Raw genomic sequence first — 112,600 nt, forward strand, 5'->3', positions numbered from 1 at the left:
GATCTGACTGCCCCAATAAGCCCGAGGCCGAACGCAGGCAGTGCGGAGCGGGTAAACCGGCAGGACGCCGGTTTAGCCGCGCCGGGCCATGGATGGCCCGTCGCGGCGGCCCGCGGAGTGGTGCCGGAGTGAGGGAACACCGAGCCTAGGCGAGGTGCCGACAGGCGGGGCAGAGCGTTTTGGTTACTTTTGCGCTTTTCAAAAGTGACCCGCTGTAAGAGCGGAACCCTAAGTAGCCGTTACCTAAATAACGGATATACACTCAAAACAACAACCGCGAAAAATCACAACACTGCACCGCCAACTGCGCCACATTCTGGTTCAAGCCAAACTGCCGATCCCCGCGATGCAACGCCACATACCCAACCCTCGGTAGCGCCGGTTCCGTCACCAGCGCGCGCAGCTCCCCGCGCTCGATCAAATGCGACAAACACCCCTTGGGCAAATAACTCACCCCCACCCCCGACAGCGCCAGCCCGACCTGCACCAACAGGTTATGACTGGTCAACTTGCGCGGCATCTGCACAGCATGCGCTGCCAACCAGCGCTCATAAATCAGCCCCGTCCCCGAGTGCGAACCCTGGGTCAACACCGTATACCCGGCCAATGCCTCAAGCCCCACCGGATCAGCCTCGCTGACCAACCCCGGTGCGCACATCCAGGCGTTTTCCACACTGCCCAGCGGCGTACTCAGGAAGCGCGAATCACTGTAGGCATCAGGCACGATCACCAGGTCCAGCTCATCACTCTCCAGCTTGCGAAACAGCTCACTGCTCAGCTCCACCGACGGCTCGATCTGCACCTTGGGATAGGCCTCGCGCAACGCCTCCACCAGCGCCGGCAACCAGGTGAAAGCCGTCAATTCCGTCACCCCCAGGCGAAACCTGCGCACCAGCACTTCACGGGTGCTGACCCGCTCCAGCATGTAGTCACGACGCTCTAGCAGGTCCTTGGCGTAGTCGAGCAACTCGGCGCCCTTTTCCGTCAACCGCGCATTGCGTTTGCTGCGGTCGAAAATCTCCACATCGAAGGTTTCTTCCAACTCCTGGATGCGCTTGGAAATCGCCGACTGCGACATGTTCAGCTTGTTCGCCGCCGCCTCGAAACTGCCCAGCTCGGCAATCCAGTACAACGCGTCGATTTGCTTGAACGTGATCATCGGCCATCTCCCATGAGAAAAAGCGATCCTATCAGATAATAAAATATCGCTAAAACTGTATGTTCATCACTCCTAAGATCTAGCCACAGACCCATAAGATCAATCGGAGTTACAGCCATGTCCTTGCCCGGTTCCCGCATCCTCCCCAACCCGCCTCTGGCTTGCGCCGAAGTGCTTGAAGCCTTCACTCACGTGGTCACCCCGCACATCAGCGACAACCTCGGCCGGCACATCGGCGCCCGTGGGCTGAACCGCTACAACCGCACCGGCAAGCTGGTGGGCACCGCGCTCACGGTGAAAACCCGCCCCGGCGACAACCTGCTGATCTACAAGGCCTTGAGCATGCTGGAGCCCGGCCACGTGCTGGTGGTGGACGCCCAGGGCGACACCAACAACGCGGTGATCGGCGAACTGGTCAAGCTCTACGCCCAGCAACGCGGCTGCGTGGGGTTTGTGATTGACGGGGCGATTCGCGATGTCGCGAGCTTCGAGGACACCCCTTGCTACGCCCGCAGCGTGGTGCATTGCGGCCCCTACAAGACCGGCCCGGGCGAGGTGAATGTGCCGGTGTCCATCGGCGGCATGCTGATCAACCCGGGGGATGTGCTGGTGGGTGACGAAGACGGCCTGGTCGCCTTCTCCCAGGCCGACGCCGCCGAAGTGCTGCGCAAGGCCGCGCAACACGCGGCCCATGAAGAGCAAGTCAAAGCCGAAATCGCCAGCGGTGCGGTGCGCCAGAGCTGGATCGACAAGGTGTTGCAACAGGCCGGCCTGGCAGGCTGAGGGGAGTCATCATGAGCACTGCCTTTCTGTCCGACCGGGTGCTGGGCATCGCGCCCTCCCCGAGCATCGCCGCCAATGCACTGGTCAGCGAACTGCGCGCCCAGGGCCGGGACATCGTCAACTTCACCGTGGGCGAGCCGGACTTCGATACACCCGCGCATATCCTCGAAGCAGCCAGCGCCGCGATGCACGGTGGCGACACCCACTACACCGCCACCAGCGGCACCCTCGCCCTGCGCCAGGCGATCTGCCTCAAGCTCAAGCGCGATAACCAGTTGGACTATGGGCTGGACGAAGTGATCGCCGGGTGCGGTGGCAAGCACATCATCTATCACGCCCTGGCGGCGACCCTGAATCGCGGCGACGAAGTCATCGTGCACACGCCGTATTGGGTGTCGTACCCGGACATCGCACGGCTGAATGACGCGACGCCGGTGATCATTCCCGGCGACGAGTCACTGGGGTTCAAACTGTCGCCTCAGGCCCTGGAACAGGCGATCACCCCGCGCAGCAAATGGGTGATCCTCAACAGCCCGAACAACCCCAGCGGCGCGGTGTACAACGAGGCCGAACTGCTGGCCCTGGCCGCGGTGCTGCGGCGCCATCCCCATGTGCTGATCATGGCGGACGAGATCTACGAGCACTTCGTCTACGACGATGCCCGCCACGTTTCCCTGACCCGACTCGCACCGGACCTGAAGCCGCGCACGCTGATCGTCAACGGCGCCTCCAAGGGCTACGCCATGACCGGCTGGCGCCTGGGTTTCGGTGCCGGTGCGGCCTGGTTGATCGCGGCCATTGCCAAGCTGCTTTCGCAAACCACCACCTGCCCCAGTTCCCTCAGCCAGGCTGCCGCAGTTGCCGCCTTCGCTGGCGACCAGGCGCCCATCGCCGGGATGCGCGAGGTGTACCAGCAACGCCGCGAACGCATGCTGGGCCTGCTCGAAGACATTCCCGGCGTGAGCTTCACGCCACCGGATGGCGCGTTCTACGTGTTCGCCAACGTCGCCGGGCTGATGGGCAAGACCACCGCCCACGGCGAGCGGATCGACAGTGACACCCAACTGGCCGAGCACCTGCTGCGGGAACACGGCCTGGCCACCGTAAGCGGCGCGGCGTACGGCATGTCGCCGTATATCCGCCTGTCTTTCGCCAGCTCGCTTGACGTGATTGAAGAAGGTTGCCGTCGCCTGAATGAAGCGTGCCATCGATTGCGCTGACGGTTCCCGCCCCACCCGGCGGCCAGGGATGGCCGCTCATTGACTGCCTAGAACAACACTCATAATCATTGATATAAATGAGGCATTCCCATGCACAAGCCCCGCATCGCGCTGGTCTGGCAAATCCTGATCGGCTTGCTCGCCGGCATCGCCATCGGCGCCCTGCTGCACCGTTTTCCCGAATCCCGGCCGTGGCTGGTGGACAACCTGCTGCAACCGGCGGGCGATATCTTTATCAAGCTGATGAAGATGATCGTCGTGCCCATCGTGTTTGCCTGCATGGTGGTGGGCATTGCCGGGCACGGTGACGGTAAATCCCTGGGACGCATCGGGGCCAAGTCCCTGGGCTATTTCTTCTGCATCACCACCTTGGCGATCATCGTCGGGCTGGTGATGGGCAACCTGCTCCAGCCGGGCGCCGGCACCGAACTGGCCAGCCTGCAAGCGAGTGCCGTGACCTTGCCCACCAGCAGCGCCGGCGGCGGCCACAGCCTGGGGCAGATCATTGTCGGGATCATTCCGGACAACGTGATCAACGCCATGGCCCAGGGCAGCCTGCTGTCGGTGCTGTTCTTCGCGGTGATGTTTGGCCTCGGGGTTTCGCGCTTGCCCGCCGAGCGCAAAGACCCGGTGATTGCCCTGCTGCGCGGGGTGTCGGAGGCGATGTTCAAGGTCACGTCGATGATCATGGCCTATTCGCCCATCGGCGTGTTCGGGATGATCGCAGTGACCGTGGCCAACTTCGGTTTCAGCTCGCTGTTGCCGTTGGCCAAGCTGATCCTGGTCAGCTACGTGTCGATTGCTTTCTTCGTGCTGGTGGTGCTCAACCTGGTGGCGCGGCTGTGGGGGATCAACCTGTTTGCGTTGATGCGGCATATCAAGGATGAACTGATCCTGGCGTTCTCCACCGCCAGTTCGGCGGCGGTGATGCCGCAACTGATGAAGAAACTCGAAACCTACGGCGTGCCGCCTTCGCTGGTGAGCTTTGTGGTGCCGGTGGGGTATTCGTTCAACCTGGACGGTGCGTCGCTGTTCCTGGGGATCGGCACGCTGTTCGTGGCGCAGCTGTATGGCATCGACCTGAGCCTTGGCGACCAGGCCCTGCTGGTGGTGACCATGGTACTGACATCCAAGGGCGCGGCCGGGGTGCCGGGGTTCATGTTCGTGATTCTGTCGGCGACCCTGGCGAGTGCGGGCTTGCCGTTGGAGGGCATCGCCTTCATCGCCGGGGTGTATCGCCTGATGGAAATGCCGACCACCGCGTTGAACGTGCTGGGCAATGCCCTGGCACCGCTTGTGATTGCCAAATGGGAACGCCGCGAAGGCACCGCTGAAACCTGTGGCGAGGGGGCTTGTCCCCCGTTGGGCTGCGCAGCAGCCCCAATAAGCTCACCGAATTTTCCTGAAAAAACGCGGTGATTTTTCAGGGCTGCTGCGCAGCCCAACGGGGGACAAGCCCCCTCGCCACAAGGTGTGGGTTGCCAGCTCTATCAACGGTGCAGGTCGAGGTCCGACGCGTCATGCCGCTCGCGCAGTTGCTCTGACGGCTCGCCCGACACACGGTTGACCCGGCGCCCACGCTGCACCGCCGGCCGCGCTTCGATGGCATTGGCCCAGCGCACGACGTGCTTGTAATCCTGCACCGAGAGAAACTCCCCCGCCTCATACAAACGGCCTTTCACCAGGCCGCCGTACCACGGCCAGATCGCCATGTCGGCGATAGTGTACTCATCCCCGGCAATGTATTCGTGCTCGGCCAATTGCTTGTCCAGTACGTCCAGTTGGCGCTTGGTTTCCATGGCGAAGCGGTCGATGGCGTATTCGATCTTGGTCGGCGCGTAGGCATAGAAATGCCCGAAGCCACCGCCCAGGTACGGCGCGCTGCCCATCTGCCAGAACAACCACGACAGGCATTCGGCACGGGCCGCCGGTTCGGTGGGCAGGAACGCGCCGAACTTCTCGGCCAGGTACTGCAGGATCGCACCCGACTCGAACACCCGAATCGGCTTGGGCCCGCTGCGGTCCAGCAGCGCGGGAATCTTCGAGTTCGGATTGACGCCGACGAAGCCGCTGCCGAACTGGTCGCCGTCACCGATCCTGATCAACCACGCATCGTATTCGGCACCCTTGTGACCCAGGGCCAGCAGCTCTTCCAGCAGGATCGTGACCTTCTGGCCATTGGGCGTTGCCAACGAATACAGCTGCAACGGATGACGGCCTACCGGCAATTCCTTGTCGTGGGTCGCGCCGGCAATGGGCCGGTTGATGCTGGCGAAGGTGCCGCCGTTTTGGGTCTTCCAGGTCCAGACTTTTGGCGGTACGTAATCAGTCATGCCACTACTCCTTGGATTCAATGTTCACAACAACTAACGGCAGGAGCGAGCTTGCTCGCGAAAAACTCGAGGGCGCCGTGTTCTTTCAGGATGCCCGCGGTGTGGTCGACGACCTTCGCGAGCAAGCTCGCTCCTACAGGTTCTTTTGGGCCAGTTGGGCCATATTCCAGCCGCCACCCAGTGCCTTGATCAGCCCTACGTTGGCGCTTAACTGTTGAGTCTGCAGATCCAGCACCGTGCGCTGTGCCTGCAACGACGCTACCTGCGCCGTCACCACGTCCAGGTACGCCGCGCCACCCTGGCGATAGCGGGCCAGGGACAAGTCCTCGGCGTACTGCGCGGCTGCCGCCGCATCGCGCTGGTCAACCAGGGCGGTGTCGAGCCCGGAGATGATGGAGAGGTTGTTCTCCACCTGCTCGAACGCGGTCAACACTACACCACGATACTTGGCCGCGGCTTCATCGGTTGCCGCCTTGGCACTGTCCACCCCGGCCTGGCGCGCGCCGCCGTCAAAAATCGTCCCCACCAGCGACGGGCCGATGGCCCAGAAAATGTTGGGCGCGCTCAACAAGTGCGCGAACTCATCACTCTGGAAACCACCCTGGGCACTCAGGGTAAGGGCCGGGAACCAGGCGGCTTTCGCCACCCCTATGCGTGCATTGGCCGAGGCAATCCGGCGCTCGGCAGCGGCGATGTCCGGCCGACGCTGCAACAGCGTAGACGGTACACCGGTGGGCACGCCGGGCAAGGCAATATCCGCGACGCTGGGGGCAATCGCGTAGGTCGATGCGGACTCACCCAGCATCGCCGCTATGGAGTGTTCAAGCACTGCACGCTGCACCAAATTCTGGCTCAGCTGCGACTTGACCGTCGACAGTTGGGTACGCGCCCGCGCCACGTCCAGCCCGGAGACGATACCGCCGCCGTGCAAGCCTTCGGTCAGGCTCAAAGCCTTGGCATAGGCATCGCTGGTTTCCTGCAGCAACTGGTCTTGCCGGTCAATGCCACGCAGGCGGATGTAGCTGTCGGCCAATTGCGCCTGCAAACTCAGACGCACTGAGGCCAGGTCGGCCTTGGCGGCCTGGGCGTCGCTGGTGCCGGCGGCAACGGTGTCGCGCACACGGCCCCAGAGGTCGACTTCATAGTCCAGTTCGACCCCCACTGTCCCGGAATCGTAAACATTCGGCGGGCTGGCAGAGCGCAGTGGGCGGGTGTCCGACTGGCGAATGCGCTGGGCATTGCTGGAACCGATCAGCTTTGGAAACAGCCCGGATTGCGCCTGGGCCAAAAACGCCTGGGCCTGGGAATAGTGAGCCAGTGCCGCGCTCAAGTCCGGGTTGCTTTGCAGCAACTGCTGCTCCATCGCATCCAGTTGCGGGTCCTTGTAGATGTGCCACCAACCGTCGCGACTTGCTTGGTCGTTCGGTGTGCCGACGGTCCACGGTCCCTGGGTATGGAACTGCGCGGCAATGGGTACCTCCGGCACGTCCAGCGGCGGCGCAAGGTGGCAGGCGCCCAGGCCCAGGGTCGCGACCAATACCAGGCAAGTGCGCTTAGCCATGGGGTTTGGCCTCCACAGGATTGGCGGCCAGCTGCACCGAATCGTCGTCGGCCAGGCCGTCGGGCGGGGTGTCGATCACGCGGTCGGTGGCGACCAGGCCGCTGCCGATTTCCACGCTGTCACCGAAGTCCCGGGCGATGGTCACGGTCTTGAAGTGCACATGATTATTCGCGTCGAGGGTGGCCACGCGCATGCCCTTGTCATCGAACACCAGGGCGCTGGCAGGCAGGCGCAGCACGTCGGTCTGCACCGGCAAGGTGAACTGCACGCTGGTGTAGCCGCCCGGCAACAGGCGGCTGCCGGGGTTGTCCACCAACAGTTGCACCAGGGTGCTGCCGGACGCGGCGTTCACCGCATCGGCAGTGGCGATCACCTTGGCGTTGAAGGTTTCACCGCGATACTCCGGCACGCTCAGACGTGCCACGGTGCCCACCTGGATCTGCGGCGCCGACGACTGCGGCACCTGCACATACACCCGCAGGCGGCTGACGTCGGAGACCGCGAACAGCTCTTTGCCGGTGGCACCACCGGCACTGATCAGCGCACCCACATCGGTGGAGCGTGCAGTGACCACGCCGGCGAACGGCGCAGTCAAGCGCTGGAAGCCCTTGGTGGCAACCAACTGGTCGACGTTGGCCCTGGCCGCGACCACTTTGGCCTGCTTGGCAGTCAGGTCGCCGGTGCGCTCATCCACGTCCTGGCGCGACACCGAGTCCGACGAAAGCATTGCCTGCCAGCGCTTGGCGGTGGTCTGTGCCAGCGACTCGTCGGCCTGGGCCGAAGCCAGCACGGCCTTGGCTTGCAGCAGTTGCTGATCGAGCTCCGGCGTGTCGATTTCGGCCAGCAGTTGCCCGGCCTTCACGTGGTCGCCGATGTCGACGTTCCAGGTCTTGAGGTAGCCATTGACCCGGGCAAAGATCGACGCCCGCGAATACGCCTCAAGACGCCCCGGCAGGTTCAGGATCGGACCCTGGGGCTGCACGCTCGGGGTGATCAGGATCACGCTGGGCAACGCCTGGGCATCGGTCCAGGTTTTCAGATCATGGGATTCGCTGGCGCGCACGCCGATGCCGAATACCACCACGGCAACCAGGACCACCAGCCCCAGCACCAGCCAGAGCAGACCACGGGATTTACGGCGGGGCGAACCCGGATTGGAAACGGAAGCAGACATGTCAAACCCCTTGAGTGGCGGTGGTCGCAAGCGTGGCGTGCTGACGCCGCCCGTGCACAAGACTGAAAATCAGCGGAACCAGGAACAACGTGGCAATGGTGGCGAAGGCCAGCCCGCCGATGACCGCACGGCCCAGCGGGGCGTTCTGTTCGCCGCCCTCCCCCAGGCTCAGCGCCATCGGCGCCATGCCGATGATCATCGAAATCGCGGTCATCAATACCGGGCGCAGACGGGTAAAGCCGGCTTCAAGCGCCGCCTGCACCGCATCCCCGTGCACGGCCAGGCGTTCGCGGCAGAAGCTCACCACGAGGATGGCGTTGGCGGTGGCCACGCCCATGCACATGATCGCCCCGGTCAGCGCCGGTACCGACAGCGGCGTGTGGGTGATGAACAGCATCCACACGATGCCCGCGAGCGCCGCCGGCAAGGCGGTGATGATCACGAACGGGTCAGCCCACGACTGGAAGTTGACCACGATCAGCAGGTATATCAGCACCACCGCGCCAAGCAGGCCAAACAGCAAGCCACTGAAGGCCGCGTTCATGGTTTGCACCTGACCCTGCAACAGCACCTTGGAGCCGGTGGGCACTTCGCTGGCGTGGGCGGCGATGATCTTCTGGATGTCGGCGGCAACGGCACCGAGGTCGCGGCCCTGGATTGCGGTCAACACCTCGACCACCGGCTGGATGTCCGACTGGGTCACCACCGAGTTCGCGTGGCTGCGTTCGATGGACGCCAGGCCGCCGAGGGTCTGGTCTTGCGCCGAACCGGGGCTGCCGCTCAACGGCAGGTTATGCAGGGCGGCCAGGGTGTCGAGGCCGTACTGCGGGGTTTGCATCACAATCGGATAAGACACGCCGTTGGCCGGGTTGAGCCAGAACGTCGGCGCCACCTGGCTGGAACCCGCCAGGTTGACCACCAGGCTGTTGGTCACATCGCGCTCGTTCAGGCCCACCAGTTGGGCCTGGGTACGGTCCACATCGATCTTGAACGTGGGCAGTTGCCGCGACTGCTGGATACGCGCATCCACCACACCCGGCACCCGCCGGATTTCCCGCAGCAACGTGCTGGCGTAGGTGAAGTTGGCGGGCAGGTTATTGCCGCTGACTTGCACATCCACCGGCGCCGAAGAACCGAAGTTGAGAATCTGCCCGACGATGTCCGAAGCCGGGAACGAGAACACCGCATTCGGGAATTCACGGGGCAGCCGCTCCCGCAGTTCGCGCATGTATTCGGCGGTGGGACGATGGCCCTCTTTCAGGCTGATCTGGATGTCGCTGTCCTGTGAGCCCACGGTGCCGGTGTTGTTGTAGGCCACGTTGATCCCACTGATGGCCAGGCCGATATTGTCGACGATGGCCGCCAGCTCCCGGGGCTCAATCACGTTATGAATGGTGTTCTCGATCTGCGAGACCAGCCGCGCATTGCTCTCGACCCGCGTGCCGATCGGTGCACGCACATGCAACAGGATCTGCCCGGAGTCGACGTCGGGGAAGAAGTTGCGACCCAGGAATGGCACCAGCGCAAACGACACGGCGACGAACGCCAGCATCGCGATCACCGCGATACGGCGGTGGTGCAAGGCACTCTCCAGTGCCCCGTGGTAAACCCCGCGAAACGCCTCGAACTGGCGCTCGAACCCGCGCTGGAATTTCACCAGCGGGTTGCTCGACGGCGCCACCACCGGCGTACCGTCCGCATGATGTTCGTGAGGCTTGAGCAGGTAATTGGCGAGGGTCGGCACCAGGGTTCGCGAGAGGATGAACGAGGCGATCATCGCGAAGATCACCGCTTCGGCCATCGGCACAAACAGGAAGCGCGCCACGCCTTCCAGGAAAAACATCGGCACAAACACGATGCAGATACACAGCAGCGACACGAACGCCGGCGTGACGATCTGCGCCGCGCCGTCGAGGATCGCCGTCTCCACCGGCTTGCCCTGTTCCAGGTGCCAGTTGATGTTTTCGATGGTCACCGTAGCGTCATCCACCAGGATCCCCACGGCCAATGCCAGGCCGCCGAGGGTCATGATGTTGAGGGTTTCGCCGAGCGCCGACAGCGTGGCAATCGACGACAGGATGGCCAGCGGGATCGACGTGGCGATGATCACCGTGGAGCGCCAACTGCCGAGGAACAACAGGATCATCAGGCTGGTCAACGCGGCCGCTATGATCCCTTCCCGGGCGACGCCGCTGATGGCCGAGCGCACGAACAGCGACTGGTCGCCGATCAGGTCGATATTCAGGTTGGGCGGCAAGGCGCCTTTGTTGTCGGCCAGTTTGTCCTTGATCCCGGCGATCACCCCGAGGGTCGACGCCGAACCGGTCTTGAGCACCGGCAGCAGCACGGAGCGGTTGCCGTTGACGTGCACGATGTTGGTCTGCGGCGGGTTGCCGTCACGCACCGTGGCCACGTCACGAATCAACACGGTGGTGCCGTCGGCGGTCTTGATCGGCAGGTTTTCCAGGTCGTGGAAGTCCGTCGGCGAGTTGTTCAGTTGCAGGTTGAACTCGTAGCTGCCGATCTTTTGCGTGCCCACCGGGGTGATCAGGTTCTGCGTGGCCAGGGCAGTGGCCACGTCCTGCGCCGAGAGACCACGGGCCTGCATGCGTGCGGAGTCGAGGTCGATCTGCACCTGGCGGGTCTTGCCGCCGAAGGGGTATGGCAGTGCGGCACCGGGCACCGTGGTCAGCATCAGGCGCACGGTGTTGAGGCCCAGGTCACCGAGTTTCTGTTCGCTGAGGCCTTTGCCGGACAACGCCAACTGCACGATCGGCACTGTCGAGGCGCTGTAGTTGAGGATCAGCGGCGGCGTGGTGCCCGGCGGCAGTTGACGCAGGATGGCCTGGGACACCGAAGTCATCTGCGCGTTGGCCGTACTGATATTGACTCCCGGCTGGAAGAACACCTTGACGATGCCGTAGCCGTTCAGCGATTGCGCCTCGATATGGCGGATGTCGTTGACCGTGGTGGTCAGCACCCGCTCGAACGGCGAGGTGATGCGGCCGGCCATCTGGTCGGGCGGCAAGCCGGTGTACTGCCAGATCACGGCAATCACGGGGATGCGAATTTCGGGGAAGATGTCGGTCGGGGTACGCCAGGCCGCGAGCGGGCCCACAATCAGAATGAAAATAGCCAATACCAGGAAGGTATAGGGGCGCCGCAATGCGATGCGCACGAGGTTGAGCATAGATGTGATCCAGACAGGAAGTTGATGACTGAAGGAGGTACCGAACAGCGCTTCCCTCCTGCCCCGCCCGTCTGTGTTCCGGGCCAACTGCACTGACATCCGGTCAAAATAGAGGCATATGCCACGATATAGCGTTTAGTGGCATACGCAACTAATTTGTTGCAGCATGTGTCAATATTCATCTTGCCGGATTAACGTTCGGTTAACCCTTGATCTGTAGCGAGTGATCAGCCTGTGAAATGCGCACCGCCTGTCCTGAATAGCCCGAGCACCTGTTCCAACGGAGCCGTGCGGCGCGCGTCCCGTCGTATGGCGCAGATCTATGACGAGGCGTTTGCGCCGTTTGGTCTGAAGGCCACCCAGTATTCGCTGATGAACCACATCGCCAATGGCGACGCTCCGAAGATGCGCGACCTGGCGCAGTCGTTGGTGATGGATTTGTCGGCCCTGGGGCATACGCTCAAGCCGCTGGTGCGGGATGGGCTGGTGGTGTTGCGGGTGGATGAGTTGGACCGCCGCAGCCGGCGGGTGCTGTTGACCGACGCGGGGCAGCGTAAATACGAAGAGGCGCGGGTGGTGTCCAGGCAGATGGCGGTGCGGTTTGATGAGGTGTTTGGGGCTGAGGCGGCTTGCGAGTTGCGCAAGGCCATGGACTTTATTGCGTCTGATGAGTTTGCTCGGGCGTTGTTGGGTTAGGGGGTATATCGGTTATTTAGGTAATGGCTGATATTGGTTCCGCTCTTGCCGGCATTACTCCGCGGGCCGCCCAAGATCAAAATCAAGAGCGGGCACAGTCAAATGTGGGAGCGGGCTTGCTCGCGAAGGTCGTCAACGATGACGCTGGCATCCTGATTCAACGCGGCGTTCTCGGTTTTTTCGCGAGCAAGCCCGCTCCCACATAAAGCAGCTCTGCTGTTGACCTGCGGGCCCCGTTAACCATGATGGCCGCTGTAAAGATAGCCTGAACAGGTTCACAGGGTATCCCGACTAACGCGATACGCCAGACCGCCCCTGTGTTTTTCCCAACGTCGTGAAAGACACTTGCCTGAGACTCAGCATGAACGAAACACTCGAAGACATTCTGACCAAAGACCTGGCCGTGATTTTCTGCGGCATAAACCCGGGGCTGAAGGCCGCCACCACCGGACATCACTTCATGGGCAGGAGCAATCGGTTCTGGCGCACGCTGCACCTGGCCGGGTTTACGCCCCATGAAGTGCAGCCGGAGAACGACCTCACGATCCTGCAATACCAATGCGGGCTGACCACGGTGGTGGAGCGGCCTACGGCCCGGGCGGACCAGTTGTCGGCGGATGAATTCAGGGCGGCGGCGGCTAGTTTTGAACGCAAGATCGCACGCTACGCGCCACGGTATGTGGCGTTTCTGGGAAAGGCCGCCTATAGCGCGTTGAGCGGGCAGAAGCAGATTGCCTGGGGGCTTCAACCGCACACCCTGGGGTGTGCGGCGGTGTGGGTTCTGCCCAATCCCAGCGGCAGAAACCTTGGGTTTACGCTCGACCAATTGGTGCAGGCATACCAGCAATTAAGGCTGGCAACACTCAGTCCCGATTAGAACTCAACTTCTCCCACAAAAAGCTGTAGACCAGCGCACTCATATGCGCAGCCTGCGCATTGTCTGCCGCCCCGCCGTGCCCACCTTCGATATTTTCGTAGTACGTCACGTCCTTGCCGGCCTCGATCATCTTCGCCGCCAGCTTGCGGGCGTGGGCTGGATGCACCCGGTCATCGCGGGTCGAGGTCAGGAAAAACACCGGTGGGTAGGCCTTCGCCGGATCGAACAGGTGGTATGGAGAAAACGTCTGGATGTACGCCCACTCTTCAGGTACGTCCGGGTTGCCGTATTCCCCCATCCACGACGCCCCGGCCAACAGGAGGTGATAGCGCTGCATGTCGAGCAAGGGCACCTGGGAGACGATTGCACCGAACAGTTCCGGGTATTGAGTAAGCATATTGCCGACCAACAGACCACCGTTGCTGCCACCCTCCGCGCCCAGATGTCGGGGCGAAGTGATCCCGCGGTCGATCAGGTCACGGGCCACTGCGGCGAAATCTTCGTAGGCACGCGGACGGTTCTGCTTGAGTGCGGCCTGGTGCCAGCGCGGGCCGTATTCACCGCCACCGCGAATGTTGGCAACCACGTACACCCCGCCCTTCGAAAGCCAGGCGCGGCCAGCCTTACCGGAGTAATACGGGGTCAGGGAGTATTCAAAGCCGCCGTAACCATAGAGCAAGGTCGGCGCCGTGCCGTTGCGCGGCAGGTCTTTCCCGAGCACCAGGAAATACGGCACACGAGTGCCGTCCCTGGAGACCGCAAAGTGCTGCTCGATCACGTGCTGGCTGGAATCGAAAAAGGCCGGCAGGGTTTTCAGTACCTCGGGCGGATGACCGATCTCGGCCAGCGACAAGGTGGTCGGCGTCAGGTAGTCAGTGGTCACCAGCCAGACGGCATCACTGTCGTCGCTGTCCACTGCGCTGGCATCCACCGTCCCCATGCTCGGCGCCCCGGTGAACGGGCTGTGCTGCCAGCCGTTCGCGCCGGGGGTGAGAACGCTGAGGCGGTTCTTGACGTGATCCAGTACGTTCAGCACCAGGTGATTCAGCGTCCAGAAAAACCCTGCCAGCGAGGTGCTGTCCGTAGGGGTGAACAGCACCTCGAAATCCCGCTGGCCTGCCATGAAGCGATCAAACCGGATCGCCAGCAACGAGCCGGCCACGAACACCTCATCGAGCGTCCAGTCCTCCCGCAGTTCCAGCAGCAGCCAGTCTTTGTACACCGACTTTTCCGCCGAGTTCGGCGCGTCGATTTTGCTTAATTGGTTGTCGCTGCCCCGCAGGTACAGCTCGTTGTTGTAGAACGCCAGCGTGCGGCTGACGAAGTCACGCTCGTAGCCGGGCGTGTCGTCGTGCATCGCCGCGATGTACATATCATCCAGCGCGCCTTCATAGACAAGACTGGCGGCACTCAGCGGTGTACCGCGCTGCCACTGCTTGACGATGCGCGGGTAACCGGAACGGGTCATCGACCCTTCACCAAAATCGGTATAGACATAGACGTTGTCACGGTCGATCCAGCCCAGGCCGCCCTTGGACTCGGGCAACTGGAAGCCGTCTTCGACCCAGGTCTTGCTGGCCAGATCAAACTCGCGGGTGACATTCGCATCGGCGCCGCCACGGGACAGCGCCAGCAGGCAGCGCTGGTAGTCCGGGCGCAAGAAATCAGCACCGTGCCACACCCAGTTTTCGCCTTCGGCGGCGTTCAGTGCGTCAAGGTCCAGCAACGTTTCCCAGGCAGGCTGAGGCTTGCGGTACTCCGCCAGCGTGGTGCGACGCCACAGGCCCCGCGGGTGGGCGGCGTCCATCCAGAAGTTGTAGTAATAGGCGCCGACCTTATCGACGTAGGGGATGTTGCTGTCCGAGTCCAGTATCTCCAGCACCTCGGCCTTGATTTGCTTGAAGCTGTCGGAGCGGGCGAGCCGGTCTTCGGTCCTGAGGTTCTGGGCGCGTACCCAGTCCAGTGAACGCGTGCCGTCGACGTCTTCAAGCCATTGGTAGGGATCATTGGACGTTTCGGGAAGTTTTGACATGTTCGAATCCTGTCGAAAAGCAGAAATGGATAGCGTGCCCGACTTTGAGCCTTTTTGAGTGATAAAAAAAGCAAGAAACCGGGTGTGCCAGCCGACCTGATCGGCGATACATGGCGGAGGTACCGCAGGCTGCTACGGCAGGAGGACAGCCGATGGCTGACAAAAACATGTGGATGCTGATGGGCGCAGACGCAAGCCCCTTCCCAAGCCTCGAGCCGGGAACGCTGGGCGGTCACCGTCGCGGCAAGCGCTATGGAAAGCTCGACTGTCGTGCGGCGCTGGGAGCCATTGCGCGTGGCGGCTACGTGCAAAATCGCGTGTTTTTTCTCGATGAAGCCACGGCTATCGCCGCGGGATTTCGTCCTTGTGCGGTGTGCATGCCTGCCGAATATCGCCTGTTTCGAGGGCACGCCTGAATCGAGTGTCCGGGACAAATTCCAGGCAAAAAAAAGCCTGCATCGCTGCAGGCTTTTTTACTATCTGGCTCCACGACCTGGACTCGAACCAGGGACCCAATGATTAACAGTCATTTGCTCTACCAACTGAGCTATCGCGGAATGCGCCGTATGTTACTGATTGAAAAGGAGAAGTCAAGCATTCAGTGAGATTTTTGCTTCACCCCAGGTGCGCCGCGCTGGAAAATCACCACGCCACTTCCTGTCACGACGCTGTCATACGTCAACGCCAACATCCGCAGATACCCCGCCCCTACCCTCTTCTTGAAGGACGACACATGCACACTCGCTCAGGCCCGCCAGCGGTAAAAACCCTGCTTGCCCGTTTTATCGTTATCGGATGCAGCCTGACGGTGAGCGCGTGTGACAGTGTGACCAGGAGCGCGCCTGTCGCGCCTGCTTCGTTCAAAACCCTGGACGGTGCACCGCCGCTGGTTATCGGCCATCGCGGCCTGCCAGGACTGTACCCGGAAGAAACCCGGGCCTCCTACGAGCATGCAGCCGACGCTGGTGCGGATTCGCTGGAGCTGGACCTGCACATGACCAAGGACTGTGTATTGGTGGCCCGGCACAATCCCTGGTTGAGCGACAACACCAACATCAGCGACGTCGCGAAGACCAATCCCGAAGTTGCACGCCGCAAGCGCACGGTGCCGGGTGTACTGGTTAACGTCAGGTATCCGGCCACTGCAGAAAATGGCCCGGCCCAGTACCTGAGTGATCTGACTGACCCCAACGATCCAAAATCCGTGTTGAAGTCCTTGATCGTGGATGGCGAAGACCATACCAACGACTGGTCAATCAGCGATTTCACCCTGGCCGAACTCAAGCAATGGATCGGCGGCACGACGTATGATGCCCGCGACGAGCGCCCGACCGAACTCAACGGCAAGCTGCCGATCCTGAGTTTCCAGGAAGTGATCGACATCGCGAAAGCCAAAAGCGCCGCCACGGGCCGCGTGATTACCACCTACCCGGAAAGCAAGAACCCGATCTGGAACAATGCCCAGGCCATCGCCAACGGCTGCGGCGCGCCGGGCAGTCATCCGTTCGAAGCGGCGTTTCTCAAGACCCTTGAAGACAACAACCTCAATCGCAAAGATGCGCCGGTGTTCGTGCAGAGCTTCGACCCGAACAGCCTGAAATACCTGCGCTCCATCGGCCTGCAAACCAGGGCGGTTCAACTGGTGGATGGGAACGGGGTGAACTTCAAGACCGGCGAGACCATTTTCATCACCGACAAACCCAACACCTTCGTCAGCGGCCGCCCCTACAGCTGGACCGTCGCCGGCGACCCACGCGCCTTTGGTGCGATGCTGACCCCGGCCGGGCTGGCCGAGGTCAAGACCTACGCCGACGGCATCGGGCCATGGAAGCCGCAAGCGATGTCGCTGACCGCCGCTTCAGCGCAAAACCCCGGCTTGCCCGAGGTCGATACCTTCAAGCCCACCAGCCTGATCAGCGATGCGCACAAGGCCGGCCTGTTCGTGCATATTTTCACCTTCCGCAACGAAGCCAAATACCTGGCAGGTGCCTACAAGGGCAACCCGGCGGCGGAATACATGGCCTTTTTCCGCGCCGGTGTTGACGGTGTGTTTACGGATTTCACGCCGACTGCCGTTGCGGCCCGAACTGCCTACCTTAAAGAAGTCGCGCGCTAAAAAGTCGTGCGCAAAGATGGCGGCCTTGTGGGCCGCCATCCTTCAGTCGAGTTGCTCAATCACCCCTCCTGCCTTGAGCTGCCCCAACTGCTCTGCCGACAACCCGAGGCGCTCGCCCAGTACCTCATCGGTATGCTGCCCCAACATCGGCGCCGGCCTTACATACTCTACCGGCGTGCCCGACATCTTGATCGGGCTGCCGACCATCTCGAACTGCGGATTCCTGGGATGCGGGATCTTCACCATCAACCCACGGGCAATCACCTGCGGCTCTTCCAGGGATTGCGCGATGTTGTTGATCGCCCCCACCGGTACTTTCGAGGCGTGAATACTCGCCACCCACTCGTCCGCCGTGCGCCCCAGGAAGTGCGCCGACAACAGTTCGACAATCTCCGCCCGATGCGCAACCCGATCGGCATTGCGCCGAAAGCGCGGGTCTTCCGGCAGGTGCGGCAAACCGATGCTGTGGCACAGCGCTACAAACTGGCTGTCGTTGCCGCAGGCAATAATGAAGTCGCGGTCGGCGGCGCGGAACACCTGGTACGGCACGATGTTGGCGTGGGCGTTGCCGAAACGCTGCGGCACCTTGCCCGAGGCCAGGTAGTTCATGCTCTGGTTGGCCAGGGTTGCCACTTGTACGTCCAGCAGCGCCATGTCGATGTGTTGGCCAACGCCGGTGCGTTCGCGGCTGAGCAGTGCGGCCTGGATCGCGACGGTGGAATACAGGCCGGTCATCAGGTCGGAGAACGCCACGCCGACTTTTTGCGGGCCGCCGCCGGGCAGGTCGTCGCGTTCGCCGGTGATGCTCATCAGGCCGCCGATGCCCTGGATGATGAAGTCGTAGCCGGGTTCTTCGGCGCGCGGGCCGGTCTGGCCGAAGCCGGTGATGGAGCAGTACACCAACCGTGGATTGATCTCGGCCAGGGTCGCGTAATCCAGGCCATAACGCGCCAGGGAACCGGCCTTGTAGTTTTCGATCAGTACGTCGGAGCTGGCCGCCAGGGCCCGCACCAGTTCCTGGCCTTCGCTGGTGGCCAGGTCAATGGCCACGGATAGTTTGCCGCGGTTGGTGGACTGGTAATAAGACGCCTGCCCGGATGACTCGCCGGTGTCGGTCTTCATCCACGGCGGGCCCCAGCCGCGGGTATCGTCGCCACTCTGTGGCCGTTCGATCTTGATCACTTCCGCGCCGAGGTCGGCCAACACCTGGCCACACCAGGGCCCGGCCAATACCCGGCTTAAGTCCAGCACCCGCAAACCTGTCAATGCACCCATTATTCTTGTCCTGTGATGAATCGAAATCAGCCGACTGCCGGCTCTTCATGACGCAGGGAAATCCCCAGCACGGCACGCCGCCGCAGCCAGGGGCTGGGACGATAACGCGGGTCGTGGGTGAGTTCGCTCATGCGTTGCAAAATCGTGAGGATGCGCCGTGGCCCGAGGGCATCGCCCCAGGCGAGCGGGCCTTGTGGATAACCCAGGCCGAGTTGTACGGCCTGGTCAATGTCGTCGACGCTGGCGATGCGTTGCTGGGCAATGTCGCAGGCCAGGTTGACCACCATCGCCAGGGTGCGCTGGGCAACGAAGCCGACGCTGTCGCTGATCACTGTCACACCTACACCGTCACTGGCGAGCAACGCGTGGGCGGCATCGCGGGTGGCGGTGGACGTCAGCGGGTTTTGCATCAGGGTGCGGTGGCGCGACAGGTCGGTCAGCAGGTCGATGCACAGGGTGCGTGCCGGGTCAGTGTGGAAGCGCTCGCTGGCCGAGGTGGCGTCGAGACCGTAGGGCGCCAGCAGGCACAACGCTTCAGGCGAAGGCTGCGCCGCGCTTTCAAGGTGTGCGCCCAACTCGATCACCAGGGCGCTGAGGCGCTCGTAGTCTTCGGCGTTTTCGGTGGCGATCCATACCGGCGGGAATTGCTTGATGGAAGGCACCGGCTGCGGCTGCGGGCCGTCCACCACCTGGCCATTTTCATAGCGGTAGAAGCCCTGCCCGCTCTTGCGCCCGAAGCGTCCGCCCACCAGCATCTGGCGGGTCAAGGGCGATGGTTTGTAGCGCGGGTCCTGATAGAACTGGTTGTAGATCGACTCCATCACCGGGTGGGAAACGTCGAGCCCGGTGAGGTCCAGCAGTTCCAGCGGCCCCATGCGAAAGCCTGCGCCTTCACGCAGGATACGGTCGATGTCGCCACGCTCGGCAATGCCTTCATCGAGCATCTTCAAGGCTTCGGTGCCGTACGCACGGCCGGCGTGGTTGACGATGAAACCCGGAGTGTCCTTGGCGCGCACGCCGCGATGGCCGGTACGGGCGACGAAGGCCAGCAGCTCATCGCCAACCTTCGGTGCGGTGGCCAGGCCGTCGATCACTTCGACGACGCGCATCAACGGTACCGGGTTGAAAAAGTGCAGCCCGGCGACCCGCTCAGGGTGTCGGCAGCCGGTGGCGATGGCCGTGACCGACAGCGACGAGGTGTTGGTGGCGAGGATGCACGCCGCGCTGACCACACCTTCCAGCTGCTGCAACAGGCCGCGCTTGGCGTCGAGGTTTTCGACAATGGCTTCCACCACCAGGTTGCAATCGCGCAACGCCTCAATGGTGGCGGCAACTTGCAGGTTCGCAAGCGCAGCGTCCACCGCTGCCTGGGTGATCTTGCCCTTGGCGGCCAGCTTCGAGAGCGTGGCGCCGAGGTTATCCCGAGCGGTTTGCGCCGCACCGTCGCGGGCATCGAACAAGCGCACCAACACGCCCGCCTGAGCGGCAATCTGTGCAATCCCGGCGCCCATCACGCCGGTGCCTACCAGGCCCATGATCTTGATTGAATCAGCCATTGTCATTCCCCCAGGTAGTTCGCGGTGCGTTTTTCGAAGAACGCCGCGGCGCCCTCCTTCTGGTCTGCCGAATCGAACAGCAGTTGAAAGGCCTTGCGCTCCAACACCAGCGCGCTTTCCAGCGGCAGGTCGGCGCCGGCCAGCATCACTTCCTTGATCTGTTCCACCGCCAGTGGCGGCAAGGCGGCGATCTGCGCGGCCAGTTCCAGGGCGCGGGGGATGGTCTGGTCATCGTCCACCACTTCGCTGAGCATGCCCATGGCCAGGGCTTCCGGGGCCTTGACCATGCAGCCGGTCAACGCGATGCGCATGGCCTGGAACTTACCCACGGCGCGTACCAGGCGCTGGGTGCCACCGGCGCCCGGCATCAGGCCCAACTTGACCTCGGGCTGGGCGAAGCGCGCCGATTCCCCGGCGACGATCAGGTCGCAATGCATGGCCAGCTCACAACCGCCGCCCAGGGCAAACCCGTTCACCGCGGCGATCACCGGCTTGGGGCAGCGGCTGATGGCTTCCCACAGGTATTCAGTGTGGCGGCGATACATCTCGATCGGGCTGGCGCTGGCGAATTCCTTGATGTCGGCACCGGCCACGAAGAACTGGTCGCCGCCGGTAAGCACGATGGCGCGCACATCACGGCGCTTGGCCAGAGCACGAAAGTGCTCGGCCAGCTCTTCGCGAACCTGGGCGTTCAAGGCGTTTTTCACTTCGGGACGGTGGATGCGTACCACGGCGACGCCATTGTCCTGGACGTCGAGGTGCACTACGGGTTGGTCGAGGCTGGCCACAAATTCTCCTGCTGCAATGTTCTTGTTAGTTCGGATATCGCCAGTTTCGCTATGCGAAACAACATTCCGTATTTAGCGATAATCATAAGGACCGAGTCGCCGTGATGTAAACGTAAAAACCTGACCCTTCGATAAATCGGGCTATAACTCGTTGTTTAGACGAGTTTTATTAAACAAAAAGACAACGCCACGCAAAGTTGATTAGTTTCGCTGTGCGGAATACAATTTTGTTTTGTTGATTTTCTAAAAAAAGGGGGACTAACATGCGCCGTCGAAACCTGGACCCGAACACACCCGAAACACCTGCCGGTAACCACGCCTTCGAGCACTTGCTGATCGATCCGATGAATGCCGACGAGGAAGAAGACAAGGACCGCCAGTTCGTCACCGCCCTGGCCCGTGGCCTGGAATTGCTGCGCTGCTTCACCCCCAGCGAAAGCGTGCTGGGTAACCAGGAGCTGGCGCGCAAGACCGGGCTGCCAAAGCCGACGATTACGCGGATGACCCATACGCTGACCCGCTTGGGCTATCTCAAGCACCTGCCGCAGTCAGGCCGGTATCAGCTGGATGTGGGCGTGATGGCGTTCGGTTACGCAATGCTGTCGAACCTGTCGGTGCGGGCCGTGGCCCATCCGCTGATGGAGACGATGGCCAAGTACGCCCAGGCCGCGGTGGCGATGGCCACGCGGGACCGCCTGGACATGGTTTACCTGGACGTGGTCCAGGGTGAAGCCAACATGACCATGCGCCGCCAGGTCGGCACACGGTTGCCGTTGCACTTGAGTTCCGCAGGCCGCGCCTGCCTGGCAGCGATGCCGGAAAACGAGCGGGAATTTATCCTCGACCATATCCGCCAGCGTCATCTGGAGGACTGGCCGGGCATCAGGAAGGGTCTGGAACGTGCCTTCCGGGATTACACCGACTTCGGCTACTGCATGTCGATCGGTGAGTGGCACCGCGATGTAAACGCCATCGCCGTACCGCTGCTGCATGCACAACATGGGCTGCTGACGTTCAACTGTGGCGGACCGAGTTTTCACCTTTCCCGGGAGAAACTCGAGGACGACATCGGGCCCCGTCTCAAGCACATGGTGAACAACATCGAGGCCGCCGCCCGCTAGACAGATCGGTGCAAGGCCTCGGCAGATTGACGACAACAGGCCCGCCGAACGGGCCGCTGAGGAATGCACATGATCCGAGACCCCGAAACGCTTCATCTGTTGCTGGAAACCCTCCAGCAGTTCGTCAACGAGGCGCTGATCCCCCGGGAAAACGAACTGGCCGAGACCGATGACGTCCCGGCGGATATCGTCAGCCAGTTCCGCGAGCTGGGCCTGTTTGGCCTGACCTTGCCTGAAGCCTACGGCGGCCTCGGGCTGACCATGGAAGAAGAGGTCAACGTGGCCTTCGAACTGGGCCGTACCTCGCCGGCATTCCGTTCCTACTTCGGCACCAACAACGGCATCGGCTCCATCGGCATCCTGCTGGACGGCACCGAGGCGCAGAAGCAGCACTACCTGCCAAAACTCGCCAGCGGTGAACTGCTCAGTTCGTTCTGCCTGACCGAGCCGGACTCCGGCTCCGACGCCGCCTCGCTGAAAACCACGGCGGTGCGCGACGGTGACCACTATGTCATCAACGGCACCAAGCGCTTTATCACCAACGCCCCCCACGCCGGGATCTACACGGTGATGGCCCGTACCAACCCGGACATCAAGGGCGCGGGCGGCATCAGTGCATTCATTGTCGAGCGCAACACCCCCGGCCTGTCCCTGGGCAAGCGCGACCACAAGATGGGCCAGAAAGGCGCCCACACTTGCGACGTGATATTCGACAACGTGCGCGTACCGGCCGACCAACTGATCGGTGGCGTCGAAGGCGTGGGGTTCAAGACCGCAATGAAGGTGCTCGACAAGGGCCGCCTGCACATTGCCGCCGTCAGCGTCGGGGCCGCCGAGCGCATGCTCAACGATGCCCTGAACTACGCCCTGGAGCGCAAGCAGTTCGGCCAGCCGATCGCCGAGTTCCAGTTGATCCAGGCGATGCTCGCCGACAGCAAGGCCGAGATCTACGCCGCCCGCTGCATGGTGGTGGACGCCGCGCGCAAGCGTGACGAAGGCCTGAACATCGGCACCGAAGCGTCCTGCTCGAAAATGTTCGCCACGGAGATGTGCGGCCGCGTGGCCGACCGTTGTGTGCAGATTCACGGCGGTGCCGGGTATGTAAGCGAGTACGCCATCGAGCGGTTCTATCGCGATGTGCGCTTGTTCCGCCTGTATGAAGGCACTACGCAGATCCAGCAATTGGTGATCGCCCGCAACATGATTCGCGAGGCCAAGCACTGAACCCCGGGAACAACACAAAACCCATGTGGGAGCTGGCTTGCCTGCGATGCAGACAACTCGGTCTGGCAGTAACACCGCGGCGATGCCATCGCAGGCAAGCCAGCTCCTACAGTGACCGTGTTCCAACCGCATTACCGCAACACCCATAACTTGTGCCCTAACAACTACAACAAGGTATCGCTATGGAAGTCGCCGCTTCGGCGGGTGCGTTGTCGCCCGCGCAAAACAAACTGTGGATCATCGTATTCATCTTCTGCTTCCTCGGCCTGCTGATCGACGGTGCCGACTTGATGCTGCTGTCCTACAGCCTCAGCAGCCTCAAGGCCGAGTTCGGCCTGACCAGCGTCGAAGCCGGCAGCCTGGGCAGCTTCACCCTGGCCGGGATGGCCATCGGCGGGATTTACGGCGGTTGGGCCTGTGACCGTTTTGGCCGGGTGAAAACCGTGGTCTGGAGCATCGTGCTGTTCTCCGCCGGCACGGCGATCCTGGGCATTACCCACAGCTATTGGCAGTTCGCGAGCACCCGTTTCTTCGCGTCCCTGGGACTCGGCGCGCTGTATGTCGCGTGCAACACCCTGATGGCCGAATACGTGCCGACCCGCTATCGCACCACCGTGCTCGGCACCTTGCAGGCCGGTTGGTCGGTGGGCTACATCGTCGCCACCCTGCTCGCCGGCTGGATCCTGCCGAACCACGGCTGGCGCTGGTTGTTCTACGTGGCGATCATCCCGGTGATCCTCGCCGTACTGATGCAACGCCTGGTGCCGGAGCCGCAAGCCTGGATCAAGGCCCAGGCCGAACGTGCCCGGGAAAAGGCCGAAGGCATCAAGCGCGTGTCGGCGAAGAAACCCGACGGCATGTTCAAGCTGATCTTCAGCGACCCGAAAGCCAGCCGCATGTTTATCCTCTGGGCACTGACCGCAGGCTTCCTGCAGTTCGGCTACTACGGCGTGAACAACTGGATGCCGTCATACCTGGAAGGCGAGCTGGGGATGAACTTCAAGTCGATGACCAGCTACATGGTCGGCACCTACGCGGCGATGATTTTCGGCAAGATCCTCGCCGGGCTCGCGGCAGACCGCCTGGGCCGGCGCCTGGTGTTCGCCGTCGGCGCGCTGGGCACGGCGATTTTCCTGCCGGTGATCGTGCTGTTCCAGAGCCCGGACAACATCCTGTGGATGCTGATTGTGTTCGGTTTCCTGTACGGCATCCCCTACGGCGTGAATGCGACCTACATGACCGAAAGCTTCGAAGCGAAATTTCGCGGCTCGGCAGTGGGCGGCGCCTACAACATTGGCCGAATCGGCGCGGCGGTGGCACCGGCAGCCATTGGTTTCCTGGCGTCCCATGGCTCGATTGGCGTGGGATTCCTGGTCATGGGCGGCGCGTACTTTATCTGCGGCGTGATCCCAGCGCTGTTTATCCGCGACAAGCAGTTCGACCCGCAAAAACAATAAGCCCTAACCCGGGGCCCGCGGCGACGCGGCCCCGGCTATAAGACGTGCGGCAGTTATACCCTTAGACAAACCGGGCTAGACTGTACGTCAGTCCTACGGAACTGAAGGAACAGTACGACGCTCTCACCCAGCCTGTAAGACAGTTTTGTGCTTAGAGGCTCATTCGCTTATGAAAACACCGACCCAGACCAACGCAATTGACTTCGACAGCGCCAAATTGCAACGCCTGGGCTTTGGTCAGCCTTCCCTTCTTACACGACGCCCCGCGACGGTTGAGCAACTTCGCCAGCAACTGGGCATGCAATTGCAAACCAGCCTGGAGCCGGAGCATATCCTTGCGTTGTTCTTCCGCGAGATCCAACGCCTGGTGCCGCTGGACGCCCTGCAATACCGCCACGAAGCCAGCGACCTGCGCCTGGAGTACGGTCACCGCGGCCATCATTCGGTGAGCTATGCCCTCAGCCATGAAGGCGAGCACCTTGGCGAACTGGTGTTTCGGCGCAACCAACGCTTTCTCGAAGACGAACTGGCCAACCTGGAATCGCTGCTGGCCACCTTGCTCTACCCGATGCGCAATGCCCTGCTCTACCGTGCGGCGACTCGCAGTGCCCTGCGCGACCCACTGACCGAAACCGGTAACCGCATCGCCATGGACCAGACCCTGCAACGGGAAATCGACATGGCTCGCCGGCACCTGCAACCCCTGTCCTTGCTGATGCTGGACATCGACCACTTCAAGCACATCAACGACAGCCACGGCCATGCCACGGGCGACAAGGTGCTCAAGGCCGTCGCCGCCTCGATCAAGAGCCAGCTGCGCAATGTGGACATGGTGTTCCGGTTTGGCGGGGAAGAGTTTCTGATCCTGCTGTCCAACACCGGCCGGGACGCGGCATCGATGGTCGGCGAGCGCCTGCGCCAGGCGGCACAGGCCCAGGATTATTGGGCGGATGATGAGCGGATCGAATTGACGGTGAGCCTGGGCTGCTCGACCTTGCTGGCGGGAGAGTCCGCCGAGAGCCTGTTGCGCCGGGCGGACAGCGCCTTGTATGTGGCCAAGCGTGAAGGCCGCAATCGGCTGGCAATGGCGGGGTAATTTACCCCGCCATCACCCCGTTTACGCCTCGCTGGCAACCAGGGCCGGTTGTTTGCGGGGGGCGGCCACCGACTTTTCCAGCTGCATGCAACGTTCCAGGAACAGGTACATGTAGTCGTAGCTCTTGCAGACCGCCTGGCGCAGCTCTACCTGCAGTTCCTTGGTCGGGTTCATGCCGGCCAGAGTGCAGATGATTTCCAGGGCTTCCCAGGGATGTGCGTCATCGTACTGGGCATGCATCTTCAGCCACTTCATCGCGCGCTTGCGGTCTTCCTCAGGGAAAGCCGCGGCATAGACGCCGGTGGAACACACCACAGCGGACCACTCCCCAGTGGCCCCCTCGATGGCGTAGTTGGTGGCGGCAATCGCGACAATCAGCGAATCGGCCGAGCTGGTGTGCCAGCACCAGTGGCTCAGTGCATGCAGCTCCGGCGGCACTTCCTGTGCCTGCAATTCTTCCAGGCTGACACCATGGGCGCGGGCCCAATGAACCCAATAATCGGCGTGGTTGAGTTCCACGCGAATATTGCGCATCAGCCAGCGGCGCGCCATGTCCTCCCCAGGATGGCGGGCAAATTTGGTCTTGGTGAGGTTCTGTGCCATGTACAACGCAAACTGTTCAACCACCGGCCAGCCACCAATCAGGTAGTGGCGCATGGTCTTGGCGCTGAGCTTGTTATCGCGCATGCGCTGGTACAGTTCGTGTTCGACAACGCGACGCTTGCTCTCGCTACAGTCCTGGATCAGCTGTTGCGCCCAGGCGGGGTAACTTGAGGCTTCCATAAGCGGGCCGGTTCTGTTGAATGTGTCGATCACTGTCGGGCTCCTTTTGATTTGTGATATGTACAGACCAGCAAATGTTTCATCGGAACGTGCCAGGCGCCTTGAATAACAGAGGCTGCGGTCGCACAGGTCGACACTGCAAACTATCAAAGGTAAACAACTGCGGTCGCTCGATCAGGTATCCCTGAGCGTAGTCGACCCCGATCTCAAGCAAGGCTTGTTCGATCTGGGGTGTCTCGACAAATTCGGCAATTGTGCGCTTACCCATGACATGACCGATGTGATTGATCACTTCGACCATAGCGCGGTTAATCGGGTCGTCCAGCATATCCTTTACGAAACTTCCATCGATCTTCAAGAAGTCTACAGGTAAATGTTTAAGATATGCGAACGAGGACATCCCGGCGCAGAAGTCATCCAGGGAGAAATGGCACCCTAACTCTTTGAGCTCGTTGATAAAACGAATCGCACTACCCAAATTCGCTATAGCGCTGGTTTCTGTAATTTCAAAACAAATCATTTCCGGTGGAATGCCATAGGCAATGAATTGCTCACGCAGGAACCCAAGAAAGTCCTCATCGCCGATGGTAGTGCCTGACAGATTGATCGCGCACATGGCCATGGGCCGGCCCGGGCGCTCACGCATGCAGCCCGCGATGATCTTGAACACGTTCTCCACCACCCAACGGTCCAGGGAGGTCATCAAGCCGTAACGCTCGGCGGCCGGGATAAAACTGTCCGGCAGGATGATCCGCCCCGCCTCGTCATGCAGGCGCAGCAGGATTTCGATATGCCCATCCCCCTGTTCGGTGTGCCCAAGGGGCGCGATTTCCTGGGCGTACAGGCAAAAACGGTTCTCTTCCAGCGCCATGTGCAGGCGCTGCACCCAGGCCATCTCGCCAAAGCGCAGGGACAATTCCGAGTCATCGGCGTGATACACCTGCACCCGGTTGCGGCCCTTTTCCTTGGCCATGTAGCACGCCATGTCGGCGGCTCGCAGGGAAGTCTCCAGGGTGGTCGGGGCGTGCGTGATGTGCACCAGCCCAATACTCACGGTGGTGACAAACGGCCTGCCCTTCCACACAAAGTGCAGGCTCTGCACGGTGTGGCGCAGGCTTTCGGCGATTTTTTCCGCCACCGGCGCCGGGCAGTTCTCCAGCAGGATGCCGAACTCGTCGCCGCCCAGCCGGGCCAGGGTGTCACCTTCACGCAGGTCGGACTGCAAGAGCGCGCAGATATGCCGCAACAGTTCATCCCCCGCGGCATGCCCGCAGGTGTCGTTGACCAGCTTGAACTGGTCCAGGTCGAGGAACATCAAGGCATGGCGCCCGGTTTGCTGGCGCCCGACGTTGTGCAGCACCTGCTCCAGGCGGAACTCGAACTCGCGGCGGTTGGCCAGGCCGGTCAAGGCGTCGTGGGTGGCCTGCCAGGACAGGTTGGCGATGTACTGGCGTTCCTGTGTCATGTCGTGCAACACCAGCACCGCGCCGACGACTTTGCCGGCACTGCGGATCGGCGCGCCTACCAGGGTGACGGACACGGTGGTGCCGTCCAGGCGCTGGATCAGCTTGGAGTGCTCGCTGCCCCCACCGAGCTGGCCGCCCAATATGTGTTCGATCAGGGTAAAGCCGTCGGCCTGGGCATTTTCGTCCAGCAGGTTGAACAGCGCCGCCAGCGGCAGCCCCTGGGCCTGGGCGGCTTTCCAATGGGTCAGGGCTTCGGCGGCCGGGTTCATATACGCAATGGCGCCGTCGACATCGGTGGTGATCACTCCGTCGCCAATCGACTCCAGGGTGATCTGCGCCCGCTCCTTCTCCAACTGGAGCGCGTCGGCAAACGCATGCCGCTGGGCCAGCAGCTTGTGGGTGCGCAACAGCGCCAGCACGATCAAGCCGAGTGCCGTGGCCAGGTTGGTCACCAGCAGCAGGCGCAGGATCATCCGCGAGCCTTCACCCAGGGCATCGCTGAAGGCTTTCGCGGCCGGCGTCACCCCGTCGTTGATCGCGAAGATCCGCTGCTTCCAGCGGTGTACGTCGCTGCCGCTGACCTGATTGGCCATGATCGCTCGGTGCATCTCCTGGGCCAGGTCGTCCAGTTGCACCAGGTAGCCATCGCCCACCGTCCACAGTTCAATGGCTTTTTCCAGGTAACTGAAATGGCGGAAGTTGAGGTACAGCCAGATCAGGCTGGAAACGTCGTCAGGGTGGTTACCGCCCTTGAGGATGCCCTGGCGCGCGGCAGGCAGGTCCGGCGTCGGGCGGTCCAGGGCCAGCCGCAGCTCATGCCCGCCCTGGGGTACGGCAATCGCGTTCTGGTATTTGAGGTAGGTGGCTTCGTCGCGGCTGTCGGCGTAGAGCGTCAGGTAAAAGATCGCGTCTTTCTGGCCCTTGGACCACAGGCTTTCGCCCGCCACATAACCGCGCACCGCCGAGAGTACGTAGAGACTGACGCAGCCTAACAATGCCTGGAACAGCACGACGGCGATAAAAGGCCACACAATGCCCAATAACCGAGGGGTTCCGAGAGTCTGCTTTTGCTTCATGAGGTCCCTTGCACATGCACAACTAAAATACGCACGCGAGTGAAAACCGCTCCTGATAGCTCAGCGTAGGCTAAATCACCGCACTTGTTGCAAGTGTCCGTAAAGTTTGGCGTACAAGCCACCATCAGCAATCAACTGCTGATGGTCGCCATCTTCGGCAATATGGCCGCCATCGAACACCAATACCCGATCCGCCTGTTTAACCGCCGACAGCCTGTGGGCGATGATCAACGTGGTACGGCCACTGAGAAACCGCGCCAGCGCCTGGTGCAGGTTGTATTCGGTTGCCGCATCCAGGGCCGAGGTGGCTTCGTCGAGTATTACCACTTTCGGCTCCGCCAGCACCATCCGGGCAATGGCCAGGCGTTGACGCTGCCCACCGGAAAAGCGCACGCCGGAGCGTCCGACCACGCTGTCCAGGCCCAGCGGCAGCGCCTTGACGGTCGCATCCAGCTGGGCAATTTCCAGCGCCTGCCAACAGGCCTGGTCGCTGCGCTCGCGGCCCATGGTCAGGTTGGCGCGCACCGTATCATTGAACAGTGCCGGGTGCTGCAGCACCACGGAGACATTCTCGCGAATCGTCTCCAGGCCGATTTCCTGCTGGGTCGAACCACCGAAGCGAATGCTGCCGGCCTGCGGCGTATACAGCCCCAGCAACAGCTGCACCAGGGTACTTTTGCCGCCGCCGCTGGCGCCGACAATCGCGACTTTTTCACCCGGGGCGATGTTCAGGTTCAACTGGTCCAGCACCAGTTCCTCACCGTAGCCGAAATTCAGGCCGCGCACTTCGATGCCGACGGTCTCGCGTCCGGTAAACGGATCGGCACCGCCCGCGTATTGCGGTTCATCGGCGCGGGCCAGCAGTTCGTTGATCCGCGTCAGCGCCCCGCCCGCCGCGTAGTAGGCGTATTGCAGGTTCAGCAACTGTTCCACCGGGCTGATCATGAACCACAGGTAACTGAACACCGCGAGCATCTGGCCGATGGACAGGTCGGAAAACAGCACCGTCAGCATCGCCGCCGCACGGAAGATGTCGATACCGAACTGGAACAGCAAGCCACTGGCGCGGCTGGAGGCGTCGCTTTTCCACTGGGAATTGACCGCAAAATCCCGCACTTCCTGGGCCCGCTGGCCCAGGCGACCGAGGAAAAAGCCCTGGCGATTGCCGGCACGCACTTCCTGGATCGCATCGAGGGTTTCGGTGAGCGCCTGGGTGAACCGCGACGTGCTGTCGTTTTCCAGCTTCTTCAGGTGCTTGACCCGCTTGCCCAACTGCACCGTGGCGTAGATCACCAGCGGGTTGAACAGCAGGATCAACAGTGCCAGCTTCCAGTGCATCCACATCAGGATCCCGGAGGTGCCTACCAGGGTGAGCATCGCCACCAGGAACCGGCTGAGGGTTTCACCGACGAATTTGTCCACCGTGTCCAGGTCGGTGACCAGGTGCGTAGTCACCGTGCCGCTGCCCAGGCTTTCGTATTCGCTGAGGGAAATGCGTTTGAGGCGCTCGATCAGCCGCACGCGAATGCGATAGACGATGTCCTTGGCCAGTCGCGCAAACAACCGCGCCTGCAGCACGTTGAACACCAGGGCGCCGCAACGCAGCAGCAAGGTCACCAGCAGCATCAGGCCGATATAGCCGGCGGCCTTCTGCCAACCCAGGGGCAATGCGTGGTTCATCACCTTCAGTGCCGCATCGCCATGGCCCAACAGCACTTCGTCCACCAGCAACGGCAGCAGCAATGGAATCGGCACGCTGCACAAGGTTGCCAGCACGGCGACGCCATTGGCGATCCACAGGGATTTCTTGTGATGCAGCGCCAGGCGGCGGACTTCCGCCCAGGTCAGCCGGTCGACACGCTTGGGTTGCTCAACGGGATCGGGCTGATCATGCACAGGCAGCTCGCTCCAGCCAGCGGCTCAGCAGCGGCGCCAATTCGGACAGCGGCTGATAGCCGTTGGTCAGCAGCGCCAGTTGCCCATTACGCTCCGCCAGCAAGGTCGGGAAACCGGCGATGCCCAGGTCCTGGACCCAGGTGAAATCCGCCGCGGTGGCCGCGTGCTGGTCGGCGCGGTCGAAAGCTTCGGCGAACTCGATACGCGGCACGCCGGCGGTCTCGGCCAGTTCCACCAATACGTCGGCGCGGGTCACGTCGCGCCCTTCGACGTAGAACGCCTGCTGGATCAGCCCCAGCAGTTTCCAGGCGCAATCCGGCGCCAGGCTGCGGGCAGTAACCACGGCGCGGCAAGCCGGCTCGGTGTCGTAGACAAAACCATCAGGCAGTGCACCTTCACGCTTGAACGGCTGGCCGGTGGCGTCGGTCACGGCCTGCCAATGCTCAAGAATATAGCGCCGGGTCGTCGGCTCCAGCGCCGCGCCACTGCCGGTGCGCAAGCCGCCCACCACCAGGTGCAGCTCCACGCCTGCGGCCTGGGCCTGCTCAACCAGCGCCTTGGCCACCGGGGCGAAACCCCAGCACCAGGAGCACATCGGATCCATTACATAGAGCAGGCGTGCGGACATGGCTCAGGCCTCGGAGGATGGGGATTGCTTGTAGTTGTAGCCAATCGGGTGCGGCATATTGCGGGCCTTGGCCAGCTCAATCTGCTTTTGCCGGTCGATCGCGCTGCGACGGGTCTTCTCTGAAAGCTTATCCCAGCAATGCGGGCAACTGATGCCAGCTACATAGTGTTCGGATGCACGGTCCTCGACGCTGACCGGTGTGCGGCAGGCATGACATTGATCGTAGTCGCCTTCGCTCAAGTCGTGGCGCACGGTCACGCGATTGTCGAACACAAAGCAGTCGCCCTGCCACTTGGTTTCTTCCTGCGGCACCTCTTCGAGGTACTTCAGGATGCCGCCCTTGAGGTGATACACCTCGTCGAAACCCTCGCTGAGCATATAGCTCGAGGCCTTTTCGCAACGAATGCCGCCGGTGCAGAACATGGCGACTTTCTTGTGTTTGGCCGGGTCGAAGTTGGCTTTGATGTAGTCGGGAAATTCGCGGAAGCTGGTGGTCTTCGGGTCGATCGCGCCTTCAAAGGTGCCGATGGACACTTCGTAGTCGTTGCGGGTATCGATCAGCAGCACTTCAGGGTCACTGATCAGCGCATTCCAGTCCTGCGGCTCGACGTAGGTGCCGACTTTCTTGTTCGGGTCGACGCCTTCGACGCCCAGGGTCACGATCTCTTTCTTGAGCTTGACCTTGGTGCGGTAGAACGGCTGCTCGTCGCAGTACGACTCTTTGTGGTCGATGTCGTCCATGCGCGGGTCGTTCTTGAGCCAGGCCATCAAGCCATCAATGCCTTCGCGGCTGCCAGAAACGGTGCCGTTGATGCCTTCTTCGGCAATCAGCAAGGTGCCTTTGATGCCGTTGTCGACCATCGCCTGCAGCAGTGGCTCGCGCAGGGCGACGTAATCTTCGAGGGTGACGAACTTATACAGTGCCGCCACGACAATCGGTTGAGTCATGGGTGTTCTCTCCAGGTGGCTACCCTCGTAAAGGGTGAACCGGATGCAAAAAAAACGCGCCGACTGAGCGGCGCGTTGCGGATTCTAACAAAAATGGCGACGATTATGGACCGCCTCTTACTGTGGCGAGGGAGCTTGCTCCCGCTGGGCTGCGGAGCGGCCCCAACCAGGCAGTTGCAACCTTTCAGAAAGATCGCGGTGATTGGCAGAAGGGCTGCTGCGCAGCCCAGCGGGAGCAAGCTCCCTCGCCACATCAAGCTGATGTGCCACAGTGTCAGTGACCGCCGGCGCAGGTCGGCGAGGCCGGGGCTGCGTCGATTTTCGCCCATTCTTCAGGCGTGTAGGTATGCAGCGCCAACGCATGGAATTCGCTCATCAGGTCACCCAACGTGGCATAGACCTTCTGGTGGCGCTTGACGCGGTTGAGGCCCTCGAACTGCTGGCTGACCAGCACGGCCTTGAAGTGGGTCTGCAACCCACGGCTGTGCATATGGCTTTCATCCAGCACGCTCAAGTGTTCCGGGCTCAGGGCGACGAGTGCCGATTCGATACGCTGTTGCATGGTCATTCCTGTTTACTTCTTCTTGGCCGGGGCCGGGGCTTTTGGCGTCAGCTCGTTGGTCATGTCTTCCAGCAGCTTGTTCACCACAGGTACCGCGCTTTCCAGCTTGGCCTGGGTCATCTGGGCCGATTGCTGGGTCAGCTGGGGCATTTTCTCCAGGACTTTCTTGCCCAGTGGCGACTGGTAGAACGCAACCAGGTCCTTGAGCTCGGATTCGCTGAAGTTGTCGGTGTAGAGCTTGATCATGTCCGGCTTGAGCTTGTTCCAGCCGATGGCCTGGTCCAGGGCGGTGTTGGCCTTGGCCTGGTAGGTGTCCAGGACGGTTTGCTTGGAAGCAGGCGCCTTGGTCTGCTCGAAACGCTGGGCGAACATTTGTTGCACTTGCATGTACACCGGGGTACCCAGCTTGTCGGCATGGGCCAGGGTAAGGAAGGCTTCGGCACTGGCGTTGTGGCTGGCGGTATCGGCAAAAACCTGGCCGCTGGCACATACCAGAGCAACCGCGGTACAGATGGCACGAAGACGAGTCATCGAGTTTCCTTTTCTAGCAGGCGAGGTAAGACCCCAAGGGCGCCCATTCTGCGCCTAAAAAACGCCGCGGCTCAACCCCACGCCTTGTGGGGCCTGGTTTTGCGGGGCTTAATCCGATGAAAAGTCTTTTAAGGGAACCCCACCGGGCGATCAGGGCCTAAACTGCGCAAACGAACCTGAAGGAGTGTGCCCGATGAGCCGTATCGAAACCGACAGCCTGGGAGAAGTGCAAGTCCCGGATGACGCTTACTGGGGCGCGCAGACCCAACGCTCGCTGGTGAACTTCGCCATCGGCGACCAGCGCATGCCCCTGGCTGTGTTGCACGCCCTGGCCCTGATCAAGAAGGCTGCGGCCCGGGTCAACGACCGCAATGGCGACCTGCCCGCCGACATTGCCCGGTTGATCGAACAGGCCGCAGACGAAGTGCTCGCCGGCGAACACGACGACCAGTTTCCCCTGGTGGTGTGGCAGACCGGCAGCGGCACCCAGAGCAACATGAACGCCAACGAAGTGATCGCCGGCCGTGCCAACGAGCTGGCGGGCAAGCCCCGTGGCGGCAAGAGCCCGGTGCATCCCAACGACCACGTCAACCGTTCCCAGAGCTCCAACGACTGCTTCCCCACCGCCATGAGCATCGCCGCCGTGCAGGCCGTCACTGAGAAGCTGTTGCCGGCGATCCGTGAACTGTCTGGTGGTTTGGCAGAGTTGTCGGCGCGCCACATGAAGCTGGTGAAAACCGGCCGCACCCACATGATGGATGCGACGCCCATCACCTTCGGCCAGGAAGTCTCGGCCTTTATAGCGCAACTCGACTACGCCGAACGCGCGATCCGCAGCGCCCTGCCCGCCGTGTGTGAACTGGCCCAGGGTGGTACTGCCGTCGGCACCGGGCTCAATTCACCCCACGGTTTTGGCGAGGCGATTGCCTCGGAATTGGCCGCGCTGTCGGGCCTGCCGTTTGTCACCGCACCGAACAAATTCGCCGCGCTGTCGGGCCATGAGCCATTGACCACCCTGCACGGCGCCTTGAAGACCCTGGCCGTGGCCCTGATGAAAATCGCCAACGACCTGCGCCTGCTGGGCTCCGGCCCGCGTGCCGGGCTGGCGGAAGTCAAGTTGCCGGCGAATGAACCGGGCAGCTCGATCATGCCCGGCAAGGTCAACCCGACCCAGTGCGAAGCGCTGTCGATGCTGGCCTGCCAGGTGCTGGGCAATGACGTGACCATTGGCTTCGCCGCCAGCCAGGGCCACTTGCAGTTGAACGTGTACAAGCCGGTGATCATCCACAACCTGCTGGAATCGATCCGCCTGCTGGCCGACGGTTGCAGCAACTTCCAGGAGCACTGCATCGCCGGCCTGGAACCCGACGCCGAGCAAATGGCCGCGCACCTTGAGCGTGGCCTGATGCTGGTGACTGCGCTGAACCCGCACATCGGCTACGACAAGTCCGCCGAGATTGCCAAGAAGGCCTATGCCGAAGGGCTGACCCTACGGGAAGCGGCGCTGAAGCTGGGCTATCTCACGGACGAAGAGTTCGACCAGTGGGTGCGTCCGGAAAACATGCTGGAAGCTGGTCATTAAGACGCCAATCGTGCACGCCGGGCCCTGAGCCCGGCGAACAGCGACGGCGCCAACGCCACGGTCGCAGACCCCAGCACCACCAACACGGCACCGCCGTAGCCGAGGGCATTGATGTCTTCGGCGTGCACATACTCGGGCCACATCCAGGCGGCCAGCGCTACCGCGACGAAGGTCACCAATGGCGTCAGCGCCAGGGTGGCGCTGACCCGCGAGGCTTCCCAGTGGGCCAAGGCTTCAGCGAATGCGCCGTAGGCAATCAGCGTATTGAAACAGCAGGCCAGCAGCAGCCAGCCTTGCAGCGGGCTCAGTTGCAGCGCTTCCATCGGGTGCGCCCATGGCGTCAGCAAGAGCGCGCAGGACAGGTAGATCACCATCATCACCTGCAACGAATTCCATACCGTCAGCAACTGCTTCTGGCCCAGGGCGTAGAAGGTCCAGATGGTGGTGGCCAGGAGAATCGTCAGCACCCCGGCGGTGTAGCTGCCCAGGGAGGTCAACAACTCGGTCAGGCGCTGGTTGAAGAACAGGCCGAAGCCGATGATCAGCACCAGCAGGCCCATGCCCTGCCCGAGGCTGAAGCGTTCCTTGAACACGAAGACGCTGGCGATCATCAGGAAGATCGGGCCCACCTGTACCACCAGTTGCGCGGTGCCGGGGCTCAGCAGTTTGAGGCCGACCAGGTAGAGCACATAGTTGCCCATCAGGCCGCACACGGCGATTGCTACCAGCCAGCCACCTTTTGGTCCGAGGGAGCGCCAACTGGGCAGGCGCCTTACGGCGGCGAGATAGATAAACAGACAACTGCCGGAGACGACCAGGCGAAACCAGGTGACGGTGACGGGGTCCATCACCTGCAAGACCTGTTTGAGTTTGATCGGCAGAATGCCCCAGAGCAGCGCGGTCAGCAGGGCCAGGGATAAACCGTAGACCCAACGGCCCGATGAGATGTGCATGAGTGCCCCGAATGCCTGAGGTGGAGGAGGTGCATTCTAGGGGGATGTGGACGGATTGGGATACGGTGCTGATCAAATGTGGGAGCGGGCTTGCTCGCGAAGGCGGTCTATCAGCCAACATTTTCATCGACTGCCCCGCCGCATTCACGAGCAAGCCCGCTCCCAGACTGAGTCAGCGTACGGCTTCGAACAAGCCGGTGGCCCCCATGCCGCCGCCCACACACATAGTGACAATGCCGTAACGCAACTTGCGCCGCTGCAACTCACGCACCAGATGCCCCACCTGCCGCGACCCCGTCATCCCAAACGGATGCCCGATGGAAATCGACCCACCGTTGACGTTGTACTTGGCGTTATCAATTTCCAGCCGATTACGCGCATATAGGCACTGCGAGGCAAACGCCTCATTCAACTCCCACAAATCAATATCCGCCACTGCCAGCCCACGGGCCTTGAGCAACTTGGGCACCGAAAACACCGGCCCGATCCCCATCTCATCCGGCTCACACCCCGCCACCGTAAACCCGCGAAAAAACGCCTTGGGCTTCAGCCCCAGTTCCAGCGCTTTTTCCAGGCTCATCACCAGTGTCATGGAAGCCCCATCAGACAACTGCGACGAATTCCCCGCCGTCACCGACCCATCCTCCGCAAACACCGGCTTCAATCCCGCAAGACTGGCCAACGTCGTATCCGGACGATTGCAATCATCCCGATCCACCACCCCCTCCAACACCTGCACCGCGCCAGTGTTCTTGTCCTCAACCTTGTACTTCACCGCCATCGGCACGATTTCATCATCGAACAACCCGTCAGCCTGGGCCTGAGCCGTACGCTGCTGGCTTTGCAGCGCATACAGATCCTGCTCTTCACGACTGACGTGATACCGCCGCGCAACGATTTCCGCCGTCTGCCCCATGGGAAAGTAAATGCCCGGCACCTGCTCCTTGAGCAACGGATTGATCAGGTTATCGGTGTTGACGCTCTTCATGGTCAGGCTGATGGACTCGACCCCACCGGCCACGATGATCTCGCTGCAACCGGAAGCAATCTGGTTGGCGGCGATCGCAATCGCCTGCAACCCCGAGGAACAGAAACGGTTGAGGGTCATGCCCGCCGTACCGGTACCCAGTTGCGACAACACCGCTACATTGCGGCCGATGTTGTAGCCCTGGGCACCTTCGTTGGATCCGGCGCCGACGATGCAGTCCTCGACCGTGGCCGGGTCGATGCCATTGCGGGTCAGCAACGCGTTCACGCAATGGGCAGCCATGTCATCGGGACGGGTCTGGTTGAACTTGCCGCGAAAGGACTTGGCCAGGCCGGTTCGCACGCTGTCGACGATCACTACTTCACGCATGGGCTACCTCAATTGTTGTGGTTGTTGAGAGATGGATCGAGCATAGATCCCGCCCTCTTCAACCGCGACAATCATTCACCCCGCGTATGCAAAAGCATGGCGCTACTTTTTCTTGTCCTTCTTGTCATGCTTGTCTGTCTTGTCGAACGCCTCCTCCAGCGCCCGGTTGATGGTGCGCAGTACCTTCACCCGCGCCCAGCGCTTGTCGTTGGCTTCAACCAGCGTCCACGGCGCAATCTCGGTGCTGGTGCGGTCCACCATGTCACCCACCGCCGCCCGGTAGTCGTCCCACTTCTCGCGGTTACGCCAGTCGTCCTCGGTGATCTTGAAGCGTTTGAACGGGATTTCCTCGCGGGCCTGGAACCGCTCCAGCTGCGTCTGCTTGTCGATCGCCAGCCATAACTTGACCACGATCACCCCGGCGTCGCGCAGTTGCTCTTCGAAGTCGTTGATCTCGCCGTAGGCGCGCATCCAGTCCGTCGGCGTGCAGAAGCCTTCGATGCGTTCCACCAACACCCGGCCATACCAGGAGCGGTCGAACACGGTGAACATGCCCCGCGCCGGAATCTTCTGCCAGAAACGCCACAGGTAAGGCTGGGCGCGCTCGTCTTCACTGGGCGCGGCAATCGGCACGATGTGGTACTGCCGGGGATCGAGGGCTGCCGCCACACGCCGGATGGCCCCACCCTTGCCCGCCGCGTCGTTGCCTTCAAACACCGTCACCAACGCGTGCTTGCGCATGCGTTTGTCGCGCATCAGCCCGGAGAACCGTGCCTGCTCGGTAATCAGTTGTTCTTCGTAATCGTCCTTTTCAAGGCTCAGGCTCATGTCCAGGCTGTTCAGCAGGCTCATCTGGTCAACCGCCGATGGCAGCGGCGCCGGGTTCATGCCGCTGGCTTTACCCTTGGGCACTTTCAAGGCGTTTTGCAGGCCTTCGAGCAGGATCTTGCCGACGGTCAGCCCGCGGTAGTGCGCATCGACACCCTCGATCACATACCAAGGCGCATAGTCACGGCTGGTGCGGCGCAGGATCCGCTCACCAAAATGCACAAACTTGTCGTAGGTCTTTGACTGCTGCCAGTCCAGCGGGCTGATGCGCCAGCTGTGCAGCGGGTCGTCCTGCAAGGCTTTGAGCCGGGATTTCATTTGCTTCTTGGAGAGGTGAAACCAGAACTTGAAGATCAGCGCGCCTTCGTCACACAGCATCTTTTCCAGGCGCTCGGCACCGGCGATGGCCTGGTCGAGCCGCGCATCCTTGATCTCGCCATGGACGCGACTCTGCAGCATCTGGCTGTACCAGTTACCAAAAAAGACCCCCATGCGACCTTTCGCCGGCAGCTGGCGCCAGTAGCGCCAGGCCGGCGGGCGGGCCAGTTCTTCGTCGGTCTGCTGGTCGAAGGTGCGCACCTCGATCAGGCGCGGGTCCATCCATTCATTCAGCAATTTGACGGTTTCACCCTTGCCCGCACCTTCGATGCCATTGATCAGGATGATCACCGGGAAGCGCTTCTGCTGTTGCAGTTCGTACTGCACTTCCAGCAAGGCTTCACGCAGGGCCGGCACTTCGGCGTCGTAGGTGTCTTTGTCGATGGCGTGACCGATTTCGGCAGATTCGAACATGGGCGGCTCCGTTCCAGAAGTGATCAAGACTAGCGGATTGGGCAACAACACGTGGCAGGAAATTCCACAGCGGCTTGCCATGGATCAATGACAACCCTGTTGATCAGCTAGAATGGCCGCCTTGCCTTTGCCGAGCCGCTCATGAACCCCGTATCCCACGCCCAGCTTGACTGGGATGACCAAGGTCGCCCGCACTCGCGGGTCTTCGATGACGTGTACTTCTCCGACAAGTCGGGCCTTGAAGAAACCCGCTACGTGTTCCTCGAACAGAACCGTTTGCAGGAACGCTTTGCGGCGCTGCCGATGGGCGGGCGCTTGGTGATTGGTGAGACGGGCTTCGGCACCGGCCTGAATTTTTTGTGCGCCTGGCAGTTGTTTGATCAACACGCGGTGGCGGGTGCACGCCTGCATTTTGTCAGCGTGGAAAAGTACCCGCTGAGCCACGCCGACCTGCAGCGCGCCCTCGCTCTCTGGCCGGAACTGGCACCGTTCGCCGAGCAACTGTTGGCCCAATACATCGCGATTCACCAAGGCTTCCAGCGGCTGGTACTGGATAACGGTCGAGTCACCCTGACGTTGCTGATCGGCGACGCCCTGGAGCAATTGCCGCAACTGGACGCGCAAGTCGACGCCTGGTTCCTCGACGGTTTCGCCCCGGCCAAGAACCCCGACATGTGGACTGCCGAGCTGTTCGCCGAACTGGCGCGGCTGGCGGCGCCGGGCTCGACCATCAGCACCTTTACCAGCACCGGCTGGGTACGGCGGTTGATCAACGCCGCCGGGTTCAAGATGAAGCGCACCCCCGGCATCGGCCACAAGTGGGAAATCCTGCGGGGTGAGTTTCTCGGCTGGCCCGCTGAAACGCCTGCGCCTGCCGCGGCAAAACCCTGGTTTGCGCGCCCGCCTGCCGTTTCCGGTGAACGCCATGCGCTCGTCATCGGCGGTGGCCTGGCCGGTTGCGCCACGACGGCCAGCCTGGCGGCACGGGGCTGGCGGGTCAGCTTGCTGGAACGCCATGCAGCGCTCGCCCAGGAAGCCTCCGGCAACCCACAAGGGGTGTTGTACCTCAAGCTTTCCGCCCATGGCACGGCACTTTCGCAGTTGATTCTCAGCGGTTTCGGCCACACGCGGCGCCTGCTGGAACACCTGCAACGTGGCGTGGACTGGGATGGCTGCGGCGTGCTGCAACTGGCCTTCAACGCCAAGGAAGCCGAGCGCCAGGCACAACTGGCCGGCGCTTTTGCCCAGGACCTGTTGCACCTGCTGGATAAAGAGCAGGCACAGGTGCGCGCCGGGATAACGCTGGAGCACGGCGGCTTGTTCTTCCCCGAGGGCGGCTGGGTTCACCCGCCGGCGCTGTGCGAATGGCAAGCCAGGCACCCGCTGATCGAAGTGCTCCAGCACCACGACGCCCTTGAGCTCAAGCAGGTCGACGGTCAGTGGCAGGCGTTGCAGGGCGATACGGTTCTGGCTCAAGCCAGTGTGGTCGTGCTGGCCGGCGCCGCCGAGATCAAGCGGTTTTCCTTCAGCGCTGACTTGCCCCTCAAGCGCATCCGCGGGCAAATCACCCGCCTGCCGCAAACGGCGCAAAGCCAGGCGTTGGCCACAGTGGTGTGCGCCGAGGGCTACGTCGCCCCGCCACGCCTGGGCGAGCACACCCTCGGTGCCAGTTTCGACTTCAAGAGCGATGACCTTACGCCCACGGTGGCCGAGCACGCGGGCAATCTGCAGATGCTGCGGGAAATCTCCCTCGATTTGCTGCAACGCCTGGGCGCCGACAGCCTGGCACCCGAACAGCTCGAAGGCCGCGCCGCCTTCCGTTGCACCAGCCCGGACTACCTGCCGATCGTCGGACCGCTGGCGCAGCGAGAGGCGTTTGATCACACCTACGCCGCCCTCGGCAAAGACGCCCGGCAGGTCCCTGATGCGCCGTGCCCGTGGTTGCACGGCGTGTATATCAACAGTGGCCATGGCTCACGGGGGCTGGTCACCGCGCCACTCTGCGCAGAGCTGCTGGCCGCCTGGCTCGACAATGAGCCCCTGCCGCTGCCGCGCAGTGTCAGCGAAGCCTGTCACCCCAATCGGTTCGCGCTGCGTGCCCTGATCCGCGGTAACCCAGGCAAATCCTGAGGGCCATGACGGGCTCGCAACCCGTCAAGGCTCTTTGCCTTATAACGTATTGTTCTAAAACTCCCACAATTTACCCGGGTCAGTCTCTGGGTACCCGCTGTTTTGGCGGGCTGCATTTCTATCCCTCCCCAACGGAAAAACCGGTAAGGAATTTATGTGCGGATTAGCTGGAGAGTTACGTTTCGATCACCAACCTGCCGACCTGGCAGCGGTGGAACGAATCACCCATCATTTGGCGCCACGCGGTCCTGACGCGTGGGGCTTTCATGCCCAGGGGCCGATTGCCCTGGGCCATCGACGCCTGAAAATCATGGACCTGTCGGATGGCTCCGCCCAACCGATGGTCGACGCCCAGCTGGGCCTGTCCCTGGCGTTCAACGGCGCGATCTATAACTTCCCGGAATTGCGTGAAGAGCTGGAAGCCCTGGGCTACGCCTTCTATTCCGGTGGCGACACCGAAGTGCTGCTCAAGGGCTACCACGCCTGGGGCGAAGCGCTGCTGCCCAAGCTCAACGGGATGTTCGCCTTCGCCATCTGGGAGCGCGATGCCCAGCGCCTGTTTATCGCCCGTGACCGCCTCGGCGTGAAGCCGCTGTACCTGTCGCGCACCGGCCAGCGCCTGCGTTTTGCCTCGGCCCTGCCGGCGCTGCTCAAGGGTGGCGATATCAACCCGATCCTCGATCCGGTGGCACTCAATCACTACCTGAACTTCCACGCCGTGGTGCCGGCGCCGCGCACCCTGCTGGCGGGCATTGAAAAGCTGCCGCCCGCCTCCTGGATGCGCATCGACGCCGATGGCAAGACTGAACAGAAAACCTGGTGGACCCTGCCCTACGGCCCCCACGCCGATGAAGCCAACCTGACCCTGGAAGACTGGACCGACCGCGTGCTCGACAGCACCCGCGAAGCCGTGGCGATTCGTCAGCGGGCGGCGGTGGATGTGGGCGTGCTGCTTTCCGGCGGTGTCGATTCCAGCATGCTGGTGGGCCTGTTGCGGGAAGTCGGCGTGCAGGACCTGTCGACCTTCTCCATCGGTTTTGAAGACGCTGGTGGCGAGCGCGGCGACGAGTTCCAGTATTCGGACTTGATCGCCAAGCATTACGGCACCCGTCACCACCAACTGCGTATCGCCGAAAGCGAAATCATCGAGCAGTTGCCGGCGGCGTTCCGTGCCATGAGCGAGCCGATGGTCAGCCATGACTGCATTGCCTTCTACCTGCTGTCCCGGGAAGTGGCCAAGCATTGCAAGGTGGTGCAAAGCGGCCAGGGCGCCGATGAACTGTTCGCCGGTTACCACTGGTACCCGCAGGTGGATGGCGCAAGCGACCCGTACGCGGCCTACCGCGACGCATTTTTCGACCGCAGCTACGACGACTATGCCGCTACCGTCGCGCCGAAATGGTTGACCGCGAATGACGCCGCCGGTGACTTCGTGCGCGAGCATTTCGCCCAGCCCGGCGCCGATGCGGCGGTGGACAAAGCCCTGCGCCTGGACAGCACCGTGATGCTGGTGGATGACCCGGTCAAGCGCGTCGACAACATGACCATGGCCTGGGGCCTGGAAGCGCGCACGCCGTTTCTCGACTATCGCCTGGTAGAACTGTCGGCCCGCGTGCCGGGCAAATTCAAACTGCCGGACGGCGGCAAGCAAGTGCTCAAGGAAGCGGCGCGCCGGGTGATCCCGAGCGAGGTCATCGACCGCAAGAAAGGCTACTTCCCGGTGCCCGGCCTCAAGCATTTGCAGGGTGACACCTTGAACTGGGTGCGTGAGCTGCTGCTGGACCCAAGCCAGGACCGCGGCCTGTTCAACCCGGCCATGCTCGACCGCCTGCTCACCGATCCCCAAGGCCAACTGACCCCGTTGCGCGGCTCCAAGCTGTGGCAACTGGCGGCGCTGAACCTGTGGCTCAGCGAACAAGGAATCTGATTCATGAAACCTCATGCCACGGCTTACAGCCAACGCTTGCTGCGAGGCCAGGCGCCCTCCTACGAGCGCCTGCAAGCCCGCTTCGCCGAAGACGGCAGCGAACTGGACCCCACGCCGATTGCCGTGCATTGCGGTTGGGGCCGGCTGTTAATCGGCCACACCTTCCCGGACCCGGCGAGCCTGGCCCTGGAGTTGCTCAACGAGCAGCCCGGCGAGCGGGATATCGCGCTGTATGTGGCGGCGCCGCAGCAGATCCTCGGGATTGATCCCCAGCAGTTGTTTCTCGACCCGTCCGATACCCTGCGCCTGTGGTTCACCGACTATCGTCCGGCGACCCGGGTGTTTCGCGGGTTCCGGATTCGCCGGGTACAAACCGAGGCGGACTGGCAGGCGGTGAACCAGCTGTACCAGGGGCGCGGCATGTTGCCGGTGGACCCGGCGCTGCTCACGCCACGCCATCAAGGCGGCCCGGTGTATTGGCTGGCCGAGGACGAAGACAGCGGCGCGGTGATCGGCAGCGTGATGGGCCTGAACCACCAGAAGGCCTTTCACGATCCGGAGAACGGCTGCAGCCTCTGGTGCCTGGCGGTCGACCCGCAATGTACCCGCCCCGGGGTGGGTGAAGTGCTGGTGCGCCACTTGATCGAACACTTCATGAGCCGTGGCCTGAGCTACCTCGACCTGTCGGTGCTGCACGACAACCGCCAGGCGAAAAGTCTCTACGCCAAGCTTGGCTTTCGCGCGCTGACCACCTTCGCCATCAAGCGCAAGAACGGGATCAACCAGCCGCTGTTCCTCGGCCCTGGCCCGCAGGCGGAGTTCAATCCCTATGCGCGGATCATTGTCGAGGAAGCCCATCGGCGCGGGATCGACGTGCAAGTGGACGATGCCGATGCCGGCTTGTTCACCCTGAGCCACGGTGGCCGCCGGGTGCGCTGCCGCGAATCCCTCAGCGACCTGACCAGCGCCATCAGCATGACTTTGTGCCAGGACAAGAGCCTGACCCACAAGGTGTTCAAGGCCGCAGGCCTGAACCTTCCGGCCCAGCAATTGGCCGGCAGTGCCGATGACAACCTGGAGTTTCTCGACGAGCACCAGCGTATTGTGGTCAAGCCGCTGGATGGCGAACAAGGCCAGGGTGTGGCGGTGGATTTGCAGACCATTGAAGACGTGCAAAAAGCCATTGAGGCGGCCCGCCAATTCGACACCCGTGTACTGCTGGAAAGCTTCCACGAAGGCCTCGACCTGCGCATTCTGGTGATCGGCTTTGAAGTGGTTGCCGCCGCCATTCGCCGCCCGGCGGAAGTCACCGGCGATGGTCAGCATTCCATTGGCGCGTTGATCGAAGCCCAGAGCCGCCGACGCCAGGCCGCCACCGATGGCGAAAGCAAAATTCCCCTGGACCATGAAACCCAACGCACCCTGCAGGCGGCCGGCTACGACTACAACAGCATCCTGCCCCGTGGCGAACGCCTGGCGGTGCGGCGTACCGCCAACCTGCACACCGGCGGTTGCCTGGAAGACGTCACCGCCATCCTCCACCCGACCCTGGTGGACGCCGCCGTGCGCGCCGCCCGTGCCCTCGACATTCCCATGGTGGGCCTGGACCTGATGGTGCCGGCCGCCGACCAACCGGACTACGTGTTTATCGAAGCCAACGAACGGGCCGGGCTGGCCAACCATGAACCGCAGCCGACGGCTGAAAAGTTCGTGGACCTGTTGTTTCCCCATAGCCAACCGACGGCGTGAATGATCGTTCCCACGCTCTGCGTGGGAACGCAGCCCGTGACGCTCCGCGTCACAAGAGAGGACGCAGAGCGTCCCATGAGGCATTCCCACGCAGAGCGTGGGAACGATCATCCTCAACTCATCAGGAGTCTTTATGACCCGAACCATCCCCGAACCGGATCTCGCTTACCTGCAAAAAGTGCTGCTGGAAATGCTCGCCATTCCCAGCCCCACCGGGTTTACCGACACCATCGTGCGCTATGTTGCCGAGCGCCTCGAAGAGCTGGGCATTCCCTTTGAAATGACCCGGCGCGGCACCATCCGCGCCACCCTCAAGGGCCAGAAAAACAGCCCCGACCGCGCCGTTTCCGCGCACCTGGACACCATCGGCGCCGCCGTGCGGGCGATCAAGGACAATGGCCGCCTGACCCTCGCGCCGGTCGGCTGCTGGTCCAGCCGTTTTGCCGAAGGCAGCCGCGTCAGCCTGTTCACCGATAACGGCGTGATCCGTGGCAGCGTGCTGCCGTTGATGGCCTCCGGTCACGCGTTCAATACGGCCGTGGATGAAATGCCCATCAGTTGGGACCACATCGAACTGCGCCTGGATGCCTACTGCGCCACCCGCGCCGACTGTGACTCCCTGGGTATCAGCGTCGGCGATTTCGTCGCCTTCGACCCGCTGCCGGAATTCACCGAGAGCGGGCATATCAGCGCCCGCCACCTGGACGATAAAGCCGGGGTTGCCGCGCTGCTGGCGGCGCTCAAGGCGATTGTCGACAGCGGCCAGCCGCTGCTGATCGACTGCCATCCGCTGTTCACCATCACCGAAGAAACCGGCAGTGGTGCGGCGGCCGCATTGCCGTGGGATGTAAGTGAGTTCGTCGGCATCGACATTGCGCCGGTGGCCCACGAGCAGCACTCCAGCGAGCACGCGGTGAGTGTGGCGATGCAGGATTCCGGCGGGCCGTATGACTATCACCTGTCCCGCCACCTGCTGCGCCTGGCGGCGGAAAATGAGCTACCGGTGCGTCGCGACCTGTTTCGCTACTACTTCAGCGACGCGCATTCGGCGGTGACCGCCGGCCACGACATTCGCACCGCACTGCTGGCATTCGGTTGCGATGCCACCCATGGTTATGAGCGCACGCACATCGACAGCCTCGCCGCGCTGAGTCGCCTGCTGGGCGCGTACATCCTCAGCCCGCCGGTGTTCGCCAGCGATGCACAGCCGGCCAAGGGCTCCCTCGACCGGTTCAGTCACCAGATCGAACACGACACACAAATGGAGAGTGATACCCGCGTGCCGTCGGTGGACAGCCTGGTGGGCCAAAAAACCTGAGACTGGCAACTCGGATCCCGGCGCAGTAGCATCGCCGGGATTCCCTAGCCGAGGCTTGTATGCTGATTCCCTACGATGCACTTGAAGTCGACACCCTGACACGCCTCATCGAAGACTTCGTGACCCGCGACGGCACCGACAATGGTGACGACACACCCCTGGAAACACGGGTGCTGCGGGTACGCCAAGCGCTGACCAAGGGCCAGGCGCTGATTGTTTTCGACCCCGAAAGCGAGCAGTGCCAGTTGATGCTCAAGCACGATGTGCCCAAGCACCTGTTCGACTGAGACTCAAGGATTGGGCACAGGCACTGGATGGGTGTTGGCCTGCTGCCCGTGGCGACTGAGGATCTTCTGATAGACCTCCGCCCGGTGCACATTGACCCCCACCGGCGCTTCCACACCCAGCTTCACTTGGGTGCCGTTCACTTCCAGAATGCGCAAGGTGATCTGGTCACCCACCGAAATTATTTCACCTACCGCGCGGCTTAATACCAGCATGGGGTTCGTCCTTTTTAAGTTACCGAACCCCGACCATGCGCTCCCTGCCTGGCACCATCAATGGCCTTCAGGTTAAACAGGCATGCCTTACACATCAGGGTAAATTACCCTACAGACAGGCAGTGAATAATCTCGAATTACACCCAAGAACCAAACGATATGTTCAAATTTGCAGGCGCTCTCTGTGGCGAGGGAGCTTGCTCCCTCGCCACAACAAGCCCTCGCCACATCAGGTGCTCACCTGAAATTCAACCTTTTACCGCCTGCGACTGAGCTTTCGCCCGCATCTTGTCCGCCATCACGGTCATCTCGTCATACAGCAGTTGCGGGTTCTTCTGTTTCAGTGCCCAGGCCATGCGCCCCTGCTCGTGGGGCAGGATCATGAATTGCCCTTCAGCCACCTGCTGGTAGATGTAGTCGGCGATCTGTGCGGCGGTAATCGGCGAGCTTTCCAGCAGCTTGCCCACCTGGGCCTTCATCGCGGGCGTCGGCCCGCGGAACGAGTCCAGCAGGTTGGTCTGGAAGAAGGATGGGCACACCACATGCACGCCGACTTCCTGTTGCTTGAGTTCCACCAGCAGGCTCTCCGAGAGCGCCACCACGCCGGCCTTGGCCACGTTGTAGTTGCTCATGGCCGGGCCCTGCATCAGGGCGGCCATGGACGCGATGTTGATGATGCGGCCCTTGCTCTTTTCCAGCAGCGGCAGGAAGGCCTTGCAGCCCTTGACCACGCCCATCAGGTTGATCGCGATCTGCCAGTCCCAGTCTTCCAGGGACAGTTCGCTGAAGAACCCGCCCGATGCGACACCGGCGTTGTTGACGATCACGTCGATGCCACCGAGCTTTTCCTCACAGGCCTGTGCGAACGCGGTGAGCTGGCTGTAGTCGCGCACGTCGCAGCGCTGGGTGAAACCGTCACCGCCGGCCTGGCGTACAAGCTTGAGGGTTTCTTGCAGGCCCGCTTCGCTGACGTCCGACAAGGCCAGTTGCCAACCCTCGCGGGCCCAGCGCAGAGCGATTTCGCGACCCAGGCCAGAACCGGCGCCGGTGATCATCATGCGATTTTGCATAGGAAAGTAGCCTTGTGGTTCACGGAAGAAGTGAGCCGCAGTGTAGCGAAGGTTTTTCCCGCACCCACGCACCATCAGACTGCTGAATGCCCCAGGCAAACCGTGGGCCAGGTCGGATAGCGGGAAACCTGCCAAGTTCAATTTATTTGAACTAAGGGCGGTTATTTGCAACGGGGTTAAAGGAAATAAGCAAGTTAGCGAAAAGCTTTAAAAAAACACGGAATTTTCTGCCAAACACATTGGTCGGAGTTATTAAGGCGTCCGTATCAGTTGTCGGGCCTATCCGTTAAATAACAGGTCTTTTCAGAAGACAATAAGGAAAACAAAACATGAGCCTCATTCTTATCATTATTCTGATCCTCCTGCTGGTCGGCGGTCTTCCAGTGTTCCCTCACTCACGCAATTGGGGTTACGGGCCATCGGGTATTCTCGGTACTGTGTTGGTAGTGCTGCTGATTCTGTTGTTGCTCGGCAAGATATAACGCGTTCCAGCGTGCAAAAAAAAGAGGCCTTGAAAGGCCTCTTTTTTTATGCGCGGGTGTTTAGTCCGGCTTGCCGTCCACTACACCGGCAGTGTTGTCCAGCAGGCTCTTGGTAGCGGTCTGCAGGAACGATTCGAGCTTCTGCTTCAACGCAGCCTCGTCCGGCGACTCTGGAATCACTTTCCCGGTCGGGTTGGCGCCCAGTTCGTATTCCCACAACTTCGGCGGCATTTCCTTGGGCAGTACCAGCACCCGGTCACCGGTAAGCAAGGCGACGGTCTGGTCGCTGCCCGACGGCTTGATCACGCCAAAGCCCTTGTCGCCTTCCGGCAGGTTGAGCAGGTCGCGGCCCCAGCACTGGTGCAGGGTGTCACCGCCCAGGCGGCCCATGATGGTCGGCACGATGTCGATCTGGGTGCCCACGGTGTGGTCACGCTCGCCGAACTTCTCCTGCATGCCCGGTGCGATCATCAGCATCGGCACGTTGAAGCGGCCCAGGTCCATTTCGGTGATCTGCTGCTCGTTGCCGAAGCCGTGGTCGCCCACGATCACGAACAGGGTTTCCTTGAAGTACGGCTCCTTGCGGGCCTTTTCAAAGAACTGGCCCAAGGCCCAGTCGGAGTAACGCATGGCCGTCAAATGCTCGTTGAGGCTGCCACGGTCGGTGACCTTCTCGACCGGCAATGGCGTCGGCAACGCGTACGGCGTGTGGTTGGACAGGGTTTGCAGCAGCGCATAGAACGGTTTGCCGCCTTCACGGGCCTTCAACTCTTCCAGGCCACGGTTGAACATGTCCTGGTCGGACACGCCCCAGGTCGGGTCCGAGAACACCGGGTTGACGAAGTCATTACGCCCGATGAAGTTGGTCATGCCCTGGTTGCTGAAGAAGCCCGACTGGTTATCCCAGGCGAAGTCGCCGTTGTAGACGTACACGTCGTCGAAATCGCGATGGCTGAGCAACTGCGGCAGGCCCGACAGCTTGTGGCTGCCTTCCGGAGTCTGCATCAGGTATTCGAAACCCGGCAGGTTCGGGAAGCAGGCCATGGTGGCGAACATACCCTGGTGGGTGTGGGTGCCGTTGGAGAAGAAGCGGTCGAACAGCAGGCCTTCCTTGGACAGTTTGTCGAAGTACGGCGTGATATTGCCCGGGCGGCCCAGGGCGCCCACCGAGTGACCGGCGAAGCTTTCCATCAGGATAACCACGACGTTCTTGATCGGCAGGGTCTTCTCGGCCGGCGGCGTGAAGTCACGGCGTACCGCGGCGGTGTCGGTGTCGACCAGTTTCTCGGTCGGCAATACCAGCATGTCGCGCACGGTCTGGGTGGCCAGCGGCTGCTCCAGGGTGGCTTTCCAGATGTTCGAACGCTCCTCGGAGAAGCGCGATTTCGCCGCCGCAATCAGCGACAAGGTACCGTTGAGGCCCAACTGGTTGGCGAAGTTCGAGTCGGTGGTGTACACGTCGCCCCAACGCAGTGGCGGGCCCTGGCGCAGGGTGCCACGGATGGCGACCACGGCGACCAGCAGGCAGACCACGAACACCGCGATGCGCGTGTACCACGGCGCTACCTGGCGAGTGCCGATGCTGCCACCGCTGAACGGGCCGCGTGGGCGCGTTGCACGGTCGGCGCCTTTGAAGGCGATGCTCAGGATCAGCGTACCCACGGCCCAGGCCAGCAGGTAGCGCACCACCGGGAAACCGTACCAGAGCATGCTCATCACGGTTTTCGGGTCTTCCTTCACGTACTGGAAGACCAGGCCGTTGAGGCGCTGGTGGAACTCGCGGTAGAAGTCCATTTCCATCAGGCCCAGGAACAGCGCGATGCTGGACGCGACCGTCAGCCACAAGCGGAAGAACCCGCGCGCCGCCATGGCCCGTACGCTGAACAACGCCAGCAGCAGCGGCACCAGCAGGTACATCACCAGGCGGATATCCAGGCGCAGGCCGTTGGCGAACGCTTCAAGGAAAGTCGAGGCCGGTGTGTCGAGGATCATCTCGCGGTTGTAGACCAGCAGCGCCAGGCGCAGCAGGGAGAACATCACCATCATGATCAAGGCACAAAGCAGCGTGTACGCCAGATGGGATTTGACGGTCGGTTGCAGCAAGCGATTAGAAGCTCGCTGCTGATTCAGGGCGTCCGGGTTTGCCATGTCGTTTTAGGACCCATTGGAAGTTTAAGTTGCGAATGAATACAGCGGCGCCCCGCCCTCGCCCAGTCAGGCTGGGGTAGACGGTGAACGCAATGGCGCAAATGGTGCCCGATCAACGCCGGCAACGCCATTGATTACTCAATCCGGCCAGTGTTTGAGACTCGTCTTAGAGCATCCGGCAGGAAAAATAGCCGGCGAATTGTCTTGGATGGAATGTGAAAATTCTGTGCAGCGAATATCTCGAAACACAATAACGGGCGTACGGAAACAGATGTGGGAGCGGGCTTGCTCGCGAATACGGTAAATCAGTCGATACATCAGGTGACTGTTACACCGTATTCGCGAGCAAGCCCGCTCCCACACTTACTGTGCCCGCTCTGGATAGCGTTGTTTGGATCAGATCCGCACGTTACCGCGCGGCCCGGCGATCGCCCAGATGATCAAGCCCAGTACCGGCAGCAGCAGGATCAACAGGATCCACAACACTTTGGCGCCGGTACTCGCGCCGCTTTTGAACACGTTGATGATCGCCCAGATATCCAGCGCGAGGATGATCAACCCGATCAGACCATTAAAAGTGGAACCCATGGTGTCGCTCCTAAGTGAGGGCTTGCCTGCTTAGGATAGTCAGCCGTGGCCGGGGGTTCCGTTTTATTTCAGACGTGTACCGCAACCCGCAGGGCTTCCAGCGATGGTTCGCCCTTTATGCCGGTTTCGGCACACAACTCCAGCACCCGTGGCACGTCGTCGCCGTAGACCAGCACAGCCTGGATCTCGTCGTCCAGCAACTGGCTGAAGTTCATCAGCACGTAGCCGCCGTTCTCCGGGTTGAGGGCACTCATCTGGATCTGGATGCGGTTCAGCGCGGTCAGGGCTTCGGTCTTGGCCAGTTGCTTGGGCTTGAGGTTGAACGCCACGCCGGGGCCAAAGGAGGCGACGATCTGGGCGAACAGGTCCAGGTAGGTGTCGGCCTGGAACAGCACGGTGTCAGGCAGGCTGCCGACGACGATCCACTCACCCAGGGGAATCGGGAAAGTGTCGTCGTAGTTGATGTCGGGGTTGGCGGCCAGGAAAGCGTCGGGATCGGCGTAGGCCTGGGCCGCTTCGTCAGCCACCTTGGCGATCTCGGGTTCGCTCATGCAGCCGGAGCTGATTTTGCTGATGAGTTCGACGAGTGCGGTTTTCATGGGGTGGTCCTGTGGCGGAGCTGATTTTGAGGGCGCAAAGCCTACACCAGTTTTTGCAACTGCGCCGCCGTATCCACCGCCCCCATGGTCTGGGCCGCTGCCAGCGCGGTCACGCCCTGGGCATCGGTGGCCTTGGGATTGGCGCCCTGGCTGATCAGGTAGTCCACCATTTCGGTACGGTTGAACATCGCCGCCATCATCAAGGCGGTGCGACCATCAGAGGATGCGCCTTCGACCAACGCTCCGCCTTCGATCAATGCCTTGACCACCGGCAGGTTGCCCTTGAACGCCGCGCCGGCAATCGGCAGCTGGTTCTTGTCGTTGGCAATCTGGGGGTCGGCCTTGAATTCCAGCAGCACTTTCACCGCGTCCACATGGCCATGGTAGGCCGACAGCATCAACAGCGTATCGCCATTGTGGTTGCGCAGGTTCGGCGGCAAGCCCTTGGCCAGCAACGCCGCCAGCATCGCGGCATCGCCTTTGCGCGCCACGTCGAACACCTGCTCGGCAAATTCGGCGGCTTCGTCTTCGGTCATTTGTTTGGCTTGGTCTGACATGTGGGGCTCCTTGTCTGGTGTTTCATAAGGCGCCCAGTCTCGCGATGGAGTTCCCCACTGTCATGCCTTTTTTCCCAAAAGCGGCGATAGGCAGAATCAATAACGGAACTTGCCCGCCTGAATATCCGCCAACAGTTGCCCGGTGACCGGCACATAACTGTCCGACCCAGGCAGCCAGGCAAAGATCGGATCATCACCGGCCTTGCCCGGATCGAACGCTTCCTCCTTGAGTTTCACCTTCTGGTATTTAAAGGTGCCCGTGGTTTCCATCTTCACCTTGATCCGCAGGAACAACGGCACCGCATACGCGGGCAATTGCCCGTGGGCGAAGGTCAGCAACTCGCGCATGTCCAGGGAAGCTAGGGATTCGGCAGGCGTAATGGCCGCCATGCCCGCGCGGCCGTTGGTGTTTTCAATCTCCACGCCGTAGGCCACCACTTCGGAAATCTGCGGGTGCTGCAGGAAGATGTTCTCGACTTCGGTGGTGGAGACGTTTTCACCTTTCCAGCGGTAGGTGTCCCCCAGCCGGTCAACGAATTGGGCGTGGCCGAAGCCGACATTGCGCAACAGGTCGCCGGTGTTGAAATACCGGTCGCCCTTCTCGAACACGTCGCTGAGCACCACCTTGCGGTTCTTCTCGGGGTCGGTGTAGCCGTCGAACGGTGCCTTGTCATCGATCCTGGCCAGCAGCAGCCCCTGGCCCCCCTTGGGCACTTCGCGCATGAAACCGTCGGCGCCGCGAATCGGCTCACAGCTGTCATGGGCGTAGTCCACCAGTGCCCAGTGCATCAGGGAAAAGCCGATGGTGTTGTCGAAGTTCAGCACATTGGTGAAGCCGATGTTGCCGTCACTGGCGGCGTACAGCTCGCAGATATGATCAACGCCAAAGCGCTGCTTGAACTCAGCCCAAACCCCTGGGCGCAGGCCGTTGCCGATCATCTTCGTCACCCGGTTGTCCAGGTCGCGCCCATGGGCAGGCTGGTCGATCAGGTAGCGGCACAGCTCGCCGACATAACCCAGGGTGGTCGCATTGAATTTGCGCACATCGTCCCAGAACTGGCTGGCGCTGAACTTGCGGCGAATCGCGAACCCCGACGCCCCGGCAATCGCCGAACCCCAGCACACGCACAGGCCAGTGGCGTGATACAGCGGCAAGGTGCAATAGACGACATCCTCGGGCCCCATATCCAGGGCGATGGTGCCGAAACTGGCCGAGGACTTCATCCAGCGGCCATGCTTGAAAATGCCGGCCTTGGGCAAGCCGGTGGTGCCGGAGGTGTAGATATAGAAGCAAGGGTCGTTGAAAAAAATCTGCTGGGTGCTGGCGGGGTTTTCCACCGGGCAGTCGGCGCTGGCAGCCATCAGGTCGACGTAATCCGGCGGCACATGGCTGTGCTGCTGATCGGCAATAAACCAGGTTTTATCCGCCTCGATGGCCACCTGGCTGCGCACGGCCTCGTAGGCCCCTACCAACTCGGCTCCCACCACGATGGCCGCCGGTGCCACCAGGTTGAGGCTATGTACCAGCGCCGACTGGGTTTGCGAGGTATTGAGCATCGCGCAAATGCCGCCCACCTTGGCCACGGCCAGTACGCTGAGCAACAACTCGGGGCGGTTCTCGATAAACAACGCCACCACGTCGCCCTTGCCGATCCCCTGCCGCTGCAGGTAGTGAGCCATGCGGTTGGCCTGCTGGTTGGCCTGGCGGTAGCTCAGCACCGTGTCGCCATACAGCAGCGCGGCGCCGTCGGGGTTGCGTTGGGTGGCTTGTTCAAAGGTCCAGCCCAGGCCGCACGGCTGGTCGGGATCTGTGATGTTGGCAACGCGGATTCCGCGCACCAGGCGCGGCAGTGCACGGACAATGGTGGGCACCTTACGCAGCATCATGCCCCAGGTGATCATGTCACTTGGCGGGTGGTTCATGGCGGGAACGTCCTTTTTCTTATTGTTCGTATGACCCTCAAAGCACCCATCGCACTGTAAGACCCGCGCCGAATGCCTTGCAGGAAAATACGCCAGCCGTTCTTCGGCTGTACACGCAGGATTTGAAAAGTTTTGTATCCCGAAAGGAAAAGGAATTTAGCGCACCGCCAGGTGGTCACTATGGAAGACCTGCCTTGCGTGCCAGCTGTGAAACACTTGGCAAAACCCCGCAAAATGCAGGATGCACGATGGCCATTCATGCAAATTGCACGAAACTGGAAATCTTAAAATTTTATAACTGATTGATTTATAACGATTTTTTAAGATAGTCAGTACTGGCACAATCACTGCACCTATCACTCCACGCTGCAAAACATGAGCTAACGGAGCTGATAGACATGAGCCTGATCCAAGATAAATTTTCTTCTGTGTTCTCCAATTTCGACGTCACCACCCAGGCGCGTCCTGATGGCGGCATCCTGCTGACCTTGCGTAACAGCGAAGGCAAGCAGATCAAACGTTCGATCTCTTATCAGCAACTGCACACGGCCGACCAACTGACGTGGGTCATCAGCGCCATTCGCCGCGACCTGGCTGAACAAGCCAGCGACCTGCCACAGATTTCGATGCTGCAAAGCCAGAACCGCTTTGCCCTGCCGACCTACCATTCGGCTTGACCGTCATGCAGGACCCGAACAGGTCGTGGTGCCGTTGCGCACCACGGCCTTTTTTTATTTGCACAATCCCTGTTTCACTGCCTCGTTCACGGCCTGGACCCGGTTAGTCACCTGCAACTTGCCGTAGATGTTGCGCAGGTGAAACTTCACCGTGGCCTGGGAGATGGAGCGAATCCTGCTGATTTCCCACACCGTCTTGCCCTCGACCGCCCAATGCAGGATTTCCCGTTCCTTTGGGGTCAGGGGTTTACCCGACAACATCGCACGCGCCTTGCGGTTGGCAACCGGCGCGCTGTCCGTTTGCGTGGACGGTTGTTCCTGTGGCTCCGAACCGCTCATGCAGGCCTCTCTCTTCATATAGGTCTTGTAACGCCCGAAGTCGGATTACTCCTATTGACAGGCGAATAAATATTGAGACCAGAGAGAGTTACACAAAGAGTGGAACTAATAAGTAAGGTCAACGATAAACAGCTGTTACCCACAAACTTTCAAGTTTATTCCTACAGCGATTTCCAACCTGAAGGAATTGAAGTTAAAAAAATGCCCCCTGTTCAGGAGGCATTGCCGGACGAACTTAGTCATCAAGCCGAGGAAAACCCTCGGCGATCGCGTCGCCGGTCAGCATGACCGCCAGCCCTTCAGGGTCACTGAACAGGCGGATCGCCACAAAGTGCGGGTTCTCCCCCATATCAAACCAGTGCGGGATGCCGCTCGGCACCAAGATCAGGTCGTTTTTCTCGCAGAACACCGCGTACACATAATCTTCGATGTGCAAGGTAAACAGCCCACGACCCGCTACGAAAAAACGCACGTGGTCTTGGGCCATGCGGTGTTCGTCGAGTCGCTCGGCGCGCAATTGGGCTTTCTGCGGGTGATCGTTGCTGACGCGGAGCACATCAACGGTGGTGTAGCCGCGCTCGGTCATCAGCTTGTCGATGGGCGCCTGGTAGGCGGCGATAATCTCAACCTCGCTGGCCCCGGGCTCAAGTCGGGTAGCCGCCTGCCAGCGATCGAACCCCACACCCAGCTCGGCCAGGGTCGAGGCGATATCGTCCTGGTGAGTCAGGACCTTGTTCGGGGTGTCGGGGGTGCAGACGTGGTAAACCGCGAGATAGCTCATCAAACTCTTCCTCTGTCACGGGAGCCGCTCATGGCCGCTCCTCTTGCAATCGAATGCCAATGATTAGGGCGGCGGCCAGGGCCGCGATGCTGGCAATGCTGAAGGTCAGGGTCGGCCCCAGCAGGTTCCAGCTGTAACCTGAATAGAGTGCGCCCAGCGCACCGCCGGTACCGGCCAGTGCCGCATACAGTGCCTGGCCCTGCCCTTGCTGGCGAGCGCCAAAGCTGCGTTGCACGAACTGGATGGCCGCCGCGTGAAAACTGCCGAAGGTCGCCGCGTGCATCACCTGCGCCAGCAACAGCACCCAGAAGAATTCGGCAAACGAGCCCAGCAGCAACCAGCGCAGTGCGGCCAGCAGGAAACTCGCCATCAATACCCGGCGTACCGAAAAGCGCGTGAGAATCCGGCTCATGGCCAGGAACATCAAGACTTCCGCCACCACGCCCAGCGCCCACAACATGCCGATCACGCCACGGCTGTAACCGAGGTGTTCAAGGTGCAGGGTGAGGAAGGTGTAGTACGGGCCGTGGCTCATTTGCATCAGCGCCACGCAGGCATAAAACGCGAGGACGCCGGGGCTGCGCAGTTGCCGCAAAAAGCCGTCACCGGCCAGGCGGTTGCCCTGGGCCGGCGGCTGCGCATTCGGCACCCAGAGGCTCGCGCCGATGATGCCGGCCATGATCACCACGACCACCACCGGGTAGATATCCAGGCTCAGCCAGTCGAACAAGCGGCCCATGATCACCACGGTGAGGATAAAACCGATGGAGCCCCACAACCGCACCTGGCTGTAGCGCGAGGTCTGGCCTTGCAGGTGCGCGAGGGTGATGACTTCAAACTGCGGCAGGACCGCGTGCCAGAAGAACGCGTGCAAGGCCATCACCAGCGCCAGCCAGGCGTAAGTCTTGCTGACAAAAATCAACGAGAAACTCACCAGGGTGCACACCGCGCCAAAGCGCACGATGGCCAGGCGCCGGCCGGTGTAATCCCCCAGCCAGCCCCACAGGTTGGGTGCCACGCAGCGCATCAGCATGGGGATGGCCACCAGCTCGCCGATGCGCGCGCTGGAGAACCCAAGGTGATCGAAGTACAACGCCAGGAACGGCGCCGTCGCCCCCAGCAGGGCGAAATAGAACAGGTAGAAGCTGGAGAGTCGCCAGTATGGAAGGGCTTGCGTCAGCATAAGTGACTTGTGGCGAGCGAGCCTGCTCGCGCTGGGTCGCGAAGCGGCCCCGATAGAAGCGCCGCAGTTCTCCAGGTACTACCGGATTGCAGGCTTTGGGGCCGCTGCGCAGCCCAGCGCGAGCAAGCTCGCTCGCCACACACGGTCACAGCTGGCCCAATACCGGAGTACTGACTTTTACGTCGGCGTTTTGCCCACGATGGCGCAGCAGGTGGTCCATCAACACGATGGCCATCATCGCTTCGGCAATCGGCGTGGCGCGGATGCCGACGCAAGGGTCGTGACGGCCCTTGGTGATCACGTCCACCGGGTTGCCGTGCACATCGATCGAACGGCCTGGCGTGGTGATGCTGGACGTCGGCTTGAGGGCCAGGTGCGCAACGATCGGCTGGCCGGAGGAAATGCCGCCGAGAATGCCGCCGGCGTTGTTGCTGAGGAAACCTTCCGGGGTCAGCTCGTCACGGTGCTCGGTGCCACGCTGGGCCACACAATCGAACCCGGCGCCGATTTCCACGCCCTTGACCGCGTTGATGCTCATCAGCGCGTGGGCCAGTTCGGCATCGAGGCGGTCGAAGATCGGCTCGCCCAGGCCCGGCATCACGCCTTCGGCAACCACGGTGATCTTGGCGCCGACGGAATCCTGGTCGCGGCGCAACTGGTCCATATAGGCTTCCAGCTCCGGCACTTTATCCGGGTCTGGGCAGAAGAAAGCGTTGTCTTCGACGCTGTCCCAGGTCTTGAACGGGATTTCGATCGGGCCCAGCTGGCTCATGTAGCCGCGGATCACGATGCCCTGGGTCGCCAGGAACTTCTTGGCAATCGCACCGGCCGCCACGCGCATCGCGGTTTCCCGCGCCGAGCTGCGGCCACCGCCACGGTAGTCGCGCTCGCCGTATTTGTGGTGGTAGGTGTAGTCGGCGTGGGCCGGGCGGAACAGGTCCTTGATCGCCGAGTAGTCCTTGGACTTCTGGTCGGTGTTGCGAATCAGCAGGCCGATGGCGCAGCCGGTGGTGCGGCCCTCGAACACGCCCGAGAGGATTTCGACTTCGTCGGCTTCCTGGCGCTGGGTGGTGTGGCGGCTGGTGCCGGGCTTGCGGCGGTCGAGGTCACGCTGCAGGTCTTCCAGGGACAACTCGAGGCCCGGCGGGCAGCCGTCGACAATGGCGACCAACGCCGGGCCATGGCTTTCGCCCGCGGTGGTAACAGTGAACAGCTTGCCGTAGGTATTGCCGGACATGCAGGGCGCTCCGTGAAATCAGTTGAATCAAGTCAACCGTAATAACTTAAGGCGGCCAGTATACGCAGGCTAACCGACTAGTTCATCCTCGAAACCTTACCGGTAGACGTTGGTCCAACCGGCACCTTCCTCATGATGGCGCGATGATGCTGCGAGTTCTGCTTTTGACCCTCACTCTGTTTTCCAGCCTTGGCTTCGCCGCCTCCCCTGTCGTGCTGCAACGGCCCATCAGCCTGGACACCGGCAGTGGCGAGCTGTTTGGTTCGCTGTTGTTGCCCAAATCCGACAAGCCGGTGCCGGTGGTGCTGATCATCGCCGGCTCCGGGCCCACCGACCGCAACGGCAACAGCGCCGACGGCGCACGCAACGACAGCCTCAAGCGCCTGGCCTGGGTGCTGGCCAGGCACAACATCGCCAGCGTGCGCTACGACAAGCGCGGCGTGGCCGCCAGCCTTGCCGCCACCCCCGATGAACGCAACCTGACCCTGGATGCCTACGTGTCCGACGCCGTGGCCTGGGGCAAGTTGCTCAAGGCCGACCCACGCATGGGCCCGCTGATTGTGCTGGGCCACAGCGAAGGTGCACTGGTGGCCGCCCTCGCCGCCCCGCAGCTCAACCCGGCCGGGGTGATCTCCCTGTCGGGCAGTGCGCGCCCGGTGGACCAGGTGATCCGCCAGCAACTGGCCGACCATATGCCTCCAGCGCTGTTACTGCGCAGCAACCAGATTCTCGATCACCTCAAGGCCGGCCAGGTGGACGCCGATGTGCCCACCCCCCTTGAGGGCATTTTCCGCCCCAGCGTGCAGCCCTATCTGATCAGCCTGTTCCGCGCCGACCCTTCGGCGGCCTTTGCCAAATTGACCATGCCGGCGCTGATCGTCCAGGGCACCAATGACCTGCAGGTCGGCGTGGCCGATGCGCAACAATTGCAGAAGGCCAAGCCCGACGCCGAGCTGACGGTGATCGAAGGCATGAACCACGTGATGCGCATCGTGCCCAACAACGTGAAGCAGCAACTGGAGTCCTATAACGACCCGCAGTTGCCGCTGGCGGCTGAACTGGGCACCCGCCTGGTTCGCTTTATCGACGGACTTCGCGCCAGTTAAGCGAGTATTGCCCCTCCAGTCCTGAGCAAAACGGCCGATAAGCGATGGGTCGACAGCAAAAAGCCTGTCGGCCCGCAGAGCTTGGACAGGATCGCGCCGAATGACGAACACCGAAGCAACACCCGAACCTACCGCCGACACCACGGCTGACACCGAGGCCGCCGCATCGGCCGCGTTACCGTGGGAGGAGGTGCAGGCCGAACATTTCAAGATGCTGCGCTTGGCCCCTTTGGCCACCGACCGTGCCACGGGCGTGCGGCCCCTGCGCTTTGTGCAGTTTGGCTGGGCCGAACGCAACAACAAGGACCACAGCCTGCTGCGCATGGTCATTCAGTTGCCGGGCCAGCGGGTGCGCCGGGAACAGAACCATTTGGATATCTGGGTCGATCACGCGACCCATCGGGTGCACTTTGGCCCGGGCAACAGCCTGGAGATCGAGCCGGCTAACCGCGGCATCGGCCGTTTCCTGGTAGCCCAGGGCGCCGCCTGGGCGAAAAAGAAGTGGTCGCACTACCGCGTCGACGGCGTCGACCTGGCCAACAAGGACGCCCTCAACGAAGCCACGCGCCTGCGCCGGGATCACTTCCTGCGTATCCAGGGCTTTGATGTGGCGTACGCCGATGTCCAGCATTTGAAGGGCAACGTGCAGCCGGGCAAGGTCAGCGATGTGCTGGACAGCTGGAACACCGAAAAGCTGCAGTTCGTGGAGATTCTGGAAGCGGCGCAGATGCTGCAACAGGCCGAGCAGAACCTGGCGGAACAGGAAGTGAAACTGCGCAAGGAAGAGGAAAAAGTCACCAAGTTCAAGCGCGAAGACAGCGGGTTGCGCTTCACGATTACGTGCCTGGTGGCGTTTACCGTGTTTCAGGCGGGGTTGTTGATCTGGATTGCGACGCATCGATAATCCGGTTTATCAATTGAAACCGGATCAAAATGTGGGAGCGGGCTTGCTCGCGAATGCGGTGTGTCAGTCACCGGATATCTTGACTGAGCCACCGCATTCGCGAGCAAGCCCGCTCCCACACTGACCGCGTTACCCACTTGGAAGCGGTTAAACCCTGGCGGCAAACACCGCCTGATGCGCCCGGCACTGCTCGGCCGTCAACATGAACACGCCATGCCCGCCGCGCTCGAACTCCAGCCAGGCGAAGTCCACTTCCGGGTACAACGCCTCGACGTGAACCTGGCTGTTGCCCACCTCGACAATCAGCAAGCCCTTCTCGGTCAAGTGATCTGCCGCCTCGGCCAGCATTCGCCGAACCAGGTTCAAGCCGTCGTCACCGCAGGCCAGGCCCAGCTCCGGCTCGTGCTGGTATTCATCCGGCATGTCGGCAAAGTCTTCGGCGTCGACATACGGCGGGTTGGACACGATCAGGTCAAAACGCTGGCCCGGCAAACCATCAAAGCCGTCGCCCTGAACGGTATACACGCGCTCATCGACGCCATGGCGCTCGATGTTCTGGTTGGCCACCTCCAGCGCTTCGAAGGACAGGTCGCCCAGTACCACTTCGGCGTCCTGGAACTCGTAGGCGCAGGCAATACCGATGCAACCGGAACCGGTGCACAGGTCCAGAATGCGTGCCGGCGGTGTGCCCAGCCACGGTTCGAAGCGGTTTTCGATCAGTTCGCCAATCGGTGAGCGGGGAATCAATACACGCTCATCAACGATAAACGACATGCCGCAGAACCAGGCTTCCTTCAACAGGTAAGCGGTCGGCACACGCTCGTGGATACGGCGGTGCAGCAACCGTTGCACGTGGGAGATTTCCTCTTCTTCCAGGTTGCAATCCAGGTAACTGTCGGCAATTTCCCATGGCAGGTGCAAGGCGCCGAGCACCAGTTGCCGGGCTTCGTCCCAGGCGTTGTCGGTGCCATGGCCAAAAAACAGGTCTTCCCCATGGAAACGGCTGACGGCCCATCGGATGTGGTCGCGCAAGGTGCGCAGGCGGGAAGTGATCACGGGGGCAAGCTCCTGGAAAAAACGACCGGCGATTCTAACAGTCTTAAGCTGTACCGACGATGTACGAAAAAACCCTTTGCCGCACGTCGGATTTCATCTTAAACGTGGTTTTTGCCTAAACGTAGTGCCCTATTGACATCGCTGCACGCCAACAACGGCGTACCTTACGATGGTAGCGATTCACAGAAGCGCTCAGCCAGAGGACAATGTCACAAAAGCCCCACTCACAGGAGCCCCAGAATGTCCGTTCCAAAGACGATGTTTCAACTCAGCGGTCGTGGTTACGCAGCGGCGAACCTGAACCATGCGACCCTCGTGATCATCGACGCCCAGAAGGAATACCTCAGTGGTCCCCTCGCCCTCTCGGGCATGGACGCTGCTGTCGAAAATATCAAGCAACTGGCGGCTGCCGCGCGCAACGCCGGGCGCCCGATCGTGCATGTGCGCCACCTGGGCACTGTCGGCGGGTTGTTTGACCCTCAGGGCGAGCGCGGTGAGTTCATTCCTGGCCTTGAGCCACAGGCCGACGAAACCATCATCGGCAAGCTGCTGCCCAGCGCCTTCCACGGCACCGGCCTGGAGAAACACCTGCAAGACCTCGGTTCCCTGGACCTGATCGTCTGCGGCTTCATGAGCCACTCCAGCGTCAGCACCACGGTGCGTGCGGCAAAAAACCTGGGCTTTCGCTGCACCCTGGTGGAAGACGCCTGCGCCACCCGCGACCTGCCTTACAAGGGCGGCATCCTCAGCGCCGACCACGTGCAGCAGACTGAAATGGCCATCATGGCTGACAACTTCGCCACCCTCGCCTTGACCAAAGATCTGATCTGATCGACCTTCGATGAGCGGGTAGCCGCCCGCTCATCCGCAAATACCTGTCATTTGCTGCAATTGCCTCTGTACCCGGAACAACCTGTGTATCTTCCGGTCGAAGGGTCGATACCCTGGAGGAAAGGTCGGAATGAAGATATCCGATGGTTTTGATGCTCGTCGCTTGCGCCCCAAGGGCCCGAGCAACTGGCGTCTGCGCATCGGCGCCGGCTTTGCCGCGCTGTTGGCGATAGGTGGCGTACTACTGGCAATTGCTGGCGGCGCTGGTTTGGTTGGACACTCACCGGCCCTGGGCGAGCTGAATGCCAGCCCTGGCGGTTCTGCAATACTCTTGGTCATCGGCCTGCTGGTGCTGTGGTTCGGCGTATGGCTGTGGCGCCGTTGCCGTCGGCGCATGCGCCAACCGCTGTCACTGAACATCGCTTCGCACCTGATGAAAAAGCACGACTGATGGCGCACAGATAGCGTTTGTTGCGCATCAAGCCGCCGCGATTAGGTAAACTGCCCGCCCTTCGCGGAGGCTGACATGCAAGACGACGATTTTTCCCTATTCAAGAACGAGCTGCGCGGCGTCAAGCCGATCAAGCATGATCGCGCCGACACCGGCAAACCCAAGACCGATCGCGCCCAGATCGCCAAGCTGCGCCAGGCCGCGACCGTGCGCACGGACGCCACCACCGTGGACGGCCTGTCGGATCAATTCGTTATCGATGTAGGTCCCGAAGACGAGTTGATGTGGGCCCGCGACGGCGTGCAGGAAAGCCAGATGCGCAAGCTCAAGGTCGGCCAGATCCCGTTCGAGGGCAGTCTCGACCTGCACGGCATGACCGTCGAAAAAGCCCGCGAAACCCTCTGGGCGTTCCTCGCCGAAGCCACCAAATTCGAAATCCGCTGCGTGCGCGTCACCCACGGCAAGGCCGTGCGCCTGGACGGCAAGCGGCCGATGATCAAAAGCCACGTCAACACCTGGTTGCGCCAGCACTCCCAGGTGCTGGGTTTTACCTCATGCCAGCCACGTCACGGCGGCGCTGGCGCGGTGTATGTGATGCTCAAGCGCACCATGATGGAAGGCCGCGACGAGTAACAAGTGCCATCGTCAGGCTTGCAGCGATGTGTTGGCCGCCGTACCCTTGCCCTTTGCGAAAATCCCACTAGGTAGTTTCATGTCCCTGGAACAGAATTACACCGCGATCCTCGGCCAGCTCGGCGAGGACGTTTCCCGCGAGGGCCTGCTCGACACGCCAAAACGTGCCGCCAAGGCCATGCAGTATCTCTGCCGCGGTTATGAACAGACCCTCGAAGAAGTCACCAACGGTGCCTTGTTCAGCTCTGACAACAGCGAAATGGTGCTGGTCAAGGACATCGAGTTGTACTCGCTGTGCGAACACCACCTGCTGCCGTTCATCGGCAAGGCTCACGTCGCGTATATCCCGAGCGGCAAAGTGCTGGGCCTGTCGAAGGTCGCGCGTATCGTCGATATGTATGCCCGTCGCCTGCAGATCCAGGAAAACCTCAGCCGCCAGATCGCCGATGCGGTCCAGCAGGTCACCGGCGCCCTGGGCGTTGCAGTGGTGATCGAGGCCAAGCACATGTGCATGATGATGCGCGGTGTGGAGAAGCAGAATTCGTCGATGATCACGTCGGTGATGCTGGGTGAGTTCCGCGAAAACGCGGCGACCCGCAGCGAGTTTCTCAGCCTGATCAAGTAATACGCGGCACCTGGAAAAACCGGCGTTCATCGCCGGTTTTTTTTCGCCTGTGAAAAATCAGGTAAGCTGCGCCCCCTTAAGTCTAGGGCAAGAGGTTTCAGCCATGTTCGTCAAAGCACTTCGAGTGGGCCTCGGCCATGTCATCATCGCCGGCGACTTCCTGACCCGTCCGCGCAAAAAGCAGCGCCCTGCCGAACAACAGGCGCAGGTGAACGCAGCGGCCAAGGACCTGACCCTGTATCAATTCCACGCCTGCCCGTTCTGCGTGAAGACCCGCCGCACCCTGCACCGCCTGAACGTGCCGGTAGCTTTGAAGGATGCGAAGAACAACGAGCAGGACCGCCAGACCCTGCTGGAGCAAGGCGGCAAGATCAAGGTGCCATGCCTGCGCATCGAAGAGAACGGCCAGACCACCTGGATGTACGACTCCAAGGTGATCATCGATTACCTCGACAAGCGGTTTGCGGCGGTCTGACAAACAGCGAGGATCCAGTGTGGGAGCGGGCTTGCTCGCGAAGGCGGAGTATCAGTCACAGATGTAGTGGCTGACACTCCGCCTTCGCGAGCAAGCCCGCTCCCACATTAGTTTGGTATTGCCAATTCAAGATCCAGCAATGCTGAGCCCAGGCACTTGCCATGGGCGTCCAGCGCCAGCGACCGCGTCACCCCGCCTCGCAGGATCCCCGGCAACACGAAGTTCAGTGCCTGCACATTGGGCAGTTCATAACGCCGCACCGGTGCAGCTCCCGCCTCCAGCAACGGCGCAAAAAATGCCGCCACCACCTCAGCCGTCAATTGCTCGCAGAGCAGCGGATAGTCCTCGGCCCGATACGCGATGATCGAGATGTTCGAGGTGTCGCCCTTGTCTCCCGTTCGGGAGTGGGCCAGGGTGTGCAGCTTCATGCTTCGATCCTCGGGTTGACCGCGTGACGAGGCAGCAGCAACGATGCCACCGCCACCACCTGGCGCAGGCTCTTGCTGGCGCCACCGCCGCCGGAAGGGCCGTTGGTGTAGAGGGTTTCCACTTCATTGCCGACACGCACCGCCTCGCTGCGTTCTGCGCAGCGGGCGGCGATGCGCAGGCGCACTTCCCACTGTTCAACCGTGCTGCGCGGGCCGTGCAGGGAGTCGACGCCGATCAATTCGGCACGCACGTCCTGCATGCGCACACCGGTCAACTCCAAGCGTTTCAGGACCACATCGCGAGCCAGTTGCGCACGAGCGACCGCGCCCGGGCCACCGTAGGAAATCTGCCCCTCACCGATCCAGCCGTCCAGATAACCGACGCTGACTTTCAACGCTTCGGGACGTGGCCGTCCGCTCGCGCCGTGGGCACGCACCCGGTCCACGGCTTCTTCGGTAAACGCCACCTGGGAAAAATCCGCGCACACGTCCGGTGTGAGGTAGGCCGCCGGGTCGTGCACTTCGTAGATCAATTGTTCGGTACACGTGGCACGGCTGACCCGCCCACCGGAACCTGCGACCTTGGTGATCAAGGCCTCGCCGTCTGGGTCAATCTCGGCCAGTGGAAAGCCAAGGCGTGCCAGATCGTCCACGTCCTTGAAACCCGGATCGGCAAAGTAGCCACCGCTGACCTGCCCCGCACATTCCAGTAAATGCCCCACCAGCGTGCCGCGCCCCAGCCGTTGCCAATCATCCGCAGCCCAGCCGAATTCGAACATCTGCGGCGCCAGGAACAACGAAGGGTCTGCCACCCGGCCGGTGATCACCACGTCGGCCTCGGCGCGCAAGGCGTCGATAATGCCGTCGGCGCCCAAATAGGCGTTCGCGGAAATCAATCGCTCGCCCAACGAGCCAAGGGTCTGACCGTTGTCGAGCAACTGCTCCGGCTGGGCACGCAAGGTCTCAAGCACGTCGTCGCCAACCACCGCCAGCACCTTGAGGTTAAGCCCCAATTCACTGGCAATCCGCCGCACTTCAACCGCCGCCGCCACCGGATTGGCCGCGCCCATATTGGTGATTACCCGCAGGCGCCGGCGCCCGTCGGGCTGGCCGACAAAGGGCAGCACGCGGCGCATGCGCTCACTCAACAGCGGGTCGTAACCGCCTTGTGGATCGCTGATCCGCGCCTGTTGCGCCAGGGCGATGGTGCGTTCGGCCAGGCATTCGAAGACCAGGTAATCCAGGTCGCCCTGTTCGGCCAATTCCACCGCAGGTTCGATACGGTCGCCGGAGTAGCCGGCGCCGGAACCGATGCGCAAGGTTTTCATTTCAAATCACTCCCAGGAGCAAAGCCGTCAGAGTCATCAACACCGACGCGGCAAACAGAAAGGGGATGGTGAAGCGCTGGTGATCGGCCAATTCGATCTTGCACAGGCCCACCAACAGGAAGGTCGCCGGCGTCAACGGGCTGACCGGAAAGCCGGTGGTGTGCACGCCCAGCAACGAGGCCTGGGCCACTTGCAGCGGGTCGACGCCCAAGGCCTTGCCGACTTCGGCGATCACCGGCATCACGCCGAAGTAGTAGGAGTCGGGGTCAAACAGCATGCTCAACGGCATCGACAGGAAGCCCACCACCGCCGGGATCAACTTGCCGTGGCCCGCCGGAATCTGCGCCACCGCCACTTCGGCGATGGCCTTGAGCATGCCGGTGCCTTGCATGATGCCGGTGAACACACCGGCGGCGAGCAGGATGCTGGCCATGGTCAGGGCGGTTTTTGCGTGGGCGTCGATCCGCGCGCGTTGGGCGTCGACGTTCGGGTAGTTGATGCACAGCGCCACCACGGTGCCGAGCATGAACATCACCACCGGGTCGACCCAACCGGCGATCATCACCACCATCACCAGTACCGTCAGGATCAGGTTGACCCAGAACAGCCGCGGGCGACGCAGGGCAATGTCATCGTCGCTGAGCACCCGTTGCGGCACTGCGTCCACGCTGGAACCAGCGCCCAGGCCCAGGCGTTTTTCTTCCCGGTGGCCCAGCCACCAGGCGCAGGCGAATACAAAGACCAGGCCGACGATCTGCACCGGGATCAGCGGCTGGAACAAGTCCGCCACCGGCACGTGCAGCGCTGCCGAGGAACGCAGTACCGGGCCGGTCCACGGCAGGAAGTTGACCCCGGCCGCCATCGCCGCCACACACGCGAGGATGCGTTTATCAATTCCCAGCCGCGTGTACAGCGGCAGCATCGCCGGCACCGTCACCAGGAAGGTCACCGCGCCGGAGCCGTCGAGGTGCACCAGCAGGGCCAGGGTCGCGGTACCGACGACAATCCTTGTAGGACGCGTCCCTACCGTGCGCAGGATGCGATCAATGATTGGATCCAGCATGCCGGCATCGGTCATGATCCCGAAGAACAGGATCGCGAACACAAACATCCCCACCACGGGGGCGACGTTCTTGATGCCGGTGATGATGAAGGCGCTGGTTTGCAGGCCGAAACCGCCCAGCAGCGCGGCGATGATCGGCAAGGCGATCAGGGCCACCAGTGGCGACAGGCGTTTGCTCATGACGGCAGTGAGCAGGCACAGGATGGTGATGACACCCAGGGTAGCGAGCATGGGGTAGCTCCAGAACGGCGTTTTCGGCCGGTTATTGTTTTCCCTGGAGTATTGGAATCGCGTTAGGCTTTGTAAATTGGAATATTCGGCACTCCACATTCAAAAAAACAAAACGCTCGAGCAAAATAAAAATGAAAAATTCGATCCAGCATATCCAGGCGTTTCTCGCCGTTGCCCGCACGGGCAGCTTTACCAAGGCCGCCAACGAACTGCATTTGTCGCCCTCGGCGCTGACCGTGCAGGTGCAACAACTGGAGGAATGGCTGGGCGTCGCGCTGCTCGACCGCAGCCCGCGCCACGTCAGCATCACCGCCGCCGGGCTGGATGCACGCGGGCCGATGGAGAAATTGCTGCTGGACCTGGACAACATCGTCACCGGCTCCCGTGACCTGGCCGCCTTGCGCCGGGGCGTGGTGACCATCGCCGCCCTGCCCTCCGTGTGCGCCGGCGCGTTGCCGCCGGCCCTGCGCCTGTTTCGCGAGCGTTTTGCCGGGATCGAGGTCCGCTTGCATGACCTGGTTGCTCACCGCATTCATGCGCAAGTGCGTTCGGGCGAGGTGGATTTCGGTATTGGTGTGCGGGCGCGGCTGAGTCATGGACTGGCGTTTGTGCCGGTGCTGAATGATCGGTTATGTGCGTTCGTGCCGCTGGATCATCCGCTGACTCGTTTTGCAAAGTTGAGCCTGGAGCAACTGGCCGACCAGCCGATCATCCTCACCGGCCGCGACAGCAGCGTGCGGGAACAGGTGGACGCGTTGTTCGATGAAACACGCCTGACGATGCTCGCGGGGATGGAGGCCAACTACATGTCGACCGTGTTGGCGTTGGTGCGGCAGGGCTTGGGGATCAGTGTGTTGCCGGAATCGGCGGCGGACAGTCTGGAGGGGTTGAAGCGGATTACCATTGATCATCCGGGGGTGAACCGGGAGATCGGGTTGATCAGTCGCAGTGGACAGCCGTTGAGCCCAGCGGCGCAGCGCTGTTTTGAGTTGCTCAGTGAAGAATTACCTGGCGCACCGCAAAACTAAATGTGGGAGCGGGCTTGCTCGCGAAGGCGGTGGGTCAGCCAATACATGTGCTGACTGGTACACCGCCTTCGCGAGCAAGCCCGCTCCCACATTACCGCATTTCAGCCCAGCATCGGCACATGCTTGGGATGGCTGGCCACGCGCTTCAACCACGCCTGCACGCCTGGATAGGCGCTCAGGTCAAAGCCACCTTCATCCGCCACATGGGTGTAGGCATACAGCGCCACGTCGGCAATCGAGAATTGGTCGCCCACCAGATACGGCGTCAGCTGCAACTGGCGCTCCATCACCTTCAGGGCCTTGTAACCGCCCTTGTGCAGCTTCTTGTATTCCTCCAGGCGATCTTCCGGCAGCCCCAGGTAAAACTGGATAAACCGCGCCACCGCGATGTACGGCTCGTGGCTGTACTGCTCGAAAAACTGCCACTGCAGAACCTGGGTGCGCAGGCGCGGTTCGCTGGGCAGGAACTCGCTGCCATCGGCCAGGAAGTTGAGAATCGCATTGGACTCCCACAGGCAGGTGCCGTCTTCCAGCTCCAGCACCGGGATCTTGCCGTTGGGGTTCTTGGCCAGGAACTCCGCGGTCTGGGTGTCGCCCTTCAGGATGTCGACATCGATCCACTCATAGTCGATGCCCAACAGGCTGAGCATGAGTTTGACTTTGTAGCAGTTGCCCGATTTGTAATCGCCGTAGACCTTGTACATGGAGGCTCCCCTATGCCGCTTGCGCGTGCTGTGCTTGACGGACCACCGCAGCGAGACGCTTGAGACCTTCGTCCAAGCGCGCCGGGTCGATATGGCTGAAATTGAGCCGCAGGTGACCGTGATGATTGTCCGGCTCGGAAAAGAACGGTTCACCGGGCATGAACGCGATGTCCTGGTCGAGCGCAGGTGCCAACAAGGTGCGGGTATCGAGCGGCTGTTTCAAGGTCAGCCAGAAGAATAATCCGCCCTGGGGTATTTGCCAGTCGGCCAGGTCGCTGAAATGCCGCGCCAGTGCAGCCTGGAAAGCGTCGCGCCGGCCTCGGTAAAAGCTGCGCAACTCTACCAGGTGATGCTGGTATTTCTCGGTGCCGATCCATTGCATCGCCTGCCACTGGCCAACGCGGTTGGTGTGCAGGTCGGCTGACTGCTTGAGTTTGAGCAGGTGCGGGAACAGGTCCGGGCTGGCGATCAGGTAGCCGACCCGCAGGCCGGGCAACAAGGTCTTGGATACGGTGCCGGTGTAGATCCAGCTGGCCTTTTTCAGCCGACTGGCGATGGGTTGTGCGCTGCCGCCGTCGAAGGTCAGTTCGCGGTAGGGTTCGTCTTCGATCAGGGTTACGCCAAACTCGTCCAGCAACGCGGCGACGGCCTCGCGCTTGGCATCGCTGTAGCGCACCGCCGAAGGGTTCTGGAACGTCGGGATCAGGTAGACGAAGGACGGGCGATGCTGCTCAAGGCTGCTGCGCAAGGCTCTGAGGTCCGGACCGTCCGCCTCAAGCTGTACGGTCAGGCAATCGGCGCCGAACAATTGGAAAATCTGCAATGCCGCAAGGTAAGTCGGGCCTTCCAGGAGGATTTTGGTGCCCTTGTCGATGTACAGCTTGGCCGCCAGGTCCAGGGTTTGCTGGGAGCCGCTGACCACCATGACCTGGCGCGCATCGCAGGCAATACCCAGCACCCGCGCCTCGGCCGCCAGCAATTCACGCAACTGTGGCTCGCCTTCGCTCATACCGTATTGGCCGATATTCAGCGGCATGCCTTCCCAATCCAGCGTGGGCAGCATCACTTCGGCCGGCAGGCCACCGGCGAAGGACATCACCTGCGGCTTTTGCGCCGCCGCGAGGATTTCACGGATCAGGGAGCTTTTAAGACGCGAAACACGTTCTGAGAAGGCCATAAGGGTCACCGGTAGCAAAGCCTGGGGAAAATACGTCAAACTGCTTGACCGAAATTACGACGACTTGGGCAGATACGTCAATATGCTTGACCTTAAAAACCAGACCAGCCAGCAAACCGCCATGGAAGCCTTCTTCTTCGGCTACCAGGCGTTCACCGCCAAGGCTGACGAAATGCTGGAGCGCCGCGGCTTGAGCCGGGTGCATCAACGCATCGTGTTTTTTATCGCGCGCTACCCGGCCTTGAGCGTCAAGGAGCTGCTGGAACTGCTCGGCGTGAGCAAACAGGCGCTGAATATGCCGTTGCGCCAACTGCAGGAAATGCACCTGGTGGACAGCGTGGCGTCCGAGACCGACAAGCGTAAGCGCCTGCTGGAGTTGACCGAGGAAGGCCGGCGTTTCGAACAATCGCTGCGGCGCGAACAGGTAAAGCTGCTGCAAAGGGCGTTTGCCGAGGCAGGCGAGACGGCGGTAGAAGGCTGGCTGGCGGTAAACAAGGCACTCAGTGGCCAATCCTGAATTGCCTTTCATCCCCTTTCGCACACAAAATAGAAAACATTATTTGCTTTATTTGTATACAAAAGCATAATTCGCTTCGTGCGAGTTCCTGACCTATTGGTCAACAAAACCCGCTGGTACCTCAAAGCGCTGCTGCCCACTCATGTGTCCGGCGCTGGAAATAACAATAAAACTCTTGAGGAGTACTTGCTGTGGAAAGCCGCAAATCCGAAGCCCCTACGCTCGACCTCTCGCCAACCCACAACGGTTGGCTGGAACGCCTGTTCAAACTCCGCTTGCATGGCACCACAGTGAAGACCGAGCTGATCGCTGGCCTCACGACCTTTATCACCATGGCCTACATCATCTTCGTCAACCCCAACATCATGGCCGACGCCGGCATCGATCACGGCGCGGCGTTTGTCGCCACCTGCATCGCCGCCGCGCTGGGTTGTCTGCTGATGGGCCTGTACGCCAACTGGCCAGTAGGCCTGGCGCCGGGCATGGGCCTGAACGCGTTTTTCACCTACACCGTGGTCGGGACCATGGGCTACAACTGGGAAACGGCACTGGGTGCGGTATTTATCTCCGGTGTGTTGTTCATGATCCTGACGCTCTCACGCATTCGCGAGTGGCTGCTCAACAGCATTCCGGTGAGCCTGCGCCATGCCATGGGCGCCGGCGTCGGATTGTTTCTCGGGGTGATCGGCCTGAAAACCGCCGGCATCATCGTGCAAAGCCCGGCCACCCTGATCAAGCTCGGTTCCCTGCATGAACCCGCCCCATTGCTGGCGGCCATCTGCTTCCTGTTGATTGCGATCCTCAGCTACCACCGGGTATTCGGCGCGATCCTGATCAGCATCATCGCCGTGACCCTCGCCGGTTGGGGCCTGGGCCTGGTGGAGTACCACGGCATCCTGGCCACCCCGCCAAGCCTGGCGCCGACCTGGATGGCCATGGACGTGATGGGCGTGTTCAACGTCAGCATGATCAGCGTGGTGTTCGCCTTCCTGTTTGTGCACATGTTCGACACCGCCGGCACCCTGATGGGCGTGGCCCAGCGTGCAGGCCTGGTGAATGCCGACGGCAAGATCGAAAACCTCTCCCGCGCCCTGAAAGCCGACAGCGCCTCCAGCGTGTTCGGCGCCATGGTCGGCGTGCCGCCAGTCACCAGTTACGTGGAAAGCGCCGCCGGGGTTGCCGCTGGTGGCCGCACCGGGCTGACGGCGGTTACGGTTGGCGTGTTGTTTATCGCAGCGATGTTTTTTGCCCCGCTGGCTGGCATGATTCCGGCCTATGCCACCGCCGGCGCGTTGATCTATGTGGCGATGCTGATGATGAGCGGCATGGCCCATATCAATTGGGACGACGCCACCGACAGCATTCCGGCGATCGTCACGGCGATCATGATGCCCCTGACCTTCTCGGTGGCCGACGGCATCGCCCTGGGTTTCATCACCTACGTGGCGCTGAAGGCCGGCACGGGTAAACACAAGGAAATTTCCATCAGCCTGTGGGTGCTTTGCGCGATCTTCATCGCCAAGTTCGCGTTCCTGTAGGCCAACCCGCTTGACCCTGCCTCACCCCGTCGGGTGGGGCTTTTGTACGAATGGAGGAATGCAATGAGTCTGGAAACCTGGCTGCTGTTCAGCGGCGCTGCGCTGGTGGTGATCCTGATCCCCGGCCCCCTGTCCTTGCTGATGATCAGCAACAGCCTGAACTACGGCCTGCGCCGTTCGTACCCGGCCTTTCTCGGCGGGGTGATTGCTTCCATCTGCCTGCTGAGCGCCTCGGCGCTGGGTTTGGGTGCGTTGTTGCTGGCATCGGAACAGCTGTTCAGCGCCCTGAAGATCGTCGGCGCGCTGTACCTGTTCTATCTCGCCTGGCAGAGCTGGCAGCAATCCCGGCAACCGGCCCACGTCGCCGACGTACCGCAAGTGGCCGCCACCCCGCGTTTTCGTGCGCTGTTTGGCCGGGCCTTTGTGCTGGGCGCCAGCAACCCGAAGGACATCCTGTTTTTCGCCGCCTTCCTGCCGCAATTCCTCAGTGCCCAGCAGGCCTTTTTGCCGCAGTTGCTGATCATGATCGCCACCTGGACCGTGCTCGACCTGCTGTGCAAACTGGCCTACGGCCTCGGCGCCCACGGTGCCGCGCGCTACCTGCGCAGCGGCAGGGGCCAGAGCTGGTTCAACCGGATCAGCGCGGGCTTGTTCACAGGCGCCGGCGCTGCGTCGCTATTGAGCCGCTGAAGATCCAGCCCCGATCGCACTGAAGATCGGGGCCGCCTTTATGGTGCAATCAGCAGGCGAAAAAAAGCCCGCAGTGTGAGCGGGCGAAAAACCAACGAAGAGCTTTGGGGGTGTGAAGCGCGGTGACGACTCAGCTACCGCGATAGGTGGAGTAGCTGTAAGGCGAAATCAGCAAAGGCACGTGGTAGTGATCCTGTTCGGCGCTGATGCCGAAGCGCAGCACCACCACATCGAGAAATGCAGGTTCGGGCAGTTGCACACCGCGGGCGCGGTAGTAATCACCGGCGTTGAACTGCAACTGATAGACACCGCTGCGGTAGTCATCGCCTTGCAGCAGGGGTGCATCGCAGCGGCCGTCGCTGTTGGTCAGGGTGCTGGCGACCAGCTCAAGCTGTGCGCCCTCGACACGGTACAACTCAACCTTGATTGCGCTGCCAGGGCAGCCATGCGCGGCGTCCAATACGTGTGTGGTCAAACGTCCCATAGCGTCTGCGCGCCTCCCGAAGTCAGTAAAAAGTGAAAGACCGCACCTTTTCAGGTCACTGAAAAAGCCGGCGATGGCTGATTAAGACACTTTTCAAAAAAATTGTACACAATAAATTCAACAAGCCTGCGTTCCGTTGCTGACGCCGATACGGTAGGAGCGAGCTTGCTCGCGAAGATCGTTAACGATAACGCAGCGCTTCAGGGTTAACGAGGCGCTCTCAGGTTTTTCGCGAGCAAGCTCGCTCCTACAGTGAATGAGGTTTTTTTCAATTTAGCTGACCAGTCAGGCAGGTTTCTTGCAGTGCTATTCTGCAAACACCCTGCGGAAAAAATGCAGAAATACAGGCTTACAAAGTGCACACTAAGTTGTATACAATCAGTCATCGTTGTGACGCCACCCAGTCTTTCCGCTGCCCGGCCGCCACACACACCGCTACCACGAACAAGAAGGAAGACTGCAGTGAGCGCTGACTACCCACGCGACCTGATCGGTTACGGCAGTAACCCTCCTCACCCACACTGGCCGGGCAAGGCCCGTATCGCCCTGTCGTTCGTACTCAACTACGAAGAAGGTGGTGAGCGCAACATCCTGCACGGCGACAAAGAGTCGGAAGCCTTCCTGTCCGAGATGGTCTCGGCGCAACCGCTGCAAGGCGAGCGCAACATGAGCATGGAGTCGCTGTACGAATACGGCAGCCGTGCCGGCGTGTGGCGCATCCTCAAGTTGTTCAAGGAATTCGATATCCCGCTGACCATCTTCGCCGTGGCCATGGCCGCCCAGCGCCACCCGGATGTGATCCGCGCGATGGTCGCCGCCGGCCACGAGATCTGCAGCCACGGCTACCGCTGGATCGACTACCAATACATGGATGAGGCCCAGGAACGCGAGCACATGCTCGAAGCGATCCGCATCCTCACCGAACTCACCGGCGAGCGCCCACTGGGCTGGTACACCGGCCGCACCGGCCCCAACACCCGGCGGCTGGTGATGGAGGAAGGCGGCTTCCTCTATGACTGCGACACCTATGACGACGACCTGCCCTACTGGGAACCCAACAACCCGACCGGCAAGCCGCACCTGGTGATCCCCTACACCCTGGACACCAATGACATGCGCTTCACCCAGGTCCAGGGTTTCAACAAGGGCGACGACTTTTTCGAATACCTGAAAGACGCCTTCGACGTGCTGTATGCCGAAGGCGCGGACGCACCGAAAATGCTCTCCATCGGCTTGCACTGCCGCCTGATCGGCCGCCCGGCACGCCTGGCCGCCCTCAAGCGGTTTATCGAATACGCCAAGGGCCATGATCAGGTGTGGTTTACCCGCCGCGTCGACATCGCCCGTCACTGGCATGACGTACACCCTTTCCAGGGAGCCGCCAAATGACCGCGTTCCAAACCCTGAAACCGTCGAGCCTGAGCCGCGACGAATTCGTCGCAGCCTTCGCCGACATCTACGAACATTCGCCATGGGTGGCCGAAAAGGCCTTCGACCTGGGCCAGGACGCTTCGATCGACGAGATTGAAACCCTGCACCAGCGCATGAGCGACATCCTGTTGAGCGCCGATCACGCAAGCCAACTGGCCCTGATCAACGCTCACCCGGACCTGGCGGGCAAAGCGGCCGTCCAGGGCCAGTTGACCGAAGCCAGCACTAATGAACAGGCTGGCGCCGGTATTCACCAATGCTCGAGCGACGAGTTTTCGCGCTTCACCGAGCTGAACGATGGCTACAAGGCCAAGTTCAAGTTTCCCTTCATCATGGCGGTAAAAGGCAGCAACCGGTACCAGATCCTTGCCGCGTTTGAAACGCGCATTCACAACTCGGTGGAAGCCGAGTTCAAATGTGCGCTGGCCGAGATCAATAAAATCGCGTTGTTCCGATTACTGACCCTTTAGCAGACCTGGCCCGAGCGGTTCATGAACGCCCAGGGCCTGGCGAGCATCCCAAGCCACTTACTTTAAGGCAGACAAGAAGAATGAAAGCGCAACCCGTACCTTTCGAAAAGTTCGTCAACCTGGCCGACGCCCGCCTGGGCACCAAGATCATCTCTGTCACCGATGACTGGTTCGCCGACGCCAACCGCCTGTTCCAGCCGACCCCGGCCGTGTGGAAGGAGGGCGTTTTCGATGACAACGGCAAGTGGATGGACGGCTGGGAGTCGCGCCGCAAGCGCTTCGAAGGCTACGACAGCGCAGTTATCCGCCTGGGCGTACCGGGTTCGATCAAAGGCGTGGACATCGACACTTCATTCTTCACCGGCAACTTCCCGCCATCGGCGTCCCTGGAAGCCTGCTTCCTCGCGAGCGGCGAGCCGGATGACAACACCCAATGGGTTGAAGTGCTGTCGGCTGTAGAGCTGCAAGGCAACAGCCATCACTTCCACGAGATCAACAACGACCAGGCCTTCAGCCACCTGCGTTTCAACATCTACCCGGATGGTGGCGTGGCCCGTCTGCGTGTGTACGGCATTCCGTTCCGCGACTGGTCGGCGGTGGGCGACAACGAACAGGTGGACCTGGCTGCTGCATTGAACGGCGGCCGCGCACTGGCCTGCTCCGATGAACACTTCGGGCGCATGAGCAACATCCTCAACCCGGGCCGTGGCATCAACATGGGCGATGGCTGGGAAACCGCACGTCGTCGTACGCCGGGCAATGACTGGGTGATCGTCGCACTGGGCCACCCGGGCGAGATCGAGAAGATCGTGGTCGACACCCTGCACTTCAAGGGCAACTACCCGGACACTTGCTCGATCCAGGGCGCATTCGTGAAGGGCGGCACCGACAGCCAGATCGAAACCCAATCGCTGTTCTGGCGCGAACTGCTGCCGGCGCAGAAACTGGAAATGCACGCTGAACACACGTTTGCCGAGCAGATCAAGGCGCTGGGCCCGATCACCCACATTCGTCTGAATGTGTTCCCGGATGGTGGTGTGAGCCGCCTGCGGGTTCTCGGTAAGGTCTCGAAGTAACACCCGATCGTTCCCACGCTCTGCGTGGGAATGCATACCGTGACGCTCTGCGTCACAAGAGCGGACGCAGAGCGTCCAGGGCGGCGTTCCCACGCAGAGCGTGGGAACGATCCATACACAAGATTAAGAAGACAGCCATGCGCACACTGATGATCGAACCCCTGACCAAAGAAGCCTTCGCCCCTTTCGGAGACGTTATCGAAACCGATGGCAGCGATCACTTCATGATCAACAACGGGTCGACCATGCGCTTTCATAAACTGGCGACGGTTGAAACCGCCACGCCAGAAGATAACGCGATCATCAGCATCTTCCGCGCCGACGCGCAGGACATGCCGCTGACCGTGTGCATGCTGGAACGACACCCGCTGGGCAGCCAGGCTTTCATCCCGCTGCTCGGCAACCCCTTTCTGATCGTGGTCGCGCCACTTGGCGATGAACCTGTATCGGGCTTGGTCCGCGCCTTCGTTACCAACGGCAGGCAGGGCATTAATTACCATCGCGGCGTCTGGCACCACCCGGTGCTGACGATCGAAAAGCGGGATGACTTCCTGGTGGTTGATCGCAGTGGCACAGGCAATAACTGCGATGAGCATTTTTTTAAAGAGGATGAGCGGTTGATCCTCGCCCCCCACCAATAAGAGAAGGTCTGATCACTCGACGACAGAGTGACAGGCGAGAGGTAAAGACTGTGGAAGCACATTTGATGGAATGGCTGAACCTGAGCGTGCGCTGGGTTCACATGATCACTGGCGTCGCCTGGATCGGCGCTTCGTTCTACTTCGTCTGGCTGGAAAACAACCTCAACCGCGTCAACCCCAAGGACGGCCTCGCCGGTGACTTGTGGGCGATCCACGGTGGCGGTATCTACCACCTGGAAAAATACAAACTGGCCCCGCCGACCATGCCGGACAACCTGCACTGGTTCAAATGGGAAGCCTACTTCACCTGGATGTCCGGCATCGCGCTGCTGTGCGTGGTGTTCTACGCCAACCCGACCTTGTACCTGCTGGCCCCGGGCAGCAGCCTCAGCGGTCCGGAAGGTGTGTTGCTGGGCCTCGGTTCGCTGCTGGCCGGCTGGTTCATCTACTCCTTTCTCTGCGACTCGGCACTGGGCAAGCGCCCTGCCCTGCTCGGCCTGATCCTGTTCGTGCTGTTGATTGCCGCTGCGTACGGCTTCAGCAAAGTGTTCAGCGGCCGTGGTGCGTACCTGCATGTGGGCGCCGTGATCGGCACCATCATGGTGGGCAACGTGTTCCGCATCATCATGCCGGCCCAGCGCGCGCTGGTGGCAGCCATCGCCGAAAACCGCACGCCCGACCCGGCACTGCCGGCCAAGGGTTTGCTGCGTTCGCGTCATAACAACTACTTCACCTTGCCGGTGCTGTTCATCATGATCAGCAACCACTTCCCGAGCACCTACGGCAGCCAATACAACTGGCTGATCCTGGCGGGCATCGCGGTAGCGGCCGTGTTGGTGCGTCACTACTTCAACACCCGTCACAACAGCCAGAAATATGCCTGGACCTTGCCGGTGGGCGCGCTGGCGATGATTTGCCTGGCCTACGTGACCGGCCCAAAACCGGTGGCGACTGCACCGGATGTGGCCAAGGCTCCTGCGGCCATCGAATACCAGCCGCTGCCGGAAACGGCGTTGGGTGGCGGGCTTAAACCGGCTGCTCCAGCGGCACCTGCACCGGCACCTGCCGAAGCAGCACCGGCCCAGGCCTCGATTGATTTTGACAAGGTCCACGGGGTGATCCAGGAGCGCTGCGCGGTGTGCCATTCGGCCAAGCCGACAAGCCCGCTGTTCAGCACCGCACCGGCCGGGGTGATGTTTGATACGCCGCAGCAGATCCAGCAAATGGCCCCGCGCATCCAGGCACAGGCCGTGGCCAGCCAGATCATGCCGCTGGGCAATATCACCCAGATGACCCAGCAGGAACGGGACTTGATTGGCACCTGGATCACTCAGGGGGCGCGTACCAACTGACTGATTAACGCAGGACTAGTGTGGGAGCGGGCTTGCTCGCGAATGCGGTGTGTCATTCAACACTTCAGGTGACTGAACCACCGCGTTCGCGAGCAAGCCCGCTCCCACATGGGATCTGCGGTGTGCTTTGACGAATGAGTTCCACACGGCAATTGAATGCCGAACAACACAACAATAAAAAGATCCGAGGTGTTGCATGTCCCAGCTAGAAACGCAGACTCCTGCCGCGCCCGCCATGGTGCGGCTTCCCCTCTTGCAACTGATTCTGGTAGGCCTGCAACACGTCTTGCTGATGTACGGTGGCGCCGTCGCCGTGCCTTTGATCATCGGCCAGGCCGCGGGCCTGAGCCGTGAAGAAATCGCCTTCCTGATCAACGCCGACCTGCTGGTGGCGGGCATCGCAACTATGGTCCAGTCCTTCGGCATCGGCCCGGTAGGCATTCGTATGCCGGTGATGATGGGCGCCAGTTTCGCCGCTGTCGGCAGCATGGTGGCCATGGCCGGCATGCCCGGCATCGGTCTGCAGGGGATCTTCGGTGCGACCATCGCCGCCGGTTTTTTCGGCATGGTGATCGCGCCGTTCATGTCCAAGGTCGTGCGCTTCTTTCCACCGCTGGTGACCGGTACCGTGATCACCGCCATTGGTCTTTCGCTGTTTCCCGTCGCGGTCAATTGGGCCGGCGGTGGCGCAGCGGCGTCCACGTTTGGCTCACCGATTTACCTGGCGATTGCCGCGCTGGTGCTGGCCACCATCCTGCTGATCAACCGTTTCATGCGCGGCTTCTGGGTGAATATCTCGGTGCTGATCGGCATGGCCCTCGGCTACGGGCTGTGCGGGATGATCGGCATGGTCGACCTCAGCGGCCTGGCGCGCGCCCCGTGGGTGCAAGTGGTGACGCCACTGCATTTCGGCATGCCCAAGTTCGAGTTGGCGCCGATCCTGTCGATGTGCCTGGTGGTGGTGATCATCTTCGTCGAGTCCACCGGGATGTTCCTCGCCCTGGGCAAGATCACCGGCCAGGAAGTCACGCCGAAAATGCTCCGCCGTGGCCTGTTGTGTGACGCCGGCGCATCGTTTTTTGCCGGGTTCTTCAACACCTTCACCCACTCCTCGTTCGCGCAGAACATCGGCCTGGTGCAGATGACCGGCGTGCGCTGCCGTTCGGTGACGATCGTGGCCGGCGCGTTCCTGATTGTGCTGAGCCTGCTGCCCAAGGCCGCCTTTTTGGTAGCGTCGATTCCACCCGCAGTGCTGGGCGGCGCGGCGATTGCCATGTTCGGCATGGTGGCAGCCACCGGGATCAAGATCCTCCAGGAAGCCGACATTACCGACCGTCGTAACCAGTTGCTGGTGGCGGTGAGTATCGGCATGGGATTGATCCCGGTGGTACGTCCCGAATTCTTTGCACAGCTGCCGCTATGGATGAGCCCGATCACTCACAGCGGCATCGCCATGGCCACGATCAGCGCGCTGTCGCTGAACCTGTTATTCAACATCCTGGGTGGCGCCGAACGCGCTGCCCCAAGCGCTCACGCACACCCACATTGATTCCTGCGTCACAACAAAAACAATAACGATCAGGGAACACACCATGTACGCCATTCACCCGGGGCCGGCCACGCGCCGTGCCCCATTCTCGCCCCGCGCGCTCTTTAACGGCGCACTTGAGCACAGGCCTGGGAGTCAGTATTCTCGGCGCCCGCTCAAATCGACTCAAAAAAAAACAGCGAATGTAAAAGCTGACTGCAAGGCCAACTTATCCGGGCCCCACGTCCGCAGCCAATGTGTGCAAAAACTCTCCGAATTCGACTGTGTGCATCACAGCCGACGGGGATTTTTTGGCTTTTTAAACACCTTGGCGCAGCTCTTGCTAAAAGCATCAAAGCTGACCGAACAGACGATTTTTGCGGCAAGCCAAAAGACGCCACACCAGAGCGTCCGCTTAGAAAAAAAACCAGAAACCTTTACCTCGGGAGCAACCGAATGAAACGTACCGTGAACAGCCTGATGCTGGCAGGATCCCTGCTGGCCGGGGGCCAGGCCATGGCCGGTGATCTGCTGCAGTGGCAGAACAACAGCCTGACTTATCTGTGGGGCAAGAACTTCACTGTTAACCCGCAGATCCAGCAAACCGTGACCTTCGAACACGCCGATGCGTGGAAGTACGGCGACAACTTCTTCTTCCTCGACCGCATCTTTTACAACGGCAAGGAAGACGGCAATGTCGGCCCGAGTACTTACTACGGTGAGTTCAGCCCACGCTTGTCGTTCGGCAAGATTTTCGACAAGGACTTGTCGTTCGGTCCGATCAAGGACGTGTTGCTGGCGTTCACTTACGAGTTCGGCGAAGGCGACAACGAGTCGTACTTGCTCGGCCCGGGCTTCGACCTGGCAATCCCTGGTTTCGACTACTTCCAGCTGAACTTCTACCAGCGCCAGACCGAAGGCAATCGCCCGGGTGACGGCGTATGGCAGATCACACCGGTGTGGTCGTACACGATCCCGGTGGGCAACTCCAATGTGCTGATCGACGGCTTCATGGACTGGGTGGTGGATAACGACAAGAACGCCCGCGGCACTTACCACGCCAACCTGCACTTCAACCCGCAGATCAAATATGACCTGGGCAAGGCGTTGCATTGGGGCGAGAAGCAGTTGTATGTCGGTATCGAATACGACTATTGGAAGAACAAGTACGGGATCCAGGACAGCGGCGCGTTCGAGACCAACCAGGACACTGCGAGCCTGTTGGTGAAGTACCACTTCTAACCACACCGCCTATCCCCTGTGGAGTCGGGTTTATGTGGGAGCGGGCTTGCTCGCGAATACGGTGGGTCAGTCAATACATCTGGCGACTGACACACCGCATTCGCGAGCAAGCCAGCTCCCACACAAGCCCGCTCCCACATTCAGTCCGGTGTCAGGCCCAGGAACCGCTGCAACTCTTCGCGCTTGGCCAGCGCATCCCGCCTTCCCAGCTCGATCAATTCGCTGCAATACCCCGCCTCGAACAGCAGGTAGCTGAGCACACCCGCGCCACTGGTTTTGGTCGCCCCCGGCCCGCGCAGAAACAGGCGCAATGCCGCAGGCAATTCCTGGCGGTGACGTGCCGCGATTTCGTCGATTGGCTGACTGGGAGCGATCACCAATACTTCCACTGGCGCCAAACCTTGTATCGCCGCGTTGGCCGGCAACACGTCGCTGAACTGGTTCAGGCGCTCGAGCAATTCGATATCGCTTTCCAGGCTATCGATGAACGTGCTGTTGAGCATGTGCCCGCCGATCTGCGCCAACGTCGGCTCCTGGCCGGTGAAGGTGCGCGCCGGGTTCGATGGATCGTTGCCACGCGGGTTGCCACTGACCCCCACCACCAGCACGCGGCTGGCGCCCAGGTGCAACGCAGGACTGATCGGCGCCGACTGGCGCACCGCCCCGTCACCAAAATATTCCTGGCCGAGTTTGACCGGCGCAAACAGCAACGGAATCGCCGAGCTGGCCAGCAAGTGTTCAACGGTCAATTGGGTGGGAATGCCGATGCGCCGATGCCGCAACCAGGCATCGATGGTGCCGCCGCCCTGATAGAAGGTCACGGCTTGCCCGGACTCGTATCCGAACGCGGTCACCGCCACAGCATGAAGGTGTTTCTCGCGGATCGACTGCGCGATGCCTTCCAGGTGCAGTTTGTCGCGCAACAAGTCCCGCAGCGGCGAACTGTTGAGCAGCGCCACTGGCACCTGCGCCCCCATCCCCAGCAGGCTGTGGATAAGGAATCGACTCGCCTGGCTGATTACCCCGGGCCAGTCGCTGCGCAGCACCAGGTGGCTGCGAAAGCCCTGCCAGAAGGCGGTCAGGCGCTGGATGGCGGCGGTAAAGTCCATGGCGCCACTGGCCAGGCTCACCGCATTGATCGCCCCGGCCGAGGTGCCGACGATCACCGGAAACGGATTGGCCGCGCCCGGCGGCAACAGCTCGGCTATCGCCGCCAATACCCCCACCTGATAGGCGGCCCGCGCCCCGCCGCCGGAAAGAATCAAGCCTGTGACCGGTTCAGCTGAGCGCATTGCATCACTCCATGGTGCTTGGGGACTTCAGATCAACGACGGCGTTTTTCATACAGCTTAGGCTCACCTGGCGGCCGGCTCTTGAAGCGGCGGTGCGTCCACAGGTATTGCTCGGGGCATTCGCGCACGGAAGCCTCGACCCACTGGTTGATGCGCAGGCAATCGATCTCGTCGGATTCACCCGGGAAGTCGGTCAGCGGCGGATGGATCACCAGGCGATAACCGCTGCCGTCGGCCAGGCGCTCCTGGGTGAACGGCACCACCAGAGCCTTGCCCAGGCGTGCGAACTTGCTGGTGGCAGTGACGGTGGCGGCCTGAATACCGAACAGCGGCACGAAGATACTTTGCTTGGCGCCGTAGTCCTGGTCCGGTGCGTACCAGATCGCACGACCGGCCCGCAGCAGCTTGAGCATGCCGCGCACGTCTTCGCGCTCTACGGCCAGGGAGTCGAGGTTGTGCCGCTCGCGGCCACGGCGCTGGACGAAATCGAACAAGGGGTTGCCGTGCTCGCGGTACATGCCGTCGATGGTGTGCTTCTGCCCGAGCAAGGCGGCGCCGATTTCCAGGGTGGTGAAATGCAGGGCCATGAGGATCACGCCCTTGCCTTCCAGTTGCGCCTGCTTGAGGTGCTCCAGCCCTTCGACATGGGCCAGGCGCGCCAGGCGCGGCTTGGACCACCACCAGCTCATGGCCATCTCGAAGAACGCGATGCCGGTGGAGGCAAAGTTTTCCTTGAGCAAATGTTTACGCTCTTTAGCGGACTTTTCCGGGAAGCACAGTTCCAGGTTTCGTGCGGCGATACGTCGACGTTCACCGGCCACCCGGTACATTCCCGCCCCCAAGGCACGGCCAATCCCCAGTAAAGCCCGGTACGGCAACTGCACAATCAGCCACAGCAAACCCAGCCCCAGCCATAACAGCCAGAAGCGCGGATGAAAAAATACAGCTCGAAAACGCGGGCGATCCATTCAAGATTCCGGTAAAGACAACGGCCGCGCATTCTACAACGGTTCGACCCGGCTTGCGGCTAGCGGATGTTCTCGTTATAAGTCTCGACACTTTTCGTGACAAGCCGCTTTGCCGACCATGAGCCAAACCGAACCGCTAGACCAAGATCCCGTGTTCCAGTTGAAAGGCAGCATGCTCGCCATTACCGTGCTGGAACTGGCCCGCAACGACCTTGATGCCCTGGACCGCCAGCTCGCCGCCAAGGTCGCCCTGGCGCCGAACTTCTTCAACAATGCACCGCTGGTGCTGGCCCTGGACAAGCTCCCGGCCGGCCAGGGCGCGGTCGACCTGCCCGGGCTGATGCGCGTGTGCCGCCAGCATGGCCTGCGCACCCTGGCGATCCGTGCCAGCCGGATCGAAGACATCGCCGCGGCAATCGCTATTGAACTGCCAGTACTGCCGCCGTCGGGTGCCCGCGAGCGTCCGCTCGACCCGTTGGTCGGCGAAGAGAAGAAAAAACCGGAGAAACCGCCGGAGCCGACGATCAAGCCGACAAAGATCATCACCTCTCCCGTACGGGGCGGGCAGCAGATTTACGCCCAGGGTGGCGACCTTGTCGTCATCGCCCCGGTCAGCCCGGGGGCGGAACTTCTCGCCGATGGAAACATCCATGTATACGGCCCCATGCGTGGTCGTGCCCTGGCCGGCATAAAAGGTGACACCAAGGCCCGTATTTTTTGCCAGCAGTTGACCGCTGAGCTAGTGTCCATCGCAGGCCAGTACAAGGTTTCGGAAGATTTGCGCCGCGATCCGCTGTGGGGGGCCGGGGTACAAGTCAGCCTGTCGGGCGATGTGTTGAACATCGTTCGTCTTTAACGGATACTGCCGCATTTTCCAAGCATCTCTGGACTCTGATAGCACAGCGAAAACGGCAAAACTTGTGTAGGAATAATTTTAAGGTGGGGTTTGCCCAGGCAAACCGTGCTTTCTCCTACAAGAGCTGCCCGCCTGCAGCGAGTGACAAGAGATGTTTTTCAGGGACTAAAAAGTCCTTTTTCCTTAGGGGTGAAACACCTTGGCCAAGATTCTCGTGGTTACATCCGGCAAGGGTGGTGTGGGTAAGACCACCACCAGCGCCGCTATCGGTACCGGCCTCGCTCTGCGCGGCCACAAGACAGTTATCGTCGACTTCGACGTCGGCTTGCGTAACCTCGACCTGATCATGGGCTGTGAACGCCGCGTGGTTTACGACTTCGTCAACGTCGTCAATGGCGAAGCCAACCTGCAACAGGCCCTGATCAAGGACAAGCGCCTTGAGAACCTGTATGTACTGGCCGCCAGCCAGACCCGCGACAAAGACGCGCTGACCAAGGAAGGCGTGGGCAAGGTCCTCGCCGAACTGAAGGAAACCTTCGAATACGTGGTGTGCGATTCCCCGGCGGGTATCGAGACCGGTGCTCACCTGGCGATGTACTTCGCCGACGAAGCCATCGTCGTGACCAACCCTGAAGTCTCCTCGGTACGTGACTCGGACCGCATGCTCGGCCTGCTGGCCAGCAAGTCCCAGCGCGCCGAGAAAGGTGAAGATCCGATCAAGGAACACCTGCTGCTGACCCGCTACAACCCTGAGCGCGTCAGCAATGGCGAAATGCTCGGCGTTGAAGACGTGAAGGAAATCCTCGCCGTGACCCTGCTGGGTGTGATCCCGGAATCCCAGGCCGTCCTGAAGGCATCCAACCAAGGTGTGCCGGTGATTCTTGACGACCAGAGCGACGCCGGCCAGGCGTACAGCGATGCGGTAGATCGCTTGCTGGGCAAGACCGTGGAACATCGCTTCCTCGATGTTAAGAAGAAGGGATTCTTCGAGCGTATCTTTGGAGGCAACTAAACAATGAAATTTCTCGACTTCTTTCGCGCCAACAAAAAGCCAAGTACCGCGTCGGTAGCGAAAGAGCGTCTACAGATCATCGTGGCGCACGAACGCGGCCAACGCAGCACCCCGGATTACCTGCCAGCCCTGCAGAAGGAACTGGTGGAAGTGATCCGCAAGTACGTCAACATCGGTAACGATGACGTGCATGTCGCCCTGGAAAATGACGGCAGCTGCTCGATTCTGGAACTCAATATCACCCTGCCTGATCGTTGATCGAAAAGGCGGTCGCCACGGCGGCTCGGTTACCTGGCTCCCCTCACGGGGCCGGGTGAGCGAGCCGCCGTTGGCGTTTGTTACGAGGCTGTTTTAATGCCGTTGTCCAATGTCCATATCCTTCATCAGGACGCTGCTGTCCTGGTGGTGAACAAGCCTACCCTGCTGCTCTCGGTGCCCGGTCGCGCCGACGACAACAAGGACTGCCTGATCACCCGCCTGCAGGAAAACGGCTACCCCGAAGCCCGCATCGTCCATCGCCTGGACTGGGAAACGTCCGGGATCATCCTGCTGGCCCGAGACGCGGATACCCACCGTGAACTGTCCCGCCAGTTTCATGACCGGGAAACCGAAAAGGCCTACACCGCACTCTGCTGGGGCCAACCGGAACTGGACAGCGGCAGCATCGACTTGCCCTTGCGCTACGACCCACCGACCAAGCCACGGCACGTGGTGGACCACGAGTTCGGCAAGAACGCGCTGACCTTCTGGAAAGTCCTGGAGCGTTGCGGCGACTGGTGTCGGGTTGAGCTGACACCGATCACCGGCCGCTCCCATCAACTGCGCGTGCATATGCTGTCCATCGGGCATCCGTTGCTGGGCGATGGCTTGTACGCCCACGAACAGGCCTTGGCTGCCTGGCCACGTCTGTGCCTGCACGCCAGCATGCTGAGCTTCACCCATCCCCAGAGCGGCGAGCGTCTGCGCTTCGAGTGCCCCGCGCCGTTTTAACCTGTAAACGCAATTAAAATGTGGGAGCGGGCTTGCTCGCGAATGCGGTGGATCAGTTAGCCCATTCGGCGACTGACACACCGCATTCGCGAGCAAGCCCGCTCCCACATTTGTTCTGTGCACTTATCCCGTCGGACGGTAAACTCGCGCCATTGCTGTCTGGAGCTACTTATGCGCGAAGAGTTGAACCAAGGCCTGATCGACTTCCTCAAGGCCTCCCCTACCCCGTTCCATGCCACCGCCGCCCTTGCACAGCGCCTGGAAGCGGCCGGTTTCCAGCGTCTTGACGAGCGCGAGACCTGGACCACCGAGGCCAACGGGCGCTATTACGTGACCCGCAACGACTCCTCGATCATCGCCTTCAAACTCGGCCGACACTCGCCCCTGCAAGGCGGCATCCGCCTGGTCGGCGCCCACACCGACAGCCCGTGCCTGCGGGTCAAGCCACAGCCTGAACTGCAACGCCAGGGCTTCTGGCAACTGGGTGTGGAAGTGTACGGCGGCGCGCTGCTGGCGCCGTGGTTCGACCGCGATCTGTCCCTGGCCGGCCGCGTCACTTTCCGCCGCGACGGCAAGGTCGAAAGCCAGCTGATCGACTTCAAGCTGCCCATCGCGATCATCCCCAACCTGGCCATTCACCTGAACCGTGAAGCCAACCAGGGTTGGGCGATCAATGCCCAGACCGAACTGCCGCCGATCCTTGCGCAGTTCGCCGGTGACGAGCGCGTAGACTTCCGCGCAGTGCTGACCGAGCAACTGGCTCGTGAACACGGGTTGAACGCCGATGTGGTGCTCGACTATGAGCTGAGCTTCTACGACACCCAGAGCGCGGCCGTGATCGGCCTCAATGGCGACTTTATCGCCGGTGCCCGCCTCGACAACCTGCTGTCGTGCTACGCCGGCCTGCAAGCCCTGCTCACCGCCGAAACCGATGAAACCTGCGTGCTGGTCTGCAACGACCACGAAGAAGTCGGCTCGTGCTCCGCCTGCGGTGCCGACGGCCCGATGCTGGAGCAGACCCTGCGCCGCCTGCTGCCCGAGGGTGATGAATTCGTACGCACCATCCAGAAGTCGCTGCTGGTGTCTGCCGACAACGCCCACGGCGTGCACCCCAACTACGCCGAGAAGCACGACGCCAACCACGGCCCGAAACTCAATGCCGGCCCGGTGATCAAGGTCAACAGCAACCAGCGCTACGCCACCAACAGCGAAACCGCCGGGTTCTTCCGCCACCTGTGCATGGCCGAAGAAGTGCCGGTGCAGAGCTTTGTGGTTCGCAGCGACATGGGTTGCGGCTCGACCATCGGCCCGATCACCGCCAGCCACCTGGGCGTGCGCACCGTGGATATCGGCTTGCCGACGTTTGCGATGCACTCGATTCGCGAGCTGTGCGGCAGCCACGACCTGGCGCACCTGGTGAAGGTGTTGAGTGCGTTTTACGCGAGTCGCGACTTGCCGTAATTGCAGGATGAACACAAATCAAATGTGGGAGCGGGCTTGCTCGCGAATGCAGAGGGTCAGTCAATACATCGGGTGACTGATCCACCGCTTTCGCGAGCAAGCCCGCTCCCACATTTTGATCTTCATTGTTTGATAGATCGGGCTCAGTTCAACACTTCACTCAGCGGAATGAAGTTGACCCGGTCACCGATCTCCAGCGTCGTCCCCTCCAGCACTTCTACCAAACCTTCGGCCCACGCCGCGCTACGCAGCACACCCGAGCTCTGGTTGCGGTAGATGATCGCCTTGCCCTGCTCCAGCCGCCCGCGCAAATACTCGCGGCGATTCCCCGGCTTGGGCCAGACAAATCCCACGGGCACTTCAATGCGCAGCGGCTGCACGTCTTCCACGCCCTGGCGGCGCAACAGGTAAGGCCGCGCCAGCAAGGCAAAGGTCACCAGCGTCGACGCCGGATTGCCCGGCAAACCGATCACCGGTACACCACGGAAATGCCCGAACGTCAGCGGCTTGCCCGGCTTGATTGCCAGCTTCCACAGCGCCAGCTCCCCTTCTTCCCGCAGTGCAATCCCGAGAAAATCCGCCTCCCCCACCGACACACCGCCGGTGGACAGAATCAGGTCTACCGAGCCCAATGCGCCCAGGCGTTCGCGGGTTTGTTCCAGGTCATCCGGCAGGATCCCGGCGTCCACCACTTCGCAGCCCAGGCGCTCCAGCCAGCTGCACAGCACTCGGCGATTACTGTTGTAGATCTGCCCGGGGCCCAGCGGCAGGCCCGGCTCGATCAACTCGTCGCCGGTGGACAGCACAGCCACGCGGGCGCGTCGTACCACCTCCAGCCGATCACGACCCAGCGAAGCCGCCAGGCCCAACTCGATCGGGCCCAGGCGTGTCCCTGCTGGCAACACCCACTCGCCCACCGTGGTTTCCTGGCCTTGGGGACGGATGTTTTGATCCACCTGCAACGCTTCGGTGAAGCTCACCCGCTGATCGGCATGGACCACGGCGTTTTCCTGCATCTCGACGCAGTTCGCGCCCTCCGGTACCGGGGCTCCGGTGAAGATCCGCGCGCAGGTACCGGCAGCCAAGGGCTCGGGTGCCGTGCCCGCAAAAATGCGCTGGCTGACTACCAGTGGCTCACCGGTCCAGTCCGCCAGGCGCACGGCGTATCCGTCCATGGCGCTGTTGGGCCAGGGCGGCAAGTCCAGCGTGGAGATCAACGCCTGGGCCAGCACCCGACCATCACACTCGGCCAGCGGCAACGTTTCCTGCTCGCGGATCGGCGCTGCCTCGGCCATCGCCAGCAATTGTTCGAGGGCGTCTTCCACCGGCATCAACGCACCGGTCTTGCCCGGCTTACCCACGGGATTCACAGGGCTCGGCCTGCTTCAAATGCGGGACGAAGTTGCACGGGCGGTGACGGTTATCCAGTTGCTCGGCGAGAATCCCGTCCCAACCGGTGCGCACCGCGTTGGTGGAGCCCGGCAGGCAGCACACCAGTGTGCCGTTGGCCAGGCCGGCCAGGGCACGGGATTGCACGGTGGAGGTGCCGATATCGGCCACGGAGATTTGTCGGAACAGTTCGCCGAAACCATCCACCTGTTTATCCAGCAGGCAGCTCACCGCTTCCGGGGTGCTGTCGCGGCCGGTGAAGCCGGTGCCGCCGGTGATCAACACCACCTGCACCACGTCTTCGGCAATCCAGTGCGCCACTTGCGCACGGATTTTGTACAGATCATCTTTAAGCAAAACTCGCTCGGCCAGCAGGTGACCGGCGGCGGTCAGGCGGTCGACGAAGACCTGGCCCGAGGTGTCGGTTTCCAGGGTGCGGGTGTCGCTGACCGTCAATACAGCGATATTCAGGGGTACAAAGGGCGCATCAGCCTTGGCTTTCATGGCTCGGTCCGGTTGTCGAAGGAACAGCCCGATGTTATATCACAGCCCCCCATTTCACTGCCCGCAGGAGCCGTCATGCCAAGCCATTCTTCCCCACTGCCCTGCTCGATCCTTTTGCTGGCCGGCGGTCGTGGCCAGCGCATGGGCGGCCTCGACAAGGGCCTGCTGGACTGGCACGGGCAGCCGCTGATCGCGCACCTGCATCGCCTGGTGCGGCCGTTGACCGACGACCTGATCATCTCCTGCAATCGCAACCAGGCGCAGTACGCGGCCTATGCCGACCGATTGGTCGGCGATGACAGCCCCGACTTTCCAGGGCCACTGGCCGGCATTCGCGCAGGACTGGCGGTGGCGCAGCATGGGCATCTGCTGGTATTGCCGTGCGATGTGCCGCAGATCGATGCACGATTGCTCGCCGACCTGCGCAGCACGGCGCAGCAAAACCCGTTGCTGCCGGTGATGGTGCGCCACGGCGATTTCTGGGAACCGCTGCTCTGCGTGATCCCCACTCCGCTGCGCGAGCCCTTCGAGCGGGCCTGGGCAGCCGGCGAGCGCAGCCCGCGCCAGATCATGCAGGCGCTGGGGGCCAAGGCCCTGGATTGCCCCGCCGACGATCCGCGCCTGGCCAACCTCAATACACCGGAGTTGTTGCACCGCCCGCCCAGCGTGTCAGAATGAGCGTCGAACAAGGAACTTTGCCGACGTTGCACACGTCACAAGGTCAGTACTCAACAAAGCATTCTCTCGGAGACAAACTCATGACTCAACGGACCATCGCCGCTCTCATGCTTGCACTGGGCCTCGCTACCCTTGCCGGTTGCGCCTCGCCGACAGTGATCACCCTGAATGACGGTCGCGAAATCCAGGCCGTCGACACTCCTAAATTCGACAAGTCCACCGGCTTCTACGAATTCGAACAGCTGGATGGCAAGCGCACCCAGATCAACAAGGATCAGGTTCGCACCGTTAAAGACCTGTAAGTCTTAACGCCAGATACAAAAAAGCCCGCGTAATGCGGGCTTTTTCGTTGCTGGGGTTTACCAGTCCAGGCTGATCGCGCTGCGAAAGTCGCGCTCAAGGCCGGTGACCGGGTCGATGAAACGCACCCCCTGGGCCAGCAGCTTGAGCGGGTTGGCGTAGTCGTCCTCGGCATCCTTGATAACGTCGGGGTAGAACGGATCGTTGCAGATACTCGCGCCCAGGGCCGTCATGTGCACCCGCAACTGATGCTTCTTGCCGGTCACCGGAAACAGGCCATAGCGCCACAGGTCGCCATTCTTTTCCCGCACCTCGACCGCCGTCTCGGTGTTGCTCGCCCCCTCGCCTTCCTGCATGCGAAAGAACGGCTCGCCATCCACCAGCCGGCTTTTGTGCACCAGCGGAAAGGTCAGCCCAGGCAATGCCGGGGCAATGGCTTCGTAGAACTTGTCGATCTTGCGCGTGGGAAACAGCTGTTGATACGCCGAGCGCGTCTGCGGGTTGGCCGAAAACAACACCAGCCCTGCGGTATGCCGATCAATGCGATGCAGCGGCACCAGCGCCGGGTTGTCGAGGCGACGGATCAAACGCCGCAACAGGGTCTGCTCGACGTATTCACCGGCAGGCGTGACCGGCAGGAAATGCGGCTTGTCGGCTACCACCAGGTGTTCATCGGCGTACAGGATCGTCTCCTGCACCGGGATTACTTTCTCGTTCGGTACTTCGCGAAAGTAGTAGATGCACAGGCCTTCGCGGTAGGCGAGGTCCTGATTGATGGGGGTGCCATTGATGTCCAGCACCCTGCCTCGGGCGATGCGGTCCAGCCATTGCTCACGGCTGATGGCCTGGAAGTGCTCACACAGGCAATCCAGCACGGTGGCCCAGGCGCCTGGCGGCAGGTACAAGGTGCTGGCTTGGTGCTGGGCAGTGGAAAAAACGGACATGGCAGGCTCAAGACGTGGACATACAGGCGCGCATTATCCCGCATGCAGCCGGATCAGGCCCAGCACAGATTCAGGCCTTGGCCAATTCCGCGCGCAACACCGGTGACGCACTGGCCGCCTCGGTGAATTCCTTGAGCCAGCGCAGCACATCCACCGCTTCCCAGCGGCCCGGGTCGTAAAGCGCATACAGCAAGCCCTGGTAACCCACCACATCCAGCTGCTTGTGATAACCCGCGCGCTGGAACAGCGCCTCGATCTCGGCAAAGCAGGTGTTGAAATGCACTTTGTTAAACGGCGTCTTGCCTTCCGTGACCAGGCCATCGAGGCGCAGCTCGTTCACCGCGTCGCGCACGACGTCGGCGGACATGCGATTGACGCTGCTTTTCAGTTGTTCAACATTCACCACGGGCGTTCCCTCTCATTCAATCGCTGTACAAACATACAGTAACCGAATAATCGGGAACTCGCCATCGCCGAGTGCTAGCTAAGAAAGTTCACTATCTGCGCTTCGTCGAACGGCCACTCCAGCTCCGCGCCCGTGTCTACCCGGCGCAGCACCGGAATACGCAGGCCGTAGGCTTCATACAGGGCCTCGGAATCGGCGATATCCACCAACTCCACCAGCAGGCCGTGTTCGACCAACGGCATGATTTCGGCTTCGGCAATCTCACACAGATGGCAGCCCAGGGTGCCGAACAACTGACATTCAGGAAGCATGGCAAAGGGTCCGAGAAGAATCAGGCACCTATTCTAACAGCGTCGGGACACTGCAAAAGCCTGACCCAGATCAGCATGGCGTATAACTGATTCAGTGACTCTCGCGACTTTTTTCCCGTAATACCTGCAATGGAGCTGCATGTGTTTGCCAACCTGCTGATTATCCTGGCCTCCTCCCTGGTGGTGATTGCGCTGTTTCGTCGCCTGCAACTGCCGCCGGTGCTGGGCTATCTGTGTGTTGGCCTGGCCGTGGGCCCCACCGCCCTCGACTGGGTCAATGACAGCGAAGAGTTGCCAGACCTTGCCGAACTGGGTGTGGTGTTCCTGCTGTTTTCCCTGGGCCTGGAGTTTTCTCTCAACAAAATGCTCAGCCTGCGCCGGGTGGTGTTTGGCTTGGGCAGCCTGCAGGTACTGTGCTGCGGGTTGCTGCTGGGCGGTTTGCTGGCACTGTTCGGCCTGTCGCCGACGACCGCGCTGTTGCTCGGTGCTGGGCTGGCGTTGTCGTCCACCGCCATCGTCAGCAAGGAGCTGACCAGCCTCGGCGAAATCTTCAGCAGCCATGGCCAGAATGCGATTGGGGTATTGCTGTTACAGGATGTAGTGGCCGTATTGCTGCTGACCCTCGTGCCAGTGTTCGCCGGTAACAGCGAGCAAGCCTGGTACTGGGCATTGCCACTGACCCTGGGCAAAACCGTGGTGCTGTTCCTCGGCCTGCTGCTGGCCAGCCGCTGGTTGCTGCCGCGTTTGTTCCGTGAGGTGGCGGCGTCCCATTCGGCCGAATTGTTCGTGCTGCTGGCACTGGTGATCGTATTGCTCACCGCCTGGCTGACCCACTTGCTGGGCCTGTCCCCGGCACTCGGTGCGTTTCTCGCCGGCATGCTGCTGGGGGAAAGCCATTACCGCCATCAGATCGAAGCCGATATCCGACCGTTTCGCGACATCCTGCTAGGACTGTTTTTTGTCAGCATCGGCATGCTGATCGACCTGCAACTGTTCGTCAGTCATAGCCTGTTGATTCTCGGCCTGACCCTCACGCTGATGTTGATCAAAGGCTGTGTGGTCGCGCTATTGGTGCAACTGCGCGGCAGCGACGGTGAAACCGCCTGGCGCAGCGGCCTGGCGCTGGCCCAGGGCGGCGAGTTCTGTTTCGCCTTGATGGCGCAAATGCAGCAAAGCCGCCTGATGCCCGCCGACATCAGCGGCCTGCTGCTGGCTGCCACCTTCTGCTCGATGCTATTGACTCCGCTGTTGCTCAGGGCTGCACCCGCGATTGCCCTGCGCCTGCACCGCAAGCCCAACCAGCAAGTACAGCTTGAAGAGATTACGGCCCTGAATGCCGAGCTGCGCGACCACGCGGTGATCTGCGGCTACGGCCGGGTTGGCCAGTCCATCGGGCGCTTCCTGCACCGTGAACAACAGGCGTTCATTGCCCTTGATGACGACCCGGAGCGAGTCCAGGAAGCTTCTACCGAAGACAGCGCCGTGCATTACGGCGACTGCCGCCGTGGCGCCCTGCTCAGCGCGGTCGGCCTGGAACGTGCGCGCCTGGTGGTGATCGCGGTGGACAACAGCGACGTCGCCCTGACCGTGCTCAACGAAGCGCGGCGGATCAACCTGACCGTACCGATCCTGGTACGCACCCGCGACGACAGTCAGCTGGCCGAACTGAAAGCCGCCGGCGCCACTGAAGTGGTGCCCGAGTTGCTGGAGTCGAGCCTGATGCTCGCCTCCCATGCGTTGATCCTGCTGGGGTTGTCGGAGCAGCAGGTGCAAGGCCGTGTCGATGAAGTGCGCCAGAGCCGGTACCGGCTGTTACATGGCTGCAACCAGAACGAAGGGGACGCGCCCCTCAATCCTGACTGACCGCGCCAATCTTGTGGATCGACAAATCCGCGCCGTAATACTCTTCTTCCTGACTCAAGCGCAGGCCATGCACGCGTTTGATCACGCCATACACCAGGAAGCCACCGGCCAGCGCCACCACCACACCCAGCGCGGTGCCGATCAACTGGCTGATCAGACTGACGCCGCCCAGGCCGCCCAGGGCGGTCTGGCCGAAGATCCCGCAGGCAATCCCGCCCCACACGCCGCACAGCCCGTGCAACGGCCATACACCCAGCACATCGTCGATTTTCCAGCGATCCTGGGCGGCAATGAAGAACCAGACGAACAAGCCGCCCGCCACCACGCCGGTCACCAACGCGCCCACCGGGTGCATCAGGTCGGAACCGGCACAGATCGCCACCAACCCGGCCAATGGACCGTTGTGCAAGAAGCCTGGGTCGTTACGGCCGATCACCAATGCCGCTACCGTGCCACCGACCATCGCCATCAACGAATTGACCGCCACCAGCCCGCTGACCCCGGACAGGGTTTGCGCACTCATGACGTTGAAGCCGAACCAGCCGACGATCAAGATCCACGAGCCCAACGCGAGGAATGGAATGCTCGACGGCGCGAACGCCACCAGGCGCCCTTCCCGATAACGCCCCTGCCTTGGCCCCAGCAACAGCACCGCCGCCAGCGCCAGCCAGCCGCCCATGGCGTGCACCACGACGCTGCCGGCAAAGTCATGGAAGCTGGCGCCGAAGGTGGCCAGCAACCAGGCTTGCAGGCCGTAGTTGCCGTTCCACACCATGCCTTCGAAAAACGGGTAGATGAAGGCTACGATCAACGCAGTGGCACACAGTTGCGGAACAAACCGTGCACGCTCGGCGATTCCCCCGGAAATGATCGCCGGGATCGCCGCCGCGAAGGTCAGCAGGAAGAAGAACTTCACCAGGCCGTAGCCGTGGTCGGCGCTGATCACCGCCGCCGGTTGCATGAAGGTCACCCCGTAGGAGATCCAATAGCCTATAAAGAAATAGGCCAGTGTTGAAATCGCGAAGTCACTGAGGATTTTCGACAGGGCATTGACCTGGTTCTTCTGGCGCACCGTGCCGACTTCCAGGAAGGCAAAGCCGGCGTGCATGGCCAGGACCATGACCGCACCAATCAGAATGAACAGCGTGTTGGAGCTGTGGACGAGGGTGTCCACCGCGCTTTGCAAATTTTCCATGGAGGATGGCAGGCCTGCAGATGCAGGAAAAAGCACCAAAGCAGTTCATGACCTTCATGATGCGCACTAAATTGGCACCAACGATCCGACCCTCGTTTGAGGCCGTGAACCGCTTTGGCGCAGCGATCATTGAAAAAGGCAGAATCCGACAGGGTTTTTCCGCGAGTTTTAGTTATTTAGGGTAAGGTTTTTCAGGGTTTGAGCCCCAACCGCCCGGATTCAGCGCAAGGCCCCGGGCCTGCGCACCAAGGCAAAGCAAAAGCTGTACCAGACAATTGCAGTGAACCTTCACCGACACCGGTGACTCGAAACCAGAAGTAAACAGACCAGCCACTCACGGAGATAACCATGGCCAGAAAAACGGCAAAGACTGCTCAAGAAATACTGATGGCGGATTTTCAAACCCTGGTCAGCGATACCGAGAAGCTGCTGGACGACACGGCGATCCTCGCCGGTGACCAGGCTGACGAGCTTCGCAGCAAGATTCACGAAAGCCTGCTCAAGGCCCGTGAAACCCTGCAACTGACCGAAGACTCCCTGCGCGAACGCGGCCAGGCGGCGGTCACGGCCACTGAAGACTATGTGCAGGCCAACCCCTGGCAGTCCGTCGGCATTGCGGCCGGCGTGGGCTTTTTGATCGGCCTGCTGGCTACAAGGCGCTAATCATGTCTATCGGCGAATCCGGCTCGTCCACGGGCCCAAGTTCTACTTCACGGCGCCTGGGCGCGGCTGTCCTGGGTTTGCTGCACAGCCATGTCGAGCTGTTCGGCATCGAGTTGCAGGAGCAGAAAGCCCGCACCGTCAGCCTGTTGCTGTTCGCCGGCCTGGCGCTGGTGTTTGCCTTGCTGTTGCTGGTGGGTTTGTCGGCGCTGGTGATGATCCTGGTGTGGGATACCTACCGCCTGACCGGGATTATCAGCCTGTGCGTGTTCTACATACTGGCCGCAGCATTCTGCGGGTTGCGCCTGAAGGCGGCGGTGTTCGATGAGTCCACGCCGTTCCACGCCACCCTCGAAGAGCTGGCCAACGACCGGGAGCGCCTGCTGCCATGAGCATGACTGAATTGCCGCAAAACACTTCCCGGCGAGAAATGCGCAAGGCGTTGATCCGCCTGCGCATGGAAATGCACCGCCAGGAAATCCGTCACGAGTCCCAGCAACTGATGCTGCCGCTGCAAAAGGTCCGCAACATGGGCCAGAGCTGGCAGGACGGTTTTGGCATCAAGCACGCGCCGCTGTGGGGCGTGGGCGTGGTGACGCTGCTGGGGTTTCTCACCGGCAAAGGCGCCAAGGGTGGCGGAATCGGCACCATGACCCGCCTGGTGCGGCTGGGTGCCGGCCTGATCCCGCTGATCAAACTGGCCATGCAAGGTGCTTCGCGCAAAAGTTGAGCGTGCTGGCTGCATTCTTGCAAACAGATCAGGCCCGGCCCTCTCCATTGAGGGCCGGGCCTTTTTTTATTTCCGGTCTTTTAAGGAGGCCCCGTGATCGACGGGCAACCGCTCGCCTGCTTCCAGCCATTCATCGACACCGCCACCGGCCGCATCGCCGGCGTAGAAGCCCTGGGCCGCCTACGCCAGGCGAATGGCCAACTGCGCTCGGTGGGTCCGCTGTTCGCCGACCCGCGCACGCCCTCGGTGGCCTTGCGCCGCCTGGACCGGCAGATCCGTGACAATGCCCTGAGCCGCCTGCATGAAGCCCCGCAGGAGTGGTTCCTCAGCCTGAATATCTCGCCACGCTGGATCACCCGCCTGCGCCCGGGCCAGGCACTGCCGAGCCTGAAGCAATTGCAACTGCATAACGTCGACCCGCGCCGCATCGTGTTCGAGATCACTGAACTGGGCGGCGATATCCTGCGCCTGGCCGAAGTCGTCGAGCGCTACCGCGAGGCCGGCGCGCGGATTGCCATTGATGACTTCGGCGCCGGCTATTCGCAGCTGGACCGGGTGCTGGCCTTGCAGCCGGACATTCTCAAGCTGGACATGCGCCTGTTCCAGGCCGCGGCCCGCGGTGGCCCGAGCGGTGAGGTGGTAAGGGCACTGGCGCAAATGGCGGAAAAAACCGGCTGCTGGATCATCGCCGAAGGGGTGGAAACCGAGGCGCAACTGAATTTCGCCCTGGAATGCGGTTCGCGTTATCTCCAGGGCTACCTGTTCGCCCAGGCCCAACTGGACTGGTTCGACACCGACGCATTCGTGCCGCGCTTCGCCCAGTTGCGCACCGGCTATGTCCAACAGAAGCTCGCCGAACGTGGCCGGATCATGCAACTGCGCCAGCAACTGGAGGAGCTGATGCAGATCCTGCAAACCTGGGCCCACACCCGTGCACCGCTGAGCCACCTGCCGCAATTGCCGGCGTTTCCCTGGCTGCTGCGTTTTTACCAGTGCGACCGGCATGGCACGCAACTGACACCCAACTTCGAATGGCACCAGGGCGCCTGGCAAGCCGACAGCCGCTACCTGGGCCACAACTGGTCATGGCGTCCGTATTTTTATCATTTGCTGGCCGAAGGTTGGGAGGAGCGGCGGCTGACCCTGTCCTCAACCTATCGCGATGCCACGACCAACCAGTACTGCCTGACTGCCGGACAATTCTTTGATAATGGTCAGCGCCTGCTGTTAATCGATATCGACGCCGCCGGCCTGTAGTTTTTCGCTTGCGAAGGCCTGGCTGAACCGGGAAGCTGGGAGCCGTCATTCACCGCACGGAGAGTACCCGCCTTGGATTGGCCCACCCTGCTTACCCGCGAACGCCTTGGAAAACCCCTGCACAGCCCGGAAGAACTGGGGCGCAGTCCGTTTCACAAAGACCATGACCGCATCATCTTTTCCGGTGCGTTTCGCCGCCTGGGCCGCAAGACGCAAGTGCACCCGGTGACCAGCAACGATCACATCCACACCCGGCTGACCCACTCCCTGGAAGTCAGTTGCGTGGGACGATCCCTGGGCATGCGCGTAGGCGAGACCATCCGCAGTGCCCTGCCCGACTGGTGCGACCCGAGCGACCTGGGCATGGTGGTGCAGTCGGCCTGCCTGGCCCATGACATCGGCAACCCACCCTTCGGCCATTCCGGCGAGGACGCGATCCGGCACTGGTTCCAGCAAGCTTCAGGCCGTGGCTGGCTGGATGACATGAGCAGCGCCGAACGCAATGACTTCCTCAATTTCGAAGGCAATGCCCAGGGCTTCCGGGTACTCACGCAACTGGAATACCACCAGTTTGATGGTGGCACCCGCCTGACCTACGCCACCTTGGGCACCTACCTGAAATACCCCTGGACCGCCCGCCACGCCGACTCCCTGGGCTACAAGAAACACAAGTTCGGCTGCTACCAGAGCGAACTGCCGATCCTGGAGCAGATCGCCCAGAAGCTCGGCTTGCCGCAGTTGGAAGAACAACGCTGGGCCCGGCACCCGCTGGTGTACCTGATGGAGGCGGCCGACGATATCTGCTACGCGTTGATCGACCTCGAAGACGGCCTGGAAATGGAGCTGCTGGAATACGCCGAGGTCGAGTCACTGCTGCTGGACCTGGTGGGCGACGACTTGCCGCAAACCTATCGGCAACTCGGCCCGCTGGATTCCCGGCGACGCAAGCTGGCGATCCTGCGAGGCAAGGCCATCGAACACCTGACCAACGCCGCGGCCCGGGCGTTCGTCGAACAACAGGACGCGCTGCTGGCCGGCACCCTGCCGGGGGACCTGGTGGAACATATGCACGGCCCGGCCAAGCGCTGCGTGCTGGATGCCAAGGACATGGCCCGCAAGAAGATCTTCCAGGACAAGCGCAAGACCCTGCATGAGATCGGCGCCTACACCACCCTGGAAATCCTCTTGAATGCCTTCTGCGGCGCGGCCCTGGAACAACATGGCGGTCGCACACCGTCGTTCAAGAACCGACGCATCCTCGACCTGCTGGGCAATAGCGCCCCGGACCCTTCCTGGTCATTGCACGCGTCCTTCCTGCGCATGATCGACTTTATCGCCGGCATGACTGACAGCTACGCCAGCGAGATGGCCCGCGAGATGACCGGCCGCTCCAGCCCGCAATAAATCGGAGCCCTGGCTGATGGCCAGGGCGACTTTTCAAAGAATCGCCCTACGCACGGAACAGAGCGGCCTGATCGAAGTTCTTCCCCGCCGCGATGAATAATCGCGCGCCCTGACCGCAGTCTTTCGACCTGCTCCTGCGCCCGATAGCTGGCGGGCCCATTAACTTCTTACTACACGCCCTGGTGGAGCGTCTTCAGGGCTCTTGTCCATTCCATGGAAAAAACCATGCTCGAACAACTTCGCATCCTGTTGGTGGAGGATCACCCCTTTCAATTGCTGGCCACCCAATGCCTGCTACGAAACTATGGCTACCACGACCTGGCACTGGCCGAGAATGCAGAACAGGCAATGCGGCTGATGACACAAACCGACGTGCCATTCGATATTCTGCTCTGTGATCAATGTTTGCCCGACTTGCCCGGGCTGGAGTTGATTGAAATTGCCAACCGCAGAGGCTTTATAAGGTCCGCGATATTGCTCAGCGGCCTGCCCGTCAATGAACTGGAACACCTGATGTCCCAGGCATCCCGACGCAACTTTGCATTACTTGGCTATTTGTCGAAGCCGTTAAGCCACCTTGAGCTGAATGAACTCATACGCCAATCACGCCTTACTCGCTCAACAGAAAAGTAGGAAGTTAAACACCCGGGCAATCCGAAAACGCCTCTTTATAACGCTGCCCTCTCACGACCAGTTACTTTTAAATTCCACCCACGCAAAACTCTTACACCCAAACAACAAACACCTCACAGAGCGTAATCCCTTGCTTTTTTTGATGTAGGATTATTCTTGTTTTACGTTTGTTCCACATCAAGTTCATCCTCCTTCATTGCCATGTGAGCTAATGTGCCGACTTTATTTGCGCCTGTATGGAATTTGATCATGAACTCAGTTTTTATTATTGACGACCACCCCGTCATCCGACTTGCCATTCGGATGTTGTTAGAACACGAAGGCTATAAAGTAGTGGGAGAAGCCGATAACGGTTGTGATGCGATACAAATGGTCAAGGAGTGTCAGCCTGACCTGATTATCCTTGATATCGGCATTCCGAAACTCGATGGCCTGGAAGTGCTGTGCCGGTTCAACGCAATGAGTACGCCGACCAAGACGTTGATACTCACCGCCCAGACCCCCAAGCTCTTTGCTACCCGGTGCATGCGCTCCGGTGCCGATGGCTATGTGTGCAAGGAAGGTGACTTGAGCGAACTGCTCAGTGCCATCAGGGCGGTCTTGTCAGGTTACAACTACTTCCCGAGCCAGGCCCTTAACGGCAGCACTAACGAAACGGATAACAATGAAGAGCTTGAACTTTTCAAAGTCGTCAACGATCGTGAACTCATGGTATTACAACTTTTTGCCCAAGGCCGGACAAACAAGGAAATCGCCAAGGGCATGTTTCTCAGCAACAAAACCGTCAGCACTTACAAAAAAAGGCTCATGCAAAAACTGAAAGCCAAATCCTTGGTAGAACTTATCGAGATGGCAAAACGTAACGCGCTAGTGTGAGAAATCGGATGCCCAGGCGATTAAAGGACTATCTAATCATATTGAGTATCGGGGTGTGCCTCAGCACTTCCGTGCCTGCCGAACAAACTGTTCCCGAGCAATATGCCCTGCTGGGGCGTGCCGGTGCCGTTCAACTGGACACCCCCCTGAACAAGACACAGCGCCAGTGGCTGCAGAACAAACGGGAACTGATACTGGGCACCTCTGCACCCGACTATCCGCCCTTCGACATCACCTCCAGCGGGCGTGATTATGAAGGGCTGACTGCCGATTACGCCGGGCTGCTGGCCAGGACACTGGCGATACCGCTCACCGTGTTGCGCTACTCCTCCCGTGAAGCCGCGATCCAGGCGCTGGCAAACGGCGAAATCGATTTTCTGGGGTCTGCCAACGGTTTTGAAGCGGCGAATCCCGACATCGTCCTGTCACTGCCCTACGCAGTGGATCAGCCGGTACTGGTGACCCGTGAAGGTGAGAACCGCGACCTTGGCGACGGCCTGGCCGGTCTGCGCCTGAGTCTTGTCTACCATTACCTGCCCATGGACGAAGTGCAGGCGCTGTACCCCAAGGCGACCATCCACGCCTACCCGTCCTATCAAAATGCCTTGAATGCCGTGGCATTCGACCAGGCTGACGTATTCCTGGGCGACACCATTTCCACTCACTACATGATCAACAAGGGCTACCTGAAAAATATCCGCATGGCCAACTTCGGCAAGCACGAGGCCCACGGGTTCAGCTTCGCCTTGCGCAAGGATCAACCCATTCTCCTGAGTATCATCGACTCAGTGCTCGATGGCGTATCAACCTATGAACGTGACAGCATCGCCAAGCGCTGGAGTGCGGGCAGCGACATTCTGCTGACCGACCGCAAGCTGCAACTGAGCCTGCGCGAAGAGCGCTGGCTCAAGGACAACCCCGTGGTGAAGGTGGTGGTCAATGAAACCCTCGCCCCCCTGACGTTCTTTGATACCGACGGCAAGTTCCGGGGCGTCACCGCCGACGTGCTGGAGCTGATCCGCCTGCGAACCGGCCTGCGCTTCGAGATTCAACACGTGCGTGACGTCGCCAACATGATGCAACTGGTGCAGACCGGCGCAGCCGACATCATCGGCGCAATTACCCCCAGTACCGGGCGCGAGTCCCAGTTGAACTTCAGCCGCCCCTACCTGGAAAACTCCTACGTATTACTGACCCGTAAAGAGCCGGGCGCGCCCACAAGCCTTCAAGAACTGGCCGGCAAGCGCCTGGCGATTACCCAGGGCAATCAGCTGGAAAAATTCCTGCAGCAGGCATTTGCCCAGATAAACCTGGTGGAAACCGGGGATACCTTCAAGGCATCGGAATTGCTGGCACAGGGGCAAGTCGACGGCGCAGTGAACCCTTTGGTGATCGCCAACTACCTGCTTTCTTCTCCGGCATTCCAGGACAAACTGCAGATCAGTTCCAGCATCGGCACGTTGCCTGCGACGTTTGCCCTGGCGACGTCCCGGCACGCCACGGAGCTGAGTTCGATCCTGGACAAGGCACTGCTGAGTATCGCCCCGGATGAGATGGCGGCGATCAACAGCCGCTGGCGCGGCTACAACGCAGCGTCCGATGGCTACTGGCGCAATTACCATCGCCTGATTGCCCAGATCATCATCGGCACCGAGCTGCTGCTGTTGATTTCCCTGGCCTGGAACGGCTACCTGCAGCGCCAGATCAAGCACCGAAAACTGGCCGAGCGCGCCCTTAACGACCAGTTCGAGTTCATGCGGGCGCTGGTCAATGAAACGCCCCATCCGATCTACGTACGCGACCACAACGGCTATCTGCAGACCTGCAACGACAGCTACCTGCAGACGTTCGACATCAAGCGTGAAGACGTCATCGGCAAAAGCATCACGCAGATGAGCATGGCCCTTGAGACGGAGGCGGCGCAGTACCATGCCGACTACCAGCGGGTAGTGGCCGAGGGTAAACCGTTGATCCTTGATCGCACCCTGCACGTGCACGGGAAAAAACTCACGATCTACCACTGGATCCTCCCCTACCGCGACTCCGTGGGCGAGGTCCAGGGCATCATTGGCGGCTGGATCGATATCAGCGAACGGCGCCAGTTGTTCGACGAACTGCGCGCCGCCAAGGAACGCGCCGACGAGGCCAATCGCGCGAAAAGTACGTTCCTGGCCACCATGAGCCACGAAATCCGCACGCCGATGAACGCCGTCATTGGCATGCTGGAATTGACACTCAAGCGCGCCGATCAGGGACATCTCGATCGCCCTGCGATCGAGGTCGCCTACAACTCGGCCAAGGACCTGCTGGAGTTGATCGGCGACATTCTGGACATTGCACGTATCGAGTCCGGTCGATTGAGCCTGGCCCCGGAGCGGGTCAACCTGCGCGAAGTCATCGAGTCGGTGGTCCGCGTGTTCGATGGCCTGGCGCGCCAGAAAACCCTGAGCCTGGTGCTGGAGTTCACCCCCGATGTCGAGGATACCGACGTACTGATCGACCCTCTGCGGTTCAAGCAGGTGCTCTCGAACCTGGTGAGCAATGCGATCAAGTTCACTGAACGCGGGCAGGTGAAGATCAAGGTGCAGCTGAAGGCGACCGGGCAACCTCAACAGATCGAGATGAAACTGGTAGTGGAGGACACCGGCATCGGGATCAATCGCGAAGACCAGCTACGCCTGTTCGAGCCGTTCGCCCAGGCAGACAACTCCGGGCACCTGGCCAGGAGCGGCGCCGGCCTGGGCCTGGTGATCTGTCGCAGCCTGTGCGCCATGATGGGCGGGCAATTGAGCCTGAGCAGCGTGCCCATGGTAGGCACCCAGGTCCACGTCAGCCTGAAGATGACCAGCCTGCCGCCGGTCAAGGCCGTAGACAAGCTCGAACCGGCCGCGGCCACGCCGGCGCCAGTGCTCAACGTGCTGGTGGTGGATGACCATCCGGCCAACCGCTTGCTGATGTGCCAGCAACTGGGTTTCCTGGGGCATCAGTTCACCGCGGCCCATCATGGTGCTGCGGGGTTCCAGGCCTGGCGCCAGGAACACTTCGACCTGGTCATTGCCGACTGCAATATGCCGATCATGAACGGCTACGAATTGAGTCACTCCATTCGCGAGTATGAGGAGCGCGAGCAGAAAACCCCGTGCGTGATACTCGGCTTCACCGCCAACGCGCAGCCCGAGGAGAAACAACGCTGCTTCGACGCCGGCATGAATGACTGCCTGTTCAAACCCATCAGTCTTACTGCGCTGGAACAGCACCTGGCGCAGGTCGATCCGCTGCCCACCCGCAACGTGTTTACCCTGCAAAGCCTGGACGCGATGACGGGCGGTGACCCACAGTTGAGCCGGCGTTTGCTCGAGGAGTTGCTCAGCAGCAGCCGGAATGATCGGGTCGAGCTGATGGCCATGCTGGCACGGCAAGCCGCGCCCGGCGACCTGATCGACCAGGCCCACAAGATCAAGGGCGCCGCCCGGATCATCCAGGCCGATACCTTGTCCGGACAATGCGAAGCGTTGGAGCAGGCGTGTGGCGAACGCGAGACACCACACGTTATCGAGGCGGGCATCAAGGCAATAGAGAAATCCATGCTTGAGCTGGAAAGGATGCTGCAGATGCAACTGGACGTGCTGGACTGTCGATAGTCTGCAGGAGCGAGCTTGCTCGCTCCTGCAGGAGACTCACCCCATCAACAATCGGTCAACCGCAGGAAAATCGCCGCCAACTGCTCGATGCCGGCCTGATCCTGCGGGGTAAACCGCGACAGCGATGGGCTGTCCAAATCCAGCACACCAATCAAGCGCCCGTCCTTGACCAACGGGACGACCAACTCGCTGTTGGACGCACTGTCACAGGCGATATGCCCCGGGAATGCATGCACGTCTTCCACCCGCTGGGTTTGCCGCGAGGCCGCTGCCGCGCCGCACACACCGCGACCGAACGGAATGCGCACACAGGCGATCTGCCCCTGGAACGGCCCGAGCACCAGCTCTTCATTGCGGTTGAGGTAGAAGCCTGCCCAGTTCAAATCATCCAGCTGGTTGAACAGGAACGCAGAAAACTGCGCGGCATTGGCAATGAAATCCCGCTCATCCGCCAACAGCGATTCCAGCTGCGCATGCAGCATGGCGTAGCCATCAAGGCCGGTTCCAGCCTGTTGCAAATCAATCATGGTTGACGCTCCAACAACTTGAGGCCCACCCAGTAGCGGGCGAACTGATAGGCACAACGGCCGTTGCGATTACCGCGCCCGGTGGCCCAGCGCACGGCGAGGATGTCCAACTCTTCATCGCGTTGCCACTGCAGACCGGCCTTGCTCGCCAACTCACCGATCCAGTGCTCGACCACATCCAGGAAGTGCTCCTGATTGAACGGGTAAAACGACAGCCACAAACCGAAACGGTCAGACAGGGCAATCTTGTCCTCCACCGCTTCGTTGGGATGCAGCTCGCCGTCTATGGTCTTCCAGTTCTCGTTATCGCTCTGGTTCTCGGGCACCAGGTGACGACGATTGGAGGTGGCATACAACAGGACGTTTTCCGGCGCCTGCTCCAGGGAGCCGTCGAGTACGCTCTTGAGCACACGATAATCGCTCTCGCCGGCTTCGAAAGACAGGTCATCGCAGAACAACACAAAGCGTTGTGGCAATTTGATCAGTTGCTCGACCACCCGCGGCAGGTCCGCCAGGTGATCGCGCTCGATCTCGATCAGGCGCAGCCCGGCCTTGGCGTGCTGGGCCAGCAAGGCGCGCACCATGGACGATTTACCGGTGCCGCGCGAGCCCCAGAGCAGCGCATGGTTGGCCGGCAGGCCGTCGAGAAACTGTTGGGTGTTACGGGCCAATTGTTCGCGCTGTTTATCCACGCCGATCAGGTCGGACAGGCGCATATCCAGGCTGACTTCCAGTGGCAATAAAAAGCCGCTGCGACCTTCGCGCTGCCAACGGGCAGCCAGGCAATGGTTCCAGTCAACGGCTTCACGCGGGGCAGGCAACAAGGGCTCCAGGCGAGCCAGTACCGCGTCGGCACGCTCAAGAAAGGCATTCAATCGAGAATCCACGACTATTCCTCTGGCAAGTTCTTGTAAAAGATGGCGTATTGGCAACCCTGAGGCAGACCGTGCAGGGCTGCACCGAATAAAATCGATTCGTGCCGGGCAAGTTTGAGCCTGTGGATGTTCAGCTATGCTTGCCGGGCGAAAGGAAACGTAAAGTGGTACAGCACCCGATGGATATCAAGTTCGCCCACCGCTTGTCTTATAAACAAGCCAGACTGACAGTGCTGGTCGGATTCGTCTTGGGAACCTTGCTCAGCCTGATACAGATTGGGATTGATTATGCCAGCGAAGACGCTTCCATCAACCGGGAAATACGTGCGCTGATTGAAATCAGCCATAACCCGGCTTCGCGCATCGCCTACAACATCGACGCCGAGCTGGCCCAGGAACTGACGCTGGGCCTGCTGCACTCCCCCGCCATCACCCATGCACAACTGGTCGACAACAACGGTTTGGTCCTGGCCGATGTCCATCGTCCGCGCAAGGAAAGCACCTACCGGCCCATCAGCGACTTCCTGTTTGGCGCCAACCGCCAATTCGAAGACCGGCTGTACCTCACCCACATGCCCAATGATTCCCTCGGTGTACTGCGTCTTGACGTAGACACCTACGCGTTCGGCAGCCGCTTCCTGCACCGCGCCGAGATCACCCTGCTCAACGGCTTCGCCCGCAGCCTGATCCTCACCGGCATTCTGTTGGCGCTTTTCTACGTGATGCTGACCAAGCCGCTGGTGCGCATTATCCGCGAGCTGAGCTCACGCAAGCACGAGCGCCTGGACTGCCCGCCGGGGCACGAGCACGACGAGATCGGCGTACTGGTCAACGTCGCCAACCAACAGTTTGAAAACATGGAGACTGAAATCCAGCAACGCCGGCATGCTGAAAATCGCCTGACCGAATACCTCGGCCAACTGGAAGACATCGTCTCCGCCCGCACCACCGAGCTCAAGGCGATCAATCATCGGTTGACGCTGTCGAACGACGAGCTGGAAGCGGCGAAGATGACGGCCCTGGGCATGGCCCAGGCACGGGCGGCGTTCCTGGCCAACATGAGCCATGAAATCCGTACACCGCTGAACGGCCTGCTGGGGATGATCGCCCTCTCCCTCGACAGCCCGCTGAACGCCGAGCAACGCCAGCAACTGTCGATCGCCCATGACTCCGGCAAAGTACTGGTGGAGCTACTCAACGATATCCTCGACCTGTCGAAGTTCGACGCCGGCCAACTGGAACTGGAAAGCATCCCGTTCGACCTCGGTTCACTGGTGGAAGACACCGCCAACCTGCTCTCGCAAAACGCCGCGCCCAGCGTGGAGCTGACGTGCCTGATCGACCCGCAGTTTCCCGCCCAGGTGCTGGGCGACCCGACGCGGGTACGGCAGATTGTCAGCAATTTGCTGTCCAACGCCCTGAAGTTCACACGTTTCGGCCGGGTGGATGTACGCCTCAGTGCCCAGGCCGGCCGGGTCAGGATCGAGGTGTGCGACACCGGTATCGGGATCGCCCAGGATGCCCAGGTCAAGATTTTCCAGCCGTTCACCCAAGCCGGTGCGGGCATCACCCGCCAGTTCGGCGGGACAGGCCTGGGCCTGGCGCTGACCCACAACCTGTGCGAAGCCATGAAGGGCCGCCTGAGCATCAGCTCGGAAGCTGGCTTTGGCAGCCAGTTCTGTGCCGACCTGCCCTTGCCGACCCACTTGCCGGCGGTGCGCCTGGCGCCTTTGGCTGGAGATGTAATCGCCATCACCAGCACCAGCAGCGGGCTGGCAGAACTCCTCACCAGCCTGCTGCCGAGTTGGGGCCTGGCTCCGCGCTGTTATTCCATCGACGATGACTTGAGCGGGCAGAATCCCGACCTGCTGATCACCGACTGCCCCGAATGCCTGTTCCGCCTGCGCCCGATGATCACCGCCCCGATCCTGGTGGTAACCGCCTACGGCAACTTCATGCCCAGCGAAGAAGTCGCGGCCCTGGCCCCCTTGCAGCAACAGGCCCGCCCCCTGAGCCGCACCGCGCTGTACCAGGTCCTGCAACGCAACTTGCGCACCGATCCGGACCTGGTCCTGGACCTGATCCAGCTGGAAACCGGCCCCCTCGCCCACCGGGCGCGCATCCTGCTGGTGGAGGACAACCCGGTCAATCAACTGGTGGCCAAGGGCATGCTCGGCAAGCTCGGGTGCGAGGTGATCGTCGCCGCCCACGGTGGTGAAGCCCTCAAGCTGCTGGAAGAGCAAGGCTTCGACATGGTGTTGATGGACTGCAATATGCCGGTGATGGATGGCTATGAGGCCAGTCGGCAGATCCGCCGCAGCGGGCGCTGGCCGGACTTGCCGATCGTCGCCTTGACGGCCAATGCCATGTCCGAGGAACGCGAGCGCTGCCGGGCTGCGGGCATGAACGATTACCTGGCAAAGCCGTTTCGCCGGGAAGAACTCAAGGCCTTGCTCGATCTGTGGGTGCCGACTACGACAAGTCTTTGATCTGGCGCAACAGCTGATCCAGACCGTCACGCAAGGCATCGGCCTGGTTCAGGTCAACGCCGCTGTCACACAACAGGCGGGCCTTCAGCGGCTGCACCCGGTCGCGCAGGTGCCGGCCTTCATCGGTCAGGCTCAGGTGCACTTCACGCTCATCCAGCGCACTGCGCTGACGCCGCACCAGGGTAAGCTGCTCCAGGCGCTTGAGCAGTGGCGTCAGCGTGCCGGAATCCAGCAGCAGGCGCTCGCCCAGGGCCTTGACCGTAGGCTGCGACACCACTGCAGCCTGCCATTCCCACAGCACCAGCATCACCAGGTATTGCGGATAGGTCAGGCCCAACTGATCGAGCATCGGCTTGTAGGCCCGGGTGACTGCGCGGGAGGCGGCGTAGAGCTTGAAGCACAGTTGGTCGTCGAGGGCCAGGGACAGGTCGGTCATTTGAGCAGGGCTTCGATCTCTTGGGTCAGGTCCTGGGGCTTGGTGGTCGGGGCGAAGCGCTTGACCACCTGGCCGTCGCGACCGATCAGGAACTTGGTGAAGTTCCACTTGATGCCCTTGGAGCCCAGCAATCCCGGGGCCTGCTTTTTAAGCTGTACGAACAATGGGTGGGCATCGCTGCCGTTGACGTCAATCTTCTTGAACAGCGGGAAACTGACACCAAAGTTCAGCTCGCAAAACTCCGAAATGGCGCCTTCGTTGCCCGGCTCCTGCTTGCCGAACTGGTTGCAGGGAAAGCCCAATACCACCAGGCCCTGGTCCTTGTAATGCTGCCAGAGTTCTTCAAGCCCCTTGTATTGCGGGGTGAAGCCGCACTTGCTGGCAGTGTTGACCACCAGAATCGCCTTGCCGGCGAAATCGGCCAAGGTCTTTTGCTCACCCTTGATGGTGGTGCAAGGGATGCTCAGCAGGTTGTCGCTCATGGCAGTGCCTCTACAAAGATAAGAAGGACTGAACGATAGTAGGCAATTCAATTGTGTGCAATTTAATTGGCGGGACTTATGCCTTGATATAACGGCTCCTGCGGGCACGAAGCCCGCAGGAGCCTGACGGCTCAGCGCGGTACCAGGTCCAGGCACACCGAGTTGATGCAGTAACGCAAACCGGTCGGTGGCGGTCCGTCCGGGAACACGTGGCCCAGGTGCGCATCGCACTTGGCGCAGGTGACTTCGGTGCGGATCATGCCGTGGCTGACGTCCCGGATCTCGACCATGGCCTGCTTGGCGATCGGCTCGTAGAAGCTGGGCCAGCCGCAGCCGGAGTCAAACTTGGCCCTGGAATCGAACAGCGGCTCATTGCAGCAGATGCAGTGGTAGACGCCGTCGGTCTTGGTGCCGTTGTACTTGCCGCTGAACGGTCGCTCGGTGCCTTTGAGGCGGCACACGTTGTACTGCTCCGGGTCGAGCATGGCTTTCCATTCTTCAACGGTTTTCTGCAACTTTTCCATCGGTACACCTCGGCAACTGAAAAAGCCTGATCTGTGTCTTTTCCATGGATCAGGCGGCACGTATGATTGCGCCTCTTCAAAGCGCCAGTCTGGCACCCGCGTTACCGGCATTCAAACGTATTTATGGGTCAGGCCAACGCAGGATTCTCAGCACGGTAGTCTTCACACCGTCTGGATCGTTCATTTTCAGGATCACATCGCCATGCAGGTCAGCAAATCGAACAAGCTCGCCAACGTCTGCTACGACATTCGCGGCCCGGTGCTCAAGCACGCCAAACGCCTGGAAGAGGAAGGCCATCGCATCCTCAAGCTGAACATTGGCAACCCGGCACCCTTTGGTTTCGAAGCGCCGGACGAAATCCTCCAGGACGTGATCCGCAACCTGCCTACCGCCCAGGGCTACAGCGACTCCAAAGGCCTGTTCAGCGCGCGCAAGGCCGTCATGCAGTACTACCAGCAGAAGCAGGTTGAAGGTGTCGGCATCGAAGACATCTACCTGGGCAACGGCGTGTCCGAGCTGATCGTCATGTCCATGCAGGCCCTGCTCAACAACGGCGACGAAGTACTCGTTCCGGCTCCCGACTACCCGCTGTGGACCGCCGCCGTAACCCTGGCCGGTGGCCATCCGGTGCATTACCTGTGTGATGAAGGCGCCGACTGGTTCCCGGACCTGGCCGACATCAAGGCCAAGATCACCCCGAACACCAAGGCCCTGGTGATCATCAACCCGAACAACCCCACCGGCGCCGTCTACTCCAGGGAAGTGTTGCTGGGCATGCTCGAACTCGCGCGCCAGCACAACCTGGTGGTGTTTTCCGATGAGATCTACGACAAGATCCTCTACGACGACGCCGTGCACATCTGCACCGCCTCCCTGGCGCCGGACCTGTTGTGCCTGACCTTCAACGGGCTGTCTAAATCCTACCGGGTGGCGGGCTTCCGTTCCGGCTGGATCGCCATTTCCGGCCCCAAGCACAATGCCCAGAGCTACATCGAGGGCATCGACATGCTGGCCAACATGCGCCTGTGTGCCAACGTGCCGAGCCAGCACGCCATCCAGACCGCACTGGGCGGCTACCAGAGCATCAACGACCTGGTGCTGCCACAAGGCCGCCTGCTGGAGCAGCGCAACCGCACCTGGGAACTGCTGAACGCGATTCCCGGCGTCAGTTGCGTCAAGCCGATGGGGGCGCTGTATGCGTTCCCGCGGATCGACCCGAAAGTGTGCCCGATCCTCAACGACGAGAAGTTCGTGCTCGACCTGCTGCTGTCGGAAAAGCTGCTGGTGGTCCAGGGTACGGCGTTCAACTGGCCGTGGCCGGATCACTTCCGGGTGGTCACCCTGCCGCGGGTGGATGACCTGGAGATGGCCATCGGTCGCATCGGCAACTTCCTGAAGTCCTATCGCCAGTAATGGGCATTGCGCTGTGCGGCCCACCCGTGGTCGTACAGCGATTATCTGGCAACACTTCTCTGCCCTGCGCGGGCGGTATCGCCTTTTACACCTGCCGGCTCCACCCTTGCTCGGGCATCACCCTATAATTACAGGGCTGCAAGGTAATGGGGCGAGGCTGCCGAGCCACACCAGGCCTCGGAAATTCCCTTCAAGGCTCTACATTCAGGCTGTAGGACACAGTTTGAAATAGTCCCCCGGTTGAATAGCCCCATGCCGCACCTTATATACCCCGCAGTACGCGACATATTAAGCATGAGGAGAATTCTACAACCATGATGCGCATTCTGCTGTTCTTGGCCACTAACCTGGCGGTCGTGCTGATTGCCAGCATCACGCTGAGCCTTTTCGGCTTCAATGGGATCATGGCGGCCAACGGGGTTGATCTGAACCTCAATCAGCTGCTGATCTTCTGTGCGGTCTTTGGTTTTGCCGGGTCGATTTTCTCGCTGTTCATCTCCAAGTGGATGGCGAAGATGAGCACCAGCACCCAGATCATTACCCAGCCACGCACCCGTCATGAGCAATGGCTGCTGCAGACCGTCGAGCAACTGTCCCGCGAAGCCGGGATCAAGATGCCTGAAGTCGGGATCTTCCCGGCCTATGAAGCAAACGCCTTTGCTACCGGCTGGAACAAGAACGACGCCCTTGTGGCCGTCAGCCAGGGCTTGCTGGAGCGGTTCTCGCCCGACGAAATCAAGGCGGTGCTGGCCCACGAGATCGGCCACGTGGCCAACGGTGACATGGTCACCCTGGCGCTGGTCCAGGGCGTGGTGAACACCTTCGTGATGTTCTTCGCGCGGATCATCGGCAACTTCGTCGACAAGGTGATCTTCAAGAACGAACAGGGCCAGGGCATGGCCTACTACGTGGCGACCATCTTCGCCGAACTGGTACTGGGCTTCCTCGCCAGCTCGATCGTGATGTGGTTCTCGCGCAAACGGGAATTCCGCGCAGACGAAGCCGGCGCACGCCTGGCCGGTACCGGCGCGATGATCAGCGCCTTGCAGCACCTGCGCTCCGAACAGGGCTTGCCGGTGCACATGCCGAACACCCTGACCGCCTTTGGCATCAACGGTGGCATCAAGCAGGGCATGGCTCGCCTGTTCATGAGCCACCCGCCACTGGAAGAGCGAATTGACGCACTGCGTCGTCGCGGCTGACAGC

Annotated in this window: 107 protein-coding genes and 1 tRNA gene; 57 read left to right on the plus strand and 51 right to left on the minus strand. The window is 61.3% G+C overall.

Features of this window, described 5'->3' with window-relative positions:
- Positions 1 to 262: 262 nt before the first annotated feature.
- On the minus strand, positions 263 to 1,159 hold the full coding sequence (locus HX818_RS20890) for a LysR family transcriptional regulator (protein WP_008433274.1): 897 nt from the start codon (positions 1,157 to 1,159) through the stop codon (positions 263 to 265).
- 117 nt (positions 1,160 to 1,276) lie between these two features.
- Here HX818_RS20890 and HX818_RS20895 point away from each other — a divergent pair, with 117 nt between their 5' ends.
- The 3 genes from HX818_RS20895 to HX818_RS20905 all read left to right on the plus strand — a co-directional run bounded on the left by HX818_RS20895 (position 1,277) and on the right by HX818_RS20905 (position 4,581).
- Positions 1,277 to 1,942 (plus strand): RraA family protein, encoded by a 666-nt coding sequence (locus HX818_RS20895; protein ID WP_003207901.1) that lies wholly within the window; start codon positions 1,277 to 1,279, stop codon positions 1,940 to 1,942.
- A gap of 11 nt (positions 1,943 to 1,953) precedes the next feature.
- Positions 1,954 to 3,162 (plus strand): pyridoxal phosphate-dependent aminotransferase, encoded by a 1,209-nt coding sequence (locus tag HX818_RS20900; protein ID WP_177020673.1) that lies wholly within the window; start codon positions 1,954 to 1,956, stop codon positions 3,160 to 3,162.
- A gap of 90 nt (positions 3,163 to 3,252) precedes the next feature.
- Positions 3,253 to 4,581: a cation:dicarboxylate symporter family transporter gene (locus HX818_RS20905; protein WP_087692931.1), complete on the plus strand. Its 1,329-nt coding sequence runs from the start codon at positions 3,253 to 3,255 to the stop codon at positions 4,579 to 4,581.
- A gap of 71 nt (positions 4,582 to 4,652) precedes the next feature.
- Here the strand turns inward: HX818_RS20905 and yghU are convergent, their stop codons facing one another.
- The 4 genes from yghU to HX818_RS20925 form a co-directional block, all read right to left on the minus strand.
- Positions 4,653 to 5,495 (minus strand): glutathione-dependent disulfide-bond oxidoreductase, encoded by an 843-nt coding sequence (gene yghU / locus HX818_RS20910; protein WP_177020674.1) that lies wholly within the window; start codon positions 5,493 to 5,495, stop codon positions 4,653 to 4,655.
- 133 nt (positions 5,496 to 5,628) lie between these two features.
- The gene (locus HX818_RS20915; protein ID WP_003207893.1) at positions 5,629 to 7,056 is read right to left on the minus strand and encodes an efflux transporter outer membrane subunit; all 1,428 of its coding nucleotides are present in this window, start codon (positions 7,054 to 7,056) and stop codon (positions 5,629 to 5,631) included.
- Positions 7,049 to 8,230, minus strand: coding sequence for an efflux RND transporter periplasmic adaptor subunit (locus HX818_RS20920; RefSeq protein WP_177020675.1), 1,182 nt, complete (start codon positions 8,228 to 8,230; stop codon positions 7,049 to 7,051). The genes HX818_RS20915 and HX818_RS20920 overlap by 8 nt, the downstream gene beginning before the upstream one ends.
- 1 nt (position 8,231) lies before the next feature.
- A complete protein-coding gene (locus HX818_RS20925; protein ID WP_008433261.1) occupies positions 8,232 to 11,420 on the minus strand; it encodes an efflux RND transporter permease subunit in 3,189 nt (1,062 codons plus the stop codon).
- A 309-nt stretch (positions 11,421 to 11,729) separates the two neighbouring features.
- Between HX818_RS20925 and HX818_RS20930 the strand changes: the two genes are divergently transcribed.
- Both HX818_RS20930 and mug read left to right on the plus strand, forming a co-directional pair.
- On the plus strand, positions 11,730 to 12,116 hold the full coding sequence (locus HX818_RS20930) for a MarR family winged helix-turn-helix transcriptional regulator (RefSeq protein ID WP_003207888.1): 387 nt from the start codon (positions 11,730 to 11,732) through the stop codon (positions 12,114 to 12,116).
- A 361-nt stretch (positions 12,117 to 12,477) separates the two neighbouring features.
- Entirely contained in the window at positions 12,478 to 12,993 is a 516-nt protein-coding gene (gene mug / locus HX818_RS20935; RefSeq protein WP_177020676.1) for a G/U mismatch-specific DNA glycosylase, read from the plus strand.
- Here the strand turns inward: mug and HX818_RS20940 are convergent.
- Complete coding sequence (locus HX818_RS20940) at positions 12,980 to 15,025, minus strand: prolyl oligopeptidase family protein (RefSeq protein ID WP_177020677.1); 2,046 nt, start codon at positions 15,023 to 15,025, stop codon at positions 12,980 to 12,982. The two genes, mug and HX818_RS20940, sit on opposite strands and share 14 nt — an antisense overlap.
- 152 nt (positions 15,026 to 15,177) lie before the next feature.
- On the opposite strand from HX818_RS20940, the gene HX818_RS20945 reads away from it, so the two are divergent.
- Positions 15,178 to 15,441, plus strand: coding sequence for an Ada metal-binding domain-containing protein (locus HX818_RS20945; RefSeq protein WP_177020678.1), 264 nt, complete (start codon positions 15,178 to 15,180; stop codon positions 15,439 to 15,441).
- Between the two features lie 65 nt (positions 15,442 to 15,506).
- Here the strand turns inward: HX818_RS20945 and HX818_RS20950 are convergent.
- Positions 15,507 to 15,582: transfer RNA gene (locus HX818_RS20950), tRNA-Asn, on the minus strand.
- A gap of 176 nt (positions 15,583 to 15,758) precedes the next feature.
- On the opposite strand from HX818_RS20950, the gene HX818_RS20955 reads away from it, so the two are divergent.
- The gene (locus tag HX818_RS20955) at positions 15,759 to 17,141 is read left to right on the plus strand and encodes a glycerophosphodiester phosphodiesterase family protein (protein WP_102368469.1); all 1,383 of its coding nucleotides are present in this window, start codon (positions 15,759 to 15,761) and stop codon (positions 17,139 to 17,141) included.
- A 42-nt stretch (positions 17,142 to 17,183) separates the two neighbouring features.
- On the opposite strand, the gene HX818_RS20960 is transcribed toward HX818_RS20955, so the two are convergent.
- From HX818_RS20960 to HX818_RS20970, 3 genes are read right to left on the minus strand one after another with little or no spacing between them, the layout of a single operon-like run.
- A complete protein-coding gene (locus tag HX818_RS20960) occupies positions 17,184 to 18,416 on the minus strand; it encodes a CaiB/BaiF CoA-transferase family protein (RefSeq protein ID WP_003216714.1) in 1,233 nt (410 codons plus the stop codon).
- A gap of 26 nt (positions 18,417 to 18,442) precedes the next feature.
- Positions 18,443 to 19,972 carry a 3-hydroxyacyl-CoA dehydrogenase gene (locus HX818_RS20965; protein ID WP_177020679.1) on the minus strand — a complete coding sequence of 510 codons (1,530 nt, stop codon included), beginning with the start codon at positions 19,970 to 19,972 and terminating at the stop codon, positions 18,443 to 18,445.
- 2 nt (positions 19,973 to 19,974) lie between these two features.
- Complete coding sequence (locus tag HX818_RS20970; protein ID WP_008433246.1) at positions 19,975 to 20,760, minus strand: enoyl-CoA hydratase; 786 nt, start codon at positions 20,758 to 20,760, stop codon at positions 19,975 to 19,977.
- 263 nt (positions 20,761 to 21,023) lie between these two features.
- On the opposite strand from HX818_RS20970, the gene HX818_RS20975 reads away from it, so the two are divergent.
- The 4 genes from HX818_RS20975 (at position 21,024) to HX818_RS20990 (ending at position 25,658) form a co-directional block, all read left to right on the plus strand.
- Complete coding sequence (locus tag HX818_RS20975; protein ID WP_008433245.1) at positions 21,024 to 21,881, plus strand: IclR family transcriptional regulator; 858 nt, start codon at positions 21,024 to 21,026, stop codon at positions 21,879 to 21,881.
- Between the two features lie 69 nt (positions 21,882 to 21,950).
- Positions 21,951 to 23,105: an acyl-CoA dehydrogenase family protein gene (locus tag HX818_RS20980; RefSeq protein ID WP_003216725.1), complete on the plus strand. Its 1,155-nt coding sequence runs from the start codon at positions 21,951 to 21,953 to the stop codon at positions 23,103 to 23,105.
- 182 nt (positions 23,106 to 23,287) lie between these two features.
- Positions 23,288 to 24,562, plus strand: coding sequence for an MFS transporter (locus tag HX818_RS20985; RefSeq protein WP_177020680.1), 1,275 nt, complete (start codon positions 23,288 to 23,290; stop codon positions 24,560 to 24,562).
- A 169-nt stretch (positions 24,563 to 24,731) separates the two neighbouring features.
- Positions 24,732 to 25,658, plus strand: coding sequence for a GGDEF domain-containing protein (locus HX818_RS20990; RefSeq protein ID WP_003216729.1), 927 nt, complete (start codon positions 24,732 to 24,734; stop codon positions 25,656 to 25,658).
- A 21-nt stretch (positions 25,659 to 25,679) separates the two neighbouring features.
- Here the strand turns inward: HX818_RS20990 and HX818_RS20995 are convergent, their stop codons facing one another.
- The 7 genes from HX818_RS20995 to HX818_RS21025 all read right to left on the minus strand — a co-directional run bounded on the left by HX818_RS20995 (position 25,680) and on the right by HX818_RS21025 (position 33,548).
- Positions 25,680 to 26,441 (minus strand): TenA family transcriptional regulator, encoded by a 762-nt coding sequence (locus HX818_RS20995; RefSeq protein WP_218166164.1) that lies wholly within the window; start codon positions 26,439 to 26,441, stop codon positions 25,680 to 25,682.
- A gap of 79 nt (positions 26,442 to 26,520) precedes the next feature.
- Positions 26,521 to 28,983: an EAL domain-containing protein gene (locus HX818_RS21000; RefSeq protein ID WP_008433239.1), complete on the minus strand. Its 2,463-nt coding sequence runs from the start codon at positions 28,981 to 28,983 to the stop codon at positions 26,521 to 26,523.
- A gap of 75 nt (positions 28,984 to 29,058) precedes the next feature.
- Positions 29,059 to 30,879, minus strand: coding sequence for an ABC transporter ATP-binding protein (locus HX818_RS21005; RefSeq protein ID WP_003216734.1), 1,821 nt, complete (start codon positions 30,877 to 30,879; stop codon positions 29,059 to 29,061).
- Complete coding sequence (locus HX818_RS21010) at positions 30,872 to 31,507, minus strand: DsbA family protein (protein WP_008433236.1); 636 nt, start codon at positions 31,505 to 31,507, stop codon at positions 30,872 to 30,874. Before HX818_RS21010 ends, HX818_RS21005 begins: the two co-directional genes overlap by 8 nt.
- 3 nt (positions 31,508 to 31,510) lie before the next feature.
- Positions 31,511 to 32,455, minus strand: coding sequence for a rhodanese-related sulfurtransferase (locus HX818_RS21015; protein ID WP_003216738.1), 945 nt, complete (start codon positions 32,453 to 32,455; stop codon positions 31,511 to 31,513).
- A gap of 274 nt (positions 32,456 to 32,729) precedes the next feature.
- Positions 32,730 to 33,023 carry a BolA family transcriptional regulator gene (locus tag HX818_RS21020; protein WP_003216739.1) on the minus strand — a complete coding sequence of 98 codons (294 nt, stop codon included), beginning with the start codon at positions 33,021 to 33,023 and terminating at the stop codon, positions 32,730 to 32,732.
- A gap of 6 nt (positions 33,024 to 33,029) precedes the next feature.
- Positions 33,030 to 33,548 carry a DUF2059 domain-containing protein gene (locus HX818_RS21025; protein WP_003216742.1) on the minus strand — a complete coding sequence of 173 codons (519 nt, stop codon included), beginning with the start codon at positions 33,546 to 33,548 and terminating at the stop codon, positions 33,030 to 33,032.
- A 193-nt stretch (positions 33,549 to 33,741) separates the two neighbouring features.
- Here HX818_RS21025 and HX818_RS21030 point away from each other — a divergent pair, with 193 nt between their 5' ends.
- Complete coding sequence (locus HX818_RS21030; RefSeq protein WP_003216744.1) at positions 33,742 to 35,130, plus strand: class II fumarate hydratase; 1,389 nt, start codon at positions 33,742 to 33,744, stop codon at positions 35,128 to 35,130.
- Here the strand turns inward: HX818_RS21030 and HX818_RS21035 are convergent.
- The 3 genes from HX818_RS21035 to pap form a co-directional block, all read right to left on the minus strand.
- Positions 35,127 to 36,083, minus strand: a complete 957-nt coding sequence (locus HX818_RS21035; RefSeq protein WP_003216745.1) for a DMT family transporter — start codon at positions 36,081 to 36,083, stop codon at positions 35,127 to 35,129. The genes HX818_RS21030 and HX818_RS21035 overlap by 4 nt on opposite strands.
- 172 nt (positions 36,084 to 36,255) lie before the next feature.
- Positions 36,256 to 37,440: a thiolase family protein gene (locus HX818_RS21040; protein WP_003216747.1), complete on the minus strand. Its 1,185-nt coding sequence runs from the start codon at positions 37,438 to 37,440 to the stop codon at positions 36,256 to 36,258.
- 102 nt (positions 37,441 to 37,542) lie between these two features.
- Positions 37,543 to 39,060, minus strand: coding sequence for a polyphosphate:AMP phosphotransferase (pap, locus tag HX818_RS21045; protein WP_177020681.1), 1,518 nt, complete (start codon positions 39,058 to 39,060; stop codon positions 37,543 to 37,545).
- Positions 39,061 to 39,201: 141 nt separating this feature from the next.
- Here pap and mnmC point away from each other — a divergent pair, with 141 nt between their 5' ends.
- The 5 genes from mnmC to HX818_RS21070 all read left to right on the plus strand — a co-directional run bounded on the left by mnmC (position 39,202) and on the right by HX818_RS21070 (position 46,471).
- A complete protein-coding gene (gene mnmC, locus HX818_RS21050) occupies positions 39,202 to 41,190 on the plus strand; it encodes a bifunctional tRNA (5-methylaminomethyl-2-thiouridine)(34)-methyltransferase MnmD/FAD-dependent 5-carboxymethylaminomethyl-2-thiouridine(34) oxidoreductase MnmC (protein ID WP_177020682.1) in 1,989 nt (662 codons plus the stop codon).
- 154 nt (positions 41,191 to 41,344) lie between these two features.
- Entirely contained in the window at positions 41,345 to 43,117 is a 1,773-nt protein-coding gene (locus HX818_RS21055; protein ID WP_003216754.1) for an N-acetylglutaminylglutamine amidotransferase, read from the plus strand.
- A 3-nt stretch (positions 43,118 to 43,120) separates the two neighbouring features.
- Positions 43,121 to 44,866 (plus strand): N-acetylglutaminylglutamine synthetase, encoded by a 1,746-nt coding sequence (gene ngg, locus HX818_RS21060; RefSeq protein WP_134326020.1) that lies wholly within the window; start codon positions 43,121 to 43,123, stop codon positions 44,864 to 44,866.
- 133 nt (positions 44,867 to 44,999) lie between these two features.
- Positions 45,000 to 46,184 carry an osmoprotectant NAGGN system M42 family peptidase gene (locus tag HX818_RS21065; protein ID WP_003216760.1) on the plus strand — a complete coding sequence of 395 codons (1,185 nt, stop codon included), beginning with the start codon at positions 45,000 to 45,002 and terminating at the stop codon, positions 46,182 to 46,184.
- Positions 46,185 to 46,243: 59 nt separating this feature from the next.
- Complete coding sequence (locus HX818_RS21070) at positions 46,244 to 46,471, plus strand: YheU family protein (protein WP_003192759.1); 228 nt, start codon at positions 46,244 to 46,246, stop codon at positions 46,469 to 46,471.
- Between the two features lie 3 nt (positions 46,472 to 46,474).
- Here HX818_RS21070 and csrA read toward each other — a convergent pair whose 3' ends face one another.
- Together csrA and HX818_RS21080 are read right to left on the minus strand one after the other, a co-directional pair.
- The gene (gene csrA / locus HX818_RS21075; protein ID WP_008433220.1) at positions 46,475 to 46,684 is read right to left on the minus strand and encodes a carbon storage regulator CsrA; all 210 of its coding nucleotides are present in this window, start codon (positions 46,682 to 46,684) and stop codon (positions 46,475 to 46,477) included.
- 248 nt (positions 46,685 to 46,932) lie between these two features.
- Complete coding sequence (locus tag HX818_RS21080; protein WP_177020683.1) at positions 46,933 to 47,754, minus strand: SDR family oxidoreductase; 822 nt, start codon at positions 47,752 to 47,754, stop codon at positions 46,933 to 46,935.
- A 329-nt stretch (positions 47,755 to 48,083) separates the two neighbouring features.
- Between HX818_RS21080 and HX818_RS21085 the strand changes: the two genes are divergently transcribed.
- Entirely contained in the window at positions 48,084 to 48,236 is a 153-nt protein-coding gene (locus HX818_RS21085) for a DUF3309 family protein (RefSeq protein WP_003216767.1), read from the plus strand.
- Between the two features lie 60 nt (positions 48,237 to 48,296).
- On the opposite strand, the gene HX818_RS21090 is transcribed toward HX818_RS21085, so the two are convergent.
- From HX818_RS21090 to HX818_RS21110, 5 genes are all read right to left on the minus strand, one after another.
- Positions 48,297 to 50,384, minus strand: a complete 2,088-nt coding sequence (locus HX818_RS21090) for an LTA synthase family protein (protein WP_177020684.1) — start codon at positions 50,382 to 50,384, stop codon at positions 48,297 to 48,299.
- 396 nt (positions 50,385 to 50,780) lie between these two features.
- The gene (locus HX818_RS21095) at positions 50,781 to 50,972 is read right to left on the minus strand and encodes a PLDc N-terminal domain-containing protein (protein ID WP_003172956.1); all 192 of its coding nucleotides are present in this window, start codon (positions 50,970 to 50,972) and stop codon (positions 50,781 to 50,783) included.
- Positions 50,973 to 51,040: 68 nt separating this feature from the next.
- A complete protein-coding gene (locus tag HX818_RS21100) occupies positions 51,041 to 51,571 on the minus strand; it encodes a hypothetical protein (protein ID WP_177020685.1) in 531 nt (176 codons plus the stop codon).
- A 41-nt stretch (positions 51,572 to 51,612) separates the two neighbouring features.
- Complete coding sequence (locus tag HX818_RS21105) at positions 51,613 to 52,128, minus strand: ankyrin repeat domain-containing protein (RefSeq protein ID WP_010176046.1); 516 nt, start codon at positions 52,126 to 52,128, stop codon at positions 51,613 to 51,615.
- A 96-nt stretch (positions 52,129 to 52,224) separates the two neighbouring features.
- Entirely contained in the window at positions 52,225 to 54,051 is a 1,827-nt protein-coding gene (locus HX818_RS21110; RefSeq protein WP_177020686.1) for a long-chain-acyl-CoA synthetase, read from the minus strand.
- A 398-nt stretch (positions 54,052 to 54,449) separates the two neighbouring features.
- Here HX818_RS21110 and HX818_RS21115 point away from each other — a divergent pair, with 398 nt between their 5' ends.
- The gene (locus tag HX818_RS21115; protein WP_003216777.1) at positions 54,450 to 54,728 is read left to right on the plus strand and encodes a DUF3509 domain-containing protein; all 279 of its coding nucleotides are present in this window, start codon (positions 54,450 to 54,452) and stop codon (positions 54,726 to 54,728) included.
- Between the two features lie 54 nt (positions 54,729 to 54,782).
- Here the strand turns inward: HX818_RS21115 and HX818_RS21120 are convergent, their stop codons facing one another.
- The 4 genes from HX818_RS21120 to aroC form a co-directional block, all read right to left on the minus strand.
- Positions 54,783 to 55,067, minus strand: coding sequence for a response regulator transcription factor (locus HX818_RS21120; RefSeq protein ID WP_003216779.1), 285 nt, complete (start codon positions 55,065 to 55,067; stop codon positions 54,783 to 54,785).
- Between the two features lie 235 nt (positions 55,068 to 55,302).
- Positions 55,303 to 55,848 carry an acireductone dioxygenase gene (locus tag HX818_RS21125; protein WP_003216782.1) on the minus strand — a complete coding sequence of 182 codons (546 nt, stop codon included), beginning with the start codon at positions 55,846 to 55,848 and terminating at the stop codon, positions 55,303 to 55,305.
- Between the two features lie 28 nt (positions 55,849 to 55,876).
- Positions 55,877 to 57,028, minus strand: coding sequence for an MFS transporter (locus HX818_RS21130; RefSeq protein ID WP_177009504.1), 1,152 nt, complete (start codon positions 57,026 to 57,028; stop codon positions 55,877 to 55,879).
- A gap of 148 nt (positions 57,029 to 57,176) precedes the next feature.
- Positions 57,177 to 58,268 (minus strand): chorismate synthase, encoded by a 1,092-nt coding sequence (gene aroC / locus HX818_RS21135; protein ID WP_003213122.1) that lies wholly within the window; start codon positions 58,266 to 58,268, stop codon positions 57,177 to 57,179.
- Between the two features lie 143 nt (positions 58,269 to 58,411).
- Between aroC and HX818_RS21140 the strand changes: the two genes are divergently transcribed.
- Both HX818_RS21140 and HX818_RS21145 read left to right on the plus strand, forming a co-directional pair.
- On the plus strand, positions 58,412 to 59,374 hold the full coding sequence (locus tag HX818_RS21140) for an alpha/beta hydrolase (RefSeq protein WP_003213124.1): 963 nt from the start codon (positions 58,412 to 58,414) through the stop codon (positions 59,372 to 59,374).
- A gap of 100 nt (positions 59,375 to 59,474) precedes the next feature.
- Positions 59,475 to 60,278, plus strand: coding sequence for a hypothetical protein (locus tag HX818_RS21145; RefSeq protein ID WP_177020687.1), 804 nt, complete (start codon positions 59,475 to 59,477; stop codon positions 60,276 to 60,278).
- A gap of 147 nt (positions 60,279 to 60,425) precedes the next feature.
- On the opposite strand, the gene prmB is transcribed toward HX818_RS21145, so the two are convergent.
- Entirely contained in the window at positions 60,426 to 61,334 is a 909-nt protein-coding gene (gene prmB / locus HX818_RS21150) for a 50S ribosomal protein L3 N(5)-glutamine methyltransferase (RefSeq protein ID WP_177020688.1), read from the minus strand.
- Positions 61,335 to 61,574: 240 nt separating this feature from the next.
- Here prmB and HX818_RS21155 point away from each other — a divergent pair, with 240 nt between their 5' ends.
- The 5 genes from HX818_RS21155 (at position 61,575) to HX818_RS21175 (ending at position 64,349) form a co-directional block, all read left to right on the plus strand.
- Entirely contained in the window at positions 61,575 to 62,165 is a 591-nt protein-coding gene (locus tag HX818_RS21155; RefSeq protein ID WP_008433198.1) for a cysteine hydrolase family protein, read from the plus strand.
- Positions 62,166 to 62,295: 130 nt separating this feature from the next.
- On the plus strand, positions 62,296 to 62,616 hold the full coding sequence (locus HX818_RS21160) for a hypothetical protein (RefSeq protein ID WP_003213133.1): 321 nt from the start codon (positions 62,296 to 62,298) through the stop codon (positions 62,614 to 62,616).
- A 75-nt stretch (positions 62,617 to 62,691) separates the two neighbouring features.
- On the plus strand, positions 62,692 to 63,249 hold the full coding sequence (locus tag HX818_RS21165) for a Smr/MutS family protein (RefSeq protein ID WP_003213135.1): 558 nt from the start codon (positions 62,692 to 62,694) through the stop codon (positions 63,247 to 63,249).
- Between the two features lie 79 nt (positions 63,250 to 63,328).
- Positions 63,329 to 63,874 carry a GTP cyclohydrolase I FolE gene (gene folE, locus HX818_RS21170; RefSeq protein WP_003204506.1) on the plus strand — a complete coding sequence of 182 codons (546 nt, stop codon included), beginning with the start codon at positions 63,329 to 63,331 and terminating at the stop codon, positions 63,872 to 63,874.
- A 103-nt stretch (positions 63,875 to 63,977) separates the two neighbouring features.
- Positions 63,978 to 64,349, plus strand: coding sequence for a glutathione S-transferase N-terminal domain-containing protein (locus tag HX818_RS21175; RefSeq protein ID WP_063031984.1), 372 nt, complete (start codon positions 63,978 to 63,980; stop codon positions 64,347 to 64,349).
- A gap of 107 nt (positions 64,350 to 64,456) precedes the next feature.
- Here HX818_RS21175 and HX818_RS21180 read toward each other — a convergent pair whose 3' ends face one another.
- From HX818_RS21180 to HX818_RS21190, 3 genes are read right to left on the minus strand one after another with little or no spacing between them, the layout of a single operon-like run.
- Positions 64,457 to 64,777 (minus strand): hypothetical protein, encoded by a 321-nt coding sequence (locus tag HX818_RS21180; protein ID WP_087694789.1) that lies wholly within the window; start codon positions 64,775 to 64,777, stop codon positions 64,457 to 64,459.
- Complete coding sequence (locus HX818_RS21185) at positions 64,774 to 66,105, minus strand: acyclic terpene utilization AtuA family protein (RefSeq protein ID WP_177020689.1); 1,332 nt, start codon at positions 66,103 to 66,105, stop codon at positions 64,774 to 64,776. The genes HX818_RS21180 and HX818_RS21185 overlap by 4 nt, the downstream gene beginning before the upstream one ends.
- Before the next feature lies 1 nt (position 66,106).
- Positions 66,107 to 67,399 (minus strand): CitMHS family transporter, encoded by a 1,293-nt coding sequence (locus tag HX818_RS21190; RefSeq protein ID WP_087694787.1) that lies wholly within the window; start codon positions 67,397 to 67,399, stop codon positions 66,107 to 66,109.
- Positions 67,400 to 67,530: 131 nt separating this feature from the next.
- Here HX818_RS21190 and HX818_RS21195 point away from each other — a divergent pair, with 131 nt between their 5' ends.
- Positions 67,531 to 68,427 carry a LysR family transcriptional regulator gene (locus HX818_RS21195; RefSeq protein WP_003213144.1) on the plus strand — a complete coding sequence of 299 codons (897 nt, stop codon included), beginning with the start codon at positions 67,531 to 67,533 and terminating at the stop codon, positions 68,425 to 68,427.
- A 101-nt stretch (positions 68,428 to 68,528) separates the two neighbouring features.
- On the opposite strand, the gene HX818_RS21200 is transcribed toward HX818_RS21195, so the two are convergent.
- Together HX818_RS21200 and HX818_RS21205 are read right to left on the minus strand one after the other, a co-directional pair.
- Positions 68,529 to 69,131 carry a glutathione S-transferase family protein gene (locus tag HX818_RS21200; RefSeq protein ID WP_008432197.1) on the minus strand — a complete coding sequence of 201 codons (603 nt, stop codon included), beginning with the start codon at positions 69,129 to 69,131 and terminating at the stop codon, positions 68,529 to 68,531.
- Positions 69,132 to 69,141: 10 nt separating this feature from the next.
- Positions 69,142 to 70,308, minus strand: a complete 1,167-nt coding sequence (locus HX818_RS21205; protein WP_177020690.1) for a PLP-dependent aminotransferase family protein — start codon at positions 70,306 to 70,308, stop codon at positions 69,142 to 69,144.
- Between the two features lie 82 nt (positions 70,309 to 70,390).
- On the opposite strand from HX818_RS21205, the gene HX818_RS21210 reads away from it, so the two are divergent.
- The 3 genes from HX818_RS21210 to HX818_RS21220 all read left to right on the plus strand — a co-directional run bounded on the left by HX818_RS21210 (position 70,391) and on the right by HX818_RS21220 (position 73,053).
- Positions 70,391 to 70,825, plus strand: a complete 435-nt coding sequence (locus HX818_RS21210) for a MarR family winged helix-turn-helix transcriptional regulator (RefSeq protein ID WP_003212841.1) — start codon at positions 70,391 to 70,393, stop codon at positions 70,823 to 70,825.
- Positions 70,826 to 71,016: 191 nt separating this feature from the next.
- Positions 71,017 to 72,363 (plus strand): NCS2 family permease, encoded by a 1,347-nt coding sequence (locus HX818_RS21215; protein ID WP_003212843.1) that lies wholly within the window; start codon positions 71,017 to 71,019, stop codon positions 72,361 to 72,363.
- A 63-nt stretch (positions 72,364 to 72,426) separates the two neighbouring features.
- On the plus strand, positions 72,427 to 73,053 hold the full coding sequence (locus HX818_RS21220; protein WP_008432192.1) for a LysE family translocator: 627 nt from the start codon (positions 72,427 to 72,429) through the stop codon (positions 73,051 to 73,053).
- Positions 73,054 to 73,183: 130 nt separating this feature from the next.
- Here the strand turns inward: HX818_RS21220 and uraH are convergent, their stop codons facing one another.
- On the minus strand, positions 73,184 to 73,537 hold the full coding sequence (uraH, locus tag HX818_RS21225; RefSeq protein WP_134326010.1) for a hydroxyisourate hydrolase: 354 nt from the start codon (positions 73,535 to 73,537) through the stop codon (positions 73,184 to 73,186).
- A gap of 462 nt (positions 73,538 to 73,999) precedes the next feature.
- Here uraH and puuE point away from each other — a divergent pair, with 462 nt between their 5' ends.
- The 8 genes from puuE (at position 74,000) to HX818_RS21265 (ending at position 81,277) form a co-directional block, all read left to right on the plus strand.
- Positions 74,000 to 74,926 (plus strand): allantoinase PuuE, encoded by a 927-nt coding sequence (gene puuE / locus HX818_RS21230; RefSeq protein WP_008432189.1) that lies wholly within the window; start codon positions 74,000 to 74,002, stop codon positions 74,924 to 74,926.
- Positions 74,923 to 75,438, plus strand: a complete 516-nt coding sequence (uraD, locus tag HX818_RS21235; RefSeq protein ID WP_177020691.1) for a 2-oxo-4-hydroxy-4-carboxy-5-ureidoimidazoline decarboxylase — start codon at positions 74,923 to 74,925, stop codon at positions 75,436 to 75,438. Before puuE ends, uraD begins: the two co-directional genes overlap by 4 nt.
- 80 nt (positions 75,439 to 75,518) lie before the next feature.
- Positions 75,519 to 76,514, plus strand: a complete 996-nt coding sequence (gene alc, locus HX818_RS21240) for an allantoicase (protein ID WP_003209112.1) — start codon at positions 75,519 to 75,521, stop codon at positions 76,512 to 76,514.
- A 137-nt stretch (positions 76,515 to 76,651) separates the two neighbouring features.
- Complete coding sequence (locus HX818_RS21245) at positions 76,652 to 77,155, plus strand: ureidoglycolate lyase (RefSeq protein WP_003209110.1); 504 nt, start codon at positions 76,652 to 76,654, stop codon at positions 77,153 to 77,155.
- A 50-nt stretch (positions 77,156 to 77,205) separates the two neighbouring features.
- Complete coding sequence (locus HX818_RS21250; RefSeq protein WP_087694785.1) at positions 77,206 to 78,507, plus strand: urate hydroxylase PuuD; 1,302 nt, start codon at positions 77,206 to 77,208, stop codon at positions 78,505 to 78,507.
- Between the two features lie 196 nt (positions 78,508 to 78,703).
- Positions 78,704 to 80,056, plus strand: coding sequence for a nucleobase:cation symporter-2 family protein (locus HX818_RS21255; protein WP_177020692.1), 1,353 nt, complete (start codon positions 78,704 to 78,706; stop codon positions 80,054 to 80,056).
- A 43-nt stretch (positions 80,057 to 80,099) separates the two neighbouring features.
- Positions 80,100 to 80,495 (plus strand): hypothetical protein, encoded by a 396-nt coding sequence (locus HX818_RS21260; RefSeq protein WP_177020693.1) that lies wholly within the window; start codon positions 80,100 to 80,102, stop codon positions 80,493 to 80,495.
- Entirely contained in the window at positions 80,492 to 81,277 is a 786-nt protein-coding gene (locus HX818_RS21265; RefSeq protein ID WP_003209104.1) for an outer membrane protein OmpK, read from the plus strand. Before HX818_RS21260 ends, HX818_RS21265 begins: the two co-directional genes overlap by 4 nt.
- A 140-nt stretch (positions 81,278 to 81,417) precedes the next feature.
- Here the strand turns inward: HX818_RS21265 and HX818_RS21270 are convergent, their stop codons facing one another.
- Together HX818_RS21270 and HX818_RS21275 are read right to left on the minus strand one after the other, a co-directional pair.
- A complete protein-coding gene (locus HX818_RS21270; RefSeq protein ID WP_177020694.1) occupies positions 81,418 to 82,569 on the minus strand; it encodes a patatin-like phospholipase family protein in 1,152 nt (383 codons plus the stop codon).
- A 32-nt stretch (positions 82,570 to 82,601) separates the two neighbouring features.
- A complete protein-coding gene (locus tag HX818_RS21275) occupies positions 82,602 to 83,537 on the minus strand; it encodes a lipid A biosynthesis lauroyl acyltransferase (RefSeq protein WP_087694782.1) in 936 nt (311 codons plus the stop codon).
- A 118-nt stretch (positions 83,538 to 83,655) separates the two neighbouring features.
- Between HX818_RS21275 and minC the strand changes: the two genes are divergently transcribed.
- The 5 genes from minC to HX818_RS21300 all read left to right on the plus strand — a co-directional run bounded on the left by minC (position 83,656) and on the right by HX818_RS21300 (position 87,856).
- Positions 83,656 to 84,393 carry a septum site-determining protein MinC gene (gene minC, locus HX818_RS21280; RefSeq protein WP_003209099.1) on the plus strand — a complete coding sequence of 246 codons (738 nt, stop codon included), beginning with the start codon at positions 83,656 to 83,658 and terminating at the stop codon, positions 84,391 to 84,393.
- Positions 84,394 to 84,592: 199 nt separating this feature from the next.
- Positions 84,593 to 85,405, plus strand: a complete 813-nt coding sequence (gene minD, locus HX818_RS21285) for a septum site-determining protein MinD (RefSeq protein WP_003209098.1) — start codon at positions 84,593 to 84,595, stop codon at positions 85,403 to 85,405.
- A gap of 3 nt (positions 85,406 to 85,408) precedes the next feature.
- Positions 85,409 to 85,663: a cell division topological specificity factor MinE gene (gene minE, locus HX818_RS21290; RefSeq protein ID WP_003175252.1), complete on the plus strand. Its 255-nt coding sequence runs from the start codon at positions 85,409 to 85,411 to the stop codon at positions 85,661 to 85,663.
- Positions 85,664 to 85,759: 96 nt separating this feature from the next.
- Positions 85,760 to 86,395 (plus strand): RluA family pseudouridine synthase, encoded by a 636-nt coding sequence (locus HX818_RS21295; protein ID WP_008432172.1) that lies wholly within the window; start codon positions 85,760 to 85,762, stop codon positions 86,393 to 86,395.
- A 171-nt stretch (positions 86,396 to 86,566) separates the two neighbouring features.
- Positions 86,567 to 87,856, plus strand: a complete 1,290-nt coding sequence (locus HX818_RS21300; RefSeq protein ID WP_003209095.1) for a M18 family aminopeptidase — start codon at positions 86,567 to 86,569, stop codon at positions 87,854 to 87,856.
- A 143-nt stretch (positions 87,857 to 87,999) separates the two neighbouring features.
- Here the strand turns inward: HX818_RS21300 and glp are convergent, their stop codons facing one another.
- Positions 88,000 to 89,226: a gephyrin-like molybdotransferase Glp gene (gene glp / locus HX818_RS21305; RefSeq protein ID WP_177020695.1), complete on the minus strand. Its 1,227-nt coding sequence runs from the start codon at positions 89,224 to 89,226 to the stop codon at positions 88,000 to 88,002.
- A complete protein-coding gene (moaB, locus tag HX818_RS21310; RefSeq protein ID WP_003209092.1) occupies positions 89,210 to 89,749 on the minus strand; it encodes a molybdenum cofactor biosynthesis protein B in 540 nt (179 codons plus the stop codon). Before moaB ends, glp begins: the two co-directional genes overlap by 17 nt.
- Before the next feature lie 75 nt (positions 89,750 to 89,824).
- Between moaB and mobA the strand changes: the two genes are divergently transcribed.
- Both mobA and HX818_RS21320 read left to right on the plus strand, forming a co-directional pair.
- Positions 89,825 to 90,427, plus strand: a complete 603-nt coding sequence (gene mobA, locus HX818_RS21315) for a molybdenum cofactor guanylyltransferase MobA (RefSeq protein WP_177020696.1) — start codon at positions 89,825 to 89,827, stop codon at positions 90,425 to 90,427.
- 80 nt (positions 90,428 to 90,507) lie between these two features.
- Positions 90,508 to 90,729: a YgdI/YgdR family lipoprotein gene (locus tag HX818_RS21320; protein WP_003209090.1), complete on the plus strand. Its 222-nt coding sequence runs from the start codon at positions 90,508 to 90,510 to the stop codon at positions 90,727 to 90,729.
- 57 nt (positions 90,730 to 90,786) lie between these two features.
- Here HX818_RS21320 and HX818_RS21325 read toward each other — a convergent pair whose 3' ends face one another.
- The 3 genes from HX818_RS21325 to HX818_RS21335 all read right to left on the minus strand — a co-directional run bounded on the left by HX818_RS21325 (position 90,787) and on the right by HX818_RS21335 (position 92,388).
- Positions 90,787 to 91,671: a pseudouridine synthase gene (locus HX818_RS21325; RefSeq protein WP_177020697.1), complete on the minus strand. Its 885-nt coding sequence runs from the start codon at positions 91,669 to 91,671 to the stop codon at positions 90,787 to 90,789.
- Positions 91,672 to 91,741: 70 nt separating this feature from the next.
- Positions 91,742 to 92,077 (minus strand): hypothetical protein, encoded by a 336-nt coding sequence (locus HX818_RS21330; RefSeq protein WP_003209087.1) that lies wholly within the window; start codon positions 92,075 to 92,077, stop codon positions 91,742 to 91,744.
- 74 nt (positions 92,078 to 92,151) lie between these two features.
- A complete protein-coding gene (locus tag HX818_RS21335; protein ID WP_177020698.1) occupies positions 92,152 to 92,388 on the minus strand; it encodes a glutaredoxin family protein in 237 nt (78 codons plus the stop codon).
- A gap of 141 nt (positions 92,389 to 92,529) precedes the next feature.
- Here HX818_RS21335 and HX818_RS21340 point away from each other — a divergent pair, with 141 nt between their 5' ends.
- Positions 92,530 to 94,251 (plus strand): monovalent cation:proton antiporter-2 (CPA2) family protein, encoded by a 1,722-nt coding sequence (locus HX818_RS21340; RefSeq protein ID WP_177020699.1) that lies wholly within the window; start codon positions 92,530 to 92,532, stop codon positions 94,249 to 94,251.
- Here the strand turns inward: HX818_RS21340 and HX818_RS21345 are convergent.
- Positions 94,238 to 95,446, minus strand: a complete 1,209-nt coding sequence (locus tag HX818_RS21345; protein ID WP_003209083.1) for an ammonium transporter — start codon at positions 95,444 to 95,446, stop codon at positions 94,238 to 94,240. The two genes, HX818_RS21340 and HX818_RS21345, sit on opposite strands and share 14 nt — an antisense overlap.
- A gap of 348 nt (positions 95,447 to 95,794) precedes the next feature.
- Here HX818_RS21345 and HX818_RS21350 point away from each other — a divergent pair, with 348 nt between their 5' ends.
- The 8 genes from HX818_RS21350 to HX818_RS21385 all read left to right on the plus strand — a co-directional run bounded on the left by HX818_RS21350 (position 95,795) and on the right by HX818_RS21385 (position 104,647).
- Positions 95,795 to 96,109 (plus strand): YqjD family protein, encoded by a 315-nt coding sequence (locus tag HX818_RS21350; protein WP_003209080.1) that lies wholly within the window; start codon positions 95,795 to 95,797, stop codon positions 96,107 to 96,109.
- Positions 96,110 to 96,111: 2 nt separating this feature from the next.
- Positions 96,112 to 96,498 carry a phage holin family protein gene (locus HX818_RS21355; protein WP_003209078.1) on the plus strand — a complete coding sequence of 129 codons (387 nt, stop codon included), beginning with the start codon at positions 96,112 to 96,114 and terminating at the stop codon, positions 96,496 to 96,498.
- Positions 96,495 to 96,836, plus strand: coding sequence for a hypothetical protein (locus HX818_RS21360; protein WP_008432159.1), 342 nt, complete (start codon positions 96,495 to 96,497; stop codon positions 96,834 to 96,836). Before HX818_RS21355 ends, HX818_RS21360 begins: the two co-directional genes overlap by 4 nt.
- A 93-nt stretch (positions 96,837 to 96,929) precedes the next feature.
- Positions 96,930 to 98,093: an EAL domain-containing protein gene (locus HX818_RS21365; RefSeq protein WP_177020700.1), complete on the plus strand. Its 1,164-nt coding sequence runs from the start codon at positions 96,930 to 96,932 to the stop codon at positions 98,091 to 98,093.
- Between the two features lie 72 nt (positions 98,094 to 98,165).
- Entirely contained in the window at positions 98,166 to 99,497 is a 1,332-nt protein-coding gene (locus HX818_RS21370) for a deoxyguanosinetriphosphate triphosphohydrolase (protein ID WP_003209075.1), read from the plus strand.
- Between the two features lie 225 nt (positions 99,498 to 99,722).
- Positions 99,723 to 100,130 carry a response regulator gene (locus HX818_RS21375; RefSeq protein WP_177020701.1) on the plus strand — a complete coding sequence of 136 codons (408 nt, stop codon included), beginning with the start codon at positions 99,723 to 99,725 and terminating at the stop codon, positions 100,128 to 100,130.
- Between the two features lie 249 nt (positions 100,131 to 100,379).
- On the plus strand, positions 100,380 to 101,006 hold the full coding sequence (locus HX818_RS21380) for a response regulator transcription factor (RefSeq protein ID WP_003209072.1): 627 nt from the start codon (positions 100,380 to 100,382) through the stop codon (positions 101,004 to 101,006).
- Positions 101,007 to 101,014: 8 nt separating this feature from the next.
- On the plus strand, positions 101,015 to 104,647 hold the full coding sequence (locus HX818_RS21385) for a transporter substrate-binding domain-containing protein (RefSeq protein WP_177020702.1): 3,633 nt from the start codon (positions 101,015 to 101,017) through the stop codon (positions 104,645 to 104,647).
- A 44-nt stretch (positions 104,648 to 104,691) separates the two neighbouring features.
- On the opposite strand, the gene HX818_RS21390 is transcribed toward HX818_RS21385, so the two are convergent.
- Both HX818_RS21390 and HX818_RS21395 read right to left on the minus strand, forming a co-directional pair.
- Positions 104,692 to 105,174 carry a GAF domain-containing protein gene (locus HX818_RS21390; protein ID WP_003209067.1) on the minus strand — a complete coding sequence of 161 codons (483 nt, stop codon included), beginning with the start codon at positions 105,172 to 105,174 and terminating at the stop codon, positions 104,692 to 104,694.
- Positions 105,171 to 106,061, minus strand: coding sequence for an ATP-binding protein (locus tag HX818_RS21395; RefSeq protein WP_003209065.1), 891 nt, complete (start codon positions 106,059 to 106,061; stop codon positions 105,171 to 105,173). Before HX818_RS21395 ends, HX818_RS21390 begins: the two co-directional genes overlap by 4 nt.
- 167 nt (positions 106,062 to 106,228) lie before the next feature.
- Here HX818_RS21395 and HX818_RS21400 point away from each other — a divergent pair, with 167 nt between their 5' ends.
- Positions 106,229 to 108,538, plus strand: coding sequence for a response regulator (locus tag HX818_RS21400; protein WP_102606006.1), 2,310 nt, complete (start codon positions 106,229 to 106,231; stop codon positions 108,536 to 108,538).
- On the opposite strand, the gene HX818_RS21405 is transcribed toward HX818_RS21400, so the two are convergent.
- From HX818_RS21405 to msrB, 3 genes are all read right to left on the minus strand, one after another.
- The gene (locus HX818_RS21405; RefSeq protein ID WP_134326006.1) at positions 108,522 to 108,974 is read right to left on the minus strand and encodes a MarR family winged helix-turn-helix transcriptional regulator; all 453 of its coding nucleotides are present in this window, start codon (positions 108,972 to 108,974) and stop codon (positions 108,522 to 108,524) included. The genes HX818_RS21400 and HX818_RS21405 overlap by 17 nt on opposite strands.
- Positions 108,971 to 109,456, minus strand: a complete 486-nt coding sequence (locus tag HX818_RS21410) for a glutathione peroxidase (protein ID WP_003209061.1) — start codon at positions 109,454 to 109,456, stop codon at positions 108,971 to 108,973. Before HX818_RS21410 ends, HX818_RS21405 begins: the two co-directional genes overlap by 4 nt.
- 131 nt (positions 109,457 to 109,587) lie before the next feature.
- Entirely contained in the window at positions 109,588 to 109,980 is a 393-nt protein-coding gene (gene msrB, locus HX818_RS21415) for a peptide-methionine (R)-S-oxide reductase MsrB (protein WP_134326005.1), read from the minus strand.
- 202 nt (positions 109,981 to 110,182) lie between these two features.
- Here msrB and HX818_RS21420 point away from each other — a divergent pair, with 202 nt between their 5' ends.
- Positions 110,183 to 111,394 (plus strand): pyridoxal phosphate-dependent aminotransferase, encoded by a 1,212-nt coding sequence (locus HX818_RS21420; RefSeq protein ID WP_003209058.1) that lies wholly within the window; start codon positions 110,183 to 110,185, stop codon positions 111,392 to 111,394.
- 314 nt (positions 111,395 to 111,708) lie between these two features.
- On the plus strand, positions 111,709 to 112,596 hold the full coding sequence (gene htpX / locus HX818_RS21425; protein ID WP_003209055.1) for a protease HtpX: 888 nt from the start codon (positions 111,709 to 111,711) through the stop codon (positions 112,594 to 112,596).
- The last annotated feature ends 4 nt before the right edge of the window (positions 112,597 to 112,600 follow it).

This window comes from Pseudomonas sp. F9001 (genome assembly GCF_013385435.1).
GTDB lineage: Bacteria > Pseudomonadota > Gammaproteobacteria > Pseudomonadales > Pseudomonadaceae > Aquipseudomonas.

What these genes read in the sequence shown, in the direction of transcription:
- HX818_RS21265 (WP_003209104.1), top strand. Translation starts at nt 80,492, where the DNA reads ATGAAACGTACCGTGAACAGCCTGATGCTGGCAGGATCCCTGCTGGCC.
- HX818_RS21405 (WP_134326006.1), bottom strand. Translation starts at nt 108,974, where the DNA reads ATGACCGACCTGTCCCTGGCCCTCGACGACCAACTGTGCTTCAAGCTC.
- HX818_RS20965 (WP_177020679.1), bottom strand. Translation starts at nt 19,972, where the DNA reads ATGGCTGATTCAATCAAGATCATGGGCCTGGTAGGCACCGGCGTGATG.
- HX818_RS20920 (WP_177020675.1), bottom strand. Translation starts at nt 8,230, where the DNA reads ATGTCTGCTTCCGTTTCCAATCCGGGTTCGCCCCGCCGTAAATCCCGT.
- HX818_RS21400 (WP_102606006.1), top strand. Translation starts at nt 106,229, where the DNA reads ATGGATATCAAGTTCGCCCACCGCTTGTCTTATAAACAAGCCAGACTG.
- HX818_RS21035 (WP_003216745.1), bottom strand. Translation starts at nt 36,083, where the DNA reads ATGCACATCTCATCGGGCCGTTGGGTCTACGGTTTATCCCTGGCCCTG.
- HX818_RS21080 (WP_177020683.1), bottom strand. Translation starts at nt 47,754, where the DNA reads ATGCAAAATCGCATGATGATCACCGGCGCCGGTTCTGGCCTGGGTCGC.
- HX818_RS21325 (WP_177020697.1), bottom strand. Translation starts at nt 91,671, where the DNA reads ATGTCCGTTTTTTCCACTGCCCAGCACCAAGCCAGCACCTTGTACCTG.
- HX818_RS21040 (WP_003216747.1), bottom strand. Translation starts at nt 37,440, where the DNA reads ATGCGTGAAGTAGTGATCGTCGACAGCGTGCGAACCGGCCTGGCCAAG.
- HX818_RS21070 (WP_003192759.1), top strand. Translation starts at nt 46,244, where the DNA reads ATGCTGATTCCCTACGATGCACTTGAAGTCGACACCCTGACACGCCTC.
- HX818_RS21125 (WP_003216782.1), bottom strand. Translation starts at nt 55,848, where the DNA reads ATGAGCTATCTCGCGGTTTACCACGTCTGCACCCCCGACACCCCGAAC.
- HX818_RS21175 (WP_063031984.1), top strand. Translation starts at nt 63,978, where the DNA reads ATGTTCGTCAAAGCACTTCGAGTGGGCCTCGGCCATGTCATCATCGCC.
- HX818_RS21380 (WP_003209072.1), top strand. Translation starts at nt 100,380, where the DNA reads ATGAACTCAGTTTTTATTATTGACGACCACCCCGTCATCCGACTTGCC.
- HX818_RS20995 (WP_218166164.1), bottom strand. Translation starts at nt 26,441, where the DNA reads ATGGAAGCCTCAAGTTACCCCGCCTGGGCGCAACAGCTGATCCAGGAC.
- aroC (WP_003213122.1), bottom strand. Translation starts at nt 58,268, where the DNA reads ATGTCCGGCAATACCTACGGCAAGCTGTTCACTGTTACCACCGCGGGC.
- mug (WP_177020676.1), top strand. Translation starts at nt 12,478, where the DNA reads ATGAACGAAACACTCGAAGACATTCTGACCAAAGACCTGGCCGTGATT.
- HX818_RS21210 (WP_003212841.1), top strand. Translation starts at nt 70,391, where the DNA reads ATGCTTGACCTTAAAAACCAGACCAGCCAGCAAACCGCCATGGAAGCC.
- HX818_RS21295 (WP_008432172.1), top strand. Translation starts at nt 85,760, where the DNA reads ATGCCGTTGTCCAATGTCCATATCCTTCATCAGGACGCTGCTGTCCTG.
- HX818_RS21275 (WP_087694782.1), bottom strand. Translation starts at nt 83,537, where the DNA reads ATGGATCGCCCGCGTTTTCGAGCTGTATTTTTTCATCCGCGCTTCTGG.
- HX818_RS21115 (WP_003216777.1), top strand. Translation starts at nt 54,450, where the DNA reads ATGAGCCTGATCCAAGATAAATTTTCTTCTGTGTTCTCCAATTTCGAC.
- HX818_RS21055 (WP_003216754.1), top strand. Translation starts at nt 41,345, where the DNA reads ATGTGCGGATTAGCTGGAGAGTTACGTTTCGATCACCAACCTGCCGAC.
- HX818_RS21120 (WP_003216779.1), bottom strand. Translation starts at nt 55,067, where the DNA reads ATGAGCGGTTCGGAGCCACAGGAACAACCGTCCACGCAAACGGACAGC.
- HX818_RS20925 (WP_008433261.1), bottom strand. Translation starts at nt 11,420, where the DNA reads ATGCTCAACCTCGTGCGCATCGCATTGCGGCGCCCCTATACCTTCCTG.
- HX818_RS21020 (WP_003216739.1), bottom strand. Translation starts at nt 33,023, where the DNA reads ATGACCATGCAACAGCGTATCGAATCGGCACTCGTCGCCCTGAGCCCG.
- HX818_RS20980 (WP_003216725.1), top strand. Translation starts at nt 21,951, where the DNA reads ATGATCCGAGACCCCGAAACGCTTCATCTGTTGCTGGAAACCCTCCAG.
- msrB (WP_134326005.1), bottom strand. Translation starts at nt 109,980, where the DNA reads ATGGAAAAGTTGCAGAAAACCGTTGAAGAATGGAAAGCCATGCTCGAC.
- HX818_RS21320 (WP_003209090.1), top strand. Translation starts at nt 90,508, where the DNA reads ATGACTCAACGGACCATCGCCGCTCTCATGCTTGCACTGGGCCTCGCT.
- HX818_RS21185 (WP_177020689.1), bottom strand. Translation starts at nt 66,105, where the DNA reads ATGAAAACCTTGCGCATCGGTTCCGGCGCCGGCTACTCCGGCGACCGT.
- HX818_RS20985 (WP_177020680.1), top strand. Translation starts at nt 23,288, where the DNA reads ATGGAAGTCGCCGCTTCGGCGGGTGCGTTGTCGCCCGCGCAAAACAAA.
- HX818_RS21065 (WP_003216760.1), top strand. Translation starts at nt 45,000, where the DNA reads ATGACCCGAACCATCCCCGAACCGGATCTCGCTTACCTGCAAAAAGTG.
- HX818_RS20930 (WP_003207888.1), top strand. Translation starts at nt 11,730, where the DNA reads ATGGCGCAGATCTATGACGAGGCGTTTGCGCCGTTTGGTCTGAAGGCC.
- HX818_RS21200 (WP_008432197.1), bottom strand. Translation starts at nt 69,131, where the DNA reads ATGTACAAGGTCTACGGCGATTACAAATCGGGCAACTGCTACAAAGTC.
- HX818_RS21090 (WP_177020684.1), bottom strand. Translation starts at nt 50,384, where the DNA reads ATGGCAAACCCGGACGCCCTGAATCAGCAGCGAGCTTCTAATCGCTTG.
- HX818_RS21110 (WP_177020686.1), bottom strand. Translation starts at nt 54,051, where the DNA reads ATGAACCACCCGCCAAGTGACATGATCACCTGGGGCATGATGCTGCGT.
- HX818_RS21300 (WP_003209095.1), top strand. Translation starts at nt 86,567, where the DNA reads ATGCGCGAAGAGTTGAACCAAGGCCTGATCGACTTCCTCAAGGCCTCC.
- csrA (WP_008433220.1), bottom strand. Translation starts at nt 46,684, where the DNA reads ATGCTGGTATTAAGCCGCGCGGTAGGTGAAATAATTTCGGTGGGTGAC.
- mobA (WP_177020696.1), top strand. Translation starts at nt 89,825, where the DNA reads ATGCCAAGCCATTCTTCCCCACTGCCCTGCTCGATCCTTTTGCTGGCC.
- alc (WP_003209112.1), top strand. Translation starts at nt 75,519, where the DNA reads ATGAAAGCGCAACCCGTACCTTTCGAAAAGTTCGTCAACCTGGCCGAC.
- HX818_RS21030 (WP_003216744.1), top strand. Translation starts at nt 33,742, where the DNA reads ATGAGCCGTATCGAAACCGACAGCCTGGGAGAAGTGCAAGTCCCGGAT.
- ngg (WP_134326020.1), top strand. Translation starts at nt 43,121, where the DNA reads ATGAAACCTCATGCCACGGCTTACAGCCAACGCTTGCTGCGAGGCCAG.
- HX818_RS21140 (WP_003213124.1), top strand. Translation starts at nt 58,412, where the DNA reads ATGATGCTGCGAGTTCTGCTTTTGACCCTCACTCTGTTTTCCAGCCTT.
- uraH (WP_134326010.1), bottom strand. Translation starts at nt 73,537, where the DNA reads ATGGGACGTTTGACCACACACGTATTGGACGCCGCGCATGGCTGCCCT.
- HX818_RS21095 (WP_003172956.1), bottom strand. Translation starts at nt 50,972, where the DNA reads ATGGGTTCCACTTTTAATGGTCTGATCGGGTTGATCATCCTCGCGCTG.
- HX818_RS21000 (WP_008433239.1), bottom strand. Translation starts at nt 28,983, where the DNA reads ATGAAGCAAAAGCAGACTCTCGGAACCCCTCGGTTATTGGGCATTGTG.
- HX818_RS20915 (WP_003207893.1), bottom strand. Translation starts at nt 7,056, where the DNA reads ATGGCTAAGCGCACTTGCCTGGTATTGGTCGCGACCCTGGGCCTGGGC.
- HX818_RS21335 (WP_177020698.1), bottom strand. Translation starts at nt 92,388, where the DNA reads ATGCTTCCTGAATGTCAGTTGTTCGGCACCCTGGGCTGCCATCTGTGT.
- minC (WP_003209099.1), top strand. Translation starts at nt 83,656, where the DNA reads ATGAGCCAAACCGAACCGCTAGACCAAGATCCCGTGTTCCAGTTGAAA.
- HX818_RS21345 (WP_003209083.1), bottom strand. Translation starts at nt 95,446, where the DNA reads ATGGAAAATTTGCAAAGCGCGGTGGACACCCTCGTCCACAGCTCCAAC.
- HX818_RS21420 (WP_003209058.1), top strand. Translation starts at nt 110,183, where the DNA reads ATGCAGGTCAGCAAATCGAACAAGCTCGCCAACGTCTGCTACGACATT.
- HX818_RS21180 (WP_087694789.1), bottom strand. Translation starts at nt 64,777, where the DNA reads ATGAAGCTGCACACCCTGGCCCACTCCCGAACGGGAGACAAGGGCGAC.
- folE (WP_003204506.1), top strand. Translation starts at nt 63,329, where the DNA reads ATGTCCCTGGAACAGAATTACACCGCGATCCTCGGCCAGCTCGGCGAG.
- HX818_RS21390 (WP_003209067.1), bottom strand. Translation starts at nt 105,174, where the DNA reads ATGATTGATTTGCAACAGGCTGGAACCGGCCTTGATGGCTACGCCATG.
- uraD (WP_177020691.1), top strand. Translation starts at nt 74,923, where the DNA reads ATGACCGCGTTCCAAACCCTGAAACCGTCGAGCCTGAGCCGCGACGAA.
- HX818_RS21270 (WP_177020694.1), bottom strand. Translation starts at nt 82,569, where the DNA reads ATGCGCTCAGCTGAACCGGTCACAGGCTTGATTCTTTCCGGCGGCGGG.
- HX818_RS20890 (WP_008433274.1), bottom strand. Translation starts at nt 1,159, where the DNA reads ATGATCACGTTCAAGCAAATCGACGCGTTGTACTGGATTGCCGAGCTG.
- minE (WP_003175252.1), top strand. Translation starts at nt 85,409, where the DNA reads ATGAAATTTCTCGACTTCTTTCGCGCCAACAAAAAGCCAAGTACCGCG.
- HX818_RS21260 (WP_177020693.1), top strand. Translation starts at nt 80,100, where the DNA reads ATGTACGCCATTCACCCGGGGCCGGCCACGCGCCGTGCCCCATTCTCG.
- HX818_RS20945 (WP_177020678.1), top strand. Translation starts at nt 15,178, where the DNA reads ATGGCTGACAAAAACATGTGGATGCTGATGGGCGCAGACGCAAGCCCC.
- HX818_RS21015 (WP_003216738.1), bottom strand. Translation starts at nt 32,455, where the DNA reads ATGACTCAACCGATTGTCGTGGCGGCACTGTATAAGTTCGTCACCCTC.
- HX818_RS20940 (WP_177020677.1), bottom strand. Translation starts at nt 15,025, where the DNA reads ATGTCAAAACTTCCCGAAACGTCCAATGATCCCTACCAATGGCTTGAA.
- HX818_RS21165 (WP_003213135.1), top strand. Translation starts at nt 62,692, where the DNA reads ATGCAAGACGACGATTTTTCCCTATTCAAGAACGAGCTGCGCGGCGTC.
- HX818_RS21350 (WP_003209080.1), top strand. Translation starts at nt 95,795, where the DNA reads ATGGCCAGAAAAACGGCAAAGACTGCTCAAGAAATACTGATGGCGGAT.
- HX818_RS21085 (WP_003216767.1), top strand. Translation starts at nt 48,084, where the DNA reads ATGAGCCTCATTCTTATCATTATTCTGATCCTCCTGCTGGTCGGCGGT.
- HX818_RS21245 (WP_003209110.1), top strand. Translation starts at nt 76,652, where the DNA reads ATGCGCACACTGATGATCGAACCCCTGACCAAAGAAGCCTTCGCCCCT.
- HX818_RS21145 (WP_177020687.1), top strand. Translation starts at nt 59,475, where the DNA reads ATGACGAACACCGAAGCAACACCCGAACCTACCGCCGACACCACGGCT.
- HX818_RS21360 (WP_008432159.1), top strand. Translation starts at nt 96,495, where the DNA reads ATGAGCATGACTGAATTGCCGCAAAACACTTCCCGGCGAGAAATGCGC.
- HX818_RS21410 (WP_003209061.1), bottom strand. Translation starts at nt 109,456, where the DNA reads ATGAGCGACAACCTGCTGAGCATCCCTTGCACCACCATCAAGGGTGAG.
- HX818_RS21195 (WP_003213144.1), top strand. Translation starts at nt 67,531, where the DNA reads ATGAAAAATTCGATCCAGCATATCCAGGCGTTTCTCGCCGTTGCCCGC.
- HX818_RS21355 (WP_003209078.1), top strand. Translation starts at nt 96,112, where the DNA reads ATGTCTATCGGCGAATCCGGCTCGTCCACGGGCCCAAGTTCTACTTCA.
- HX818_RS21385 (WP_177020702.1), top strand. Translation starts at nt 101,015, where the DNA reads ATGCCCAGGCGATTAAAGGACTATCTAATCATATTGAGTATCGGGGTG.
- HX818_RS21255 (WP_177020692.1), top strand. Translation starts at nt 78,704, where the DNA reads ATGTCCCAGCTAGAAACGCAGACTCCTGCCGCGCCCGCCATGGTGCGG.
- HX818_RS20905 (WP_087692931.1), top strand. Translation starts at nt 3,253, where the DNA reads ATGCACAAGCCCCGCATCGCGCTGGTCTGGCAAATCCTGATCGGCTTG.
- HX818_RS20975 (WP_008433245.1), top strand. Translation starts at nt 21,024, where the DNA reads ATGCGCCGTCGAAACCTGGACCCGAACACACCCGAAACACCTGCCGGT.
- HX818_RS21100 (WP_177020685.1), bottom strand. Translation starts at nt 51,571, where the DNA reads ATGAAAACCGCACTCGTCGAACTCATCAGCAAAATCAGCTCCGGCTGC.
- HX818_RS20895 (WP_003207901.1), top strand. Translation starts at nt 1,277, where the DNA reads ATGTCCTTGCCCGGTTCCCGCATCCTCCCCAACCCGCCTCTGGCTTGC.
- HX818_RS20900 (WP_177020673.1), top strand. Translation starts at nt 1,954, where the DNA reads ATGAGCACTGCCTTTCTGTCCGACCGGGTGCTGGGCATCGCGCCCTCC.
- HX818_RS20990 (WP_003216729.1), top strand. Translation starts at nt 24,732, where the DNA reads ATGAAAACACCGACCCAGACCAACGCAATTGACTTCGACAGCGCCAAA.
- HX818_RS21160 (WP_003213133.1), top strand. Translation starts at nt 62,296, where the DNA reads ATGAAGATATCCGATGGTTTTGATGCTCGTCGCTTGCGCCCCAAGGGC.
- HX818_RS21190 (WP_087694787.1), bottom strand. Translation starts at nt 67,399, where the DNA reads ATGCTCGCTACCCTGGGTGTCATCACCATCCTGTGCCTGCTCACTGCC.
- HX818_RS20955 (WP_102368469.1), top strand. Translation starts at nt 15,759, where the DNA reads ATGCACACTCGCTCAGGCCCGCCAGCGGTAAAAACCCTGCTTGCCCGT.
- htpX (WP_003209055.1), top strand. Translation starts at nt 111,709, where the DNA reads ATGATGCGCATTCTGCTGTTCTTGGCCACTAACCTGGCGGTCGTGCTG.
- mnmC (WP_177020682.1), top strand. Translation starts at nt 39,202, where the DNA reads ATGAACCCCGTATCCCACGCCCAGCTTGACTGGGATGACCAAGGTCGC.
- HX818_RS21010 (WP_008433236.1), bottom strand. Translation starts at nt 31,507, where the DNA reads ATGTCCGCACGCCTGCTCTATGTAATGGATCCGATGTGCTCCTGGTGC.
- HX818_RS21105 (WP_010176046.1), bottom strand. Translation starts at nt 52,128, where the DNA reads ATGTCAGACCAAGCCAAACAAATGACCGAAGACGAAGCCGCCGAATTT.
- pap (WP_177020681.1), bottom strand. Translation starts at nt 39,060, where the DNA reads ATGTTCGAATCTGCCGAAATCGGTCACGCCATCGACAAAGACACCTAC.
- HX818_RS20960 (WP_003216714.1), bottom strand. Translation starts at nt 18,416, where the DNA reads ATGGGTGCATTGACAGGTTTGCGGGTGCTGGACTTAAGCCGGGTATTG.
- HX818_RS21375 (WP_177020701.1), top strand. Translation starts at nt 99,723, where the DNA reads ATGCTCGAACAACTTCGCATCCTGTTGGTGGAGGATCACCCCTTTCAA.
- yghU (WP_177020674.1), bottom strand. Translation starts at nt 5,495, where the DNA reads ATGACTGATTACGTACCGCCAAAAGTCTGGACCTGGAAGACCCAAAAC.
- HX818_RS21155 (WP_008433198.1), top strand. Translation starts at nt 61,575, where the DNA reads ATGTCCGTTCCAAAGACGATGTTTCAACTCAGCGGTCGTGGTTACGCA.
- moaB (WP_003209092.1), bottom strand. Translation starts at nt 89,749, where the DNA reads ATGAAAGCCAAGGCTGATGCGCCCTTTGTACCCCTGAATATCGCTGTA.
- HX818_RS21025 (WP_003216742.1), bottom strand. Translation starts at nt 33,548, where the DNA reads ATGACTCGTCTTCGTGCCATCTGTACCGCGGTTGCTCTGGTATGTGCC.
- HX818_RS21220 (WP_008432192.1), top strand. Translation starts at nt 72,427, where the DNA reads ATGAGTCTGGAAACCTGGCTGCTGTTCAGCGGCGCTGCGCTGGTGGTG.
- HX818_RS21205 (WP_177020690.1), bottom strand. Translation starts at nt 70,308, where the DNA reads ATGGCCTTCTCAGAACGTGTTTCGCGTCTTAAAAGCTCCCTGATCCGT.